The organism is Streptomyces sp. NPDC048825, assembly GCF_043198355.1.
GTDB classification, from domain to species: Bacteria; Actinomycetota; Actinomycetes; order Streptomycetales; family Streptomycetaceae; genus Streptomyces; species Streptomyces xiangluensis.
Map to the genome: position 1 here is coordinate 983,491 of NZ_JBICUR010000001.1, position 114,493 is coordinate 1,097,983.

Below are 114,493 nucleotides of genomic sequence, written 5' to 3' on the forward strand. Positions count from 1 at the left end.
TGCGCGGCGATCCGCTCGACAGGATGCGTGGTGTTCTCCAGCAGGTACTGGGCCCGACGGACCCGCGCCCGGTGCAGCCACTGCAGGGGTGTCGTGCCGGTCTGTTCGCGGAAGCGGCGGTTGAGGGTGCGGGCGCTGGTGCCCGCCTGGGCGGCGATGTCGTCGAGGGTCAGGTCGTGCTCGGCGTTCTCCTCCATCCAGCGCAGCAGGGGTTCCAGCGCGCCGCCGGCCGGGGCCGGAGGCTGCGCGTGGACGATGAACTGGGCCTGGCCGCCTTCCCGTTCGAGCGGCATGACGGCGAGGCGGGCCGCGTCCGCGGCGACCGCCGAACCGTAGTCCTTGCGGATCATGTGCAGGCACATGTCGAGGGCGGCGGCGGAGCCCGCCGAGGTGAGGAACTGGCCGTTGTCCACGTACAGAACGTTGGCGTCGACCTCCACGTCCGGGTACAGGTCCGCCAGATGCGGGGCAGCCAGCCAGTGGGTGGTCGCCCGCAACCCGTCCAGCAGCCCGGTCGCGGCGAGGATGAACGCGCCCACGCAGACGGAGGCGATACGGGTGCCGTTCGCGGCGGCCTCGCGCAGCGCCTCCCGTACGCCGGGCGGCGGCGGGACGGTGGGATCGGCGGTGCCGGGCAGGATGATCGTGTCGGCCTCGGCCAGCGCCTCAAGGCCGTACGGCGCCCGCAGCGTGAACGAGACCGCGTGCACCGACCCCGACGACGCGACCGCGCTGACCTCCTCCTGTGGCGCGCAGACCCGCACGCGGTAGGCGTCACGGCCGTCGGGCAGCCGGGCGCGCGCGAACGTGTCGATCGGCGCGGAGAGGTCGAAGGGGATGACCTGGTCGAGGGCGAGTACGGCCATGGTGTGCATGGCGAAAGGGTAGGCAGGGGACGGAGATCGGCCAACGGGAGTGTCGCTGTTCAAGGTGCGTGGGCGATACAAAGCACCTGGTGGAGAGCCCATCGGGGCCCATGGCGAGAATCCGTTGACCCCTGGCAATATCGCCACTTCTCGGTGATCCTGTACGCCGCCTACCGTCCGTGCGTGACCAAGTTCCTTCTCACCGTCCATGTCATCGCCGCGATCGTCGCCATCGGGCCCGTCACCGTGGCCGCCAGCATGTTCCCGCCCGCCGCGCGCCGGGCACTCGCCGAGCCGGGTGATCCACGGGCGCTGGAGACGGTACGTCTGCTGCACCGGATCTGCCGGGTGTACGCCACCGTCGGCGTCGTCGTCCCGGTCTTCGGCTTCGCCACGGCCGGCAGCATGGGCGTACTGGGCGACGCCTGGCTGATCGTCTCGATCGCCCTCACCGCACTCGCGGCCGCCGCCCTCATCGCCATGGTTCTGCCGCGGCAGGAGGCGCTCCTCGAAGCGGCGGAGGCGGGCGAGACCGCCGGGGCCGACACCGACGAAAGCACCGAGACAGCCGGGGGCGACAAGAACACCGGCAAGAACACCGGCAAGAACGCCGACGACAGCACCGGCAAGAGCACAGTGACAGCCGCGGCCACCAAGACGGCCCCGGACACCCGCGCCACCGCTCAACTGGCCATGTACACCGGCATCTTCAACCTGCTCTGGGCGACCGTCACCATCCTCATGATCGTCCGCCCGGGTTCCACCACGGGTGCCTGACCCGGCAGGCGACTCAGCCGCGCTGCGTGAGCACGTTCACGACGCGCCCGTTCGGGTCCCGTACGAAGAAGCGCCGTACGCCCCACTCCTCGTCGCGGAGATCTCGTACGATCTCGGCGCCCGACGCGAGTACCTCGGCGTACACCGCGTCGACGTCCTCGACCTCGATGCTCAGGTCGGGGACGACCGGCGCGGTGCGCTCCTCGGTGATGAAGATGATCTGCGCGGTGGGGTTGGAGGGAGAGGCGAGAGTCATGACCCAGCCGAGGTTCATGACCTCATCAAGCCCCAACCGGCCGTAGAAATCACGGCTTTGGGCCATCGACTCCTCGGAGTCGGTCTGGAAGTCGGGGACGATCCTGCGGACGGTCATAGGTCCTGATCAGCTCCTCTCAGATCCACGGCCCTACTGCCCCAGGCCGTACCGCCCAGGCCCTACTGCCCAGGCCCTACGACTGTGCCCCTGAACGTCGCCCGGTACGCGCCCGGCGACACCCCCAGCGCCGCGTGGAAGTGCTGCCGAAGCGACGCGGCCGTGCCGAAACCCGCCTCCGCCGCGATGCGGTCGACGGTGTGGTCGGTCTGTTCCAGCAGTTCACGTGCCCGGTCGACGCGGCGTTGGGTGAGCCACTGCATGGGCGTGAGGCCGGTCTCCTCGCGGAAGCGGCGGCTGTACGTACGGACACTCATCGCGTCCCGCGCGGCCAGCTCGCGCAGGGTCAGCGGGTCGGCAAGGCCGGCCAGGGCCCAAGCACGTGACGCGGAGGTGGTCGAGCCCGTCAACTGGCCGTCCGGTACCGGGCGTTGGATGTACTGCGCCTGACCGCCCTCCCGGTGCGGCGGTACGACCGTACGGCGGGCCACGTTCGCCGCGATCGCCGCGCCGTGGTCCCGGCGGATCATGTGCAGGCACAGGTCGATGCCGGCCGCCTCGCCCGCGGAGGTCAGTACGCGGTCCTCGTCGACGTACAGGACGTCGGGGTCCACGCTCACTTCGGGGAACGTCCGCGCGAAGAGGTCCGTCGACATCCAGTGCGTGGTCGCCCGCAGGCCGTCAAGGAGTCCGGCCGCGGCGAGGACGAACGCGCCTGTGCAGATGGAGGCGATACGCGCGCCACGAGCACGGTCCAGCGCTTCGGCCAGCTCCGCGCTCAGGCCGCCGGGCTTCAGGTACTCGTCCTCCTCGTGCGACGACGGGACGATCACCGTGTCGGCGGTCGCGAGGACCTCCGGGCCGTGGGGCGCGTAGATCGGGAAGTCCGCGTCCGTACGGATCATGCCGGGCGTGACGGCGCAGGTCAGGATCGTGTAGAGCGGCCGACCCGAGCGTGAGGTCGCGTTGCCGAACAGCTGGTGGGCCAGGCCGAGCTCCATCGGCAGGACGCCGTCCCGGACGAGGACGGCCACTTGGTGCGTTGCGCCTTCTGCCATCACCATGGCCAGATTCTTGCACATCATGGCCATCTGGCCACTCGTTGCGGAGCCCTCGAAAACGGAGGGTCGACGTCATGACCACGGACACGACTAGGACCTCGAACCGAACCCGGACCCCGAACCGCACTCCTTGGATCGTCGCGACCGCCGCCGCCCTCGCCATCGTGACCGCCGGTGCCTTCACCACCCTCGCGGGGCTGCTCGTCGGGCCGTTGCACGAGGAGTTCGGCTGGTCGCGGGGCACGATCGGGCTCGGGACGTTCGTGAGCATGGCGTTGTACGGGGCGACGGCGCCGTTCGCGGCCGCGCTGATGGACCGGTTCGGGATGCGGCGGGTCGCGACCACCGCCCTCGCCCTCGTCGTAGCGGGCGCGGGGCTGACCACGACCATGACGGCGTCCGCCCAATTCGTCCTGTACTGGGGCGTGTTCGTGGGGCTCGGCACGGGTGCCACGGCGACGGCGTTCGCGGCGACGGTCACCGAGCGGTGGTTCGTGGCGCGGCGCGGGCTGGTCACGGGGCTGCTGACGGCGGCGAGTGTGGTGGGGCAGTTCGTGTTCCTGCCGGTGCTGTCGGAGGTGATCGACGCGCACGGCTGGCGGTCCGCCGCGCTCGCCCTGGCCGTGGCGGCCACGGCCGCCCTGCCCCTCGTATGGCTGCTGCTGCGGGACCATCCGGCAGATGTGGGGCAAGCTCCGTACGGGGCAAGTGAGTTCGTGGCGAAGCCCGCGCCGGTGCCGGGGGCCGCCCGGCGTGCGGTCCGGGTCCTCGCCCGCGCCACTCGCACGGCGCCCTTCTGGCTTCTCGCCGCCACCTTCGCCGTCTGCGGGGCGTCCACCAACGGCGTCATGTGGACGCACTTCGCGCCCGCCGCGCACGACCACGGGATGCCGGTGACCGTCGCCGCCTCGCTGCTGTCGCTCATCGGGATCTTCAACGTGGCCGGGACGGTCGGCTCCGGGGTACTGACCGACCGCCTCGACGCGCGTCGGCTGCTCGCCACGTACTACGCCCTGCGCGGCCTCACCCTCCTCGCGCTGCCACTGCTGCTCACCGCGACCGTGGGGCCGCCGATCGTCACGTTCGTCATCGTCTTCGGTCTGCTCGACGTGGCGACGGTCCCGCCGACGCTCGCCCTGTGCCGCGCGCACTACGGCTCCGACGCACCGGTCGTCTTCGGCTGGGTCAACGCCGCCCACCAACTGGGCGCCGGACTGGTCGCCTTCCTCGGCGGCGCGGCCCGGGACGCCTTCGGGTCGTACGACTTCGTGTGGGTGGCGGCGGGAGCCCTGTGCGCGACGGGCGCACTGATGGCCCTCACGATCAGGCGTCCGGCACAGGACGAACTGACCACCGCGGTCCAGGAGTCGTACCGGACCGGCAGCCTATGAGCCGTACCGGACCGCCGTCCTCTGAGCCATCGCTGTCGTAGCCGTCAGCGGGCGGGCGATGTCCTCCAGGGAGCGGCGTTCGGCGCGTATCGCCAGGGCCGCCGCGACGAGGCCCGCCGCGCACATCAGGGCGGCGCCGGTCTGGAAGGCGAGGACGGTGTCGGCGACGACGCCCGACTCGGTCAGCTTGGCGAAGAGCAGGGGGCCGCTGATGCCGCCGGCCGCGGTGCCGATGGCGTAGAAGAAGGCGATGGCCATGGCGCGGGTCTCCATCGGGAAGACCTCGGAGACCGTGAGGTACGCACTCGACGCGCCCGCCGAGGCGAAGAACAGCACCGCGCACCAGCAGGCCGTCAGGGTCGTCGCACTCAGCGAACCCCGGTCGAAGAGCCAGGCCGTGCCGAACAGCAGGATGCCGGAGAGCAGATACGTCGACGAGATCATCACCCGGCGGCCGACGGTGTCGAAGAGCTTGCCGAGCAGGAGCGGGCCGAGGAAGTTGCCGGCCGCGATGACGGCGAAGTAGTAACCGGTGTCGGAGGTCGAGACGTCGAAGAACGTGGTGAGGATGGCGCCGAAGCCGAAGGTGATCGCGTTGTAGAGGAACGCCTGGGGATCTCGTCGATCGCCGAGTTGATCGCCGCGTACTCGCCGCCGATGCCGAAACCGGTGAGGAACCGGAAGGCGAAGAACCACCAGGAGTGGAAGGAGACCGAGGTCAGGGCCGTGGCGCCCAGATAGACGGCCAGCGTGACCATGAACAGCTTCTTGCGGCCGAAGAGGTCGGTGAGCCGGCCGAAGAACAGCGCGCCCGAGCAGGCCCCGGCGACATAGAGGGCGGCGGCGATGCCCGTGACCTGCGCGGAGGAGATCGGTAATCCGCTGCCCTCCTCGGAGAGGCGTCCGGCGATGTTGCCGACGACGGTGACCTCGAGCCCGTCGAGGATCCATACCGTGCCGAGGCCGATCACGACCATCCAGTGCCAGCGTGACCAGGGCAGGCGGTCGAGGCGGGCGGGGATGGCCGTGGTGACGGTACTGGCGGTCTGCGGCGCGGTGGCGGACATGGGCTCCCTCCTCGTCGAGCGAACCCCGGACGGGTCCCCGACGAGCGAGGGGTTACGCCCCCGGCAACAGGCCTGTGCCCAGACCTGTTACGCCCCCAGCGCCCGCGACACCGTGTAGATGACCAGCCCCGCCAGCGAGCCCACCACCGTGCCGTTGATCCGGATGAACTGGAGGTCGCGGCCGATGTGCGCCTCGATCTTCCTGGTGGTGTGCTCGGGGTCCCAGCCCGCGACGGTGTCCGTGATGAGGGAGGTGATCTCGTCGCGGTACGTCGTCACCACGTAGACCGCAGCGTCCTCCACCCAGCCGTCGATCTTCGACTGGAGGTTCGGCTCGGTGGACATCCGCTGGCCGAGCGACAGCAGCGAGGCCCGGACGCGCAGCCGCAGTTCGCTGCGCTCGTCCTCGGCGGCGGACACGATCATCTGCCGTACGGAGGACCAGGCGGAGGCGATGATGTCCTGCACCTCGCCACGGCCGAGGACCTCGCGCTTGAGGTTCTCCACGCGTCCGCGGGTGTCGGTGTCGGACTGCAGGTCGGCGGCGAAGTCGGTGAGGAAGCGGTCGAGGGCGCCGCGGGCCGGGTGGGCGGGCATGTCGCGCATCTCGGTGACGAAGCGCAGCAGCTCCTTGTAGACGCGCTCGCCGACCCGCTTGTCGACGAACCGCGGGGTCCAGCCGGGGGCGCCGCCCTGCACGGCGTCCATCACCTGGTCGTTGTGCAGGACCAGCCAGTCGTGGGCCCGCACGCAGATCAGGTCGACGGCACGTTTGTGGCCGCCTTGCGCGACGATGCCCTCCAGCATCTTCCCGATACGCGGGGCGATCTCCGCCGCGTCGGCCCGCCGGTTGATGGCCTCCCCGACGATGGCCTGCACATCGGAGTCGCGCAGCACGGCGAGAGCGCCCCGCAGCGCGGTGGACAGCTCCGCGGTGACCCGGTCGGCGTGCTCCGGCTCGGCGAGCCACGCACCGAGGCGGCTGCCGATGCCGACGGCGCGCAGACGTTTCCGTACGACCTCGTGCGACAGGAAGTTCTCGCCGACGAACTCGCCCAGGGAGATGCCCAGCTGGTCCTTCTTGGTCGGGATGATCGCGGTGTGCGGGATGGGCAGGCCGAGGGGATGGCGGAACAGGGCGGTGACGGCGAACCAGTCGGCGAGCGCGCCGACCATGCCCGCCTCGGCCGCCGCCGCGACATACCCGGCCCAGGCACCGGCGCCCGCGTTGGACGCCCACTTGGCGAGTACGTAGATGACGGCGACCAGGAGCAACATGCCGGTGGCCGTGATCTTCATCCGGCGGACGCCGCGGCGCTTCTCCTCGTCGGCGGCGCTGTAGTAGCCCATGGCCCGGTTGCTGGTCCGGTCAGTGGTCCCGTTAGTGGCGCGGACCGGCTGGGCACTCGGCCCTATGAGCTCGGCGCGCTCGGCTTCATCCGCTTTCGTACGTTCCATCCACTCCACCCGTTCGCAGAACCCTTACCCATTGTCGCTTCCCTGCGCCTCTACCTTTCGTCACTCCCGATCGCGCCCCCTCCCGGCCGAACACCTGACCGACTACCGGCCGACTACCGGCCGACTGCCGACCGGCTCCTGGCCGGATTGCGACCGGCTTCTGACCGACTTCCGACGAGTCCTCCCTTCCTGACCGACTCCTGGAACGGAACAGGAGTTCCCGGCGTCTTCCGTTCGGGGGTTCGAGACAGGGCCGGGGGGCCTGTCGGATTCCTCCCCCGCCATGCCTCATCATGAGGTGATCACATCGGAGCCTCAGGCTCCCACTGCCCATAGGAGACCTGCACCGCATGACCAAGCGCCACGGTTATGCCCTGCTGACGGCGATCATCGCCACGATCATGGCCCTTTCCGCGGCCATCTACGTCGGAGTCGGCTTCGACGACGGCGCCGCCCGGGACACGATGGCGAGCGGCCGGGGCCCGCACAACAACCCTGCGGCTCCCGCGTCCACCGGCGTCTGGGTCGGCACCTGGTCGACATCCCCGTCCGGTGCCGAGCCGGGCACCGAGACGAACGGCATGGCCGGCCGTTCCGTACGCAATGTCGTGCACGCGGGCGTGGGGGGCACCGCGGCACGCGTCACCCTGTCGAACCTGTACGGGCAGCAGCCGCTCAGCATCACGCACGCCTCGATCGCCGTGGCGGCCACCGCGAACAACGCCGCCGCTGCCGCTGCCGCCGACACCATGCGCCGCCTGACCTTCGGCGGCAACCCGTCGGTGATCGTGCCGCCCGGGCAGCAGGTGGTCAGCGATGCCGCACGGCTGCTGATCCCGCACGACACGGACATCCTGGTGACCACGTACTCGCCCACGCCGTCCGGTCCGGTCACCTACCACCCGACGGCTCGGCAGATCTCGTACACCGCGGAGGGCGACCGTACGGAGGACGTGACCGGGCTTCCGTACGCCGCCCAGACGCCGGCCTGGCGCTATCTGACGGCGGTGGACGTGCTGAGCAACGAGTCCGAGGGCACGGTCGTCGTGATCGGCGACTCCCTCACCGATGGCGTGACCTCCAGCATGGGCGAGAACCGGCGCTGGACCGACGCCCTCGCCGACCGGCTGCGCGACCGCGCCCGCGGCGGCTCGGACGGGCCCCGCTACAGCGTCGTCAACCAGGGCATCAGCGGAAACCGCCTGCTGGCCGGCGGCGGAGGCCGCCCCGCCGGGAACCCGAGCGGACTGAACCGCTTCGACCGTGACGTCCTCGGCCGCACCAACGTCAAGGCCGTCGTCATCGCCCTCGGCGTCAACGACATCCTGCGCACCCCGCACCAGACCGACGCCGACAAGATCACCGCCGGCCTGCGCGAGCTGACGGAACGGGCCCACGCCCGCGGACTGCGCGTCATCGGCGCCACCCTCATGCCGTTCCAGGGCCACCGCGGCTACCGCCCCAACCTCGAAGCCACCCGCCAGGCCGTCAACGCCCAGATCCGCTCGGGCGACATCTTCGACGACCACGTCGACTTCGACGAGGCGGTCCGCGACCCGTACAACCCGCGCCGCCTCAACCCCCTGTACGACTCGGGCGATCACCTGCACCCGAGCGACCGGGGCTACGAGCAGATGGCGAAGAAGTTCGACCTGGACATGCTGAAGGGGTCGGCTCCGGCGGAGCTGTGAGGGCTCGGGAAGCCGCAGGCTTCAGTCCCGCCCGCGACGCCGCTCGTCACGCTCCTCGTGACGAGCCCGTCGCCGCTCCTCCCGATGCTCCCGCATCAGCTCCCGATGCTGCTCCATCGCGTCCCGATGGACGGACCGGGCCTGATCCAACGCGTCCCGGGTCGCGGAGTGACCCATGTCCAGCGCGTCCCGGTGCGCGGAGGAGCTGCCCTCCAGCTCCTCCCGCTCCCCCTGGCGGCCGGCCTTCCGCTCCAGCTTCTCCTGACGCCGCTGCTCCTTGATCCGCTGCCGCTCCGCCCTGGTCAGTTTGCGTCTGACGCCGACGCCGCCCCAGAAGGCGAAGCCCGTCACGATCACGCGTGGCGCGCCGGGATCGCCGCGCACGCCCTCCTCGCGCTGGTCGAAGCCGCCCATGATCCCGATGCCGCGGACGACGACCTCGACGCCGGGCGGCACGATCACATCCAGGCCACCCATGATCGCGACGCAGTTGACGACGACCTCGCGGTCCGCGAAGTCCGCCTCACGCAGATCAATGGCGCCGCCGCCCCAGAACACGAACGAGTTGAACCGCTTCGGCACGGTCCAGCGCCCCTTGCGCTCGAACCCCGACATGATCGCGACGCCCCACTGCGACGAACCCTCACCCCCGACGATCCGTCCCGCCCAGTCACCCGACCCGGCGGGCTCCTTGACCATCGACACAGGAGAAGGCGGCGTCACTCCGGCGGCAGGCAGATCGCGGGTGATCGGCGCGAGTTCCCCGTACGTACGCGCCTTGTACGTCGCGTCGAGCCGTTCCTCGAACTCCTCCATGTCGAGGCGGCCCTCCGCAAGGGCGTCCCTGAGCACTTCGGCGACTCGTTCACGGTCTGTGTCTGACGCCCGCAATTCGGGGAGCTCTTCGGTCATATACCGAAGCCTACGAGGTTGCCTTCTCCGCGTACATGCGGCTGATGACGGCCTCGATGTCCGGTTCCCGCACCGAGAGGTCCACCAGCGGATACTCGGCGGCGATCCGCGCGACGAGCGGCGCCGCCGACGCCGAGGCCGGGAAGGCGAGCCACTGCCGGGGCCCCTCGACCTTCACCACACGCGCCATATCGACCTCGATGGGCGGCAGTTCGCGCTCCAGGTCCACCACCAGGGTGCGCTCGCTGTCGCCGATCTCGTGCAGCCCGGCGAGCGGGCCGTCGTACATCATGCGCCCGTGGTCGATGACCATCACCCGCGAGCACAACTGCTCGATGTCCTGGAGATCGTGCGTGGTCAGCAGCACCGTCGTGCCGCGCTCGGTGTTCACCTCCCGCAGGAACTCGCGGACATTCGCCTTGGAGACCACGTCCAGGCCGATCGTCGGCTCGTCGAGGTAGAGCACCTCCGGATCGTGCAGCAGCGCCGCCGCGATGTCCCCGCGCATCCGCTGCCCGAGGGAGAGCTGCCGCACCGGGACGTCCAACAACGCGCCGAGATCGAGGAGTTCGACGAGGCGGTCGAGGTTCTGCCGATAACGGCCGTCCGGGATGCGGTACATGCGGTGCATCAGCTTGTACGAGTCGATCAGCGGAAGGTCCCACCACAGCGTCGTACGCTGCCCGAACACCACCCCGATGCGGTGCGCGAGCCGCCTCCGCTCGCGGGACGGATCGATACCGGCGACGCGCAGCCGGCCCCCGCTCGGCGTGAGGATCCCCGTCAGCATCTTGATCGTCGTCGACTTGCCCGCACCGTTCGGCCCGATGTAGCCGACCATCTCGCCGCGCGCCACGGTGAAGGAGATCGAGTCGACCGCCCGTACCTCGTGCCGCTCCCGGCGCAGGAAGCCGGTCTTCTTGCGTACGTCGAAGACCTTCTCGACGCGGTCGAGCTCGATGAAATCGTCTGTCACGCCGTCTGCCGCACCATGTGCCACACCGTCTGTCACTGACTAACTCCCTGTACTCCGGTACGAACGAAGTCCTGCCCGCCACACCACACCGGCCAGCGCACAGCACACCCCGGCTACGAGCGGCGACATGAACGTCACCCACGTCGGCAGGTCGAGCGGATACGGCCGCTCCAGCACATAGGACGCGGGCAGCCAGTTGACGAAGGCGAGCGGCAGCACGAAGGTCACCCCGCGCACCAGATCCTTTCCGAACAGCGTCGGGGGGCGTTGCAGCATCGTGGTGCCGCCGTACGTGAACGCGTTCTGCACCTGGGCCGCGTCCTGCGCCAGGAACTGGAAGGCCGCGCCCGCCACGAAGATCGCCCCGAAGATCACCGCGCCGCTCACCAGCATCACCGGCACCAGCAGCGCCTTCGGCGCGGTCCAGTCGACGTCGACGGCGAACAGCGCCCAGCCCAGCACCAACGACCCCTGTACGACCCGGCCGAAGCGGCGCAGCGGGAACTGGTCCGCGGCGACCTGGGCGAGCACCGGGACGGGGCGTACGAGCAGCGTGTCGAACGACCCGTCGCGTATCCGGGTGCCGAGGACCTCACTCGAACCGAGCAGCAGGTCGGTGATCCCGAACGCCGTCACGGACAGGCCGTACAGGAAGGCCACCTCGGGCAGCGTCCAGCCGCCGAGCGAGTCGACCTGCGAGAACATCAGCAGGATCCCGACGAAGTCCAGCCCGGACAGCAGCAGATTGCCGAAGACCGTGATGACGAAGGAGGTGCGGTAGGTCATGCCGGCCCGGATCCACATACCGACGATCAGCAGGTAGGCCCGCAGACCGTCCGTGACCCTGGAGGCGACCTCGGAGGTCTCACCCACCCTGCACCACCACCCGCCGCGTCGCCGCCGACTGCAACAGCCGCCCCGCCGCCAGCAGTGCCACCGCCCACGCCGCCTGGAAGACGAACGCCCCGAGCGGGTCGGCCTCCCCCATCAGCACATCCGCCGGAATCTGGAGCTGCGCGGCCCACGGCAACGCCTGGATCACGTCACCGAGCCCGCCCGGGAAGGCGTTCAGTGGCAGTGTCATGCCCGAGCAGAAGATGCCCGTGACCATCAGTGCCTGAGTGACGCCCCTGGCGTCCATGAGCCAGAACACGCTCAAGGCCGCCAGATAGCGGAGCCCGAAGCTGACGACCGCCGCCAGCAGCAGCGCGACCAGGAACGCCGCCCAGGTTCCGAAGTCCCCCGGCAGGGCCATCGGGAAGAACAGCGCACCGAAGACGAACGGGATCACACCCCGCCCCGCCAGCTGGAACAGCGATCGCCCCAAGTCGCTCGCCAGCCACCACAGTTGGAGATCGGCCGGCCGGTACAGATCGATCGCGATCTCACCGGTACGGATGCGTTCCATGAGCTCGGTCTCGAAGCCTCCGCCCTGGATGGCCAGCGCCGCGAACAGCGCCTGCCCCAGCCACACATAGGTCACGGCCTGCGCCTGGTCGTACCCGCCCAGATCCGGTCGCTCGTCCCACAGCGCCAGATACGTGTACACGAGGATCAGCCCGAACACGGTGTTGGTGAAGACGCCCGCCGCCGTGGCCACCCGATACGTCGCGTACCGCCTGAAACTCCCCACCGCGACGGCCACGTACAACCGCCCCGCGCCCACAACCACACCCCTCCCCCGCACCCGCCCGCCAGACACCGAAGCGCAGGAGCCTAGCCCCCGCGCCGTACCCCGTGCCAGGCATTTTCTGTGACCAAAGCGTGTGCCTCGTGCAGGGAACGGAACGCACGGTGCGAGAGTCTTCAACAGAGGGCAACAGGGAACGAAAGATGGCGTACAGGAACGTACGCCGCGAAACGGGAGTCCGGCACGACATGAGCGACCAGCCGCAGCCGCAACAGCCGAGCACCGCGCGCCTGAGGCGACGCACCGGCTGGCGCCGGCTGATCCCGACCTGGCGGATGGTGCTCGGCACCTTCGTCGGCGTGCTCCTCCTGCTGATCGGCCTGTTCGCGCTCGGCTACTTCCTGGTCGAGATCCCCGCGGCGAACGCGTCCGCGATGAAGCAGAGCAACGTCTACCTGTACGCGGACGGCAGCCGGCTCGCCCGCGACGGCGAGGTCAACCGGGAGAACGTCACCCTCGCCCGCATCTCCAAGGACACCCAGCACGCCGTGCTCGCCGCCGAGGACCGCGGCTTCTACTCCGAGTCCGCCGTCGACCCCCAGGCGATGATCCGCGCCGCCTGGAACACCGTCACCGGCAAGGGAAAGCAGTCCGGCTCGACGATCACCCAGCAGTACGTCAAGAACTACTACCTGGCGCAGGAGCAGACGGTCACCCGGAAGATCAAGGAGTTCTTCATCGCCATCAAGCTCGACCGCGAGGTCAGCAAGGACGAGATCTTCGAGGGCTATCTGAACACCAGCTTCTTCGGCCGCAACGCCTACGGCATCCAGGCTGCCGCCCAGGCCTACTACGGCATCGACGCCAAGGACCTCACGGCCGCACAGGGCGCGTACCTCGCGTCGCTCCTCAACGCCCCCAGCGCGTACGACGTGACCGCGCACCCCGAGAACAAACCGGCGGTCGTGGACCGCTGGAACTACGTACTCGACGGCATGGTCAAGGAGAAGTGGCTGACTCCCTCGGAGCGGGCCTCACTGAAGTTCCCGACACCCAAGGAGGCCAAGGGCTCCGCCGGACTGTCCGGGCAGCGCGGCTATCTCGTGCAGGCCGTCAAGGACTACCTGACCGGCAGCGAGATCATCGACGAGGACACCCTCGCCACCGGCGGCTACCGCATCACCACCACCATCCAGAAGGACAAGCAGAACGCCTTCGTCAAAGCCGTCGACGACCAGGTGATGGACCAGCTCGACAAGAAGAACCGCAAGATCGACCGCAACGTCCGTGCCGGCGGCGTCTCCATCGACCCGGCCACCGGCAAGGTCGTCGCGATGTACGGCGGCATCGACTACACAAAGCAGTACGTCAACAACGCCACCCGCCGCGACTACCAGGTCGGCTCCACCTTCAAGCCCTTCGTGTTCACCTCCGCCGTGCAGCACGGCTCGACCACGCAGGACGGCCGCCTCATCACCCCGAACACCGTCTACGACGGCACGAACCAGCGGCCCGTGGAAGGCTGGCAAGGCGGCACATACGCCCCCGAGAACGAGGACCAGGCCTCCTACGGCCCGATCCCGGTCCGCGAAGCCACCGACAAGTCCGTCAACGCGGTGTACGCACAGATGGCCGTGGACGTCGGCCCGGAGAACGTCCGGCAGACCGCTCTCAACCTGGGCATCCCCTCCTCCACCCCCGACCTGACGGCCTCCCCGTCCATCGCCCTCGGCCCGGCCACCGCAAGCGTCCTCGACATGGCGGAGGCGTACGCCACGCTCGCCAACCACGGCAAGCACGGCCGGTACTCACTCGTCTCCGAGATCACCAAGGACGACCAGGACGGCACCGAGGGCGCCGTCGCGCTGCCCTCCCGCGAGACGGGCGTCCGGCAGGCCGTCAGCCGCGAAGCCGCCGACACCACAACAGCCGTCCTGCGGGGCGTCGTCGAGGGCGGCACCGGCACCGCCGCCCAGGCCGCGGGCCGACCCGCCGCCGGAAAGACCGGCACCGCGGAAGAGGACCAGGCGGCCTGGTTCGCCGGCTACACCCCCGACCTCGCCACCGTCGTCGCCATCATGGGCCAGAACCCGAAGACGGGCGCCCACACCCCCCTGTACGGGGCACTCGGCCAGAACCGCATCAACGGCGGCGGCTACCCGGCACAGATCTGGGCCCAGTACACCGAGGACGCGCTCGAGGGCACAGAGGTCAAGGACTTCGACCTCCAGATCCAGGAGGGCGCGGACGAGCAGGAACTCCCGACGGAGGAGCCCTGGGAGGAGCCGCCGTGGGACAGGGGCGAGGAGGACGACGGCGGCACGACGGACGGGCGGGACGGACCGGGCGGGCCGGGCCGCACGGACGGCGGGAACGGGGGTGACGGGAGCGACGGTGGGACGACCACCGGCGGCGAGGAGACCCCGATCGAGCCTCCGGCCCCGACAGACCCGGACCAGCCGAGCGGCGGAACGTCGACCGACGGCGGAACCACAGACGGGGCCGAAGGAGGAGAGCCCACGACCGGCGGCACGACCGACGGAGGCACGTCGACGGACGGCGGCACGACGGACGGCGGCGGGCTCACGTCGGGCAGGACGGACGGCGGCGCGACGTTCAGAAGCGCCGAATAGCTACAGGTACAAGCCGGTCGAGTCCTCGGAGCCCTCGAACCGGTCCGCCGCCACCGCATGCAGATCGCGCTCGCGCATCAGCACGTACGGGACGCCCCGCACCTCTACCTCGGCACGGTCCTCCGGGTCGAACAGGACACGGTCGCCCGGCTCCACGGCCCGTACGTTCTGCCCGACCGCGACGACCTCGGCCCAGGCGAGCCGACGGCCCACCGCCGCGGTCGCCGGAATCAGGATGCCGCCACCGGAACGGCGCTCGCCCTCGGTGGTGTCCTGCCGCACGAGCACACGGTCGTGCAGCATCCGGATGGGCAGCTTGTCGTGATGGGTGTTCGCACTCACGCTCTTGAACCTACCTGGCTTTGCGCGGCCCGTACGCGGGCGGGGTCGGCGGAGACCGTACGCATGCGGGATCCGACTGGTGTCAGCGCTTGCGGAGCCGGGAACCCGAGGAACCCCGCCGGGAACCCACGGCGCCACGCCGGGAGCCCACGGCGAACAGCCCGACGACCCCGACCACCACCAGAGCAACCGGCACGATGCGCTCGAGCCGCGGCGCGCCGTCCTCGTTCACCAGCTGGCCCCTCACATCGCTGACCATGCGGTTCACGCCGACGTAGGCGCGGCCGAGGGTGTGGTCGATGTTCGAGACGACCTTGGCCTTGGCGTCGCCGACGATCGTCTTCGGGTGCACCCGCGCGCCGATCTCGTCGAGCGTCTCGGCGAGGGTCTCGCGACGGCGCTTGATGTCCGCCTCGATCTGCGCCGGAGTTCTGATGTCCGGCGTGCTCGACGTATCCGACACCGCGCTGCCTCCATGGTCGTATGTGGTCATCTGTCCTGGCCGACAGTCTGTCAGCTCCGCTCACCGGACACCCCCCGGGCACCCCTATTACGCTCGGGTCCGTATCCACCACCCCGCAAGGAGACCGAACCGAGATGAGCGAGCGACTCCAGCCCGGCGACACCGCCCCCGCCTTCACCCTGCCCGACGCCGACGGCAACGAGGTCTCCCTGGCCGGCCACAAGGGCCGCAAGGTCATCGTCTACTTCTACCCCGCCGCCCTCACCCCCGGCTGCACCAAGCAGGCCTGCGACTTCACGGACAACCTCGACGTCCTGGCATCCGCCGGCTACGACGTCATCGGCATCTCCCCCGACAAGCCGGAAAAGCTGGCCAAGTTCCGTGAGAAGGAGTCCCTCAAGGTCACCCTGGCCGGCGACCCCGACAAGACGGTCATCGAGGCCTACGGCGCCTACGGCGAGAAGAAGAACTACGGCAAGACGTACATGGGCGTCATCCGCTCCACGGTGATCGTGGACGAGGAGGGCAAGGTCGAGCGCGCCCTGTACAACGTGCGGGCGGCCGGCCATGTCGCGAAGATCATCAAGGACTTGGGGATCTGAGGTCCGGCGCGGGCCGTCCGGCCAGTAGCATGACCGGACGGCAGGCGGCCGTGGTGGAACTGGCAGTCACGCTGGGTTTAGGTCCCAGTGGGGTAACACCCGTGGGGGTTCGAATCCCCCCGGCCGCACAGACGAGAAGGGCGCGCACCATCCCGGTGCCGCGCCCTTTGTCGTACGCACCTGAAGGGTCTCAGCCCAACAACTCCCGCAACACCGGCACCATCCCCCGAAACGCCTTCCCCCGATGGCTGATCTCGTTCTTCTCCTCGGGGGACATCTCCGCGCACGTCCGCGTGTCCCCGTCCGGCTGGAGGATCGGGTCGTAGCCGAAGCCGTGGGTGCCGACCGGCGCGTGGCGGAGGGTGCCCCTCAGGCGGCCCTCGACCACGCGTTCCGTTCCGTCCGGGAGGGCCAGGGCGGCGGCGCAGGCGAAGTGGGCGGCTCGGTGTGGGTCGGGGATGTCGCTCAGCTGGTCGAGGAGGAGGGTGAGGTTGGCTCGGTCGTCGCCGTGGGAGCCGGACCAGCGGGCGGAGAAGATGCCGGGGGCGCCGCCCAGTACGTCGACGCAGAGGCCGGAGTCGTCGGCGACGGCGGGCATGCCGGTGGCCTGTGCGAGGGCGTGGGCTTTGAGGAGGGCGTTCTCGGCGAAGGTGACGCCTGTTTCCTTGACGTCGGGGACGTCGGGGTAGGCGTCGGCGCAGACCAGGTCGTAGTGGAGGTCGGCGGCGGCGAGGATCGCCTTGAGCTCGGTGAGCTTTCCGTGGTTGCGGGTGGCGAGGATCAGGCGGGTCATGGCTCTCACAGTAGTCACGTCACCGGTGGGGGGCGCTCCTCTCGTTGAGGGCGCCCCCCGTTCCGTAACCGCTGGATCATCTACGAGGTGCAGACCTTCGTCAGCTCGCCGGCGGCGTCCGTCACCGGGCTGACGTCCGGTGTCTCGTCGCCGTTCTGGATCGCCGTACGTACGTTGATCACTGCCTCGCGAAGATCTTCGGTCGCCTTGTTCACGTCGGTGTCTTCGGTCTTGTCACCGATCTTGTCGAGGTTCTTCTCGATGGAGTTGAGCGCTTCGTCGGTCTGCGTCGGGTCGTTCGCCGCGTTCTCGACGGCCTGTCGGAGGTCGGTGACGCTGTCGGCGATGGCGTCGGCGGTCCTGGCGCAGTCCAGCGCCTTGTTGACGGCGTCGCAGCCGGTGGTCAGCCCGGCGGTCAGCGCTACGGCTGCCACTGCGGCGGCGATGGTGATACTGCGACGTCGCGGGCGTCGGCTCGCGGCCATGGAACGGTCCTCCCGTTGCTTCAGGCCCTAGGGGGGCCGTGTGGTACGGCGGGCGTACGGCGGTGCGCCGTACGCCTGTACTGCTAGGGACGCGAGGACGGCTGCCGTGGTTGCCAGCGGCGTACGGCCCTCCTTGGTGCGGACTTGACGCGTCCTTTACCTTTCGAGGACCGTATCAAGCGCCTTGCGCTGTGCGACAGCGAGTTCTGCGCAGCCCGAAACGGCAAGGTCGAGCAGGGAGTTGAGCTCTTCGCGGGCGAAGGGTTCGGCTTCCGCGGTGCCCTGGACCTCGACGAAGCGTCCGTCGCCGGTGCAGACGACGTTCATGTCGGTGTCGGCGCGTACGTCTTCCTCGTAGCAGAGGTCGAGCAGGGGTACGCCGCCGACGATGCCGACGGAGACGGCACTGACGGTGCCGGTGAGGGGCTGACGGCTGGCCCTGATGAGCTTTTTGCCGCGGGCCCAGGAGATGGCGTCGGCGAGGGCGACGTAGGCGCCGGTGATGGCGGCGGTGCGGGTGCCGCCGTCGGCCTGGAGTACGTCGCAGTCGAGGACGATGGTGTTCTCGCCGAGCGCCTTGTAGTCGATGACGGCGCGCAGGGAGCGGCCGATGAGGCGGCTGATCTCGTGCGTACGGCCGCCGATCTTGCCGCGTACGGATTCGCGGTCGCCGCGGGTGTTGGTGGCGCGGGGCAGCATGGAGTACTCGGCGGTGACCCAGCCTTCGCCGCTGCCTTTGCGCCAGCGCGGGACGCCTTCGGTGACGGAGGCGGTGCAGAAGACCTTGGTGTCGCCGAAGGAGATGAGGACGGAGCCCTCGGCGTGCTTGCTCCAGCCGCGCTCGATGGTGACGGGGCGGAGCTGCTCGGGCGTGCGGCCGTCGATTCGTGACATGGCGATGAGCCTAGCCGCAGATGGTGGAGGGACCGCCTCCGGTAACGGAGATGGTCCCGGTCCCTCACCGGGGCGCGCGGGCCGACTTCGGGCGTTACCGGAGGGGACGGTGAGCCCGCGGGGACGGCCAGCGGGGGACGGCCCGCGGGGCGGCCCGCAGGCGATGGCGGGTTCGGTGGGCTGGATGGACTCCGCGGGTCAGGGTGGGCCCGGCGGATCCGGTGAGCCGCCGTCGCGGTTGGGCAAGCCCGGCGGGCCCGCCGTTCCGGCGAGGCCCGCTGATCCCGGCGAGCCCACCGAGTGGTTCGGGCGCTTACATCATGTCCTCGATGTCCGCCGCGATCGGGTCCGCGTCCGTGCCGATGACGACCTGGATCGCCGTGCCCATCTTGACGACGCCGTGGGCGCCGGCAGCCTTCAGTGCGGCATCGTCGACCAGGCCCGGATCGACGACCTCGGTGCGCAGTCGCGTGATGCAGCCCTCGACCTCTTCGATGTTGTCGATGCCGCCGAGCCCGGCGACGATCTTCTCAGCCTTGGTGGCCATTTGTTCTCCCTGATGTCAAAAAGGACGCGTTCTCGGGGCCGGGACGCGACTCGTCGCGGGGAGCGTGCCGCGCGCAATCTCGTGCAGCGGGTCCGCGACAGCACATTCTTACGGCACTGGTCTACACCACATGGCGGGGGCAGCGAAACCCGGTCGGCCAACCATCGGACGAACCGACAGGCATCACATGCCGTTGACCTCGACACAATGCCGACGAAGTGTCCGGGGGCGGGGCGGTCGACATCGGACCGGAGCGCCACTCAAGGGGCCACACAGGCAAGGAAGTTGACGCTCTTATGGTGGTGATGGGTGCTCAGACGGGCACGTGCGGTAGGAGCGTTTGCGTCAAACATCACCATTTGATCGGTATTTCCAAGGTGACAAATTGACGGGTTCCTTATCTGGCCTTCACCGTGCTACAACATGGTCTACACCACTGAGTGGTGTAGACCAGCCCGCCCATTGGAGGCACCATGAGCACCGCCACAGCCACGGCGGCCCCCGCTAAGAAGTGGGGATCCGGCCTGTTCCAGGGCCTGCAGAAGATCGGCCGCAGCCTGCAGCTCCCCATCGCCGTGCTTCCGGCGGCGGGCATCCTGCTGCGCCTCGGCCAAGCCGACGTGTTCGGCGCCGACGGACTCGGCTGGCCCAAGGTCGCCTCCGTCTTCGCGACCGCGGGCGGCGCCGTATTCGACAACCTGCCGCTGCTCTTCTGCATCGGCGTCGCGATCGGCTTCGCCAAGAAGTCGGACGGCTCCACCGCGCTCGCCGCGCTGGTCGGATTCCTCGTCTACAGCAACGTACTCAAGGCGTTCCCGGTCACCGAGGCCAAGGTCCAGGACGGCGCGGACATAGCCGCGACCTACAACAACCCCGGTGTCCTCGGCGGCATCATCATGGGTCTGCTCTCCGCCGTGCTGTGGCAGAAGTTCCACCGCACCAAGCTGGTCGACTGGCTCGGCTTCTTCAACGGCCGCCGTCTGGTCCCGATCCTCATGGCCTTCGTCGGCACCTTCATGGGCGTCTTCTTCGGGCTGGTCTGGGAGCCGATCGGCGAGGTCATCTCCGACTTCGGCACGTGGATCACGGGCCTCGGTGCCTTCGGCGCGGGCCTGTTCGGTCTGATCAACCGCGCGCTGATCCCGGTCGGCATGCACCAGTTCGTGAACTCCGTCTCCTGGTTCCAGATCGGCGACTTCCAGAACGCCGCGGGCGAGGTCGTGAACGGCGACCTGAACCGCTTCTTCGCCGGTGACCCGACCGCCGGACAGTTCATGACGGGCTTCTTCCCGATCATGATGTTCGGTCTGCCGGCCGCCGCCCTCGCCATCGCGCACACCGCCCGTCCCGAGCGCCGCAAGGCCGTCACCGGTCTCATGGTCTCCGTCGCGCTGACCTCCTTCGTCACCGGTGTCACCGAGCCGATCGAGTTCGCGTTCATGTTCATCGCCCCGCTGCTGTACGTGATCCACGCGGTGCTCACCGCCCTGTCCATGGCGATCACCTGGGCGCTCGGTGTGCACGCCGGCTTCACCTTCTCGGCCGGCGCGATCGACTACGTCCTGAACTGGAATCTCGCGACCAGGCCATGGCTGATCATCCCGATAGGCCTGGTCTTCGGTGCCGTCTACTACACCCTCTTCCGCTTCACCATCGTCAAGTTCAACCTCACCACCCCGGGCCGCGAGCCCGAGGAGGAGGTCGAGGACCTGACCAAGGCGTAATCCCGCCCGTCCCCGCGGAAAGGCCCCCTCAGCCACTCGGCTGAGGGGGCCTCCGTACGCCCGTACGGATGGGCCAGGGCCGTGCTGACGCGCCGGAGGGGCTAGATCTCGTACGTCACTCGCGGCGCCGCCAGTTCCACCGGGCCCGTGTACGTCTCGCGGGCGTCCGCGAGGTTGACCTGGGGGTCCGTCCACGGCGGGATGTGGGTGAGGACGAGGCGACGGGCGGCGGCGCGGGCGGCGATCTCGCCCGCCTCGCGGCCGTTGAGGTGCAGGTCCGGGATGCACTCCTTGCCGTGAGTGAACGCGGCCTCGCACAGGAACAGATCGGCGTCCCGGGCGAGTTCGACGAGCGGGTCGCATACGCCCGTGTCCCCGGAGTACGTGAGCGTCCGGCCGCCGTGCTCGATGCGGATGCCGTACGCCTCCACCGGGTGGCTCACCTTCTCCGTGTGAACCGAGAACGGGCCGATCTCGAAGGAGCCCGGCTTGACCGTGTGGAAGTCGAAGACCTCGCTCATGGAGGAGGCGCTGGGGGTGTCGGCGTAGGCAGTGGTGAGGCGGTGCTCGGTGCCCTCGGGTCCGTAGACCGGGATGGGGGCGGCTCGGCCGCCGTCGTGCCGGTAGTAACGCGCCACGAAGTAGGCACACATGTCGATGCAGTGGTCGGCGTGCAGATGGCTGAGGTAGATCGCGTCGAGGTCGTAGAGACCGCAGTGGCGCTGCAGCTCGCCAAGGGCACCGTTGCCCATGTCGAGGAGCAGCCGGAAGCCGTCGGCCTCGACGAGGTAGCTCGAGCAGGCCGATTCCGCGGACGGGAACGACCCCGAGCAGCCGACGACGGTGAGCTTCATAAAGCAGAAACCTCCGCTGGCGGGGAGTGAAGACGGGGGTCGTGCGGTCCGTCGAGCGTAAGGCGCAAAACCTCCGGTCGCTCCTCCGTAAGGGGGTCTTGTGGGCGAACTCACCTGCGGAGTCACTGGTTCGGGGGTGGTTCGCCCCCGCCGCCCTTGCCCGTCCCATACCAAGGGGCTCCGCCCCTGGACCCCGCTGGGGGCTGCGCCCCCAGACCCCCATCGGCCTGAACGGCCTCGTCCTCAATCGCCGGACGGGCTGATGGATGCGGGCCTGCGCCGACAAAGTTCGGCCGCGGAAAATCAGCCCCTTGGGGGTCCCCCCAGCGGTAGCTGGGGGAGTGTGAGGAGCGGGGGTCCGGGGGCTGGCCCCGGGATGGGACGGGTAGGGGCGGCGGGGGCGAAACAACCCCCCAGCGCACCCCTACGCCCAGAGTTGCCCCTGCAGCCTCTCGATGGCCTCCTCCGTCGTCGCGGCCGTGTAGACGCCCGTCGACAGGTACTTCCAACCGCCGTCGGCGACGACGAAGACGATGTCGGCGGTCTCGCCGGCCTTCACCGCCTTCTTGCCCACACCGATCGCGGCGTGCAGCGCGGCCCCCGTGGAGACGCCCGCGAAGATCCCCTCCTGCTGCAGCAGCTCGCGCGTGCGCGTCACCGCGTCGGCGGAGCCGACCGAGAAGCGCGTGGTCAGGACGGAGGCGTCGTACAGCTCGGGGACGAAGCCCTCGTCGAGGTTCCGGAGCCCGTACACGAGGTCGTCGTAGCGCGGTTCGGCCGCGACGATCTTGACGTCCGGCTTGTGTTCGCGGAGGTAGCGGCCGACGCCCATCAGCGTGCCGGTCGTGCCGAGGCCCGCCACGAAGTGGGTCACGGAGGGGAGGTCGGCGAGGATCTCGGGGCCGGTCGTCGCGTAGTGGGCGCCCGCGTTGTCCGGGTTGCCGTACTGGTAGAGCATCACCCAGTCCGGGTGCTCGGCCGACAGCTCCTTGGCGACGCGTACGGCCGTGTTGGAGCCCCCGGCCGCGGGGGACGGGGTGATCTCGGCGCCCCACATGGCCAGCAGATCCCGCCGCTCCTGCGAGGTGTTCTCGGGCATGACGCACACGATGCGGTAGCCCTTGAGCTTGGCGGCCATGGCCAGGGAGATGCCGGTGTTGCCGCTCGTGGGTTCCAGGATCGTGCAGCCGGGCGTGAGGCGGCCGTCCTTCTCCGCCTGCTCGATCATGTGCAGGGCGGGACGGTCCTTGACCGAACCCGTCGGGTTGCGGTCCTCCAGTTTCGCCCAGATGCGGACGTCGGCGGACGGCGAGAGCCGCGGCAGGCGCACCAGGGGGGTGTTGCCCACCGCGGCCAGCGGGGAGTCGTAGCGCATCAGGGATCAGAGCCCGGTCAGACCATGCCGCCGGCTACGGCCGGCAGAATCGTCACGTTGTCGCCGTCGGTCAGCTTGGTGTTGATGCCGTCGAGGAAGCGGACGTCCTCGTCGTTGAGGTAGACGTTCACGAAGCGGCGCAGCTCGCCGCCGTCAACGATGCGAGCCTGGATGCCCGAGTGGCGGCTTTCGAGGTCGGTGAACAGATCGGCGAGGGTGTCCCCAGTGCCGTCCACCGCCTTCTGACCGTCGGTGTACTGGCGGAGGATGGTGGGGATGCGGACCTCGATGGCCATGGTTGCGGGCTCCTGTCGGAAGAAGTCAGGTCGGTGGGCGCGCGACAGCGCGGAAGAGCAAGGTGGTACGCAATAACCGCGCCGCGGCTCACGGCCGTACGGCGGCAGGCGGCATCAACAGATGGCGCTGGCGAGCCTGCACAGGTCGACGTGCAGCCGCGCCACGAGCAGCATGCCCGGCGTCTTGTCGCTCACGTCATGGAAAACCATGGGCTCATCGTATCGATTCCCGGTCCGGGTCCTGGAATGTGATCTCACATTGTGGATGATTTCTGCCCGCATCGCGGGATCAGTAGGTATCCACGACCTTGACCTCCTCCTCCGTGACCTCGCCCTCCACGATCCGGTACGAGCGGAACTGGAAGTCGCCGAGGCCGTCGGTGTCGGCGGTGGACACCAGCACGTAGTGGGCGCCGGGCTCATTGGCGTACGAGATGTCGGTGCGGGACGGGTATGCCTCGGTGGCCGTGTGGGAGTGGTAGATGACGACCGGCTCCTCGCCGCGGTCGTCCATTTCGCGGTACAGCTTGAGCAGATCGCCGGAGTCGAACTCGTAGAAGGTGGGCGAGCGGGCGGCGTTGAGCATCGGGACGAACCGCTCGGGGCGGTCCGAGCCCGCCGGGCCCGCGACGACGCCGCACGCCTCGTCGGGGTGGTCCTGGCGCGCGTGCGCGACGATCTGGTCGACGAGGGCCTGGGTGATGGTGAGCATGTCGGTCAGGATAAGCAACAGAGCAGCCCCGTACCGAGGAGTGGTACAGGGCTGCTCACATGCTGGGCGGCAGTTCAGCCGACCTTGGTCTTTTCGGGCTCCGGGTCGCGGCGCGCGGTGACCTCCGGGTTGCGGGACTTCAGCACGAGCCAGCCGATACCGAGGGCGGCCGCCCAGCCGGCCATGACGTAGAGGCTGACGCGGGCCTCGTGGTCGTAGGCGATGAGGCCGGTGACGAAGAGGAGGAAGACGATGGCGATCCAGCTGCCCGTCGCACCGCCCGGCGCCGGGAAGGAGGAGGCGGGCAGCCGGCCCGCGTCGACCGCGCGGCGGTAGCGGACGTGGCTGATCAGGATCATCAGCCAGGTCCAGATGCCGGCCCCGGTGGCGACGGAGACGACGTACTCGAAGGCCTTCTCCGGGACGATGTAGTTCAGGACGACACCGATGCCCATGAAGAGCACGGAGAGCCCGATCGCGAACGCGGGCGTCTTGCTGGCGGACAGCTTGTTGAAGGCCTTGGGGGCCTCGCCGCTGTCGGCCAGGGTGCGCAGCATGCGGCCCGTGGAGTACATGCCGGAGTTGCAGGACGACAGGGCGGCCGTGAGGACCACGAAGTTGACGATGCCGGCGCCCGCCGGGATGCCGATCACCGCGAAGGCCTTCACGAAGGGGCTGACGCCCTCCGCGAATTCCGTCCACTTCACCACGCACAGGATGACGGTGAGGGCACCGACGTAGAACAGCGCGATGCGCCAGGGCAGGGTGTTGATCGCCTTGGGAAGGGTCTTCTCGGGGTTCTCGGACTCACCGGCGGTGACGCCGACCAGTTCGACGGCGAGGTAGGCGAACATCACGCCCTGGAGGGTCATCAGGGACGAGCCGATTCCCTTGGGGAAGAAGCCGTCGAAGGCCCAGAGGTTGGAGACGGCTGCGGTGTCGCCGGCGGCGCTGAAGCCGAAGGTGAGGACGCCGAGGCCGATCACGATCATGCCGATGATCGCGGTGACCTTGATCATGGAGAACCAGAACTCGATCTCGCCGAACAGTTTCACCGAGATCAGGTTCGCCACGAACAGCACGACCAGGAAGACGAGCGCGGAGACCCACTGCGGGATCTCCGGGAACCAGTAGTTGATGTAGATCGCGGCGGCGGTCAGCTCCGCCATGCCGGTGACGACCCACAGCAGCCAGTACGTCCAGCCGGTGAAATAGCCGAAGAACGGGCCGAGGAACTCGCGGGAGTACTCCGCGAAGGAGCCCGAGACCGGGCGGTAGAGCAGCAGCTCGCCGAGGGCCCGCATGATGAAGAAGATGATGACGCCGGCGACGGCGTACATCAGGATGAGGCTCGGTCCCGCCTTGGCGATGTTCGCCCCGGCGTTGAGGAAGAGCCCGACGCCGATGGCGCCGCCGATCGCGATCATCTGGACCTGACGGCTGCCGAGCCCGCGTTCGTACCCCTCCTCGGCTACGTGCTCAGTGTCGACCTGCGCTGAGGTCATGAGTGGTGCGCCTTTCTCCAGACGTACAGGTGGTGTCCGCCGCGCGGTCGTGAAGATTTATCACGGCCGCCACTTTGATCACCTGTACATCATGTGACGCAGCACACACGGAGAAGCGGGCAAAGCTCACCTGGGAAGGCATAGGTGTCGAGCATGGTGACGTGATCGTTATCCGGATTTGAGCGTCCGCTGAGCGAACACAAAATCATCACATCTCCGGGCATATACCCGCCACGCCTCAGGGCATGAGCGTTTCGACGAGCGCCTCCTGGAGCCCGCCCAGCCAGAGATACGCCATCACCATCGGCTTGCGCGGATCGTCGTCCGGCAGCCGGTAGAGGAGGTCGGTGTCCTCCTCGTCGACGACGTCGAGCCGGGAGCCGATCGCGAGCCGCAGGTCGTTCAGAGCGCCCAGCCACTGCTGGGACTCCTCCGTCGACAGCTTGAGCACCGCCCCGCCCTCGCCGGCCGAGGCGAGCGCGTCCAGGGAGCGGATCACCGCAAGGGCGTTGTCCCGTTTGCCCGCGCGCAGGTCGTTCTCGGTGAAGCGGCGGAACTCCGCTGAGTACTGGCGCTGCTCCTCGGCCTGCTCGGCCGAGGCGGCCTCGACGTCGGGCCCGCTGTAGGCGTCGGGGAAGAGGCGTTGCAGTACGGGGTCGGCGGGCGGCTCGCTGGGACCCTCGGAGAACAGTTCGGCGAGCGGGTCCTCGGTGGCGTCCTCCGCGGGTCCGGGACCGATGAGCTCCAGGAGCTGAACCGCCAGGGAGCGGATGATGGAGATCTCGACCTCGTCGAGGGCGACGGCCGCGCCGCCGCCGGGGAGCGGTTCGAATTGTCCTGGCATGGAGTGAGTTCGCTACTTCCGGTCCTGCTGGAGGGTGGCCCACAGGCCGTAACCGTGCATGGCCTGCACATCGCGCTCCATCTCCTCGCGGGACCCGCTGGAGACGACGGCACGGCCCTTGTGGTGGACGTCGAGCATGAGCTTGGTGGCCTTGTCCTTCGAGTAACCGAAGTACGTCTGGAAAACGTACGTCACATAGCTCATGAGGTTGACCGGGTCGTTGTGGACGATGGTGACCCAGGGGACGTCCGGCTCTGGTACGGCGGAGACCTCCTCCGCCGACTCGGTCTTTTCGATCTCTAGAGGTGCGGGAGCCGTCACATGGCCCATGCTGCCACCAGAGGGGGGTAGGCGGCCAAACGGCCCCTCCAGAACCGCGAGCCCCAGAAATCGTCAGAGTGACGAGATTGGCGGTATCATCCGTTGCCATGCCGCATACACCGGGGGACGACCCCGGACCCCCGGCCGGCCCGGGGACACCGGAGAGTCATGTCGAGGAGAGCTTTCGTGGATGTAGCGGACCTGGGGCTGCCGGTGGATGTGCCATCGACGGCACTCTTCACGGATCACTACGAGCTGACCATGCTGCAGGGCGCCCTCGAGGGCGGCACCGCCGGGCGCCGTTCGGTCTTCGAGGTCTTCACGCGCCGGCTGCCGGAGGGACGGCGCTACGGGGTCGTCGCGGGCACCGGGCGGGTGCTGGACGCGGTCGAGAACTTCCGGTTCGACGCGGACGTCCTCGGTTTCCTGCGCGAGCGCCGCGTCGTGGACGAGCCGACCCTCGAGTGGCTGTCCTCGTACCGCTTCAGTGGCGATGTCTGGGGCTATCCCGAGGGTGAGGTCTACTTCCCCGGCTCGCCGATCCTGCGCGTGGAGGGCACGTTCGCGGAGTGCGTGCTCCTGGAGACGGTGATCCTGTCGATCCTCAACCACGACTCGGCGATCGCTGCCGCCGCCTCCCGAATGGCCTCGGCCGCGGGCGAGCGGCCACTGATCGAGATGGGCGCCCGGCGCACCCATGAGCTGGCCGCCGTGGCCGCCTCACGCGCGGCGTACGTCGGCGGCTTCACGACGACCTCGGACCTGGCCGCGGGCTTCCGCTACGGCATCCCCACCGTCGGCACCAGCGCCCACGCCTTCACGCTGTTGCACGACAGCGAGCGGGACGCCTTCCAGGCCCAGGTGCACTCGCTGGGCCGGGGCACGACGCTGCTGGTGGACACGTACGACGTCGCCGAGGCCGTACGGACGGCTGTCGAGATCGCCGGGCCCGAGCTGGGCGCCGTACGCATCGACTCCGGTGACCTGCTGCTCGTGGCGCACCGGGTGCGGCAGCAGCTCGACGAGCTGGGCGCCACCGACACGAAGATCGTCGTCACCTCGGACCTGGACGAGTACGCGATCGCCTCGCTGGCCGCGGCCCCCGTGGACGCGTACGGAGTGGGCACCCAGCTGGTGACGGGATCCGGCCATCCGACGAGTTCGATGGTCTACAAACTGGTCGCCCGTGCCGAGTCGGCGGATCCGAAGGCTCCGCTCGTGCCGGTGGCGAAGAAGTCGACGGGCGGCAAGACGTCCATCGGCGGCCGGAAGTGGGCCGCGCGGCGGCTCGACGAGGAGGGGGTCGCCGACGCCGAGGTGATCGGCACGGGGGCCGTCCCGGCGGAGCTGGCCGACCGTCAGCTGCTTGTCGAGCTGATAAAGGGCGGTGAGGTCGTCGCCCGCGAGCCCCTGGACGTCGTACGCGACCGGCATGCGGCTGCCCGCGCCAACCTGCCGCTGTCCGCGACCCAGCTGTCCCGCGGGGAGGCGGTGATCCCGACGGAATACGTCTGAGCACGCCCGCGTACGCCCGATACGTGCGCCCGGGTACGCCCGTTTACGTCTGTCGGGAGCGGAGCTCCGGACCGGGGTACCCAGGAATCAGCTCCGGACAGCCTTTCCCCGTGGGGGCATGAACAAGCGGGGAACGGGCAAGGCAACCGCAACATCAGCGCCCCTCAAGGGGGAAGGACACCGACCATGCGCCGCGCACTGATCGTCGTCGACGTGCAGAACGACTTCTGCGAGGGAGGCAGCCTCGCGGTGCCCGGAGGGGCCGATGTGGCCGCCGCGATCACGGAGCTGATCGGGCAGGCGCCCGCCGGCTACCGCCATGTCGTGGCCACGCGTGACCACCACGTCAACCCGGGCGACCACTTCTCCGAGAACCCCGACTACGTCCACTCCTGGCCCAAGCACTGCGTGGCGGGCACGGAGGGCGTGGGCTTCCACCCGAACTTCGCCCCGGCGGTCGCATCCGGCGCGATCGACGCGGTCTTCGACAAGGGGGCCTACGCCGCGGCGTACAGCGGCTTCGAGGGCGCCGACGAGAACGGCGTCACGCTGGCGGACTGGCTGCGCACCCGCCAGATCACCGAGGTCGACGTGGTCGGCATCGCCACCGACCACTGCGTCCGCGCCACCGCGCTGGACGCGGCCCGCGAGGGCTTCCGTGCGAACGTACTGCTCGACCTCACGGCCGGTGTGGCCGAGGAGACCACCGAGCGGGCCCTGGAGGAGCTGCGCGAGGCGGGTGTGGAGCTCACCGGGAAGCCCGTGGTTTAGCCGGTTTCGCAGCCTTGGAAGCAGCGGGCTTGGAAGGCTGGCCGGGAGGGGCCGTACGCCGCTTCAGGGCCCGGATCGGGCGCCACAGCTCCGTGGCGGTGGCGGTGGTGTCGCCGCCGGGGGGTGTGCGCCATATGAGGCCGTCGGGATGGTGCAGGACCGCGGTGATTTCGTCCGGGGTCGGCGGCTCGGCGTTGCCGCGCAGGTAGACCGCCCGCATGCCCAGGTTGCGCACCCGCGTCAGCGCGCGGGCCCGGTTCTGTGCGTGCACGAGGATGCGCACGCAACCGGTGCCGCCCATGGCGGAGGGGGTGGGCAGGTTCAACGCCACCACCACACTGCCGTTCGGCAGCTTGCAGAAACCTCCTGCGGCCACATCACACCCCCGTGAGAAACAGTGTCAATAAGAGAGCCACAGGACGCACCTAAACACGATCGGCCGCGACCCGCCAGAGGGTCACGATCGATCAAGCTTTGACCTGCGAGAATGTGGTTCAATTCGCCGCAGCCGAGACCTTCACCGTGATCGTCAAGCCATCGCAGGGCTCCTGCACGATCGCGATCTTGGCGTCGGTGTCAGTTAGCCGGTGCGGAGCACCACGAGGTTGGTGTACCGCTCAACCGGCGCGCCGCACCGTCCAGTTGGTGGACTCCATGATTCCGTGCGCCCCCTGTGCACCGGCACCGTGGGTTAGGTCACGCTTACCGCTCGTTCCACTCGGGCAGACAGCGGAATAGAGTCGGCTGGCGGCGCGCTGGAGATCAGCGGATTGCCAAGTCGACACCGTTGTTGTCGCCCCCTGATTCGTATCCGCATCCTCCCCCTTGGCGAGAGGCACGGGGGGAGACCCCCGACCCGAGGAACGCTCATGCCTCGTCCGACCGCCGCACAGCTCGCCTACGGCTCCTGCACCGTGATCTTCTCCACCCTCGCCATGCTGCTGCTGTCACAGACGAATTCGGGCCCGGGAATCGCGGTGGTCGCACTCTCCGCCCTCGCCCTCGGTCTCCTCGTGGCCATGACGGTGCCCGTCCCGAAGAAGCCGACGCCGGTCGCTGCGTCCGCCGCCCCGGAGCGTGTCGCCGAATCCGTTCCGGTGGCCAGCGGCAGCCGGCGCTGACCGCGCCGCTCGACTGGTTCAGCCGGTGCTGACCACCACGGTCTTCGCCGGCTTGTCGTGCAGGCCCTGCTTGTAGGGCTTGTCGAAGAAGCTCCAGCCACCCGTGATCGCGGTCCAGATGCACGCGCAGCAGAACGCGAACGGCAGCCAAAGGATCAGCGCGCGGATCAACGCGTTCTGCCAGGAGGGCGTCGAGCCGTCGTCGAGGTTCGCCACCCGCATGTTGAACAGCTTCTTGCCGAGGGTCTGCCCGTCCCTGGCGGTCAGGACGGTGTCGTACGCGACGTAGAGCACCGCGGCGATCAGGGACTGGCCGATGGACTCGCTGTACTCGACGGTGCCGCCGTCCGTGTCGTAGTCGGTGGCACCGAACGCCCATGCCAGCAGCCACGACACGGCACCCACCAGGATCATGTCGATGAGCCGCGCCAGTACGCGCTTGGGGCTGTCGCCGAGGGGCGGCATCCCGGCGAGGGGCTCGTTGCCGTACGGGCCGCCGCCGTAGGGGTCGCCCGCGTACGGCGGGGGTGTGGTGCCCCCGCCTTCCGAGCCCTCCGACGGGGTGTCGTACGGAGAGCCGCCGCCCTCGCCGGGTGGCGGCTGACGCTTCTTGAACGGATCGTCCTCCGAGGGAGGCGGCGGCTCGGTCGTCATGTCTCGAGTCGACCGCGAAGCACCCGGCCGCGCAATGGGCGGGGAGCCGTCCGGGCTATCGGTCGCAGAGGCTGACTCGTGCGTCGGCGGGTAGGTGGTGCGTGGGTCGGCTCGTGGGTCACCCGGCTACAAACGTGTGCGCCGCCTTGTCGTGCCAGCACTGGCGCCACGGGCGGTCGAACAGACCCCACAGGACACCCAGTGCACCGATGCCGAGGAGTCCGGGGACGCTGTAGACGAGCCAGCGGCGCAGGGCCGCGCCGAACGACGGGGGCTCGCCGCCCTCGATGTCCCGCACCTGGAGACCGCACAGCTTCTTGCCGAGCGTACGGCCCCACTTGGCGGTGGGCAGTGCCTCGTAGAGGACACCGAAGAGCAGCAGGACGGCGAGGACGATGCCGAGGTACGCGCCCGTGGTGCCGTCCAGCAGCCAGACCGTGACGGTCTCGCCGGACAGCTTGGCCGCGTCGATCTTGTCGTTGACGTGGTCGAGGGCCCTGGTGCCCAGCGGCACGGCAGCCGCGCCGGTGACGGCGACCAGTACGAGCGAGTCCACGAGCCGGGCGGCCAGCCGCTTGCCGAGCCCGGCGGGACGCGCGGAGGCCTGCGCCCGGGCGGCGGCCTGGAAGGGGTCCTCGGACACCGGCTTCCAGGGGACGACGGGCGGTTCGCTCTCGGCTCCGGCGAGGCGGTGCACCTGCTGGGCCCAGGAGGGCTGTCCACCGCCGACGCCCGCGGCCATGGGGGTGGACTGCTCGGGCGTGGAAGGGGTGGAGGGGGCGGACTGAGGGGCTGGGGAATTCGTGGACTGGGCGGGTACGGCGGGGCTCTGGGCGCCGGCCGCCGAGGCGGAGCCGCCCTGGGAGAGGCCCGCGCGGGCGGCGGCCGCGCTTCCCGCGGTCGAACCCGTCGTCGAGCCTCCTGAAGCCGTGCCCCCCACGGCGGTTCCTCCCGCGGTCGGGCCCGGGACCTGAGGGTCGCGCAGCTGCCTCTGCCGCGGAGTGACGGCACGGAACGCCATCGTGCCCTCGGAAGCGAGAGGGTTACGGGCGCTGGGGACACCGGAGACTCCGGCCCTGGGCCTGGGCGAGCCGGATCCGTGCGAGGCGTCCTGGGGCGAGGCGGACGGCTCCTCCTGAGAGCCCGCGGCCGGGCGCACCCGCCCCGTGGGCCTGCGGAACACCGCCGTGCCGCCGGAAGCCGGAGGCTGCGCGTCCTGGGCGCCCTGGGTGTCCCGGGGCCGGTCCTCGACCCGGTCCTCGGACCTGGGCGCGCGGAACGTGACCGTGCCGTCGGTGTGTTCGGACCTGCCCTCCGGCTGGGCCGGCTCGGACGGCAGTCGCGGATCAGCGGGGGATCCCCAGGAGACCCGGCGGTCCTGCTCACCGCCGAAACCGGTCTGCCGGGAGCGGTCGGCGCCCCACGCGGTCGCGGGCTCGGGGCGGCTGCCGTGCTGGGCTTCGGCGGGCGAGGGGGCCGCGGCGGGCGGGTCCTCGTCAAAGAAGTGCGGGCCCGTCTCCTCCGTGGTACCGGGACCTGTGACGGCCGGGGCCGAGCGGCCACCGGGTGGCGCCGGCAGCGATTCGCCGGCGGACGGCGCCGGTCGGCTGGTGCCGGGCACCCACGAGGCACCGTTCCAGTACCGGACATATCCAGGGATGGACGGATCCGGGTAATACCCTTCGCGGGGCCTGTCGTCGCCGGGGGCCGGGGTTGGGGCGCTCATGTCCGTCGGTCCCGTATCTGCTCGGGGGTCGTTTGGGGGATCCACATCTATCAGACCGGAGCAAGGGGCACGTCCGGTCCGCCAGTACCTACCCCGTTCGGGCAAGGTTCTGCCACGCCTTCCCGAATACCGGACGGTTTCAACTACCGGACGGCGACTCAGAAGACCTTGCCGGGGTTGAGGATGCCCAGCGGGTCGAAGGCCGTCTTGATCGCGCGCTGCATCTCCACGCCGACCGGGCCGATCTCGCGGGCCAGCCATTCCTTCTTCAGTACGCCCACGCCGTGTTCACCGGTGATCGTGCCGCCCAGTTCCAGGCCGAGGGCCATGATCTCGTCGAAGGACTCGCGGGCTCGGCGGGACTCGTCGGGGTCGCCGGCGTCGAAGCAGACGGTGGGGTGGGTGTTGCCGTCGCCGGCGTGGGCGACGACCCCGATGGTCAGCTGGTGCTTCTCGGCGATCCGCTCGACACCTTCGATCAGGTCGCCGAGCCGCGACCGGGGCACGCACACGTCGTCGATCATCGTCACGCCCCGGACCGCTTCGAGCGCGGTGAGCGACAACCGCCGTGCCTGGAGGAGCAGTTCGGATTCGGCCAGGTCGTCGGCCGGGACGACCTGGGTGGCGCCCGCGGCCTCGCACAGGGCGCCGAGCGCGGCGAGGTCGGCGGCCGGGTCCGAGGTGTCGAAGCCGGCGAGCAGCAGAGACTCCGTGGTCTCCGGCAGGCCCATGTTCGCCATGTCGTTGACGGCCTTCACCGTCGTACGGTCCATCAGTTCGAGGAGGGACGGCACATGCCCGCCCTCCATGATCCGGCACACGGCGTCACAGGCGGCGGCCGCGGAGGCGAACTCGGCGGCCAGCACCAGCTGCTGCGGCGGCTCCGGCTTGAGCGCCAGTACGGCCCGTACGACGATGCCGAGCGAACCCTCCGAGCCCACGAACAGGCGGGTCAGGTCGTACCCGGCGACGCCCTTGGCCGTGCGGCGGCCGGTGTGCATGAGGCGGCCGTCGGCGAGGACGACGTCCAGGCCGAGTACGTACTCGGCTGTGACCCCGTACTTCACACAGCACAGGCCGCCGGAGGCCGTGCCGATGTTGCCGCCGATCGTGCACATCTCCCAGCTGGAGGGGTCCGGCGGGTAGCAGAGGCCGTGTTCGTTCACCGCGCGGGACAGCGCGGCGTTGATGACGCCGGGTTCGACGACGGCGATCCGGTCGACGGGGCTGATCTCGAGGATCCGGTCCATCTTGATGAGGGACAGCACGATGCAGCCGTCGGAGGCGTTGGCGCCGCCCGACAGTCCGGTGCGGGCGCCCTGCGGGACGACCGGGACGCGCAGCTCGGTGGCGATGCGCATGACGTGCTGGACTTCTTCGACGGTTCGCGGCAGCACGACGACCGCGGGCGTCCCGGCCTCGCAGAAGCTGGCCATGTCGTTGGCGTACGCGACCGTGACGTCCGGGTCGCTCAGCACCGCCTCGGCCGGCAGTCCCGCGAGCAGACGGTCGAGGAGGTTCCCCGTCACTTCGTCACGAGGGGCTTCGATACGGCTCATGATCACAGCGTCGCATCCGGGGACGACGGTGTGAAGCCCACCTGCACGAGGAGGCAGGCGGGCCACCTTGGAACCGGCACCTTGGAACCGGACGTCAGAGATTGCCCCGCTTCTCCTGCTCCCGCTCGATCGCCTCGAACAGGGCCTTGAAGTTGCCCTTGCCGAAGCCCATCGAGCCATGGCGTTCGATGATCTCGAAGAAGACGGTCGGGCGGTCCTGGACCGGCTTGGTGAAGATCTGCAGCAGGTAGCCGTCCTCGTCGCGGTCGGCCAGGATCTTCAGTTCGCGGAGGGTGTCGACGGGGACGCGGGTGTCGCCGACCCACTCCCCCAGCGTGTCGTAGTACGAGTCGGGCGTGGCCAGGAACTGGACTCCGGCCGCCCGCATGGTGCGTACCGTCTCGACGATGTCGTTCGTGTTCAGCGCGATGTGCTGGACGCCGGCGCCGCCGTAGAACTCCAGGTACTCGTCGATCTGGGACTTCTTCTTGGCGATGGCGGGCTCGTTGATCGGGAACTTGACCTTGAGCGTGCCGTCCGCGACGACCTTCGACATCAGCGCGCTGTACTCGGTCGCGATGTCGTCGCCCACGAACTCCTTCATGTTCGTGAAGCCCATGACCTTGTTGTAGAAGCCGACCCATTCGTTCATCCGGCCGAGCTCGACATTGCCGACGCAGTGGTCGATGGCCTGGAAGGTGCGGTGGGCGGGCGGCTCGACGATCGGGTCGGCGCTCACGAAGCCGGGCAGATACGGGCCGTCGTATCCCGTCCGCTCGACGAGCGTGTGCCGGGTCTGCCCGTATGTGGCGATCGCCGCGAGGACGACGGTGCCGTGCTCGTCCTTCATCTCGTACGGCTCCTCGACCGAACGGGCGCCGTGCTCGATCGCGTACGCGTACGCCCTGCGCGCGTCCGGGACCTCGATGGCGAGGTCGATCACACCGTCGCCGTGCTCGGCCACATGCTCGGCGAGGAAGTGGCCCCAGGTGGTGGCGGGCTTGATGACGGAGGTGAGGACGAAGCGCGCCGAGCCGTTGGTCAGGACGTACGAGGCGGTCTCACGGCTGCCGTTCTCCGGTCCGGCGTACGCGACGAGCTTCATGCCGAAGGCGGTGGAGTAGTAGTGCGCCGCCTGCTTGGCGTTGCCGACGGCGAAGACGACCGCGTCCATTCCCTTGACCGGGAACGGGTCTGCATCGCGCGCGGTACCAGGGGTGTGGTGGATGGTCTCAGTCATGGCGATACGCTCCCTCCGTTCCGCAAGGTGCGCAATAGTTGGCGTATTCACTGGACAACATGCGCAGCGACCGGCCCATACGACCGGGACTTCTGTACAGGATGACCACCAGGGGAGGCCTCCATGGGGATCGATCAGCTCGACGGCCGGCTCCTCGTGTTGCTGGCCGAGGAGCCGCGGATCGGGGTGCTGGAGGCGTCCCGGCGGCTCGGTGTCGCACGCGGGACGGTCCAGGCCCGTCTCGACCGGCTTCAGTCGAACGGAGTCATCCGCGGATTCGGTCCCCAGGTGGACCCCGCGGCGCTCGGGTACCCCGTCACGGCGTTCGCGACCCTCCAGATCCGGCAGGGTCAGGGCACGCACGTACGGGCGCACTTGGCGACCGTGCCGGAGGTCCTGGAGCTGCACACGACGACGGGCAGCGGCGACATGCTGTGCCGTCTCGTCGCCCGCTCCAACGCCGATCTTCAGCGGGTGATCGATCGGGTCGTCGGTTTCGAGGGCATCGTCCGGGCCTCCACGGCGATCGTCATGGAGAACGCGGTTCCGCTGCGGATCATCCCGCTGGTGCAGCAGGCGGCGGGGGACGGCGACGGACGGGAGTGACGGCTAGATCGAGGCGTTGATGCGGCGAGGGGCGTCGAGGATGCGGCTGATCGCTTCGACAACGGCGGGCGGCTGCTCGGTCTCATCGTCGTCGCGGCCGGTGGAGAGCGCGTACCAGACCTGCTCGATCGAGGGTGGGCCCACCGCGAGGTTCCGCAGCGCCGCCTGAGCCGAGGTCGCGTCGCCGATGCGCACCGCGTACGCCGCGGCCATGGCTCCGGTCCGCCCGACGCCAGCTCCGCAGTGCACGAACACCGGACCGGACGCCGACTCCACGGTCCGCAGGAAACGGTCGACCTGCTCGGTGGTGGGCGTCTGCCCGTCCCTGATCGGCATGTGCACGACCTTCAGCCCGGCATCCCGGGGCACCGCCAGGGCCGCGGCCGAGAGTTTCTCGGCACGCAGATCGACGACGGTGTTCACGCCCCGTGCCGAGAGCTCGCGATATCCCGCTTCCCGGGGGGCGGATCCCCTCCAAAGGCGGTCGTCGACCGCCTGGAAGTGGTTGATCCCGGCCATGCGTACACCGGAAGACCCCTGCTGGGAAGCCAGGGCGTGGATGCCGAGCATGCCGAGCGTGGCGACAAGCCACACGGCGGCGTAACCGAGGACGGAGAGAACCACGATCTTCGCGGTCCTGCGGATGAGCGGATGAATGCGAGCGACCGGAGAGGCGGGGAAAATCAACACGAAGCGGAACCTTGGGTGGGAAAACGTCCCGCTCACAGTAGCCGGGAGACCGTTCGCGTACCCCTGACATGTGATTAAACGCACAAAAGGTACTAATCAGACCAAAGTCTTCATGGAGTGGGTGGTACCTGCCCCTCACCAAGGACGACGGCAGTCGCCCGATTCGCGGTGATGTCCATGAGGCAGCCACGCAGCCGGAACAGGTCGTGGCCGGGCAGTGGGGGCCGGATCACGCCCGCGTACACCCCATCGCCCAGGTTGGACAGTGGCGCGTGCTCGCGCGAGCCGGCGGTCGACCGGCGACAGGTCTCCCAGAGGTCGCGCGCGGCCCCGTCGCGCACCGGCCCGGTGTCGGCGTTGCGCATCGCGACATGGAAGACGACGGTGCTGGCCGCGGAGTCAGGAGGCGACGTGGGATGGGTCTGGACCGTGTCGGCGAGGAAGAAGGTGAGGAAGGCGAGCAGTGCGGTACACACCCCGCCCGCGGCGGCCTTGAAGAGGGTGCGTCTCGGTCGGCTGGGAGGAACGGCCGGACGCTCCTCGATGCCCGGGACGTCCCCACGTATGCCACCGGCCGGGGCGGCGAGGCTCGCCAGGCGGCCCGCCAGCAGCCGCTCCGCCCTCGCGCGGCCCGTACTGCTCGCGATCTTCTGGATGACCAGGGCGATGACGGAGAGCGCGGCGCCCGCGGCCATCAGCACGGGGACGAACACGTACGTGCCGTTCCTGTTGTCGAAATGACGGGTGTCCAGCCAGCGGAAGCGATCGGGTGCGGCTTCGCGGCTCTGCTGCAGCCGCCGCTGTACCTCCTCGGCGCGCGCCTCGGTCTCGGCGAGCCGCCGTTCCAGGCGGCCGAGCCGGGAGAGCAGGACGGCGGCCACGAGAAAGACTTCGACGATCAGGAGCAGGATTCCGCTGGTCAGGGCACGCTGCCACTCCCAGCGGTAGAGATACACGAAGAGGTAGACCGCCGCCGCTGCCGCGGCCACGCCTCCCACCAGGTAGCTGACGTACTTCACGCGAAGCCCTTTTCCGCTCCCGTGCTGACGGGTTCGTCTTCGGCACCCTTGCTCACGGTCTTGCTCACGGTTTCGACCGTGCCGCTGGTGCCGTCCACGGTCAGTTCGGTGCCCTGCGGAAAGCGGTCGACGGCGTCGGGCACACCGACGACGGTGGGGACCTTGTACTCACGGGCGAGCACAGCGAGGTGGGACAGGACGCTCCCGGTCTCCGCGACCAGTCCGCCCAGCTCGGGAAGCTCGGCGGCAAGGGCGGGATCCAGGGTCCGTACCACCAGGACCGCATGGCCGGGCCGCGGGCCGCGGCCGTGCCAGGCGGTGCCGATGCCGAGGCCGCCGCCCGCGCCCTGACCGGTGAGGTGGCCGCGATCCCGGCTCCGAGCCCGCCCTCGGCCACGACCGCCGATGTGTTCGGCGACAGGGCGGCCTTCCTGCGAGAGCCGGAATGCGGCGGGCAGCGGTCGCGAGTCCGGCCGGAGCCCCCGCTCGTCCACATCAGCCGTCCACGGTGCGCCGCCCAGGATCCCGGCCAGCTCCGGCCAGCGCAGCGTGGACAACTGCCGCAGCACGTCGGGCCGGCCGGCGGTTTGCAGACGGGCCGCGTACTCACGGACCAGACTCGCCTGCATCTCCTGCACCCAGCGGATGCGCAGCCGCAGCCCCTCACGGGCGGGCAGCGCCTCGACGCCACGCGGTGCTCCGGTCCAGCCGGTACGGCGCGGCAGCCGGGCCGGCCGCTCGAGCGAGGGCGGCAGCAGGGACAGCAGCACGGGGTGCCGGGCCAGCAGCTCCACGTCGGTGATGCCGCGTGTTCGCCCCTCGGCGAGTACGGCCAGTGCCTCGCCCACGGCCGTGGCCCCGCTGCCCTGACCGACCAGAGAGCCCACGAGGGATTCCTGCGCGTGCAGCGACGACAGGACGTTGCGGCCCCAGGCCAGGGCGGCCAGTATCTGCCCGGACAGCATCTCCTGCGGGGGCGGCATCTGGGTCAGCTCACGGTCGACATCGGCCATCAGGTCCACCGCCAGCATCGGCAGTGCGATCCGCAGCCGGCCCACCCGCCACGCCGCCGAGGCACGCCGGGCGCCGGGTATGGGGTTGATGAAGTCGAGCACAGGGTGCGCGGAGGGTACGGCGCCGAGCAGTCTCAGGTCCGCCGCCACACGCCCGTCGACGGTGGTGACTGGCGGCACCGCGCGCAGGACCCGGCGCGGGGCGGTGCCGGCGCTGTCCAGGGCCAGGGTCAGTCCGTGGGACATCGGTGCCACCCACAGGTCCTCCTCCAGCGGCTGGAGCACCTCGGGAAAGGTCTCGGCGACCGGGCCGGGGCCCAGCAGCCTGGCACCGCGTGCGGCCCGCAGGGCCATGGCGGTGATGGGACGCGCCTGGAAGAGCCACAGAGCGTTGTCGGTGTCGAAACCGAACTCCATGTCCTGGGGCTCGCCGAACACCCGCTCCGCGTGGTGGGCCAGCCGCACGAGGCGCCATGTCCGGCGGCGTCCCAACAGCCGGTCGCGGCGGTGTTCGCGCGGTTCGGTGGCGACCAGCCTGCCGTGGCGGGTCAACTGGTAGCGAACGCCCTGGACGGTACCGGCCAGCAGTTGTTCGGGCCCGCCCCGCACCGCACTGACCAGAATGCGGTCGTCACGGCCCGCCACGGGGTCCGCGCCGAACATGACTCCCCCCACGGCCGTGCGCAGCATGGGCTGGACCAGCACCGCCATGCCGGCAGACGGATCACCTCCGCCACGCGCGGGCGCGCGGCTCCGATGGGACGAGTCGAGCACCGCCTGGACCGCGGAGATGAAATCGTCCCAGCCGCGCACGTCGAGTTCGGACGCGAAGAGACCGGCCATCGAGGAATCGGCGGTGTCCTCGTGCGCGGAGGAGGACCGTACGACCAGGGACCGCCCCTGCTCGCCGGCCAGTCCACGCCAGGCATCGCGCACCGCGGACGGTCCGTGCGGCAGGTCGGCCGCCGACTCCTCCGGCACGAGAGCGAACCCCGGCAGGACGGGCAGCCCGGCAGCGGCGGCACGGGCGAGATTGGCCGCCTTGGCCCCGGTCAGCGCCGCGTTCCCGGCCTCGTCGGTGTCCAACGGAATCACCGCCAGCCGCTCCAGGCAGATGCCCACAGCAACTCCTTCGGTCACGCCGAAAACGTCCCAGTGTCCACTCTGAACGCCTCTCCGCGTCCTCGCTAACGCAGGACCGGCTCCTCACCACGCGCAGTGCGGCCGCTCCATTGGGTGGAGTTCAGCAGCGCGGAGTTCAGCAGCGCGGAGTTCAGCAGCGTGGGTTCAGCAGCGTGGGGTTCAGCAGCTGGGGACGGAGCCGGTGCCCGTCTCCAGGGCGCGGAGGGATTCGACCGTGCCCTTCAGCGTCGTCACCGGGATCAGCCGCAGCCCCTTGGGCAGCTCCGACTCCGCGTCCGAGCACTCGGCCTTCGGTACGAGGAAGACGGTCGCGCCGTCGCGTTCGGCGGCCTGCGTCTTGAGGGCGACACCGCCTACGGCGCCCACCGTGCCGTCGGCGTCGATGGTGCCGGTGCCCGCGATCGTACGGCCGCCGGTCAGGTCGCCGCCGCTGCCGTCACCGTCCAGCTTGTCGACTATGCCGAGCGAGAAGAGGAGCCCGGCACTGGGTCCGCCGACGTCGGCGAGCTTCAGGGTGACCTTGATGTCGTCCGGGTCCTCGCCGAGAAAGTCCAGCGCGGCCTCGGTGGCCGTGTTCTGGGACTCCCGCATCGTCTTGGCGTTGTGCTCCTCGATCTCCTTGACGGTGTCACCGCTCGGGTACACGGAGTCCCGCGGCATCACGGCCCGCTCCGTGTCGAACCACCCCTCGATCACATCAGGCAGGCGCACATCCGCATCGGGCCCGGTCGCCACGATGGTCGTCATCCGCAACTGCCCACGCGTCCGGTGAGTCTCCGTCCCACTGATGGTGATCACCGGCTCTCCCCGGTTCTCCCCCAGCACATCCGCCGTCATCCCCGGCTGAGCCACCGCAAACGGCAACGGCACGAAAGCCGTCGCGGCCAGCAGAGCCACGACGGGCAGAGCACAGAGGGCAACGGCTCGGGGGCGCGAGAGCTGAGAGAGCACGGGATCAATCTAACGCTAGGGGGAATTCCGGCCGCAGGCTGGTGGGTGGCCTATGCGGGAGGCGGGGCTGCACCCTTCAGGGGCGCGGGGCTGTATCAATTTGCGGCTCCGCCGCGTGGGCGCGACCAGCCACGACTGACCCGCAGCCGACATACGAACCGTGGGGGTCTGGGGGCGCACCCCTCAGTTTCGGGAAGGGGCGGGGCTGGGGAAAGAAAACCCACCCCCGCCCACCCCTGGCTAGCGCAACGCCTCAGCAACTTCCTTCGCCGCATCCACAACCCGCGCCCCCACCCGCTCCGGGACGGAATCCGCGAGCATGACCACGCCCACGCTCCCCTCCACCCCGGTCACCCCGAGCAGCGGCGCAGCCGCACCACTCGCGCCGGCCTCCAACTCCCCGTGGGTCAGCGTGTATCCGGGATCCGCCACAGTCCCAGCCGCGGCCCGCGCCGCAAGGATCGCCTTGCCCGCGGCCCCCCGTTCCAGCGGATGCCGGAATCCCGCCCGATACGCCACGTGGTAGTCCGTCCACGTCGGCTCCACCACAGCGACGGCCAGTGCTTCCGTCCCGTCGACCAGAGTGAGATGCGCCGTCGCCCCGATGTCCTCGGCCAGCGACCGCAACGCGGGCAACGCGGCCTCACGTACCAAGGGATGCACCTGCCGCCCCAGCCGCAGCACCCCGAGTCCCACCCGGGCACGACCACCCAGATCACGGCGTACGAGCGCATGCTGCTCAAGCGTGGCGAGCAGGCGGTACACAACGGTCCGGTTCACCCCGAGCTTGCTGGACAGCTCAGTGACGGTCAGCCCGTGATCGGTGTCGGCGAGCAACTTGAGGACACGCAGTCCTCGGTCGAGCGTCTGAGAGGTCTCCGCGGTCACGACGCCCACTCCTTAGTGGTGAGAGTCGACGGCCCCCTCCGCGGCGGTTGCATCACCGGTCCCAACGGCGACGCGCTTCAGAGGCCGCCGGTCGGCAAGCGTCCCGGGGACTACCCGGGCGGGCACCGGCTGCGCTCCGCGGCGGCGCTGCCACGGGGCGTGTGCGTAGCGGGACAGTAGCGACCCGGTTCGCTCAGCGGAAGACTCCGTCCAGAATCCGGTCAGTGTCCGGTAAGAGCGTCGTTGCGTTTGTCCTAGTACGCCCGGCGCACATCACTCCCTGTGCACCACCCCGCACACCACGCACACCCCCGCACACCCCCGCACACACGAGAGCGCCGGTTCCGTACACGACGGAACCGGCGCCCTGATCCTCGTACACGAACTCGTGCTGTCACCGCATACGGGTCGCCCACTCCTGCACCTTGGCGATCCGCTGCCTCAACTGCCCCGCCGTCGCCTCAGCGCTCGGTGGCCCGCCGCACACGCGCCGCAACTCGGTGTGGATCACGCCGTGCGGCTTGCCGCTCTGGTGGACGTACGCCCCGACCATCGTGTTGAGCTGCTTCCTCAGCTCCAGCAGCTCTTTGTGCGTGACCACCGGCCGGCGCTCGGCGGGGATTTCAAGGAGGTCGGCCTCTTCGGCGGGCTTCTTGCGGCTGTGCGCGATCTGGCGCGCCTGCCGCTTCTGGAGCAGGAGCTGGACCTGTTCGGGTTCGAGGAGGCCCGGGATGCCGAGGTAGTCCTGCTCCTCCTCGCTGCCCGGGTGCGCCTGCATGCCGAACTCGGCGCCGTCGTACAGCACGCGGTCGAAGGTGGCCTCGGACTCCAGCGCCTCGAAGGCGAACTCCTCCTGCTCGCCGGTGTCCTCGTCCTGCTCCTTGTTCGCCTCCTCCATCTCCTTCTCGGATTCGGCGTACGGGTCCTCCTCGCCCTCCTTCTTCGGCTTGTCGAGGGCGTGGTCGCGCTCGACCTCCATCTCGTTGGCGAAGGTCAGCAGGTCGGGGACGGTCGGCAGGAAGACGGAGGCGGTCTCGCCGCGGCGCCGGGACCGTACGAAGCGGCCGACGGCCTGCGCGAAGAAGAGCGGCGTGGAGATGGTGGTCGCGTACACGCCCACGGCCAGCCGGGGCACGTCCACGCCCTCGGACACCATGCGGACGGCGACCATCCAGCGGTCGTTGCTGTGGCTGAACTCGTCGATCCGCTCGGACGCGCCGGTGTCGTCGGACAGGACGAGGGTCGCCTTGTCGCCCGTGATCTCGCGGATCAGCTTGGCGTACGCCCGTGCCGAATCCTGGTCGGAGGCGATGACGAGGGCGCCGGCGTCCGGGATGCCCTTCCGTACTTCCGTGAGCCGCTGATCGGCGGCACGCAGCACGCTCGGCATCCACTCGCCGCGCGGATCGAGGGCGGTGCGCCAGGCCTGGCTGACGGCGTCCTTGGTCATGGGCTCGCCGAGGCGGGCGGCGATCTCGTCCCCCGCCTTCGTACGCCACCGCATATTGCCGCTGTAGGAGAGGAAGATGACGGGCCGCACCACGCCGTCGCCGAGCGCGCTGCCGTACCCGTAGGTGTAGTCGGCGGCGGACCGCCGGATCCCGTCGTTGCCTTCCTCGTACGCCACGAAGGGGATGGGGTTGGTGTCGGAGCGGAACGGCGTACCCGTGAGCGCGAGGCGGCGGGTCGCGGGCTCGAACGCCTCGAGGCAGGCCTCGCCCCAGGACTTCGAGTCGCCGGCGTGGTGGATCTCGTCGAGGATGACGAGCGTCTTGCGCTGCTCGACGCGGTTGCGGTGCAGCATGGGCCGTACGCCCACACCGGCGTACGTGACCGCGACCCCCTGGTACTCCTTGCTGAGCGGCCCCGCGCTGTACTCCGGGTCCAGCCTGATCCCTATCCGCGCCGCCGCCTCGGCCCACTGCTTCTTCAGATGCTCGGTCGGCGCGACCACCGTCACCTGCTGCACGACATGGTGGTGCAGCAACCAAGAGGCGAGCGTCAGCGCGAAGGTCGTCTTCCCGGCGCCGGGCGTGGCAACGGCAAGAAAGTCACGCGGCTGCTCCTGGAGGTACTTCTCCATAGCCCCCTGCTGCCAGGCGCGCAGTTTGCCGGCGGTGCCCCAGGGGGCGCGGCCGGGAAAGGCGGGCGACAGGTGATGCGAATGAGAGGCGCTGGCGGCGGTGGTAGTCACGGTCTCCGTGGGGTGGTTGGGCGGCTCGTCTACGTATGACAACCGGGCCACCCTATCGGCGGCCCGGTTGTGCCAACGCGCGGACTACGCCGCCTCGGCCGTGGATGGGATCCAGCTCACAGTCATCGCGCAAAGCGTGGCAGCTGTGCGGCGATCTTGGGTACGTCCAGGGCGCCCTGACAGACATCCAGTACAAACGTCTCGGCCTCGTCCACGTCGAAGTCCGCGTCCAGGGGGTGCCCGTTCATGTGCAGGAACACCCAGGTCGCGTACCAAGCGATGCGCTTGTTGCCGTCAACGAGGGCGCGGTTGCGGGCGAGTGATTCCATCAGCGCCGCCGCCTTCTGCCAGACGTCCGGGTACGCGTCCTGTCCGAACACGCTCGACTGCGGGCGCGCCAGCGCCGAGTCCAGGAGCCCGTAGTCGCGCACCTCATCCGCTCCGAGCCGCTTCGCGAGGTTCAGCAGCTCGGGCAGCGTGAGGTAGTGCATCAGGCGAGCCTCCGGTTCAGCTCGGCGCTGGCCTTCAGCACATGGTCGGCTGCTTCGTTGAACAACCGGGAGTGTTCGTTTATGGCCGAGATCACGGCGTCGTGCGCGAAGGCCTGCATGCTGCGCCCCTCCGCTGCCGCACGCTCGCGCAACGCGTCCAGCTCTTCGTCCGTAAACCGCAGGTTCAGTCCAGCCATGCTGTGACGGTACTACGTGGTACCGCCCGGTGTCATCAGGGAGCCGCCCGCACCCGTGTAGTCACCCAAGCCCCCGCCAACGCCACCCCCGCCATCGGCAGGAACACGGCGGCGAAGGCGGCCGGGGTTGCGCCGGAAGCCGTCGTGGCGGCGTGACCCGCGACCGTGCCGCCGCCCAGCGCCGCGAACGCCGCCCCGCCCGCCGCCAGCAGCAGGACGTTCGACAGGCCGTCGGATATCTGGAGCGCGGCGGAGTTGGCACCGGCCTCCTCCGGGGCGGACAGGTGCAGCAGGAGGACGCTGGTGGAGGAGATCACCAGCCCCATTCCGAAGCAGCCGAACGCCCACGTCACGGCCAGCGTCCACACCGGCACCGCGTCGATCAGCACACTCGGCGCGGCGGCGATCGCCGCCGCGACCAGCACCATCCCCAGGCCCATCAACCGCTCCCGGTACGGCTCCACCCGCGCCCGGGACTGCACGAAGGACCCCAGCGCCCAGGTCGCCCCGCCCGCCGCGAGCGAGAAACCGGCGAGCGTCGGCGACAGCCCTCGCTGCGTGACCAGCATCAGCGGCACGAAGGACTCCGCCGCGATGAACGACCCGGCCGCGACCCCGCGCAACAGCACCACGGACGGCAACCCGCGCGCCGCACGGTACGTCCCGGGCGGCAGCAGCCCCAGCACCGCCGGCACCAGTAACGCCGTCCCCGCCACGGCCGGCACGGCCGACAGCCACCGCAGATCTTGCGCTGCGTACTGCAGCAGGCCTGCGCCCAGCGAGATCCCCAGCGCCAGCCGGATCCGGCGCCGGTCGAAGGATGCGGCGGCGCCACCCTCCGTCGGGCCGGACGCCAGTCGCCGTATCTGCGGCAGGGCGAGTGCCAGCGGGAACACCACCAGAACCGGTATCCCGATGAACACCCAGCGCCAGCCGAGCTGTTCGGTCACCGAACCGGCGGCCAGCGGCCCCACCACGGACGGGATCACCCAGCTCGCCGCGAACGCCGCCATGATCGACGGCCGCAGTCTCTCCGGATACGCCCGCCCCACGACCACGTACAACGCCACGATCACCAGCCCGCCGCCGAGCCCCTGCACTGCCCGGCCGAGGATGAACAGCCACATCACCCCTGCCGTCCCGGACAGCGCCAACCCCGCCGCGAACGCCGCGATCCCCGCGGTCAGCGACGCCAGCGGCCCGCGTCGGTCCGACCACTGCCCGGCCAGCACCATCCCGAACAGGCTCGTCGTGAAGTACGCCGAGAACGCGAACGCGTACAACGAAACCCCGTCGAGCTCCCGCGCCGCCACCGGCATCGCGGTCCCCACCGCCGTCGCCTCGAAGGCGATCAGCAGCACGACGGACACGATCCCGATACTCAATGCCCGGTAGGGGCGGCTGAGCACGCTGTCCTCGGCGCCGGGTTCAGCTGATTCGGGTGCGGCGTCTGCGACGTCGGCGTCGCTCGGTTCCAGGGTGGCCATGGTCGTCAGCGTAAGGGGCACGGTACGTGTTGGCCCCTGTCGCGAGACGGTAGCCGCCTGGGACCTTGGTCGTACGCCCTCTCTCCTTTCATGAACGCGGTATGGCAGTCCCATTGCAGCCCCAGCCCATCCCTGGAGCGCCCCGTCCCCCGCGGCCTACGGTCGACGACATCGAGTTCGGAACGAGCGAAACGTTCCCAACCCGGCCGTGTGCCCGAGTGGTTGAGGGGACCGCCTGCGCTGCATCCATTAGCGGGCTCCGCCCGCGGGGGTTTACACCGGTTCGAATCCGGTCACGGCCTCGAGTGTGGTTACGGCCTCGGGCAATTTGCGCGGTGCAGCAGCCAGAGCGTGAACGCGAGCGTGGATATGTCGGCGTTGAGCGGTCGCAGTCCGGCGGCCGGGGCGGACCACTCGTGGAGCTCCCCGGTGGTGCCGTCGACGAGGAGGTCGGTGTCCTCGACGACGAGACGGCCCGAGCGACCAAGACAACCAAGGCGACCGAGGCGGATCAACTGGTCTGCGCCATTGGGAAGTTGACACTCGGGAACCTGGACCTCCTCCGTCCGCTCGGCCGCGTAGTGCTCGGCGAGTGTCTGCAGCGGCACGTCCATCTCCAGCTGGAACATGTCACCGTCCTCCGGAAGACCCGTCTCACGGAGAAAATGGCGGGTCGGCTCATGCGTGAGCGTGGCCGGGAAGTCGACGTCCTCGAAGCGCATGATCGCGCTCGCGCCGAACTCCTCGTCGAGCAGCCGCGCCGGCAGGTCGAGCAGGAGACCCGCGCACGGGTCGGCGATCCGGGTGAGGGCATGGACCAGCGCGGCCATGCGCCAGTACGCCGACATCTCGCCCAGAGCAGTCGCGTCGGTCGGCACCTCCAGCCGGCGCCCCGCGCCACCGCACTCGTCGGTCAGCGTGACCGCCCCCGTACCGGCGTCAATCGTCCTCATGGCTCCCCCGTGCATGTGATCGCATCGTGCATCCCCAGCAGGGCGCAGCCCGCTGTCCCAGCAGCCGCTCCCCACTGATCGAAAACCATACGCCGCACCACTGACAACGCACCAAAACCCAAGCGCCACAAGGTTTCCGGCCCGTTTCCCGGCCGACTCGCACGGCACGCCACCCACGTGCCGTCAGGCAACCCGAGCCGATTCCCGCCCCGTGACAATCGCGTCCACCGTCTGTGCCACGCTCAGTTCCGACGTGTCCAGCCAGAGCCCGATGCGCGGGGTCTTCTCCCGCAGCCCGCGGTCCAGTTCGTCGACCGTCCACGCGCCGTAGCCCGTCTTCGCGCGTCCCGCCTCGCGGGCGGCGACGGTCTCGGGACGCGGGGCCAGGACCACGACGTACAGGGGCCGTGTACGGACCAGGCCGGCATACGCCGTGAGCTCCTCGCCCAGGACGACGTCCTGGACGATCGCCGTGAAGCCGGCGTCCACGTACGTGTCCGCCGTCGCCGCCGAGAGCCGGTAGCGGAGCCGGAGTTGGGCGAGGGCCTCGTCGTCCTCGGCGCCGGGCTCGTACTCCGCACGTCCCGACACGATCATCCGGCGGAACACATCACCGCGCACATGCGCGGCCCGCGGGAGCCTTTGTGCCAGCGCCTGGGCCACCGTGGACTTCCCCGCGGCCATGATTCCGGTGACGAGAACCACACCGTCCATCAACAGCCGTCAGCCTCGTCGTCAGTCCCGTCAGTGCCCGTTCGTCACCACGGCCGCCTGCGGCCGGATCGGCAGCCGGTTCACCGGGCGCCCCGTTGCGGCCCGTACCGCGGAGGCGATCGCCGCCGGGGTGGTCACCACCGGTACCGCGCTGGCCGACTTCGCTCCGAAGGGCGCGACCACGTCGCGTTCCTCGAGGAGTTTGACGATGCGGATGTCGGGGGTGTCGAGGGCGGTGGGCAGGGCGTAGCCGGTGAGGTCGGGATGGCGGACCAGGCCGCGTGCGGTGCGCAGGTTCTCGGTGAGGGCGGCGCCCACGCCCTGGGTGACACCGGCTTCGATACGGGCCCTGAGCTGTGCGGGGTTCAGGATCCGCCCGACGTCCTGGGCGAGCGCCAGTTCGACGACGCGTACGGAGCCCAGCTCGATGTCGACGTCGACGACCGCGCGGATCGCACAGAAGGCCATGCCCACGAAGGCGTCCCCCTGGCCGGCGGCGTCCAGTGGCTCGGTGGGGTGCGGGCGGCACTGGGCGGTGGCCCACAGTTCCTTGTCGTCCAGCGCCTCCGTGACGGTGGTGGACAGCACGCCGTCGTACGAGGTGATCTTGCCGTCCGTGATCTGGAGCAGCTCCGTGGACATGCCGAACTTGTGCGCAAGGGGCTGCAGCAGCTGCGTACGGACCATCTTGGCGGCCCGTTCGACCGCGCCACCGGACACCCAGGTGTGGCGGCCACGGCAGCCCGGTCCCGCCGGAGGCTGATCGGTGTCCACGGAGGCGACATGCACCTCTTCGATACCGAGCGTCTCCTGGACGATCTGCCGGGCCAGCGTGGTGAAGCCCTGGCCCGTCTCCACGGCCGCACAGAGCACCGTGGCCACGCCGTCATGGACCTTCACGGTGGCCGTCGAGACCTCGTCCGCGCCCTCGGCGCCGAGCATGTGGACCATGCCGAGGCCGTAGCCGACACCGCGCCGCACCGCGCCCGGTTCGCCCGCGCCCTCGGGGCCGCCCGGCAGCAGCCAGTCCTCCGCGGGGGTGTCCTTGGGGAGGGCGGGCAGCGGGAAGTCCCGTACGGCCTGGAGGAGTTCGGCCACGGGGGCCGGGCAGGTCACCGACTGGCCGGTGGGAAGTACGTCCCCTGTAGCCATCACATTGCGCATGCGCAGCTCCGCCGGGTCGAGGCCCAGCTTCTTCGCCAGCTTGTCCATCTGCGCCTCGTAGGCGGCGCAGACCTGCATGGCGCCCTCGCCGCGCACATGGCCGGAGGGCGGGTTGTTGGTGCGTACGACCCAGCCCTCGATGAAGGCGTTCGGGACGACGTAGGGGCCGCAGGCGAAGGAGACCGCGGTCGCCAGCGCCTCCGACGACGTGTCCGCGTACGCGCCCCCGTCGAGCAGGATCTGCGCCTCGACCTTCACCAGCCTGCCCTCGGCGTCCGCGTGGTGGCGGTAGCGCAGGAGGGTGGGGTGACGGTGGACGTGTCCGAGGAAGGATTCTTCGCGCGTTGCGGCGAGTTTGACCGGACATCCGGTCTTCAGGGCAAGCAGCCCGAGGGGGAGCTGGAAGCCCTGGTCCTCACGGTCGGCGGTGGCGCCGGGCACGCCGGTGACGACGACCTTCACGCGCTCCGGTTCCAGGCCGTAGCAGGCGGCGGCGGTGTCGCGGTCGGCGTGCGGGTCGGTGGAGGCCAGGTAGAGCTCGACGCCACCGTCGGGGCGCGGCACGGCGAGGCCGGCCTCCGCGCCGATCGGGGCCGGGTCCTGGCGGCCGATGCGGTACAGGCCCTCGACGACGATGTCGCCGGCGGCCTCGGAGTCGCCGTGCCGCAGCGGGATATGGCGGATCAGGTTGCCGTCCGGGTGCAGGGGTTCTGCTTCGAAGGCCTGCTCGGGGTCGGTCACCGGGTCGAGTACTTCGTACTCGACGATGACGGCGGCGGCGGCCATTCGCGCGGTGTCCGGGTGGTCGGCGGCCACTGCCGCGATGGGCTCCCCGTGGTGGCGTACGACCTCGGAGGCGAACACCGGGCGGTCGGCCGTGCCGCGGCCGTACATCGCGCTGCCCGGTACGTCCTCGTGCGTGACGACGGCCCGGACGCCGACCATCTGGAGCGCGTGGCTGGTGTCGATGGAGACGATGCGCGCGTGCGGGTGCGGTGAGCGCAGCACGGCGGCCCACAGCAGGCCCTCGGCCCACAGGTCGGCCGCGTACGGGAACGTGCCCTCCGTCTTGGCGCGGGACTCCGCGGACGGCAGGGACGCACCCAGGCCGTGCTGCGGCGACGGGTCCTGAGCGGGAGCGGCCTCCACGGTGGTCGTGGTGACGGTTTCGTTGCTCACGCCTGGCCTCCGTCCTGACCGTAGGGCTGCTCACGCGGCACTGAGGCCTCGTACGCCGATGGGTTGACGCTACCCCCGCCGGGGCCCGCCTGGTGGGGGATACGGGCCTCCTCGGCGTCCTGGGCTGCTTCGGCGGACGCGTGCGCCTCGCGTTCGGCGACGACATCACGCACGGCGTCGAGGACGCCGCGGTAGCCGGAGCAGCGGCACAGGTTGCCGGACAGCGCCTTGCGGGTCTCCAGCTCGGAGGGCGCCGGGTTGCCTTCAAGGAGGTCGTGCACGGTCATCGCCATGCCCGGGATACAGAAACCGCACTGCACGGCGCCGCACTTGGCGAGGGCCCGCTGTACATCCGAGGGCTGCCCGTCGGCGGCCAGCCCTTCGACGGTGCGCACCTCGCTGCCCGCGGTGGTCACGGCCGGTACCAGGCAGGACGCCACGAGCCGTCCGTCGACCTGCACATTGCAGGCCCCGCACTCGCCCTGCGAGCAGCCGTCCTTGGCGCCGGCAAGTCCGAGCCGCTCGCGCAGCACGTAGAGGAGCGATTCGCCGATCCAGGCGGCTGTCACGGGCCGGTCGACGCCGTTCACCCGCAGGACGTACGAGGCCAGGGGGTGCATCTCGTCGTGTGGAAGCGCACTCGGGGAGTCACCGTCCTCGGACTCCTCGGCGCTGTCCTGAGGTGTGTCGGCGGACTCTGCGGGCGCCTCGCGCACCTCCTGGGACACCGCTTCGGACTCGGCGCCCGGTGCGTCGGCGGGGTTCGGAGAACCGTGCTCCGGAGCGCCGTACTCGGGCGACTCCTCCACCGGCTCTTCGCGCTCCACGGAGACGTGCTCTACGGAGACGCTCTCCTCAGGGGCCCTCTCCGCAGAACCGCTCTCTACGGAGACGGCGATTTCGTCGGCGTGCTCTCCGGAGACGTCGATGATCTCGGCGGCCTCGTCGGCGCGGGCAGCCGCGGAACTCTCAGCATGGCGGGCGGCCTCGTCCGAAGGGGCGAGCTGCTCGGAGGCATGCTGCTCGTGCTGCGCCCAGGACTCCTGCGCCCAAGGCGCCGCCGCCCCGCCCGGCAACGTTACCGGAGGGCTGCCGCCCCACTGCTCGACCAGGGCCGAGGTGGTGAACTCGCCGGACTCGTCGGGCAGATCACCGTCGGCGACGGGGATGGACCACTGTCCGGTCACGTCGTGTCCGGGAGCGCCCGAGCCGTCCTGTGCGGGCTCCTCGAAGGTCCACTGACCGGTGGTCCCCGGGTGGTACGAGAAACCGTCGTGAGCGGGCTGCTGCGGGTGCCCCCCAGGCTGTGCGTTCGGGTCCGGCCACCGCACCTCCTGGGGCTGCTGCCCCTGCTCGGCCTCGATGTGCGGCGGTACGTAGCCGTGACCGGGTGCGGCGAGCGGGGAGTCGGACCGGAGTGCGTCGATGCCCCCTTCGGGGAGCTGGACGAAGGCCGTGGCGCCGTCGTCGTAGTCGCCCTGGGGCAGCGGGTCCCAGCGGCTGCCCGCCGGGGGGGTGCCCTCTTCGTGCTGGTCGTCGGTCACGAAAGTGCCCTCCCCAGTGCTCGTCGGGCCAGCGCGGCGACGGTGCGCCGCAGGTGCAGTACAGCGGGCGGCAGTTGCTCCACGGAGCCGTCCTCCGCGGGGACCGGGTCGGGGATGCAGGCCGCGGCGACGTACTCCCCGAAGGCGTCCCGCGCCTCCGGCACGATCGCGCGGTTGTTGTCCCAGTCGATCAGCGAGGCGACCCACTGCTCGGCCTCCAGGGGCCGCAGCGGCATCGGCGCTATGGCGCCGACGGCGCACCGCACTCCGCGCCGGGCGGGGTCGAGGACGAGTGACACGGACGCCAGGGCGCGTCCGGGGCCGGTCCGTCCCGTCGCCTTCAGGAAGACCTGTGGGGCGTGCAGCAGCGGCACGCGCACGAACCCGATGAGTTCGCCGGCGCGCAGCATCTCCACGCCGGCGAGCAGATGCGAGACAGGGATCTCACGGCGGGCGCCGCCCTGGCCCGCGATGATCAACGTCGCCTCCAGGGCAGCCAGCACCGGAAGCGCGTCCCCCGTAGGGGCAGCCGAGGCGATGTTGCCACCCAGGGTGCCCGCATTGCGGATCTGCGGCGGGCCTGCGGCTCTCGCAGCGGCCGCGAGGGCGGGGATCAGGGCCGCGAAGTCGGGGCGGCCCATGCGGGCGTGCGTGAGGCCCGCGCCGAGCAGCGCGTGGCCGTCCTGGTACTGCCAGCCGCGGATCTCGCTGATCCGGCCGAGGCCGACGAGCGCGGCGGGCCGCATGTGCCCGGAGTTGACGGAGGTCATGAGGTCGGTGCCGCCGGCCACCGGAACGGCCGCAGGCGTGGCGGCGAGCGCCGCCACGGCCTCGTCCAGTGAGGCGGGCAGCGTCACGGTCTGCGCCGCCTGCGGTGCGTGCGTGGTCAAACCGGCTACCCCTTCCCGCTGTCCCACCTGGTCCCACCTGTGTTGCCGTACGGTACGTGCTGACAGGGCGGACGTGGCAACTCTGGCACATCTTCCTCTCAGCACGATGCGGGGGTCCGCTAGGAGGCTTTCGTACCCGCCACCAGCGGGATGGCCCGATTTCGCACGACTTAACCGGTCAGAGCGAATTGGCAGTTTTCACAGACTCTTGGGTGCCTTTCGCCCGGGTGACACCGTTCCAGGGCGGCCGGTTCGCGGCACCCCCTTGGGAGTCGGCTCACACGTTTGGGGGCGCCCCCTCGATCGGGCGTCCGAGCACCCCCGGTCGCCGCTGCCAGGGCAGGGGGCCGGTGGGCGGGCGATAGGCCACTCCCAGGGCGTCAAGTCGCCTGTAATGGGTGGTCATCCGCTGCTCGAAGGCCGCGAAGTCGCGTTCCGCGGGGGCGGGCAGCGCACTCCATGCGACCTCGGCGACGGCCGCGAGCCGAGGGAACGCCTGGTAGTCCACGCGCGCGTGGTCCTCCATCACCTCGGTCCACAGGTTGGCCTGCGTGCCGAGAACATGGCGCGCCTGATCGGGAGTCAACTGCGGCGGAACGGGCTCGAAGGAGTAGACGTCCTCCAGGGTCCGTACGTAGCCGATGGGCACCGGTTCCTCGGCGCCACCGTCCTGGCGGTGGTCCAAGTACACGTACTGTTCAGGGCACATGACGACGTCGTGGCCCGCCTGAGCTGCCGTAATGCCGCCTTGGTAGCCACGCCACGACGAGACGGCGGCACCTGGGGCCAAGCCGCCCTCCAGGATCTCGTCCCAGCCGATCAGCCGACGCCCGCGCGCGGTCAGCCAGTTGTCGAAGTGCCGGAGGAACCACGACTGCAACTCGTCCTCGTCCGCGAGCCCCAGGTCCCTGATCCGCGTCTGCGCCGTCGGCGACTCCCTCCACTGCTCCTTGGCGCACTCGTCGCCGCCGACATGGATGAACTCCGAGGGGAACAGCTCCAGGACCTCCTCGAAGACCTCCTCGTAGAAGCGCAGGGTGTCGTCAGTGGGGGCGAGTACGTTCAGGGAGACGCCCCAGTTGTCCCAGACGGAGAGGGAGGTCGTGTCGATGACGTCGGTGTTGCCGAGTTCCGGATACGCGGCGATGGCGGCCTGCGAGTGGCCGGGGATGTCGATTTCGGGGACGACGGAGATATGCCGCTCGGCGGCGTACGCGACGATCTCGCGGATGTCGTCCTGCGTGTAGTAGCCGCCGTGCGGCTTCTCCTCCCAGAGCGGCGAGGCGCCGTGGCCGAATTTCGTCCGTGCCCGCCAGGATCCGGTCTCCGTGAGCTTCGGGCGGCGCTTGATCTCGATGCGCCAGCCCTGGTCGTCGGTGAGGTGGAAGTGGAAGACGTTCAGCTTGTGCGCGGCCATCAGGTCGAGATAGCGCAGCACCCCGTCCTTGGGCATGAAGTGGCGTGAGACGTCGAGCATGAGGCCGCGCCAGGGGAAGCGGGGGGCGTCGCGGATGGTGACCGGGGGCACTTCCCACTCCGGCTTCCTGGTCACCGGCGCACGGCGGAAGGCGTCCGGGCCCAGCAGCTGACGGAATGTCTGGGCACCCCAGAACAGTCCGGCCGCGCTCGCCCCGTCGATGACGACCCGGTCGCCGTCAACGGTGAGGCGGTACGCCTCGGGGCTGCCGAGTTCGTCGGCGAGGGGCGGCTGGATCCGCAGCAGGATGCGGTTCGCGCCGTCCGGCACCTCGGCGGCCTGCCGCAGCGGCAGGCCGGTCGCGGCGCCCACGGTCGCGCGCAGCCACTGCGCGGCCGGCTCGGCACCCCGGCCCTCCTCTATGCCGGTGTCCCAGTCGAGGACGAAGACCTCCTCGCCCCTGGCCTCGGCGCTCAGGGGCGCCGGAATCACATCCGTCAGTGAAGTCACGTCAGTCCTTTACCGCGCCGCCCAGTCCGGAGACCAGCCGCCGCTGTACGAGTACGAAGAAGACCAGAACCGGAATCGTCATCACCGTGGACGCCGCCATCACGCCGCCCCAGTCCGGCTTGTCCGGGTTGTAGAAGACAAGGAGGGCCATCGGCAGAGTCGACTGCGAAGTGTCGCTGATGATGAAGGACTTGGCGAACAGGAAGTCGTTCCAGGTGGAGATGAAGGAGAACACGCTCGTGGCCACAAGACCCGGAAAGACCAGCGGGAAAAGGATCTGCCACAGGAAGCGCGCCCGGCTCGCCCCGTCGATGTACGCGGCCTCCTCCAGCGCCTCGGGAACCGCCTTCACAAAGCCCCGCAGCATCCAGATCGCGAACGGCAGCGAGAAGGCGATGTGCGGCAGGATCAGCGATCCCAGAGTGTTCAGCTGACCGAAGTCCCGCATCAGGAAGAAGAGGGGGATCGTCAGGGCCTCGATCGGCACCATCTGCGCGATGAGGAACATGATCAGCAGGGTCGTACGGAAGCGGAAGCGGAACCGTGTCACGGCCGTCGCCGCGAGGAACGCGATCAGTGCGGAGACGATGACCACGGTGACCGCGACGAGAAGGCTGTTGACGAAGTAACGGCCGAATTCCTGCTGTCCGAAGACGCGCCGGAAGGAGTCCAGGGACGGCGTGAGCGTCCAGGGGCGGGCCTCGGTCGACTCGATCTCGCCGGCCGGTTTGAAGGCGCTGAGCACCATCCAGTAGAGGGGGAACGCAACCACGACGGCGATCAGCAGAGCCGACGCCTCGGCGGCCAGCCGCCAGGGCCGCCGCACCCGCAGACGTGTGGGGAACCTCGACGACCTCACGGAACTCAACGCACTCACAGCTCCTCCCCCTGCCTGCGCAGCAGCCGCAGATAGACCAGCGTGACCGCCAGCAGAATCAGCAGCATCACCACTCCGATCGCCGAGCCGAGGCTGTACTGCGAGGACGCGAACGCCTTTTGGTACGCGTACACGTTCAGCACGAGGTTCTGACCGGCGATGCCTCCGCCGTTCGTCATGACGTAGATCTGGGTGAAGACCTTGAAGTCCCAGATGACCGACTGGATGGTGACGACCACGAGGATCGGCCGGAGCATCGGCGCGAGCACCGAGCGCCAGATGCGCCACTGGGAGGCGCCGTCCAGGGCCGCCGCCTCCAGCACCTCGCCGGGTACGGCGCGGATGCCCGCGTACACCGTGACCATCACGAACGGGAAGGAGCACCAGACGACTTCGAGGAGTACGAGGGCGAAGGCGCTGTAACGGCCGTACGTCCACGAGTGGTCGCCGAGCCCCAGCATCCGGTTAACCGGCCCGAAGTCGGGGTCGAACAGGAACAGCCAGACCGTGGAGCCGGTGATCGCGGGCGTGGCCCACGCGCCCAGCGCGGCCAGCATCAGGGCGAGCCGCGGCAGAGCCCGTACGCGCGTCAGCAGCACGGCAAGCGCGCAGCCGACCGCGAGCGTCGCCACGACGCACGCCGCCGCGAACACCACGGTGGCGAACAGCACTTGCCAGAACTGCTCGTCCCCGAAGAGCGTCGCGTAGTTCCCGAAGCCCTGGAAGGTCGTCGGTTCACCACCGCTGACCTGGGCCTGCGTGTACTCCAGAAAGGAGATCAGCCCGAGCTGGTAAACGGGATAGACGAGCAGCCCACCGATGACGACAAGGGCGGGGGCGAGGTAGATCCAGGGAGCCCAACCCGCCCTGCCGCGCCGCGACTTGCGCCCCGGCGCGGCGCCCCCACGCGCCGGGCCCGCCGCCACCCGGCCGGGCGAGGCCGTCACCCCGCCCGGCGAACTCGCGGCAGGAAGCGGCGGGGCTGCCGGGGACGCACCCTCCGTCATCCGCTTCACCCCGCGGAGCTGAACGCGGCGTTCATCTTTGTCGCCGCGTCCTTCGAAGCCGTGGCCACGTTCTTCTTGCCGCTGACGATCTCCTGGAACATCGTCGGCAGGACGAGCGAGGCGTCGATCTCGGCCCAGGCCGGGGAGGCGGGCACGAACTTGGTGCCCGCGCCGAGCGTCTCGACGAAGGGCGCGACGAACGGCTCCTTCTTCGCGACGTCCGCGCGCACGTCCGAGTACGTCGGCAGGAAGCCCATCGCGTCGAAGAGCTCGCCCTGCGTCTTCTTCGACGCGAGCTGCTTCATCAGATCGATGGCGAGCGTACGGTGCGAAGTGCTCTTCAGTACGCCGATGTTGTTGCCGCCCGCGAAGGCAGGCGCGATCTCGCCCGACTTCAGACCCGGCAGCGGTACGACTGCGTACTTGCCCTTGACGCTCCCGGCCTCGACCGCCTGGTGGTTGAAGTCACCGCCGATCGCCATGCCCGCCTTGCCGGAGGCGAAGGCCGTGATCGTGTCGTTGCCGCCCATGCTCGCGCACTTGGCGGCCGGGCAGTTGTCGTCGCCGAACAGCGAGGTGTACGCCTCGATGCCCTTCTGGGCCGCCGCGCTGTCGATCGTCGCCGCGTACGAACCGCCCTTGCCCTCGGCGATCTCGCCGCCGTTGGACCAGACGAACGGCATCGCGCCGTAGGTGAACGCCCCGCCGACCGCGAGCCCGTACAGCTCGGGCTTCGCCTGCCGGATCTCCTTCGCGGTGGAGATCAACTCGCTCTGCGTCCTGGGGACTTCGAGGTCCAGCTCCTTGAAGACGTCGGTGCGGTAGTACAGCGCGCGGACGCCGACGAAGAACGGGGCGCCGTAGATCTTCCCGTCGACCGTCACGGACTGCTTCGCCGTCGGGTCGGAGTCCTTGGCCTCGTTCCAGTCCGTGAACTCCTTGGACACGTCGGCGAGTCCACCGTCCTTGACGTACCCGGCGGTGTCGGTGTTGCCGTACTCCATGAGATCCGGCGCGCTCTCGGGGTCGTTGAAGGCGGCTTTGATCTTCTGGGCGCGGGTCTCGACGGGTATGTACTCGACCTCGACCTTCGTGCCCTCGTTGGCCTTCTCGAAGGCGTCCACGGTGGCCTCGACGACCTTCTCCTTCGGCCCGTTGCTGACCTCTTGGAAGAGCCACACGCGCAGCGTCCCGCTCTTCTCGTCCGTACCGCCGGAGTTGTCGGATGTCTGGGGGGCACAGGCGGTCGCGGTGAGGGCGGCGACCACAAGTGCGGCTATGGGGGCGGCTGTTCGGGCGGAACAGCGGGCAGGGAACCTGGCCGGGAGTCTGACGGGGAACTTCATCGGGTTTCCTCCGAAAGGGCGAGTGTTGCAACATGCGCAATGCTTGTTTCACTCTGCACAACACAACGGAGGCTAGAAGTTCATGGACATGCAAACAAGACCAACCCAAAGGTCTCTACCACTCTGTGACCGCTGAAAGCACCCTGTGCAACGCCCCTGGCCCCGAGTCCGGCGTCCGCACACAACAAGGCCGCGGCACCCGCACTCGGGTGCCGCGGCCTCATCAGGCATGCGGGCTACGCGACAAACCGCCGCCGAAGGAAAACAGGCGTTACTTGTCGCCGCCCTTGCCCTGGTCTCCCCCGGAGCCCATGGACTCGTAGATCTCCTTGCACATGGGACACACGGGATACTTCTTCGGATCGCGGCCCGGGACCCACACCTTGCCGCACAGCGCGACAACAGGCGTGCCGTCCAGCGCGCTCGCCATGATCTTGTCCTTCTGGACGTAATGGGCGAAGCGCTCGTGGTCACCGTCGCCGTGCGAGGTCTGCGGCGCCGGCTCGACCAGGGTCCCCGTACCAGTCCCGCGCTGAGGCTGGGTCTCAGGCTCAAGAGTGCTCATGACTGCAAGGGTACTGAAGCTCACAGGCATCAGTTGAGCGAAGGGTCATCCGGGTACGTGGCCACCATCGCCAGCTCGTTGCGCTGCCGGCGGAGCACCTCGCGCCAGAGCCGTTCCGGAGACGGGGAGGAGACGTCGCCGGGCTCGGACTCGACCACGTACCAGGCGCCCTCGACCAGTTCGTCCTCCAGCTGGCCCGGGCCCCAGCCGGCGTACCCGGCGAAGATCCGCAGGCTGCCGACGGCCGAGGCGAGCAGCTCCGGCGGAGCCTCCAGGTCCACGAGCCCGATCGCGCCGTGCACCCGGCGCCAGCCGAGCGGCGCGCGCTCCCCCAAGGAGCCGCCGGGGATGACCGCGACGCCGAGCGCCGAGTCGAGCGAGACCGGGCCACCCTGGAAGACGACGCCGGGCTCTCCTGCGAGGTCCGCCCAGCCCTCGAGGATGTCGCCGACGTCCACCGGGGTGGGACGGTTGAGGACGACACCCAGGGAACCCTCCTCGTCGTGGTCGAGGAGCAGCACCACAGCGCGGTCGAAGTTCGGGTCCGCCAGGGCGGGAGTGGCCACGAGCAGCCGCCCTGTGAGCGAGGACACCTCGGTCATGCCAGACATGATCCCGCATCTTCCCCCTGGGAGGGGAGGCATTGCCAATGCGGGGGTGAATGCAGCTCAGGGCGTACAGAAGCAGGCGGAGCGCACACCCCGGCCAGTGACCCCGTGTACCCGCCGAAGAACCGTTCGTGTTGTGGCGAAGCTATGACGGAGCTGAGCCGTACTTGGGCTACCGGTACCGGGGTAGGCGGCCATTACGCTTGCTTCTCCGGCTCACCGGCCGCCCAGCGAACCTGTCCCTGTGAACCTGCCCCTGTCCAACTTCATCGGAACGCGAGATACATGACCGTCAACGGCTCAGACGACGTCCTGCTTGTCCACGGCGGAACCCCGCTGGAGGGTGAGATCCGTGTCCGTGGTGCGAAGAACCTCGTACCGAAGGCCATGGTCGCCGCCCTGCTCGGCAGCGCTCCGAGTCGGCTGCGCAATGTGCCCGACATCCGCGACGTACGCGTCGTACGCGGGCTGCTGCAGCTGCACGGAGTGACGGTCCGGCCGGGAGAGGAACCGGGCGAGCTGGTCCTGGACCCCTCGCACGTGGAGAGCGCGAACGTCGCGGACATCGACGCGCACGCGGGCTCCTCTCGCATCCCGATCCTGTTCTGCGGACCGCTGCTGCACCGTCTCGGCCACGCGTTCATCCCGGGGCTGGGCGGCTGTGACATCGGCGGCCGGCCGATCGACTTCCACTTCGAGGTGCTGCGGCAGTTCGGCGCGAAGATCGAGAAGCGGGCGGACGGCCAGTACCTGGAGGCTCCGCAGCGGCTGCGCGGCACGAAGATCACGCTGCCGTACCCGTCCGTGGGCGCGACCGAGCAGGTGCTGCTGACGGCCGTCCTCGCGGAGGGCGTCACGGAGCTCTCGAACGCGGCCGTGGAGCCGGAGATCGAGGACCTGATCTGCGTCCTGCAGAAAATGGGCGCCATCATCGCGATGGACACCGACCGCACCATCCGCGTCACGGGCGTGGACAAGCTCGGCGGCTACACCCACGCGGCCCTCCCGGACCGCCTGGAGGCCGCCTCGTGGGCTTCCGCGGCCCTGGCGACCGAAGGCAACATCTACGTCCGCGGCGCCCAGCAGCGCTCGATGATGTCGTTCCTGAACACCTACCGGAAGGTCGGTGGCGCCTTTGAGATCGACGACGAGGGCATCCGCTTCTGGCACCCCGGCGGCCAGCTGAAGTCCATCGCGCTGGAGACGGACGTGGCCCCCGGCTTCCAGACCGACTGGCAGCAGCCGCTCGTCGTCGCCCTGACGCAGGCGACGGGCCTGTCGATCGTCCACGAGACGGTGTACGAGTCCCGCCTCGGCTTCACCTCCGCCCTCAACCAGATGGGCGCGCACATCCAGCTCTACCGCGAGTGCCTCGGCGGCTCCAACTGCCGCTTCGGCCAGCGCAACTTCCTGCACTCCGCGGTCGTCTCGGGCCCGACGAAGCTCCAGGGCGCCGACCTGGTCATCCCCGACCTCCGCGGCGGCTTCTCGTACCTCATCGCGGCCCTGGCGGCCCAGGGCACGTCCCGGGTCCACGGCATCGACCTGATCAACCGCGGCTACGAGAACTTCATGGAGAAGCTGGGGGACATGGGCGCGAAGGTGGAACTGCCCGGTAAAGCGCTCGGCTGACCGCGACCTCGTCGCTCCGGCCCGGGGCAGCACCGTCTCGGCTGGGGGCCCGGGGGTCATCCCCCGGACAGACACAGCATGGAGAAGCTGGGGGACTTGGGCGCGAAGGTGGAACTGCCCGGCAAGGCGCTCGGCTAGCCACAAGCAGCCCGGTCGGCGTTTGAGGCCATTTGTAAGCGCGACAACGATGGGGCGGCACCCGGACTTCCGGGTGCCGCCCCATTCGCATTGCCTACGTGCCGTACACCGCCCATGACGGTGTAGACGGCAAGGTCACTGGCCCTTTGCGGCTTCCTTCAGCTTGCTTCCAGCGGAGACCTTCACGCTGTAGCCGGCCGGGATCTGGATCGGGTCGCCGGTCTGCGGGTTGCGCGCGGTGCGAGCGGCACGGTGGGTGCGCTCGAAGGTCAGGAAGCCGGGGATGGTGACCTTCTCGTCGCCCTTCGCGACGATCTCGCCGACGGTCTCGGCGAACGCGGCCAGAACGGCGTCGGCGTCCTTGCGGGTCACCTCGGCGCGGTCGGCCAGCGCGGCCACCAGCTCACTGCGGTTCATGTCGTTACTCCCGTGTTCTTCTTGCCGTTGAGGCGTGCCACGCGGCGGAGCCGCATGATGAGCACCAGCGGAGCCGATGCTGCCAGGGTCCTCGGTCGGTCCCCGGACCCGGGTCCAAAGCCAGACCCTCGCGCCCAGAGACGCATCCTGCCCCCACCTGCGGCGGGAAAGCCAATCCGGCACCCCTGGGAGTCACACGAAAAGCGCCACAGCCGCGAAACGGTGACGCTCCGTCTGCTCCCGGCAGCAGATCGCAGGGCCTGCAAGGCCTGAGCCTGGCCGCCACCCTAGGGGCGGCCAGGGACAGCATGTCCCACGACGCGCCGTATCCGGGCCGCCGTGGCGACCATCACAGCGTACGACGCAGCCGAACCGTCCAACCCGCTCGGGTCAGCTCGGGTCACGGCGGCTCAGGCCGTCGTGCTGCCCGTGACCGCCGCGCCCGCCGCCTTCGCCGCGTTGCGCACCGCTCCCGCGACCGCCCCGGCGACCTTGTCGTTGAAGACGCTCGGGATGATGTAGTTCGGGTTCAGCTCGTCCTCGGTCACCACGTCCGCGAGGGCCGTCGCGGCGGCCAGCATCATCTCCGTGTTGACCGTGCGGGACTGGGCGTCCAGGAGGCCGCGGAAGACGCCCGGGAAGACCAGCACGTTGTTGATCTGGTTCGGGAAGTCGGAGCGGCCCGTGGCCACGACCGCCGCCGTCTGGCGGGCGATCGCCGGGTCGACCTCGGGGTCGGGGTTCGCGAGCGCGAACACGATCGCACCTTCGGCCATCGCCGCCACGTCGTCGCCGTCCAGCACATTGGGCGCCGATACGCCGATGAACACGTCGGATCCGCGCACGGCTTCCTTCAACGTGCCCGTGACACCCTCGGGGTTGGTGTTGTCGGCGATCCATCGCAGCGGCGAATCGGGCGCGGCCTGCATCAGGTCCTCGCGGCCTGCGTGCACGACACCGTGGATGTCGGCGACGACGGCGTGCTTGACGCCCGCCGCGATCAGCAGCTTGAGGATGGCGGTACCGGCCGCCCCCGCGCCGGACATGACGACGCGGATGTCGCCGACCGCCTTGCCCGCGACGCGCAGCGCGTTCGTCAGGGCGGCGAGTACGACGATGGCGGTGCCGTGCTGGTCGTCGTGGAAGACGGGGATGTCGAGGGCCTCGCGCAGGCGGGCCTCGATCTCGAAGCAGCGCGGAGCGGAGATGTCCTCGAGGTTGATGCCCGCGAAGCCCGGCGCGATGGCCTTGACGATCTCGACGATCGCGTCCGTGTCCTGAGTGTCCAGGCACAGCGGCCAGGCGTCGATGCCGGCGAAGCGTTTGAAGAGGGCCGCCTTGCCCTCCATCACGGGCAGGGCCGCCTTGGGCCCTATGTTGCCGAGGCCCAGCACCGCCGAACCGTCCGTCACCACCGCGACCGAGTTGCGCTTGATGGTCAGCCGGCGGGCGTCCTCGGGGTTCTCGGCGATCGCCATGCAGACGCGGGCCACACCCGGCGTATAGATCATCGAGAGGTCGTCACGGTTGCGGATCGGGTGCTTGGACTGCATCTCGATCTTGCCGCCGAGGTGCATCAGGAACGTACGGTCGGACACCTTGCCGAGCGTGACGCCCTCGATGCCGCGCAGCTGTTCGACGATCTCGTCCGCGTGCGCCGTCGACGTCGCCGCGATGGTGACGTCGATCCGGAGCTTCTCGTGGCCGGACGCCGTGACGTCGAGGCCGGTCACCGAGCCTCCGTGGGACTCGACGGCTCCGGTGAGCTGGGAGACCGCGGTTCCGCTCGCGGGCACCTCCAGCCGGACCGTCATCGAGTAGGAGACGCTGGGCGCCGTTGCCATGGCCGACTTCCTCTGCTTTCACCGTGTTCGCTGTGTGTCGCTCGTATGCCGTCCGATCGTCGCACCTACCGCGGAGTACACGGTAGCCACCCCGGGTTGCGAACGTTTTGTTCGCGCAGGTGGCACGGGGTGCCAGGGAAATTCCGGCGTACTTGGGACAGGAAAAGGGGCCTGTGTCACCAGGTGACACAGGCCCCTTGACCTCTCACACATTCAATGGCACCGACCCGCCATGCTCGCCTCGCGGCAAGTGGTCGCTCGAAGCGACGAAGGTTGGGCCCGGGGGCTTGGATCGGGTCGGTGCCTCATCCACCGTAACAAAGGATCCCCTCAAGGCAATTCCCGTCCCGAGAGTTCATTTCCGGGCCACGGGAAATGCCGGGGGTCAGACCCGTCAGTCGCGCAGTAGGTCGGGCACTCCGTTCGCGTCGGGCTCGTCGCGGTCCTGTGAGACGACGGTGAGCTGCTGAGTGGCCCGGGTCAGGGCGACGTACAGCACGCGCAGTCCGGCCGGCGACTCGTCGGCGATCTCTGCGGGCGAGACGACGACGGTCGCGTCGTACTCCAGTCCCTTGGCCTCCAGGCTCCCGAGGGCCACGACGCGATCGCCGAGCCCGGCCAGCCACCGGGCGGCTTCCGCGCGCCGGTTCATGGCGACGACGACGCCGACCGTGCCGTCGACCCGGTCGAGCAGCCGCGCGGCCTCCTCCCGGACGGTCCGCGCGAGCCCGTCCCGTACGACCGTGCTGCGTCCGTTGTGCGTTGCCACAAAACGTGGCTCCACGCCCGTCGACCGCACGGCGGACGGGGACGACGAGCCGGGCATGGCCAGCGCCAGCACGCGCGCGGCCAGTTCGGCGATCTCGGCCGGGTTGCGGTAGTTCACCGTGAGCGTGAAGCGGCGGCGTGGGCGGGTGCCGAGGGCCTCGTCCCGGGCCTCGGCGGCCTCGTCCGGGTCCGACCACGAGGACTGGGCGGGGTCGCCCACGACCGTCCAGGTGGCGTGCCGGCCTCGGCGGCCGATCATGCGCCACTGCATGGGGGTCAGGTCCTGGGCCTCGTCGACGATGACGTGTGCGTACTCGGTACGTTCCTGGGCCAGCCGTTCGGCGCGCTCGCGCTGTGACTCCTCGCGGGCCGGCATCAGCTCCTCCAGGCCGGTGAGCTGGTCGAGCGGGTCCACCTCGCGCTTCTTGCGGGGGCGGGTCGGTGTGCCGAGGATCGCCTGGAGTTCGTCGAGCATCGCCACGTCGTGCACGGAGAGCCCGTCGCGCCCGAGCGAGCGGGCGACGCGGCGCACCTCGCCGGGGTTGAGGATCCGCCGGGCCCAGCGTCCGAGCCGCTTCTCGTCGGCCATCGCGGCCAGTACGGCGCGCGGTGTCAGCTCGGGCCACCAGGCGTCCAGAAACGCGATGAAGCTGTCCTCGGAGCTGATGTCCTCGTCGAACGACGACCGCAGCTCGGCGGCCAGCTCCGGGTCGCTGTGCCGGGATCCGGCGCCGGACTGCTCCCACAGGGCGTCGAGCAGCAGTTTGCGGGCGCGCGGACGCAGCAGGTTGACGGGCGCGGTGCCGGACAGGGCGGCACGCCGGATGCGGTCGAGCTCGTCGGCCTCCAGTTCGAGGCGGCGCCCGAAGGCGACGACGCGGAGGCGGGTGGTCGGGAGGGCGGGGGCCTGCGCTCCGTCGTCACCGAAGTCGCCATCGCCGAAGTCGTCGCCGAAGGCAAGCTGTTCCGCGTCGGCGTTCCGTGAGCGTCCGGGGGCGCCACCCGTGCCGGGCGCGCGCTGGTTCACGCGCCCCTGGCCGCGTGCCCGCGAAGCCGTGCCGTTTCCGTCCCGTGCGGAGCGCGAGGACGCGTCGCCGCGCCCGCCGGACTCAGCAGCGGGGCCCGCCTCACCCGCCGTCTCCAGCGCCCCCCGCGCCGCCTTCCGCAGCACCTTCAGCATCCGGTACGAGCCCTTGGCGCGGGCCACCGCCGGTGAGTCGTACAGCGTGGCCTCGGCCCCGTCGACGAGGGAGCCGACCGCACGGATGGCGACCTGCCCCTCCTCGCCGAGGGACGGCAGGACGCCCTCGGTGTACGCCACCAGCAGCGGCGTGGGCGAGACGATCAGGATGCCGCCCGCGTACCGGCGGCGGTCCTGGTAGAGGAGGTACGCGGCCCGGTGCAGGGCCACGGCGGTCTTGCCGGTGCCGGGGCCGCCCTCCACGTACGTCACCGAAGCGGCGGGCGCCCGGATGACCTGGTCCTGCTCGGCCTGGATGGAGGCGACGATGTCCCGCATGGTGTGGCTGCGGGCCTGGCCGAGCGCGGCCATCAGCGCGCCGTCGCCCACGACGGGCAGCTCGTGCCCGTCGAGGAAGGCGGCCAGCTCGGGTCGCATCAGGTCGTCCTCGACGCCCAGTACGCGACGGCCCTTGGAGCGGATGACCCGGCGTCGGACGACCCGTCCCGGATCGACCGGTGTCGAGCGGTAGAAGGGCGCGGCGGCAGGCGCCCGCCAGTCGATGACCAGCGGGGAGTAGTCCGCGTCGAGGACGCCGATCCGCCCGATGTGCAGCGTTTCCGCGATGTCGGCCGTGTTGTCGGACCGTATGGCCCCCTCGGCGGGCTCGACCGCCGTGTAGGCGCCGTCCGGACCCTTCTTGCCGTCCTTGCCGGCCAACAGATCGATCCGTCCGAAGAGGAAGTCCTCGAACTCGTTGTTCAGGCGGTTGAGGTGGATCCCCGCCCGGAACACCTGAGCGTCACGCTCGGCCAGCGCGCCCGGCGTGCCGACCTGACCGCGCTTGGCCGCGTCGTTCATCAGGAACTCCGCCTCGTGGATCTTCTCCTCGAGGCGTCGGTACACCCGGTCAAGGTGTTCCTGTTCGACCCCGATCTCCCGTTCCCGAACGGAGTCGTGGGCAGATGTGTCGACGGAACCGAGCGCGGCTTCCTGCTGAACCTGAGCGGCCACCGGGCCCCCTTCTGACGTGCATGGCAGCCGTCAACCGTACGCGAAGGGGGCCCCGGAATCTACGTATGCGCTCGCGGCTCGCTCAGTTCCGTCACGCGTCCACCTGCACCAGACGCGTGCCCTCGAACGTGACGACCTCGAAGTGGTCGATCTCGTTCGGTGTCATGGCTGCTCCGCCGTGGACGTACAGCGGGTTCTTCGCCTTCTCGTTGGTGCTGCTCTCGATGCCGTAACCCCACTTGGGGACGGACCAGGAGCTCACCGTCTCGCGCTCGCCGTTCTTGCCGACGGCGACCAGGGAGCACTTCTCCGGTCCCTTGAGGTTCTTGAGCTCCAGCACCGCGTGGGTGCCCCAGCCCTTGGACTGCATGCCGACCGTGGCGCTGACCTTGGTGGTCGGGTCGGTGGCGGAGACCTTGTCCTTCATGTCGTTGAAGAAGGCGTCCTCGGCGGGGCTCGTGGAGTGCGGTGCCGCCGTCACGTTGTTGTTGTCGCCGTCGCCGGTGACCCCGATCGCGGTGACCGGGCCGCCGATGATCAGCGCCGCTGCCGCCGCGACCATGTACATGCCGCGCCGTCGCTTCTGGGCACGGCGCTCCGCGACCTCGTCGACCAGCCGGTTGACCAGGCGTGGGCTCGGCTTGGCGGACAGCGATTCGCCGATGGCCGGGGTTCCCTGGGAATCCGGCAGATCCGCGAGGGCGGCGAGCATCGGCTCCATGCCGGCGAGCTCGTCCAGTTGCTGCGCGCACCAGTCGCAGGTGGCGAGGTGCGCCTCGAAGGCGGTCGCCTCGGCGTCGTCGAGGATGCCGAGGGCGTACGCACCCACGGTTTCGTGCACATCACCCTGACCCTGCGGAGTTTGCATAGGTCCAGGAGTACCCGTTCCGTATCCCCCGTATGTACTCATGCCGTCACCCCACGCTCTTCCAGCGCCAGCTTCATCGAACGCAAGGCATAGAACACCCGGGAGCGCACGGTGCCGCTGGGTATGCCCAGCGTCTGCGCCGCCTCGTTGACGGTACGTCCCTTGAAGTACGTCTCGACCAGGACCTCCCGGTGAGCAGGGGTCAGGTCGTCCAGCGCGTCCGACAGTGTCATCAGCCACAACGCCTTGTCGATCTCGTCCTCCGCGGGGATGACCTCCAGCGGCGACGGGTCCACCTCCTGAGGCCGGGCCTGCCGGCTGCGGTGGCCGTCGATGACGATGCGCCGGGCAACCGTCACCAGCCAGGGGCGTACCGAACCGGTAGCTCGGTTGAGCTGACCGGCGTTCTTCCAGGCGCGGATGAGCGTCTCCTGCACAACGTCCTCCGCGCGCTGCCGGTCCCCCGCGACCAGCCGCAGCACATAGGCGAGCAGGGGCCCCGCGTGTTCCCTGTACAGCGCACGCATCAGCTCCTCGTCGGGCTCCGAGGGCTGGGACATGCGATGTCGGGCCCTCGGCGGTCGTTCATCGGCCACGGCGGAATCCTTGCGCACGCCTACCTCCGGTGTCCGGGGGTTCCCCCGAGTCGGTCGCTCTACACCGGGTACGCACACGGGGGTTGGGCTGTTCAAGGTGTGACCCAAGTTTCTTCGACCGCCCAGGACCAGCCGGACATGGCAGCACATTCCCGTCACTCGGGCTTTACATTTCCGCCACGTTGGCAAGATCGCGTCGCTGCCCCGACGATGACAGGAGGAAACACGTTGTTGCCAATGTCACTAGAAATCGAAGAGAACAAAGGGGACTTACAAGACAGGGGCGCCACAGGAGCGCCCCAAAGGGGCGCGGGGAACTGCGCGACAAGCCACAACGAACTCGCGGCCAGACACGACCTGTCACCCCCTTTCGGGGGCCTGGGGGCACAGCCCCCAGTTTCGGGAAGGGGCGGGGCTGGGGAAGAAACCCTCACGCCCGGGCAAGCGCCGCCCGCCGCCGATGCCGGGCAACCCTCTCCCGGTTCCCACACGTCTCACTGGAACACCACCGGCGCCGCCGCCCCCGAGACGTGTCGAGGTACACGATGGGGCAGTTGTCCCCCTCACACTGCCGGATGCTCGCCCGGGCAACGGGATCGGTGATCAGCTCCACGGCATCGCGGGCCACGGCGGCAAGGAGCGCAGCGCACGAAGGGGCGCCGTCGAGGGCCCGTACGAGAGAACCCCCGTCGTCCCAGGCCGCGCGCGGAGCCGGCGGCGCGACACGGGCCAGTTCATTGACGCCTGCCAGCGCGATGCCGAAGGGCCGGGAGTCCCGCGAGGGCTCCCCGCGCACCAACTGCCCGATATGCCCGCGTAGTTCGCGAAAGCCCACCAACCAGGACGTGTCGGCCGCCACCAGCGACGTGCCCGCCGGAACAAGCCCCGATCCGCTGATCCAGGCCCGCAACGGCTCGACCGCGTCAAGCCGTTCCTCGGGATGCGTGGTCGCCAGCAGATCCAGACAGATCCGCCCGGAGTCGAACCGCAGCTCGTACGAGGCCGTGGCCGCGGCTGTACCCAGTGCCATGTTCCTGTCACCGCCTCGGGTTACCGCCATAGGGGGTCGGTGAGGGTCGTACCCCTACAGTGCCTGCCTGCGAGCGCAGCCGGAACCCCCAGGGCGGCTGACACGCAGCCGAGGAAGCGTCACACGTCCGCGTACTTCGAGTCCGCCGCCGGGTCGAGGGCGAGCCGGTAACCCCGCTTGACCACGGTCTGGATCAGCTTCGGCGCCCCCAGTGCCGTACGCAGCCGGGCCATCGCCGTCTCGACGGCGTGTTCGTCCCGTCCCGCACCGGGCAGCGCCCGCAGCAGGTCGGCGCGGGACACGACCCAGCCGGGCCGCCGGGACAGCGCGCGCAGCAGGGACATCCCGGCCGGCGGTACGGGCCGCAGCGCGCCGTCCACCAGTACCGCGTGCCCGCGGATCTCCACACGATGGCCCGAGATCGGCAGCGTGCGCGCCCGCGAAGGCAGTTCCTGACACAGCACCTGTACGAGGGGGCCGAGCCGGAAGCGCTCCGGCTGGACCGTGTCGATGCCCTGGGCCTGCAACGGCAGCGCGGTGACGGGGCCGACGCAGGCCGCCAGCACGTCGTGGTTGAGGGCGGCGAGCAGCTCGGGCAGCAGCCCACGGGCCTCGGCGCGGCCCAGCAGCGAGGCGGCGGCCGGCGCGCTGGTGAAGGTCAGCGCGTCCAGGCCGCGGCAGACCGTGGCGTCGAGCAGCCGGTCGACGGGGGCGATGTCCTCCGGCGGCATCCACCGGTAGACGGGTACGCCGACGACCTCCGCGCCCGAGTCCCGCAGCGCCTCGACGAAGCCGGGCAGCGGCTCGCCGTGCAGCTGGATCGCGATCCGGCGCCCGTCGACCCCCTCGTCCAGCAGCCGGTCGAGCACCTCGGCCATGGACTCGGAGGACGGGGACCACTCCTCCGTCAGCCCCTGGGCCCGGATCGCGCCTTTGACCTTGGGGCCGCGGGCGAGCAGTTCGACCCCGCGCAGCCGGTCGAGCAGGGCCTCGCCGAGCCCCCAGCCGTCGGCGGCCTCGACCCACCCCCGGAACCCGATCGCCGTGGTGGCGACCACGACGTCCGGCGCCTGGTCGATGAGCTCCTTGGTCGCCGCGAGCAGTTCGCTGTCGTCGGAGAGGGGCACGATACGCAGGGCCGGAGCATGCAGAACGGCGGCACCGCGCCGCTGGAGCAGTGCACCGAGTTCGTCGGCGCGGCGGGCCGCCGTCACGCCGACGGTGAATCCCGCGAGGGGTCCGTGTTCGTGTCGGTCTGGTCGCTGCAGTTCGTCGTGCATCAGCTCTCGTCCCGATGTTGATTCATCCCGCACCGGTCTGTACGCACCGGTCGTGCCCGCCGTACATCAGCGGTCGACCGAGCCTGTCAACGGCTCGTGACAGGCTCGGTTCCGCTAGATGTCGGCGGTGTTACGTCACACCTTCGCGTAGCTGAGCTGCGGCTTTGCCTCGGTGGCTGCGGTGGCCTCGCTCTGGGCGCCCGCCGGGCGGCGAAGGTATACGGCCCAGGTGACCACGAAGCAGACCGCATAGAAGGCGAGGAAGGCGACGAAGGCGCCGGTTCCGGTGCCCGCGGAGAGGAAGGACTGGCGGAAGGCGAGGTTGATGCCGAGCCCACCGAGCGCGCCCACGGCCCCGATGAGACCCATGGAGGCACCGGACAGGCGGCGCCCGTACGCGGCGGCCGCCTCACCATCCAGCCCCATGGCGACAGCCTTGGTCTGGAAGATGCCGGGGATCATCTTGTACGTCGAGCCGTTGCCGAGCCCGGTCAGGACGAACAGGGCGATGAACGCCACGCTGAACAGCGGCAGCGACTCCTCCATGGAGGCCGCGACGATCGCGCCGGTGGCCGCCATCATGGCCGCGAAGTTCCAGAGGGTGATCTTCGCGCCGCCGAAACGGTCGGCGAGCCAGCCGCCCAGGGGCCGGATCAGCGAGCCCAGCAGCGGGCCGATGAAGGTGATAGAGGCCGCCTGCAGCGGCGTACGGCCGAACTGCGTCTGCAGCACGAGGCCGAAGGCGAAGCTGTAGCCGATGAAGGAGCCGAAGGTGCCGATGTAGAGGAAGGACATGATCCAGGTGTGTCCGTCCTTCACCGCCTCGACGGCCGCGCCGGTGTCGTTCTTCACCGACGAGATGTTGTTCATGAAGACGGCGGCGCAGACGGCGGAGATGATGATGAACGGGATGTAGAGGCCCAGCAGCAGTCGCGGCCCGCCGCTCGCCCCGATGACCGCGAGCCCGACCAGCTGCACCACCGGTACGCCGATGTTGCCGCCGCCCGCGTTGAGACCGAGCGCCCAGCCCTTCTTCCGCAGCGGGAAGAAGCTGTTGATGTTGGTCATGGAGGAGGCGAAGTTGCCACCGCCGACACCCGCGAGCACCGCGCAGATCATGAACGTGGAGTACGAGGTGCCCGGCTCCATCACGAGGTACGCGGCGATGGTCGGGACGAGCAGCGCACTCGCCGAGATGATCGTCCAGTTGCGGCCGCCGAAGCGGGCGACGGCGAAGGTGTAGGGCACCCGCACGATCGCGCCGACCAGGGTCGCCATGGCGACGAGGAAGAACTTGTCGGCGGGTGTGAGCCCGTACTCGGGGCCCATGAAGAGCACCATCACCGACCAGAGGGTCCAGATCGAGAACCCGATGTGCTCCGAGAGCACGGAGAACCAAAGGTTCCGCCGGGCGACCTTCTCGCCGGTCTCTTTCCAGAAGGTCTCGTTCTCCGGATCCCAGTGCTCGATCCAGCGGCCTCCCTTGCTCGATGCGGGGGCTGTACTAGGGGCTGTCATGACGCCTCCACGGTTCTCCGGGCTCAGGTGTCGTACGTGGGGTCCGTACTTGGGTTGATGAGTCCCGAAGGTAGGGATGGCGCGTTTCCGGTCTGTGCCTGTGAGTGACCGCCCGGGAACGTTGCTCTCACGAGAGGGCGGGGGCGGCGGTGAGGTCGAGAGGGGAGACGGCGTGGCTTCGGGGTGCGCCGGGTGGGGTTCGTACGGTGCTGAGTGCGTTACTGAAAGAGAGTACGTGGCTCGGGGGTGACCGCGTTCAACAAGCGAAAACGCCCCGCCTGTGGGGCGGGGCGTCGGTTCAATGCTCGTCTGTTCAGTGCTGAGGGGGTTGGGGCTGGCCGTAGGGGTTGTCGGGTTGGGCGTACGGCTGGGGCTGGGCGTAGGGGCCGGGGGCTGGCTGGCCTGCTTGGCCCGGCTGGCTGCCGTACGGTCCGGGGGCGGGGGCTTGCTGACCGCCGTACGGTCCGGGGGCGGGAGTGTGGGCCTGCGGGGCCGCGTGTGGCTGCTGGGGTGCGTAGGGCTGATGGGGTGCGTGGGCCTGCGGGGCCACATATGGCTGCTGGGGTGCGTAGGGCTGCTGCGGCTGGCCGTACGGCTGGCCCTGCTGGCCCTGCTGGCCGTACGCCTGCGTAGGCTGCCCCTGCTGCTGGCCGGCGAATGGATTGCCCTGCCCCGCCTGTATGTGCTGCTGGCCGGCGAACGGGTTCGCGTGCCCCGGAAGCTGCGCCCCCGGAGGCAGATACCGCACCCTCCCCGTCTCATCCGCAACGGGCGTGAACCCGGCGGCCTGCAACCGTGCCGCGAACTTGGCGTTCCGCTTCCGCGTGACGACGAACCCGATACCCAGGATCGCCAAAAGGAGCACCCACGTCCCAATGACGTACGTCACCCCGTCCCCACTGGACCGTGCGACCCCGATGGCCATACCGACGGTGACCCCGATGGCCCCGAACCCCATCCGCTTCTCGGCACTCTTGCCGGTGAGATCGAAGTTGATCCGAGCCTTCAGCAGCTCCAGCGCATCAGGCACGAAGGGCGGCAGAGACTTCCCGTCCCCGGCTTGCGGATACTGGGCCCAGCTCTGCGCGGCCCGAGTCTGAGCCTGCGGACTGGGATCGGGCACGATGAGCATCTTCAGCGAATTGCCCTGGCCACCCTGCCGAACATCGGCGTACTGATACCCGAACTGCTCCGCAATGAAGGCAAGCCGAGCCAGCTTCTTCACGGACGCCATGGCACTGGTGAGCTCAACAGGCTCCCCGCTCCCCATGAGCCGGAACATCTTCTGCAACTGCCGCTGACTCACGCCAACCCTTCCCCGTACCCATCAGTGACCACTCTGTTTGCACTCGCACCCTATAGGGCACGGGAGTTGGGGCACAGGGGCTGCCGGGGGCCTGCGCGGGAAGGCGGCTGAGCCTGCACGGGAAGACTCACGCACCGCCGTAGAGATCCCGCATCTCCACAAGAAGTACGTGTCCCGCTCTCGCCGCCTCGACCAGATCGGCGGCGGGTTCACTGCGCACGTACACGGCCAGGACGCAGTCACCGGCATCCCAGCCCTGCGCACACAGCAGATCCCGAATGTGCTCAAGTCGGCGCAGATCAGCGGCGGTTCGGGGCTTGTTCGTAGCCTTGGCCTCACCGAGCAGATTGATACGGGCCCGCTTGTCCCGCGGACGGGACGCCCGGCTGAGCGCGACCACGTCGACCTCATGTCCCCGGTGCTCACGGCACGCGACGGTCGTGGTGCCGACCTGACCGATGTCGTCGAGGCCGCGCTCACGCCCGTACCGAAGAGTCCACTGCCGGGTCAGGTCCTCGAAGTGGGGCCCGAGCACCTTCGACGAGAACGTCTCCCGCGACCGCTCCCAGGCAGCCCTGCCCTCACGCATCTCGAAGTCGACGAGGTTGGGCCGCACGATCAGGTCATGGAAGCGGACGATGGGGTCGGCCACGGTGATCAGGGGCTTGCGCTGGAGCAGCAGATCCTGCTCGTACCGAATGAAGGCGGCAGCCTTCATGATGTTGAGGTGGTAGGTCAGTGACTTGGCGTCCATACCGACCAGTCCCCCGATCTGGGTGGGCGTGGCGGCGCCGGACGACACGGCCTCCCAGATGGCGTGGTAGGTGGCTCGATCGCTTATACGCGGATCCTCAGCCAGCAGATACTCAGGCTCGGTGAAGAGAATGTGGGACGGGTTGAACACGCTGCGCGCCAGCCACGCGTAGAACTCCTCGTCCCCGGGCCCAGGCGGATCACCGATGACATCGCGATATCCAGCGGCTCCCCCGAGCACGGCATCGACGAGAAACGCCGTCTCCGGATCACCGACCCGCCAGTACTCCGCCGCGTCGCGGAAGCCGAACGGACCGATCCGCATGTCGATCACGGCCCGCCCGCGCAGCGCCTGGTCCCCAGCAAGAAGGGTCGACATGGTGGAGATCGCCGAGCCGCAGAGGATGATCCGCAGGGCCGGCTTCCCGGACGACGGCCCGCGCTGGTCGTAAAGGGCCTGAAGGGCGGACGGCAGTTCCGGCGAGTGCGAGACGAGGTACGGAAACTCGTCGAGAACGAGCAGCGGGGGCACCGCCTGGCCGCGACGGCTCGTAAGAACGTCGGCCGCGGTGTCCAGGGCCTCCACCCACGAATCAAAGCGCCCGACGCGGAACCCGAGCCCTTGAGAAAGACTGTCCGCGAACCGGTCCAGCGCCATGGCCCGGCTCTGCTGCAACGCGAGGGTGTAGACACCGTCGACGGCCCGGCAGAGGTGCTCCAGCAGGAACGACTTCCCGTGCCGACGCCGCCCTCGTACGACACCGATACGCAGGCCTGCGGCTGGGTCGGTGCAGAAGCGGGCGAGCTCGTCCCATTCGTGGGTTCGGTCGAAGACGGGGGTGGGTTTGGGGATGGGGGTGGTGGTCGGGGTGGGCATGGGCTGGACCTCCTGGCCGACTGTCGCATAGCCGGACTCCCCTTAGCCTAATTTCATTACGGCTATCTGCGCGACAGTGATCAGACGACCGCGTTCGGGCACGGCTCATCACCCCTCCCCCACCTCGAACCAGAGCAGCTTTCCGGCGCCGGGCCCGAGCAGGTCGTCACCGAGGGGCCAGCCGCCCCACGAACGCGCATACTCCTGCACCAGGAGCAGCCCACGCCCGCCTTCCGCGTCCGTCGGGACAGATGGTGGGACGCAATCGCCGGGAGGCCTGTCGAAGGGCGCGGGAATGTGCGGGCTGCTGTCCCACACGCCGACCCGCAACCGCCCGTCCCCCAGCGCGGTCAACCGCAGGGAAGCGGGCCCCTTGGTGTGCCGGTAGGCGTTGGCGGCCAACTCGGAGGTCAACAGCTCGGCGACATCGAGGAGTTCGGGGAGGCCGTGCCCATTCAGAGCGGCCCGCACGGTCATACGTGCGACGCGTGCGGCTCGGGGGTCATGGGGCAAGCGAAGGGCGTACGACCAGGTGTCGCGCGGGGCTACGGTGACCATGGATGGCTCCGGGAGGGAGGAAGAGGATTTGGTCTGACACAACTGCAGTGCCGGGCGGTGGCATTGCCACGGTGTGGTGCGCTTCCGGCTTATAGGCGGTGGCAGTTGGGCGGTACGTGACTACCGTAGGGCAGATGGTTAGATGGATCTAACCTTTTGCGCGGGAAGCATCCAGGCTTCACTCGTGTGAGGGAGCAGGGACGCCGCGTCGCGGCGAGAAAGGAAACGCTTTGCCGCCCACCAGCAATCCGACACTGCGCCAACGGAGATTCGGCGCCGAGCTGCGCAAACTCCGTGAACGGGCCGGGCTCACAGCCACCGGCGCGGCCGAGTTGCTCGGCGTCAACCAAGCGCGCGTCAGCATGATCGAGACCGGCCGCACGCCCATTAGCGCGGACCGGGTCCGTTCCATGGCCAACGTGTACGACTGCTCGGACGACCGGCTCATTGATGCCCTTGCCGCAATGACCGGGCGGCGGACTCGCGGGTGGTGGGAGGAGTACCGCGAACACCTGCCCGCCGCGCTGATCGACCTCGCCGAACTCGAGCACCACGCCACCGGGCTACGAGCGGCACTCATCGTCCACATCCCGGCCCTGCTGCAGACAACGGACCACGCCCGAACCCTCTTCCAACAGGTGGCCCCGCCCATGCGCCAGTACGAGATCGAGCACCGCCTCACGTTGCGCATAAAACGGCAGGGCGTCCTGCACCGGAAGGACCCGCCCCCGTACGCGGCGATCATCCACGAGACGGCACTCCGCATGGGCTTCGGCGGCCCTGCCGTCACTCTCGGACAGCTCAAGCACCTGATCGGCATGAGCGAGCTGCCCAACGTCACCGTCAGGGTTGTCCCCTTCGGAGCGGACCACTTCCCGACCACGGGCCAGTCCTTCGACTACGTCGAGGGCCCGGTCCCGCAACTCGACACCATCCAGCTGGACAACCACCACGGCGCCTGTGAATTCCTCGACGCGGAAGCGCAGTTGAGTAAGTACCGTTCCGTGCTGGACCGCATGGAGTCGTGCGCCCTCACACCCGCCAAGTCACGCGACTTCATCCACCGCCTCATCCGGGACACGTGAGAGGGGACCAACTGTGCACACCACCGACTGGCAGAAGTCCACATACAGCGGCGACGGCTCGAACTGCGTCTACGTCGCCGCCACCTCAACTGGGGCCATCCACATCCGCGAAAGCGACGAACCCGAGGTCATCCTCATAACAACCCGCCCACGCCTAGCTGAGCTGATACGAACCCTGAAGGCACACCAGTCCCCGTGCACCACCTGAACGATTGGAAGCTTTGGGACACCCAGACGCCGCCCCCAGTGCCCCAAACCTTCCAATCACCGACGGTCACCCATGAATCTCATGGCTGGCACTTGGCGGCCCCTCGAGTCGAGTTGATCTCCATGAGCTCCCAGACGCCGTCCGCGTTCTTCTCGACCCGAGCGCCATAGGCGACGTAGCTGTTCTTGGTGACCTTCGTCCCCTTGACCTCATTGGTCTTGATGACCTTACTGAAGCCCTTGCTCTCGTCCGCGCAGTAAGTGAGCGAAGCGGAGTCCTTGGACCTCACCGTGACCTGCCGGTCGAAGTAGCGCACGGTTCCGGTGATCGTCCAGCCGACGTCCGCGAACGCCTTGACCCACTCCTCGGCGGCCACCGCACCCTCGCCCTCCGTATAGAACTCGAGGGCGGGCCACCGCGGATTCTGGGATCCGAGAGCGGCTATCAGCGGTTGACGGCCTGGATCTCCTGCACGATCACGTCCTGCTGCGCCCCGAACTCTCCATCGGGCAGGGGCTGTTCCCCGTTAACGCCGGTACCTACCCAGTGGATCTTCCACGTGACGGTTGCCGTGAGCTTGTACGAGCCGTCGCCGGAGGACCTCAGGTACTTCACGCCGCATGGCGGGGTCTCGTCGGCCTTGCCCTTCGCGTAGGGCTCACCGATCGAGCCGTCCTCGTTGATCTCGCACTCACCGGAGGCAGGGTACGTCGTCGCGTCATCCGTACCCGGCTCGATCTTCAGCGAGACCGGTTCCGCCGTCGTCGTCGCCTCGATGTCCAGCAGCGGGACGGACGCCGTCACGGACACCGGCTTGAACTCCGCCGTGTCCAGCCACGACCACGTCGGAAGGTTCACCTTCGTGGTGCCCTCCGGGGCGAGTTCGACCTTCGTCGACGGCACGCGGATCTCGTTGTAGGCGAGTTGGGCGAGTACCTCGGGAGTGACCGCCTCGGGGACGTCCGCGGGTGGCGGATCACCGTTGTCCACCCAGAACCAGGGCCTGGTGCAGTCGAGGGCGCCGGGGTCACCCTCACGACCTTCCGTGACGTACGAGTCCCACCAGTAGCCCTCGCCAGCCTTGTCCTTGTTGAAGTTCTTGTACGGCTCGCCATTCACGTAACGGTCACGCTGCTCGGCGTCCCACTGATAGCCCGTCGACTCGGACTCCCAGGTCGGCTCCACGTGCTTCTGGAACTGGTCGGGCGTAAACTTCGGGGCGTAATAGCACGCGGGTGGCGTCCAGTTGGCCGCCGAGGACGTCACAGGGCCTGCGGCTTCTCCAGTGCCGTTCTTGGAGCGGTCGAAGACTACGGCGCCGGCGTTCGCGGACAACGCTCCGTCCTTCTCGCCCCCATCCACCTGAGTCTCGGAGCCCGTGTCCTTGCCACCTGGAGTCCACCCGGCCCAAGCAGTCGGACTGACAGCCAACACGATGATGCCTGCCATGACACTGGCGCGAACCGAGATCCTTGCTACGGCTGGCACTGGGCCGCCCCCCTCGTGGAAAGGATCTGGGATGTCTGCCAGACCCCGTCGGCGTTCTTGTCCAACTTGGTGTTGTACTGGACGTAGCTGTCCTTGGTGACTGGGGTCTTTGCAATCTTGTTGGTCTTCTTGTCCTTGCTGAAGCCCTTGCTCTCGTCCGCGCAGAACGTGAGTACCGCCGATGTCTCGCTCTGGAGCGTCACCTTGCGGTCGTAGTACCGCGCCTCGCCCGTGATCGTGGCTCCGGCGTCCTTGAACTGTCCGACCCAGGACAGTGCGGCCTCGAGAGCTTTGCCTGTGTTGTAGTACCCGAGCGCTTCGCCCTTGGGATCTGTACCTGTGATTGCGGCGTTCACAGCGCGCATGCGCTCCGCATTGTCCGCAAGAACGGCGTCCTTGACCGGGTCCCCTGTGTCCGTGTCCTCGAAGACCATTGTCACGTCAGATGGCAGCTCGATTTTCGGCCGCTCGGCGGAATCCACCGCGCTCTCACTCGGCGACGCCGACTTCTCGGTGCCTGTGTCAGCACCCGCGATCTTGTCGTTGTCCTTTGAACTGTCGCTGTCGCCGCCGCCACAGGCGGACAGCGTCAAAGCCGCAGCGGCGGTCAGCGTGATCGCTGCGAGCAAGGTGGGGCGGCGGTTCACTGACGACTCCCGGTGGGGCGAGGGTTGACATGAGCGACGTAACGCTATCGATGCAGCCGTAGTGACACCAGAGCGAATTACGTCGAGGGCAGTTCCGTACGGACCCCAAAGCACCCATAAGCCCACCAAGTGGCAGGCGGGAGGCTCCTGTTGAGTGATCCCGGGGAAGCGGCACAACTGCCGCCTTGGCCAGTGCAAACCGTCGGATCGCGTCGTCCCCACATGGCTCGATCTTCAACGAAGCGGACACAGCTCAGTAACAGACGGAGTCCGGTTGGCCTCGGGGCTGGCACTTCGCACTCCCCCTCTGCGAATCAAGCTGACGCGCTCGGCGACGGCGATGCCGACTTCCCGCTCCCGGCCGGTTTGTTGACGATCGTTCAGGCGTCCCGGAGGCGGGCGCCCTGGTGCCGGTGACCAGCAACCAGCATTCGCCATCCCGGAATCCTGACGAACGGCAGACCGCCGAGCCCTGGCGCGAGCGCCACTGAGATGAACTCATACGCGCGAAGGGAGAGGAAAAGAGGGAGGAAAACGTGGGCTGACGGCGCACTGTCCTTTCGTGCTGCCCCAGCCCTACATGGCTCGGTATGCCCGGAGAAAGGTCCGCACTCCCTCGACCACGAGTGGCCGGACGCGGGTGTCCTCCGCGGCATTCGCGGAACCGAGCCTGTCCAGCGCGACGCCGAAGGTCAGCGCGAGGAACTGGTCGGCCGCGAGTCGAGGGTCCGGGACGTCGAGCAGCCCGGCCGCGGCGAAGGCGGCGAACCGCTCTGCAATTGCCTCGTCGGGGGTGTCGGCCAGGGGGTTTTCGCCCCGGTGCGGCAGGTGGCCGGATTCCGCCCGGACCAGTCGTTGCAGCGTTGCGTACTCCGCCGAGCCGAGCATGTCGGTCGCGATGCGCATCGAGAACGTGACCAGGGCGTCCTCGAGCTCGGCGGCCTCGGTGACGTCGGTGAGGGTGTCGTCGAGGGTGCGCCGGATCGTGGTGATCAGTGACTGGCCGACGGCGTCGACGACTGCTTGCAGCAGCGTCCGCTTGTCGCCGAAGTAGTCGTAGACCGTCCGCTTGGACACCTCGGCCCGAGCGGCGACCGCGTCGACGCTGGACCGGTCGAAGCCGTCGGCGAGGAACAGTTCCCGGGCCGCCGAGAGGATGGCGGCCCGCTTCCGCGCGGACCCCTCGCGCAGTGTCTTCGTGGTCGGCATGGGCACATCTTAACCGTTCTACACTGCACGGTGTAGTGTAGTATCCAGCTCATGGTGGCGCGTGCCGTACTCGTACACCCGCTCCGCCCCGGCGGAGCCGTGCATGCGTCACCTCGAGTACCGCTTTCGCGGGTTCGCCCCGCCGGACGACCTCGGACCTGTCCACAAAGCACCAAGCACACCGCGCCCCGCGTGAATGGCCGCTGTCCGAGCCGGGCCGGGCAAGGCGGCAGCGCAACGCGTACGGCCGGACCCCTCACTCGCCCGGCAATGACGGAAAGGACGTCCATGACCACAACCCTGGCTCCCCCGGTCCGCATGGGGAAAGCCGCTGTCTGGGCTCTCGGCTTGCTGGCAATCTCCACCGGTGCCTTGGAGTCGGTGGTGGCGCCGACGCTCCCGCTCCTGCAACGCGAGCTGGATATCAGTCCATCCACAGGGGCGCTGCTCAACATCGTGCTCGCTATCACCGGCGCGCTCGTTACTCCGCTCGCAGGCAAGCTCGGCGACCGCTACGGCGGAAAACGAGTCCTGATCAGGCTGATGGCGGTGGTCTCGGTCGGCGGCCTGGTGTCCGCGATGGCGCCGAACCTTCCCGTGCTGCTGCTCGGCCAGGTACTGCAGGGGGCGATGATAGGCGCGCTGCCGCTGTCGTTCATCGTGGTGCGCAAGCACCTCCCCGCGGGAGAGTCGAAGGTGGCCATCGGGCTGGTCAGCGGGATGTTCGTGGGGGGATCGATGGTGGGACTGCTGGCGGCCGGGCCCGTGGCGGAAGCGCTCTCCCGACACTGGATGTTCGCGGTGCCGACGTTCGCCGTCATTGGGTTCACCCTGCTGGTGAACAGGCTGATGCCGGCTGATCAGCCGGGCCGGTCGGACGATGCCGGGATCGACTGGCCGGGCATGCTTCTCTTGAGCGGGATACTGGTCACGCTCATGCTCTCGCTCGCGGTGGCGCCCGACGCCGGCTCGCAGCCTCTCGTGCTCGTCGCCCTCCTCGTGCTTCTGGCCGCCTTCGTGGCCGGATGGATAGCCGTTGAACGTCGTGCGGCCGCGCCGCTGATCGATCTGAGCATGCTGGCGCGGCCTGTGATCTGGAAGTCGTGTGTGCTGACGTTCGTGATCTGCCTCGGCACCGCGACGGGGGTCTTTCTCGTTCCGCAGCTGCTCGACGTGTCCGGCGACGGGTACGGTTTCGGGGCCAGCGCCACCGAGATCGGCTTCATCCTCCTGCCCGGCGCCGTGGCCGGGACGCTGGCCGGGCCGGCGGGTGGGCTCGGGGAGCGGCGTTTCGGCTCGCGTGCCGTGGCCACTGCCGCGGTCGTCATCATGGCCACCGCCATGCTCGCCCTGTCAGTCGCACACACCGAGGTCTGGCACATCGTCGTCGGCAAGGCGCTCATCGCGCTTGCCAACGGCCTGTGCGTTACGGCCATGGTGACCAGCATCGTCTCTTCCGTCGATGAAAGTGACACCGGCATCGCCACCAGCCTGATCCTGGTGACGCGCGTGCTGGGCTCCGCCGTGGGCGGAATGCTCGGTGGCGTGCTCCTTACCGCGGGGACCCCTTCCGGGTCGGATGACCCTGCCGAATCGGCCTTCGCCACCGGCTTCCTCATCGCCGGCGTCGTCGCAGTGCTGTCCCTGCTTGTCGTCCGTTCCATGAGTAAAGGAGCCAAGAAATGACCCGCACCGATCAGTTGAGGGATATCCGTTCCACGCCCAGGCGCAAGGTCCTGATATCCGGGGCCAGCATCGCGGGGCCCGCCCTCGCGTTCTGGCTGAACCGCTACGGATTCGCGGTCACGGTGGTCGAGAAGGCGGGCGCACCACGCAGCGGTGGTTATCCCATCGATGTGCGCGGCACCGCACTAGAGGTCGTCCGGAGGATGGGGATCCTGCCGCGACTGCAGGACGCACACATCGACTCGCATCGGATCACCTTCCTCGACGGGGACGGCGGCAAGGTGGCCTCGGTCAACCCGCACACCGTCGTCGGCAGTGCCGCGGGACGGGACCTGGAGGTGCGGCGCGGGGATCTGACCGACGCTCTTTACGCGGCGGTCCGTGACGACGTGGAGTTCTTGTTCCACGACTCCATCGACACCCTCGACCAGTCCGGCCACGGGGTCGACGTCACCTTCCGCGGGGGCAGCAGGCGTACGTTCGACATGGTGTTCGGTGCGGACGGCATGCACTCACGTACCCGGGAGATCCTGTTCGGCCCCGAAGAGCAGTTCCACCGGTATCTCGGGTACTGCTTCGCCGTGTTCACCATGCGCAACACCTTCGGGCTCTCCCACGAGATCACGATGTGGAACACCCCGGGCAGAGCCGCGGCTCTCTACGCCGTAGAGGACAACGACGAAGTGCACGCCTTCCTGAACTTCGCCCACCCGGAACCGCCGTTCGACGCCTTCCGGAACCCGGAAGCCCAACGGGACCTGGTCGCCAAGATCTTCGCCGACGCGGGATGGGAGGTCCCGGGCATGCTTGCCGCCATGCGCGACGCGGATGACCTGTTCTTCGACGGGGTCAGCCAGATCCGCATGCCCCGCTGGTCCAGCGGCAGGGTCGCGCTGGTGGGCGACGCCGCGTACGCGCCCTCGTTCCTTACCGGACAGGGCTCCAGCCTCGCGCTCGTCGGCGCGTACATGCTCGCCGGTTCCCTGGCCGACCGGGACCACGCCGCGGGCTTCGCCACCTACGAACACAACACCCGTGAGTTTGTGGCCGTGAACCAGGAACAGGTCGGCGAGGGCGGCGCCACACTGTTCCCCACCACCGCCCGGGCCCTGGAACAGCGCAACGACATGCTGCGCAATCTCAGCACCATGCCCTCCACGGAGGGGCGACCGGCCCACTCGGCCCTCACCCTGCCCGAATTCATGCCCGTGACGTAACTCCAGGCACGCGCACCGACGACGGGCGCCACCGGCGGCCGGCGGACAGGACAGTCCCTCGCCGGGTTGGTGACCCGGACGTGGGCGGCGCGGCCTGCATCGCGTTCCGGGCGACAAGGCAGGCCGCGTTCTGCTCCCTCCGAGACGGGCGACGTGGTTGGGCGCCGGCCCCAGGCCAAGACGATCGGGGGTGCGGGATTCGTCTACGCATAGGGATCTGTCGAAAACTCCGGGTGATCACTCGGGAAGTCATCAGGGAAGAAACGAATACCAAGCGATCTTGTCAGAAGACCCAGCACCACGCCCGTAGAGGTCTTGCCTGAGATCACAAAATCAAGCTGCCCGGCTTGAATGACAACTGTCGGCCAACTCTCAGCGTCGCCGACGGGAATCCACAGCAGCGAATCGCCATTATCGGTAACTCCCCACTGGATGAGTTCTTCCGGGGAAGTGCGGTAATTGCCCAGGGCCTCACGCAGAGCAGGTACATCCTTGCCTCGAAGGATCGACTGCATTGTGTGGGTACTCTTACCGATATCAAGATTCGCATTTTCCGCGCCATTCGCGAAGATCCACAAGAATTCATCGAAACACCCGGTGCCGTACGCGGCGATCAGATCTTCATGATTGCCAGGAATGTTTAGGGCCGTCCGCTCCGGTCGCTCTCGGCGAGATGCGCCAAGGTTTTGCGGAGGCGGGCAGAGCGCCGTGAGATTCCGTAGCTCATCCGCAGGGTTCACTCCGGCCATCGGGTTTGCGCCTTTCTACATGTTGGGAAGTCGCGTGCTGTAGGACCAGCCGAAGTCATCTACAGCTTCGATGAGAACGTGACTGGGAACGTTTCCTCCGTTGGCGTATTCGGGAGTTACGCTCATAGTGACAGTGTTCTGCGTCGACCTCACGTGCTGGGCAATAAGGTCTTCGGCATCTGAAATCGGACCGTTGTTCTGAGCGGACCCTTGCGTGACGATGTTCCGCATATCCCGTCCATCGCCCCCAAACTGCTGCCCGATCAAGTGTCCTCGCGAATGACCCGCCGGACCACCCAAGAAGCCTGGAGGGGCGTGACGTGCGCCTCGCCCTGGCGAACTTCCTATGAGCCCGTTGGCCGCGTCATCCAAAGTCTGCGGAGTGACCACTGCGTAGGCGGGGCCACGCTGCCCGTTCGGCGCGATCTCGCTGTAGTACGGGCTGAGCCCAAGCGGATCGACCCCGGTGTGGGGGTTGTGGACATACGTAAGCGGGTTCGGTGCCGGTGCCAGCCCCAGGGGGTCGGGTGTCAGATAGCGGGCCGTCTCGGGGTCGTAGTGCCGGAAGTAGTTGTAATGGAGACCGGATTCCGGGTCGTAGTACTGGCCGGGGAAGCGTAGAGGCGTGTACGCCGTGGCGTCAGAATTCCATGTGGTTGTTCCCCAGAGTGTGGATCGCGTGCGCCACGCGACGTCACCGTCATCGTCGATGAGTTCTGTCGGCGTCCCGATCAGATCCGTAACGATGGAGAAGAACCGGGAGTCGATGTCTTCTTGAGGCGCTTCTGGCGTGGTGATGCGTTCTGCCTGCGCGATCGGACGAAGACCATCGTGATCCCACGTCAGCGTCACAAGGTGGGGAGACGAATCTGCTCGAGTCGTCTGCTCGCACAGAGTGATGCCGTCCCAGGTGAAGTCGACGTGCTCCACCACTGTTCGGCCGTCTGCAGCGATGCGCTGCTTGGCGATACGACGGCCCAGCGGATCATAGTGATAGCGCCATAGAGTCTCATCCGGTGTCGTTACCGACGTCAATCGGTCTTCCGAATCCCAGGTGTAACGCCAGGTGTCGGGTTTGCGCGACAGACGCTTTTTCTGGCGCAGAACTATGCGGCCCAAGGCGTCGTACTCGTACCGGGTGGTGCCCGCACGACTGATTCGCGTACCGGTGTAGGCACGCGTTCCGGTGGACTCCGCGCCGGGATGTCCGGTGGGCCAGGAAGCCTCGGCCAGATTGCCCACATCATCGTAGGCGTAGCGCTCTGTCCAGTTATGCGCATGGACAGCGGTCACACGGCTCGCGAGGTCCAGTTCGAATCTCCGGCTTCCGGACGACTGGTCATCGGTGCCGACAAGGTTGCCGTCCTCGCCATACATATAGGCACGGTGCAGCATGTGGTGGCCGTCGGCGGCAGACAGAGACTGGTCCGTGAGGCGACCGAGACCGTCGTAGGCGTGCGTGAGGGTGACACTCGGAGCGATGGAGCGGCTGGTCTCCAGACCGGACCAGTCATGGTCGAAGAGTACGGTGCGGCCCGACGCGTCCAGTTGCACTCGGTTACCGACGGCGTCGTAGGCCCACGCGGTTGTGGCCCCGGAGGGGGTTGTCCGGCGGGTGAGGCGACCCAACTGGTCACGTTCGTAGATCACGCGTCGACCATTGGTCGTCTCGCAAGTGACAGATCCGTTGAGGTCGTACTCCAGAGTGACTGACGTGTCTGGTGCGGCCGCTTGGACCAGCCTGCGGTTGAGGTCGTAGGCGAACTCTGTGACTTGACCTCCGCTGACTTTCCGAACCAAGTCGCCCATGACGTCATATTCGTAGTGGGTGGTGTCGCCAATTGTGTTTGTGCGCACGGTCATGCGACCCGCACTGTCATACGCGTAGCTCAGAACTCGGTCGTCGAAATCACATTCCGCGATCAGTCGCCCAGCCGCATCGTGTTCGTAAGTCCACGTCAGACCCTGGGGGTTGGTGACCTTGGCCAGTCGGAGGTTCTGATCGTGGATGAATTCGTACCTCGCTCCGTCCGGGCCGATGCGTGCCGAAGGAAGGTCGAAGTGGGTGTACTCGAAGTGCGTGACGGCACCCGCAGGCGTGGTGTGACTCGTGCAATTGCCCTCACCGTCGTATGACCAAGCCTCGACGGCACCGTCGGAGGTGACGCGGGTGACAAGGTGGCCTTCAACTGTCCAGACCAGCCGTGTCGTGTGCCTCAGCGGATCGGTGTACGTGACGATTCTTCCGAAGGCGTCCCGCTCCCAGGTGGTCGTTGCACCCAGCGGGTCGGTGGCTGCGAGTGGAAGCCCTGCCGAATTGCAGCGCACCGTCCTGGTGTTGCCCAATGTGTCCTCGACGCTCGTGACACGGCCCGCCGCGTCGTACGCAAACCGGGTAATCGCCCCTGCGGGATCGGCCATGGACGTGCAATTGCCGTGTTCGTCGTATTCCCTGCGCCAGCAAGCACCGTCCGGCGTGACGATGGTCGTGGCGCCACCGAGGTGGTTGTACTCAAGGTGCATGGTGGCGCGGTCCGGACGAACGACTTCCGTGGGGCGGCCGCACTCATCGAGGACCAGTCGCGTGGTATGGCCTAGCTCGTTCGTCTGCGAAACGACATGGTGATGGGCGTCGTAATCAGTTCGCCGGATTCCGCCCAGCGGGTCGATTTCGGCGATGACCTGGCTGTTGTCGTTGATGACGAAGCGGGTGGCGGCACCTTCGGCAGTGGTGAGGGTCGTGATGCGGCAGCCGGGCCAGGCAGGGTCAGTGCCGTCGTAGTCCAGGGTTACGGTGATGTGGCCGGCTTCGCCGCCTTCGGCGATGCAGCGATCGTGGTCGTCGTAGGTGTAGGCGTAACGACTGCTGTTTGTGTCCGTCCATGAAGTGATGCGCAGACGCTCGTCGTAGGTGAACTTCAGCGGCAGCAGGGAGGAGTTGATGACTTCGGTGAGATCGCCGTTGGTGTAGCCGTAGCGCTTGATGGTGACATCGGCGCCGTTCTCGCCGGCGCCCGCCAGCACCAGTGCGGTGACGCGACCCTCGGTGGTGGTGAGTTTGAGGTGGTAACCGCCGGAATGGCGGATGGCGAGCGGAGTGCCATACTCGTCGTAATCGAATTCGATCGTGTTGCCGTTGCGGTCAGCGATGTGGGTGAGCAGTGCCATGCCGTCGGTGGAGTGGCCGAAGTGGCGGGCATGGCCTGTGAGTGGGTCGTCGATGCGGTAGCCGACATCGTCTCGCCACGTCAACGGCCACCGCGGGCCGGCCTCGGGCAGGACCGGGCTGTCCGGGCTGTTGGGGCGGGGGTAGGTGAGTAGCAGTCCGTCCTGGGTGACGAAGATGACGCCGTCCGTGTCGACTTCGAGGCGCTGGTCGATGGTGGAGGACCAAGTGGGGCCGAACCACCAGCCGGTGCGATAGTCGGAGGCAGCACGGCGGGAGAAGGCCAGCGGGAGGCTGCCGGGCAGCGTGATGTCGGTCTGCGGCAGGAACATCGCGCCGGTGGCCATGTCCACCGGGTCACTGCCCTTGGAACGGACCACATTCTTGAGCCGGTTGTAGGCGCCCTTGGCGCCGTCGGCGACCATGCTCTTGGCGTTCTTGGCCAGACCGCCCAGCCCCTTGGCCATGCCCTTGAGTCCCAGCGCGCCAGCAGACTTGAGGCCCTTGGCGAGCCCACCGAGCGTGGTCAGACCCTTCATGCCCGGGATGCAGTCCAGCGCCGCGAACGCCACATCCCACAGGGACGCTTGGCCCTTCGCGTATTTGTTGAGGGTGTCAGCGAGCACGACCAGGGCGGCGATCAGCACGATGGCGCCCAGGATCGGCCCGCCGATGATCATCGCGATGATGCCGACAACCGCGACGACGACCTTGCAGACCGCGACGATGGTGTCCCAGTTGTCAGAAACCCAGTCCCCGACCTCCTCATACCAGTCACGGTTCTGAATGCCCGCGTCGGAAGCCTCCTCCAGCTTGTTCTTGGCCTCCCGCGCTGCGTCCTCACGCATCTGCCGCGCGTCCGCCGCCATCTTCTTCGCCGCATCCAACGCGCTCTGCGCGGAGGTGACATCCGACTGGGCGGACGTCTGCGCGGACTTGGCATTGGTCGCATCCCGCGTAGCCGCACGCACCTTGGACTCATCCGGCTTCGGGACGTCCTTACCCGCCGACCCCGGATCGTCCTTGTACTTGTCCGCCTCCTTGGTCGCCCGCGTCACCCACGAATCAGCCGTCGACAGCCGCGACTTGGCCGACGCGAGATCCGCCTGCGCCTCCCGCCCCTTGACCAGCGCCTTGTCCGCCAGCGCCTGCGCACGCTCCAACTTCGGCCAATACGCAGCCAGCGCATCCCCGGCCAAGTCGTAAGACTTCTTGAGCTTCTTCAGGTTCTTCGGAACCCCGGAGAACTCGTCACGGAACACGTCGGCGGTCTTGCCCACCATCGTCAGGACGGCATCTTCCTCCGCCATCCCCTTCACCAACCGCAGCGCGTCCTGCACATCATCGGCGAAGTCATGCAACTGCCGGGCCAACGACCGCACCCGATCCGGATCCCCCGGCGTCGGATCCGTCTCCAGATCCAGCACATGCCAGTCCGTCGGCCGAAACCCCACCACGCCGCAACCCCCGTCACGTCAGCCTCAGTAACAACCGTACGCACAAGCGAAGTTATCGCACGACGGGGCGGTCAGGCGATAGCAGGATCACCGGCCCGAGATCCGCCTCACGCTCGGAAGTGGAGGGAGAGCCTGAGGAGAGCCTCGGCGTCGGACGTAGGACGCATCAGTCGTCCAGCAACTCCTCCAGTGCGTAAGCATGGGCCCGAAAGCCTGCCTTGCCGCTTTCCGGTGCGCTCGATTTGGGACGGAGGATGCTCGGCAGAAAGGTGACCCGCCACGTCCTGAACGTGCCCTCAGCGGTGCTCCGTCCCGCATCGTCCGCGAGAGCGACAGCAATATTGAGAGCTTCGACGATCCTTTCCGCGCTCTGTCGTGCATCCCCTCCCTCGACGATGGCGGCGCTGACCAGGGCTTGCAGGAAATGTGCCAGTTGCAGATCAGCTCCCATACGGCACATGCGCCGCACCACCGACGGTTCCTCGAGACCTTCGAGACAACGGGGCGAGATCTTCTCGATGCCGCCGGACCAGAGGAGCAGAGACGGTGCCGTCATCTCGTGGTCCCGCAGCCACCCCAGTTCGTCGGCGATCGCCATCGACGCGTCGCTGAATCCACCGATTGCACGGACGGCGGCGAGCAGTTGGTCCACCTCATCCCTCCGGCGGCTCACCAACTCACCTACCGAGGCCTCAGCAACTGCCCACGTGCCGGTGGCAACAACCGCGCCGATCTCCACGATCCCGCCGAGCGGCCCAAAGATCTCGCGGGCGAATCTCTCCTCCGGGATGGGGACGCTCTGTCCTGACACTTCACAGGCCTCGCAAGTCTCTACTTCGACGCATATGCGGCATACAGGGCCGGAGCTGGGCGAGCGTCTACTGAGAAGCCAAGCAACGGGAGGAGGTCCAGCTGCTCTCAGGGCTGGCACTTGTCACTCCCCCGCTGAGAGACCAGCTTCTGAATCACCCAGACGCCGTTGTCGTTCTTCTTGAGCGACGTGTGGTAGATGACGTAGCTCTTTGCAGTGACCTTGGTCTTCTCGATCTTGTTGGTCTTGAGGTACTTGGCGTACGCCTTGCCTTGGTCCTCGCAGTAGCTGAAGGAAGCGGTCCCGTCGTCGTCGACGTCCACGACCGGGTTGTAGAAGCGGTAGGCGCCGGTGGTCCGGGCCTTCTCGTCCACGTAGCTCTGGACGAACTCCTGTGTCCCGAAAGCCGCCTCACCCTCGTAGTAGAAGAGGTAGGCCTTGTCGAGCGGGTCCTGGTTGGCGATGGCCAAGTCCACCGCCTTGATGGACTGCTCGGTGTCGGACAGGATCGCGTCCTTGTCCTTGTCGCCGGTCTTCGACCAGTCGAAGGTGTACGAGAGATCCGACGGCAGCTCGATCTCCGGGCGGCCGGGCTCCGCCGACGCCGACGCGCTCGGCGAAGCCGACTCCGTGTCGGCCTCCACGTCGACGCCCGCGGTTTTGTCGCTGCCCTTGGAGCTGCCGCTGTCATCGTCACCGCAGGCGGACAGCGACAGGGCGGCAATGGCTGTCAGCGCGATGGCTGCGAGCAAGGTGGGGCGGCACTTCACTGACAACTCCCGGTGGGGCGAGGGTTCATGTGAGCGGGGCAACGCTATCGGCTTGCTGCATTGGCCGCCGTCGAGCCCCTTCTGAGGCCCCCGTCGCCCCCGTCACCCCTACCCGTACGTGGGCCTACCGCGCCCTGGCCCGCCCCCGTGACCCTGACCGCGACCGCCCCCGACTCCCGCCCTTCTTCGCCCCATCCGGCCAAAGCCGAGGCCCCCGCTTGGCCGCCAAGTCCTCGACCCACCCCACGCTCACGATCATCAGGCCGATCAGGGGCCATACCAGGACGAACATCCAGAGGGTGTACGTCGTGGTCAGGGCGTTGGACAAGCGGTCGTCCATGAACGGGAGCTGGTAGAGGATGTCCAGGAGCGGGACCGTCGCCATGATCAGCAAGTTGTGCCAGAGGTAGATCGTTACGGCGCGGTTGTTCGACAGGGTGATCAGTTTGTCCCAGCGCGCCAGGCGGCCCGGGAGTTCCTGCCAGGAAGGGGAGTACTGAAGCAGGATCGCTACGAAGCCCAGGGACCAGGCGGCCTGGGCCAGGGGGATGTCGTTCAGGTCCCAGCCGTCGGGGCCCAGGTGGCCGGAGGCCCACCACAGGCCGAAGGTCATCAGGAGGGCGGCGACGGAGACCACCGCGTAGCGCGGGATCTTCTTCAGTACGCCCTCCTGGTGGGCCATGCCCAGGATCCAGCAGCTGCCGTAGACCGCGAAGTCCGTTACCGCGTTGCCCGTTTCGCCGGGGATCTTCACGATTCCCGTGCCTACCACCGCTGTCAGCGCCAGCGGGGCCAGCAGCGTTGCCCACGGGACTCGGCGGAACGCCCACAGCAGCAGGGGGGAGGCGATCACGAACCAGAGGTACGCGCGCAGGTACCAGAGCGGGCCCGCCGCCTGGACCGCCCAAGTCTGTTCCAGCACGCCCGACTTGGAGCCGATCTGCCAGGGATAGGGCGGGGCGCCGATCGGGATGATGTAGTTGACCAGGCCCAGCCAGCCCAGGCCGCCGTCGTCCTGGGACGGGTTCCAGCCACCCACGAACATCATCGCGAGCACCACCGCGCTGAACGCCCAGAGCGGAGGCAGGAGTCGGCGGATACGGCCGCGGATCACGCCCCACGCCGGGCGGCTCAGCGAGCGCGCCATCAGGGCGCCCGCAAGCGCGAACATCACGCCCATGGACGGGAAGAGGACCGTCAGCCAGGCCCAGCCGAAGATGTGGTAGACGACCACGCGGACCAGGGCTATGGAGCGCAGGAGGTCGAGGTAGCGGTCACGGCCGGGGCGGGAAGGTGAGGGCTTGGTCTTGGTATCGGACGGGGCTTCGGCGGCCGGTCCATGAGAAGCGGCCTCGGACACCAGCTCCTCCGGCGCCTCCCGCAGCGGCTGCGTCTCGTTCCACCTCTGCTGGGGAACCGCCTGCGTGGCCAGCGGAGCTTGCGGGGCCTGCGGGATGTGTCCATTCCCGTACGACTGCGCGTATGCCCCCTCGTGGGACTCACCGTACGACTGCCCGTACGCCCCCTCGTGCGACTGCCCGTACGGCTGCCCGTACGTCTCCTCATACGACGTCCAGTACGAGTTCTCGTACGGCGACGCACCCGCCCCCGTGCCCTCCTCCGCCCCCTCCGTATACCCCTGCGTCATCCCACCGGCCTCCGCTCATCCCCACGCGCCACCCGCTGCCCGGGCACCGCCCCAGGAACCGAACCACCCGGCGCCGACCCCACAACCCCCGTGCGCCGCAGCTTCTGCCACCGCAGCCGGCCGCCGGTGAGAGCCGTGATCCAGGACTGCAGCAGGACCACGTACATCAGCTGGCGGTAGAGGAGTTGCTGCAACGGCAGCGAGATGAGATGGGTCATGCGTTCGCGGTCCAGGCGGAAGGCGTACGCCGCGCAGATCGCCTGGATGGCCAGGACGCCCAGCCAGGCGAGGATCGTCTTTCCGGTGGGGCCGAAGATGAGCCCGTACAGAAGGAACACGTCGATCAGAGGGGCCAGCAGCGGCGCCACCACCATGAACAGGGAGACCAGCGGCAGGCCCACGCGGCCGAAGCGGCCCGAGGGGCCCTTTTCGATGATCGCGCGGCGGTGCTTCCAGATCGCCTGCATCGTGCCGTACGACCAGCGGTAGCGCTGGGACCACAACTGCTGGACGGACTCGGGGGCTTCGGTCCAGGCGCGGGCGTCCTCCGCATAGACGACGCGCCAGCCGTCGCGGTGCATCGCCATCGTGATGTCGGTGTCCTCGGCGAGCGTGTCGTCGCTCATGCCGCCGACGCGTTCCAGGGCGGAGCGGCGGAAGGCCCCGACCGCACCCGGGATCGTCGGCATACAGCGCAGGATGTCGTACATACGGCGGTCGAGGTTGAAGCCCATCACGTACTCGATGTGCTGCCAGGCGCCGATGAGGGAGTTCTTGTTGCCGACCTTCGCGTTGCCGGCCACCGCGCCGACGCTCGGGTCGGCGAAGGGCTGGACGAGTTCGCGGACGGTGGCCGGTTCGAAGACCGTGTCGCCGTCCATCATCACGATGATGTTGTAACGGGCGTTCGCTATGCCGCGGTTGAGCGCGGCAGGCTTGCCCGCGTTGAGCTGGCGCACGACGCGTACGTTCGGCAGGCGCAGGCCCTCCACGATGCGGGCCGTGCCGTCGCTCGAACCGTCGTCGATGACGATGACCTCGATGGGATGCTCGCTGGCCATCAGCGAACGCACCGTGTTCTCGATGCACTTGGCTTCGTTGTACGCGGGAACCAGCACCGATACCGGTTCGGTGACCGGTCCGCGGCGACCCCAGCGGAAGCCCTTGCGGCGTACGCGGTGGGCGTGGACGGCGGAGAGCAGCAGCATCAGGCCGAAGCGGGCGAAGACGAGGACACCGATGATCGCAAGGCCGACGACCAGGACACCGGTCGTCTTCTCGGAGGCCTGGACCGCGTACACCCACGCCTTGCCCTTCCACAGCTCGAGGCCGGTGACCTTGGTGTGGGCGCTCTGCGCGCCGAGAGCCTCGGTGAGGTTCTCGAACTGGTAGTCCCGTTCCTTCATCTGGGGCACGAACTTGTCGAGCGCCGCGACGGTCTGCGAGCGGTCGCCGCCGGAGTCGTGCATCAGGACGATCGCGCCCTTGTCGCCCTTGGGCGTGGCCCGGCGGATGATCTCGTCGACGCCCGGCCTGCGCCAGTCCTCGCTGTCGGTGTTGTTGACGATGGTGATGTAGCCCTGGCTGCCGATGTACTCGGTGACCGGCCAGGACTTGTTGTCCATGGCGTCGGCGAAGGAGGAGTACGGCGGCCTGAAGAGCGACGAACGGATGCCCGCGGCGCCCGCGAGCGCCAGCTGGTTCTGGGAGAGCTCCCAGTTGATGCGGCGCTTGGACTGGAGGGAGAGGTCGGGGTGATTGAAGGTGTGCAGGCCGATCTCATGGCCTTCGTCGACCATGCGCTGGACGAGGTCCGGATAGCGCGAGGCCATGGTGCCGGTGATGAAGAAGACCGCGTGCGCGTCGTGCTTCTTCAGTACGTCGAGGATCTTGGGGGTCCACTCGGGGTGCGGACCGTCGTCGAAGGTGAGGACGATACGGCGGTCCGGTACGTCGTCCCGGCTGTCGGTGCCGCCGCGGCGCGTGTCGATGACCGGGCCGCCCTTCAGGATCTCCTGGGGGACCCGGTCGTTGGCCGCGGGGGAATTGATGCGGTAGTCCGCGAGGATCTCGCTGTGGACGAAGCCGCGCAGCATCAGCATCGCCATCAGGGCGACTAGGACGAGCGAGGGCAGCAGGTAGCGCATGGGCAGGCGACGACGACGTACCGCGCCGGAGGCCTTGCCGCGACGGCGGGAGCTGGATGCCATCAGAGGACGATCTCCGGAGAAGACGGGGCGGCGGGCTGCACGATGAGGCCGATCGGGTCGGTGACGCCGATCGGGTCGATGACGCCGATCGGGTCTACGGGCGTAGTGCCACCCGCCGGCGGCGGGGCGGCGACCGGGTCGCCGTCTGCCGGGGGATCGACCGTCGGGTCGTCCGTCGGGTCCGGGTCCGGGTCCGGGTCCTGCGTCGGCGTCGTGGGCTCGTCGGTCGGATCGTTGGTGGGGTCGGATCCGGTCGGCTCGTCGCTCGGGGCCGGCTTTGTGGTCGGATCCGTCGGCTCGGGCTTGGTGGGCTTGCCCGACTCCGTGGGCTTGACCGGCTTGCTCGGCGAGGGGTCGGCGCCCGGCCCCAACGTCCTACCGGGGTCGGTCGACGGGCTCAGCCCGGACGAGGGGTTCGCCGTGGCGGACGGGTCCGCGGACGCGGGCGGCAGCGTCGGCGAGTCGACCTTGCTGGCCGGCTTCTCGTCCTCCTTGCCCGGCACCGGGAGCCAGGGCGCGCTGGAGTTGCCCGACAGCAGCGTGGCGATGATGACGACGGCGTACACCGCGCAGGTGAGGCCGACGGCCATGCCGATACGGCGGTATCTGCGGCTGCGACGACCCGTCTCGTCGACGAAGACAGGTCCGTCCGAACCCTCTTGGGCGCTCTGACCACCCCGGGGCCCCTTGGCCTGCTGGACCAGCCAGTCCTCCAGGTGCGCGCCGGCGACGTCGAGTTGGACCGTGACCTCGTCCGGGTCATGGTGGTGCTCGGTCTCCGGCCGGGCGAATCGCTGCGTCTCGCCCATGCGCTGACCGGCGTCCGCTTGGTGCTCGCCGCCTATGTGCTGCTCACTGTCGTCGCCATTTCGGCTGTTTCGCTGTTTGGGCATGGATATATCGCCAGAACCACCATGAAAAGGATCCCCCGCATCTCGACGGGTCGACGGATGGGCTCCGCCTCTTTCCGGCCGGTCGGTATGCCCCCCAGCCGCTTGGGCGTCTTCCCGCCACTTCTCCACGCGCACGCACATCCCCCCACGGGACTGATTGGGCGCGTACGAGTCCGGGCACTACGTACCTACTTGTCCGGATCGAGCCCCCACTCGATCCGGGCGCCCCCCTATTACCACACTGCACCCGGCCCTCGAATGTAGCGCACGTAGGAGTTGTGTGTGTGCCACGTGTCAGGTGCATTGCGCCATGACGAGCTCATCGGTGGCCGGAATCCATGCATCGGCGGGCCGCCGGAGCCACCCTTCATCCTCCGCCAACCCCGCTGCGGCGGCACGGAGTGCCTCCATACCTGGCTGTATCAGCCCTCTCCTCCACACCAGTGACACCGGTGACAGGGGTACGGGGTCGACGAGTGGCTTACGTATCAATTTGGGCACGGCCGGAAAATCGACTGTGGCGAGGACGGGATTCCGCGTCTTGGCCATGATCCGCTGGAACTCCTGGGTCCCCACGGCGAGCGGTGCGGGCGGCGCGATTTCGATACCGCGCCCCTCGAAGAGCTCCCGGGCCAGGTCGGTCCACTCCGGCGTACGAGGGTTTCCGGCGCCGGCGTAGACGCACTCCCCCGCCAGCGCGTCCAGCGGCACAACGTCCAGGTCAGCAAGCCGATGGTCCTCGGGCAGCAGGATCGCCATCGGCTCGTACCGTACGGGCTGCTGCTCCAGGCGGGCACGGATCGCCGGGTCCAGTCCCGCGAACCGGCCGAAGGACGCGTCGAGCCGGCCGGCCAGCAGTTCGGCCGCGGCTCCGGTGAGGCCGCTCTCGAAGCGGGCCATCAGCTCGCAGTCGGGGGCGAGTTCACGGGCCCGGGGCAGGATGCGCTCACCGATCAGGCCGGGGCTGTTCACATCCACGAGCAGGGGACGCCGCCCGTCGTCCGCGGTCCGCCCGAACTCGGCCAGCAGCGCGTCCTGCGCCTCCAGCACCCGACGCGCGTACGGGAGCAGCCGTTCGCCGTCGGCCGTGAGCGCGACCCGCCGGGTATTGCGTACGAAAAGGTCTGCCTTCAAGTCCCGTTCCAGACGCCGGATATCGCGGCTCAGGGCTTGCTGGGCCACGTACAGCCGGGCGGCGGCGCGGGTGAAGTGGAGCTCCTCGGCGACGGTGAGGAAGGCGCGCAGGAGGCGGGGGTCGACCGCACCGGGACCAGGAGAGGACGGCATCCGGCGAACTTACAACCCAGGTGCGTGAATCGGTACGGAGTAAGTGTTGGACCCCTGGTCAGGGCACCGACGACGGTTGCTCCATGCCGCAACAGTCTCCTGATCGCCGTACGACAGACCGCAGAACGACTGATCGCCGTGAGCCAGATCGCCGTACGACCGTCCTCACCGTCACCGCCGACAGCCTGGTGGCCGCAGACTTCGGCCCCCGGCGGAAGGCACCCGGCCCGAGGCGCAAGTCCGGCGCAGGCACCCCCTACCGCCGCCTTTTCGCGATCCCAGGCACCCTCGCCTTCACCGCCGGGAATCTGATCGCCCGCCTCCCCATGGGCATGTTCAGTATCAGTGCCGTCATCATGATCGCGGGAGCGCGGGATTCGTACGCTCTCGCCGGCGCCGTCACGGCGACCGGGCTGGCGGCGACGGCGGTCGTCGCGCCCTGGACGGCGCGGCTGGTCGACCGTTACGGGCAGGCGCGGATCGCCGTGCCCGCGACGACGATCGCGGCGCTGGGCTCGCTCGCGCTGCTGCTCTGCGTGCGTTACGGGGCGCCCGACTGGACGCTCTTCGCCTCCTACGCCGCGACGGCCACGACCCCCAACACCGGGGGCATGTCCCGGGCACGCTGGGCCCACCTGCTGAAGGGTGATCCGGCAGGCCTGCACACCGCGAACTCCTTCGAACAGGCCGCGGACGAGCTGTGCTTCATGCTCGGTCCGGTGCTCGCCGCGTTCCTGTGCGGGACGTTCTTCCCGGAGGCGGGCACGTTGGCCGGCGCCGTGCTGATGCTGACAGGCGTACTGCTCTTCGCGGCCCAGCGTGCCACGGAGCCACCGGTGCGGGGTCGTCCCCGTACGGCCTCGAAATCCCTCCTGCGCGCACCCGGCATGCCCCCTCTCCTCGTCGGATTCCTCGCCACCGGCGCCGTCTTCGGGTCGCTGGAGGTGGTCACGATCGCGTTCGCGGATGCACAGGGACACAGGTCGGCGGCGGGTGTGATACTCGCGCTCCAGGCGGCCGGCTCGGGCGCGGCCGGTCTGCTGTACGGGGCGCTGAAGCCGCCGGGACCGGCCGAGCGACGCTACCCGTGGAGCCTCGCCGCGATGGCCGTCCTCATGTCGGGCCCACTGCTGGCCGCCATGCTCACGGGCTCGCTGGTGGTACTCGCCGGTGCGCTGCTGGTGGCCGGGATGGCGACGGCCCCGACGATGGTCACGGCCATGACGCTGATCCAGCGCCGCACGCCCGAGGGCCGGTTGAACGAGGGGATGACGCTGGCGGTGACGGGTCTGCTCGGCGGAATCGCGTGCGGTTCGGCGGCCGGCGGGTGGATGGTCGAGCGCGCGTCGGCCGCCGCCGGGTACGGGATCCCTGTCGCCGCGGCCACGGTCGCTCTGCTGATCGCGCTCGTGACAAGGCGACTGAATTGTCAGACCCCCGCCCTAGGGTGACCGCCATGGACACCACGGACACGGGGCAGGTGCGGCTGGAGCCCTGGGCGGAAGGCGACTTCTGGCTGCTCCAGCGGACCAACAGCCCTGAGATGACCGAGCACTTGGGCGGCCCCGAGAGCGAAGAGAAGCTCGCCTCACGACACCAGCGCTACCTCGGCATCGAGCGGGGGCAGATGTACCGGGTCACGCTGGCGGACACCGGCGAGACGGTGGGCTCGATCGGATTCTGGGAGCGGGTGTGGCGGGACCGGGCGGTGTGGGAGACGGGGTGGGGTGTGTTGCCCGAGTTCCAGGGACGGGGGCTCGCGGTGAAGGCTGCGCGTGCGGTGGTGGAGGCGGCGCGGGCTGCCGGAGAGCACCGGTACCTTCATGCGTTTCCGCGCGTGGACCATCCCGCGTCGAACGCGGTGTGTCGCGGGGCCGGGTTCGAGCTGCTGGGTGAGGTCGAGTTCGAGTACCCGAAGGGCCACTGGATCATGTCGAACGACTGGCGGGTGGATCTAGGCAGAGGCTGACGCGTGGACGGACGAGTCGGCGAACCGCCCGGGGAACTGCGCGGGTGACGCGGCAGGTCCCCGGGCGTTCAAGACCGTCAGTCCTGCACGACGATGTTCCTGCCCGCGCCGCCGGAGAGCGTGTCCGTGCCGGCGCCGCCGTACAACTCGTCATCCCCGGTGTTGCCCCACATGAAGTCAGGGCCACCCTCTCCATACATGACGTCGTTCCCCCTGCCGCCCTGCATGTGGTCGCCGTCGTCCCCGCCGTACAGCTTGTCGTGGCCGTCGTCGCCCTGCAGGTTCTGGTCGCCCGCACTGCCCCGCAGCAAGTCGTTGCCCGCGCCGCCTGCGGCAATGGCACCGTCGCCGATGCCGTAGAGCGTGTCGTTGCCTTCGCCCCCGAAGGCCAGCCCGGCTTCGCCCACCGTGATGGTGTCGTCGCCCACACCGCCCCACACGGCATTGGCGTCGACGCCGCTGATGTCGGTCAGCTCGTCGTCGCCGGTGCCCAGGTCGATGCCGTTGGTATAGAAGGCCTGGTCGCTTTTGTTGTGGAAGCTGAGGACGTCGTCGCTGTCGGCGAGATCCATGACCAGGCTGTCGTACGGGCTCTGGCTGTCCACGGTTTCGACCGTGCAGGAGACCTTGGTGTCGTCCGCGCTGTCGGGGTAGCTGCAGCCGTTGCCCGCGTTGATCGGGACGGCGTCGTCGATCACATACGTGAGGTCCGTGTCGCTGGTGAACGACTCGGTGACGGTCACCTGGTTGGCCTGCCCGGCGGCGGCCGTGTAGGAGAGCTCACGGCCGTTGAAGTTGACCGCGGCGGTGGCCGACGGTGCGGCGGCGCCCGCCGTGGTGGCCAGGGCGGTCGGCAGGGCCAGTCCCGCGCCGAGAGCCAGCGTCAGAGTCGTGGCGGTGCGTAACACGCGGCGGCTGACGAGGTGAGAACGCAACATTTCATGACCTCCATGAGGCAGTTGTGGTCAGTTGTTGTCCCGAAAGCGCCAACAACCTCGTCTGACTCACCAGGCCCGGCATTTAGTTGCCCGCGGCACAGAAGTTTGAAAGCCGTTGAGGAGCCGTTCATCGGAAGCCAGCCGACCCCGCACGACCGAAACCCCCACCTCCACTTCGCGCCAATCCAAGCCCACCTCGCCCACCTCATTGACGCACCCCCCAACCCCCACATACCTTCCCCCGTCGAAGCGCTTCGACATCACGCATCGAATCGATTCGATGGACGCTGCGTGATGCCCCATACCCATCCGACTCCCCTGGAGGCACAGGATGTTGACGGCACGAAGGCGTGTGGTGGCGGTGGCCGCGGCGGCTCTGAGCGGAGCCCTGCTGCTGGCCTCCTGCGGCGACTCGGACAGCGGGTCTTCCGATGGGAAGACGCTGCGGCTCTGGCACTACGAAGCGCCCAACAGCGCGATGGGCGTGGCCTGGAACGAAGCCATCAAGGAGTTCGAGAAGACGCATCCGGGCGTGAAGGTGAAGTTCGAGGAGAAGGGCTTCGAACAGATCCAGAAAACGGCCCCGATGGTCCTCAACTCCAGCGACGCGCCCGACCTCATGGAGTACAACAAGGGCAACGCCACGGCCGGACTCCTCTCCAAGCAGGGACTCCTCACCGACCTCACCGGCGAAGCCACCAAGCGCGGCTGGGACAAGAAGCTCAGCTCCGGCGTGCGCACCACCAGCCGGTACAGCGCCGACGGCGTAATGGGTTCCGGCAACTGGTACGGGATCCCCAACTACGCCGAGTACGCGATGGTCTTCTACAACAAGGACCTCTTCAAGAAGCACGGGATAACCGAACCCACCACGTTCGACGAACTCACCGCCGCCATGGACAAGTTCGTCGACAAGGGTGTCACCCCGCTCGCCAACGCGGGCGCCGAGTACGTGGCCCATCAGTACCTCTACCAGCTCGCACTCACCAAGGCCGACCGCGCCTGGGTGGACAAGTACGAGCTCTACAAGGGCAAGACGGACTTCCACGACGAGGCCTGGACGTACGGCGCGGAGACCTTCGCGGACTGGGTGAAGAAGGGGTACATCAGCAAGAAGTCCAGTGGCACGAAGGCGGAGGACGCCGGCACGGCGTTCATCTCCGGTGAGAACCCCATCCTGTTCTCCGGCAGCTGGTGGTACGGCCGCTTCGCCGAGGAGAACAAGTTCGACTGGGGCACGTTCCTCTGGCCCGGGTCGGACATGACCCTCGGCTCCGGCGGCAACCTCTGGGTCGTCCCCAAGGGCTCCAAGAACAAGGAACTGGCGTACGACTTCATCGACATCACCATGTCGGAGAAGATCCAGAACCTGCTGGGCAACAAGGGCGGGGTGCCGGTGGCCGCCGACGCGTCGGCCATCACGGAGCCGAAGGCCAAGAAGCTGATCGGCGACTTCAACACCCTCTCGGAGAGGGACGGCCTGGCCTTCTATCCCGACTGGCCCGTCCCCGGCTTCTACGACGTCCTCGTCTCCGAGACGCAGAAGCTGATCACCGGGAGCGGATCGCCGGACGACTACCTCACGGCACTTCAGGAGGCGTACGACAAGGACGTACCGAAGTAATGACGGTGACCGTCGAACGGGGCGGGCGGGTCGTCGAAAAGCACTCCGGGACCAGGCTCCCGCGCCGCCCCCGTGACTCGTACGCCCTGTTCCTGCTCCCCGGAGTGCTCGCCTTCCTCGCGGTCGTCGTCGTGCCGTTCCTGATGAACACGGGCGTGAGCTTCACCGACTGGCAGGGCGTGGGCTCCCCGGAGTGGTCCGGGCTCGCCAACTACCGCGAACTGATGGACGACAGCGAGTTCTGGGCCTCCTTCCGGCACAGCCTCTTCATGGTCGTCGCCATGGCGGCCGTGCCGACGGTCATCGGACTCGTCCTCGCCGCCGCCCTGTTCGACTTCGTCGGCAAGCACTTCGGGACGAGGACGGCCGCCGTACTGCGCGCCTGCTTCTACCTTCCGCAGGTGCTGCCGATCGCGGTCGCGGGCATCGTGTGGAGCTGGATCCTGGCACCGGAGAACGGCTCGCTGAACGAGCTGCTGAAGGCCATCGGTCTCGAGAGCTTCCAGCAGGACTGGCTCGGCGACCCCGACTTCGCGCTCTACAGCGTCATGGGCGTCATGGTCTGGGTGCAGATCGGCTTCCCGCTGGTCGTCTTCATGTCCGGACTCCAGCGTGTGGACCCGCAGTTGTACGAGGCCGCCGAGCTGGACGGCGCGGGATGGTGGCGGCGGTTCTGGCACATCACGCTGCCGCAGATCCGCCCGGAGATCTACGTGGTCCTCCTGTGGTGCACGATCGCCGCGCTCAAGGTGTTCGGCGCGGTGTACGTGCTCACCAAGGGCGGGCCCGGCGGGGCCACCAACGTGCCCTCGTACTTCTCCTTCACCACGTTCTTCGAGAAGACGCAGGTCGGCTACGGCGCCGCGATCTCCACCGTACTGACCGTGATCATCCTGGCGCTGGCCCTGGTCGGCCTCAAGCTCCAGACCCGCGCGGAGGACGCCGAGGAAGGGCTCATGAAATGACCGAGGCAGGGCTCACGACCGAGGAGGGGCTCATGGCCGACGAGGGGCTCCGCAGATGACGACAGCCATACGCCGCTATCCCGTCCTCGTCGCCCTCGTCATCGCCGCCGCCTTCATGGTGCTGCCGTTCTTGATCGTCGCGGTCAACGCGGTGAAGTCCCCGGCCGAGTACTCGGCGAACGGCCCGCTCAGCCTTCCCGACGGCCTCTATCTCGACGGCCTGAAGGACTTCTGGGAGCGCGTCGACTTCGGGCAGAAGCTCGTCAACTCCATCCTGATCAGCGGCAGTGTGGCCGTAGGTGCCGCCGTGCTGTCCGTCCTCAACGCGTACGCGATCGGCATCGGCCGGATCAAGGGCCGCACCTGGGTGCTGGCGTTCTTCGTGCTCGCGAACATGCTGCCGCAGGAGGCGCTGGTCTACCCGATCTACTACCTGAGCAAGGAAGCCGGCATCTACGACACCCGGTTGAGCGTGATCATCGTGTTCACGGTGATCCAGGCGGCCTTCGGTACGTATCTGCTGTCGTCCATTCTCGGGCAGTTCCCGCGCGAGATCATCGAGGCCGCCCGGATCGACGGGGCGAACAAGTGGCAGGTGCTGTGGCGGATCGTGGTCCCCGTCAGCCGCCCGACCATCGGGGTGCTGCTCGTCCTCTTCTTCATCTGGACCTGGAACGAGTTCCTGCTGCCACTGGTCATGCTGATCTCGAACGACAACCAGACGGTGTCGGTGGCGCTCGGTGTGCTGCAGGGCCAGCGCCTGATGGACGCCACGATGACGAACGCGGCCGCCCTCCTCGGCGTACTGCCCGCCATCGTCTTCTTCCTCGTCTTCCAGCGGACACTCACCCGCGGTATCGCCGTGGGTGCCGTCAAGTAAGGGGTGTGCCGGTGAAGTTCAGCGACGGCTACTGGCTGCTGCGCGAGGGCGTGACCGCGGCCCATCCGGTCGAGGTCCTCGATGTCACCGCCGAGCAGGGCACGTTGGAGATCCACGCGCCGACCCAGCCCATCCGCCACCGCGGCGACCTGCTGAAGGGACCGGTCGTGACGATCAGCGCGCATGCGCCGATGCCCGATGTCATCGGCGTGACGTTCACACACTTCGAGGGCGAGGAGCCACGCGGGCCCGAATTCGAGGTCGCAAAACAGGAGTTCACGGCTACCGCCACGTACGACGACGAGTACGCGACCCTCACCGCGGGCGCCCTGTCCGTGAAGGTCTCCCGCGACGGCCCCTGGCACATCGACTTCCTCGCCGACGGCCGCACCCTCACCAGCAGTGGCCGCAAGGGCATGGGCATCATGCGGGACGCCGAGGGCGGCCACTATCTGCGGGAGCAGCTGAACCTCGGCGTGGGCACGAACGTCTTCGGCCTCGGCGAGCGCTTCGGGCCGCTGGTCAAGAACGGCCAGGTCGTCGACATGTGGAACGCCGACGGCGGCACGGCCACGGAACAGGCCTACAAGAACGTCCCGTTCTATCTGACGAACGCGGGCTACGGCGTCTTCGTCGACCATCCAGGACGGGTGTCGTTCGAGGTCGGCTCGGAGACGGTCTCGCGGGTCCAGTTCAGCGCCGAGACACAGCATCTGACGTACTACGTCATCTACGGGCCGACGCCCAAGGACATCCTGCGCAAGTACACGGCGCTCACCGGCCGTCCGGCTCTGCCGCCCGCCTGGTCGTTCGGGCTGTGGCTGTCGACGTCCTTCACCACCTCGTACGACGAGGCCACCGTCACCTCCTTCATCGAGGGCATGGAGGAGCGCGAACTGCCGCTGTCCGTCTTCCACTTCGACTGCTTCTGGATGCGCGAGTTCAACTGGTGCGACTTCCAGTGGGATCCGCGGGTCTTCCCCGACCCGGAGGGCATGCTCAAGCGGCTCAAGGAACGCGGACTGAACATCAGCGTGTGGATCAATCCCTACATCGCGCAGCGTTCCCCGCTGTTCGCGGAGGGGCGGGCCCTCGGGCATCTGCTGAAGAAGCCGGACGGCAGCGTCTGGCAGTGGGATCTGTGGCAGCCGGGGATGGCGCTGATCGACTTCACGAGCCCGGCCGCCCGCGACTGGTACGCGTCGAAACTTCGGGCACTGCTCGCGCAGGGCGTCGACTGCTTCAAGACCGACTTCGGCGAGCGGGTCCCGGTGGACGTGGCGTACGCGGACGGCGCCGACCCGGAGCGGATGCACAACTACTACACGTACCTCTACAACCGCACCGTCTTCGACGTGCTGCGCGAGCACCGCGGCGAGCAGGAGGCAGTGGTCTTCGCGCGGTCGGCGACGGCCGGCAGCCAGAAGTTCCCGGTGCACTGGGGCGGCGACTGCGAGGCCACGTACGAGTCGATGGCGGAGTCGCTGCGCGGCGGGCTCTCCCTCGGCCTGTCCGGCTTCGGCTACTGGAGCCACGACATCGGCGGCTTCGAGGGCACGCCGACGCCCGCCCTGTTCAAGCGGTGGATCGCCTTCGGACTGCTGTCCTCGCACAGCAGGCTGCACGGCTCGTCGTCGTATCGCGTGCCGTGGCTGTTCGACGAGGAAGCCGTCGATGTGCTGCGGCTGTTCACCAGGCTCAAGCTCCGCCTCATGCCCTATCTGTACGAGGCTGCCCGCGCCGCCCAAGCGGAGGGGGTGCCGATGATGCGGGCGATGGTCCTGGAGTTCCCGGACGATCCCGGGTGCGCGCATCTGGAGCGGCAGTACATGCTCGGTTCCGATCTGCTGGTCGCGCCCGTGTTCTCCGACGAGGGCGAGGTGTCGTACTACGTCCCCGAGGGCACCTGGACCCACTTCCTCAGCGGGCAGACGGTGACCGGACCGCGCTGGGTGCGCGAGAAGCACGGGTTCTCGAGCGTTCCGTTGCTGGTCAGGCCGGGTGCGGTGATTCCGGTCGGGGCCGTCGAGGACCGGCCCGACTATCCGTACGCGGACGGGGTCACCCTGCACGCGTACGGCCTGGAACGCGGCGCACAGGTCACGGTGCCGGTGGACGGCGTGACCTTCACGGTCGTACGCGAAGGGGACACGCTGCGGGCCTCGTCGAGCGATCCCTCGGCACCCTGGGGACTGTCCGCCGGCGGACGGACGGTACGGGCCAAGGCCGGGACCGGGTTCCTGTCGCTGGAAGTGGCCTCGCCGGAACAGGACGGAGCATGTTGAACCCTCCCCCATCTGAAGCAGGGGGATTTCTGGCTCAGGACGCCTGCAGGACAGCGTCCCAACAGGTCCTACTCCCTCAACACCAGCCGGGACGGAACCTGCCCGGTTTGGTACGGCAATGCTTGGAGGTGCTTGTGCTGGCTTGGCTCTCGCTCAGCACGGTGTACGCGCTTGGTTCTCGCAACGCACGTCGTCCAGCTCACCCGATCTTCCTCGGAGGTGTCCGGTGAAGATCACCGACGTGGCACGGCACGCGGGGGTCTCCCCCAGCACCGTGTCGTACGCGCTGAGCGGCAAGCGCCCGATCTCGGAGGAGACCCGGAGACGGATCGAGGACAGCATCCGCGAGCTGGGCTACCGGCCGCACGCGGGCGCGCGGGCGCTGGCCAGCAGCCGGTCCAATGTGATCGCGCTGGTGGTGCCGTTGAGGGTGGGCATCCATGTGCCGGTGGTGATGCAGTTCGCGGTGTCCGTGGTGACGACGGCGCGCCGGCACGATCACGACGTACTGCTGCTCACCCAGGAGGAGGGCGAGGACGGGCTGCGGCGGGTCGCGGACACGGCGCTCGTGGACGCGCTCATCGTGATGGACGTCCAGCTCCACGACGGGCGGCTGGCGTTGCTGCGTGCCTTGGACCGGCCCTCGGTGCTGATCGGGTTCCCGGCCGAGCCCGAGGGGCTCACCTGCATCGACCTGGACTTCCAGGCGGCGGGCGAGGTGTGCGTCGAGCATCTGGCGGGCCTCGGCCACCGGGTGATCGCACTCGTGGGCTCGCCGCCCGAGGTGTACGTACGGGAGACGGGCTTCGCCCAGCGGGTCGTACGGGGCTTCACCGCGGCGGCGGACCGGCACGGGCTGTCCTCCTCGGTGCACCCGTGCGAGGCGGAGCCCGCGGCGGCCCGCCAGGTCGCCGAGCAACTCCTTCGCGAACACCCGGCGTTGACGGGTGTCGTCGTCCACAACGAGCCGATCGTCGAACCCCTCATCGACGCCTTCGAGCAGCTCGGCCTGCGCGTCCCCGGCGACCTCTCCGTCACAGCGATCTGCCCGGACGAGCTGGCCGCCCGCGTCCGCGTCCCCGTCACCTCGGTCGCCATACCGTCCGCCGAGGTGGGCACAGGAGCGGTCGAACTGCTGATGAAGAAACTGGGCGGCGCGTCCGCACCGGAGGCGACGCTGCTGTCGCCACGGCTGACCGTGCGGGACAGCACGGCGCGGCGGCCTTGAAGAGGCTCGCAACAGCCGCGCCCCGTAAGGGGCGCGGGACTGACATATGCGGCTCCGCCGCGATGGGGGTCCCCCCGCTCGAGCGAAGTCGAGAGTGGGGGAGCGACCAGCCACATACGGCCCGCAGCTTCCGAACCCCCTTCCAGCGAGTGCTTAGTTGAAGGAGCGGTTTCATGAAACGTAAGAGAAGACACAGAACCCCCCTCGCCTCACGCGCAGTGCCCGTCCTGGCACTGACACTGATCGCCGGACTCGGCGTCACCGCCACCGGAACGGCCGTCGCGGACCCCGCGTACGCCTTCCGCAACCCGAAGCTCTCCGTCGACCGGCGCGTGGACGACCTCCTCACCCGGCTCACCCTCGACGAAAAGATCTCCCTGCTCCACCAGTACCAGCCCGCGATCCCCCGCCTCGGCATCAAGCCCTTCAAGACCGGCACCGAGGCCCTGCACGGAGTCGCCTGGCTCGGCGAGGCCACCGTCTTCCCGCAGGCCGTGGGGCTCGCCTCGACCTGGGACCCACAACTGATCGAGCACGTGGGCTCAGCGGTCGGCGACGAGACGCGCGGATTCCAGCAGGAACGCCCGCCCGGGTGGGGCCTCAACCTCTGGGCGCCCGTGGTGAACCCGCTGCGCGACCCGCGCTGGGGCCGCAACGAGGAGGGCTACTCCGAGGACCCGTATCTGACGGGCGCGATGGCCACCGCGTACGGCACGGGCCTGACCGGCGGCGACCCCGACCACCTCAAGACGGCCCCGACACTGAAGCACTACCTCGGCAACAACAACGAGGCCGACCGCACGACCACATCGTCCGACCTGCGCCCGCGCGTCCTCAAGGAGTATGAGGAGCAGGCGTTCAAGCCGGCGATCGAGGCGGACGCGGCAACGGGCGTGATGTCCTCGTACAACCTGGTCAACGGCCGTCCGGCGACGGTCAATCCGGACCTCGACGACGAGGTCCGCACCTGGTCCTCGTACGACCTGCTGAACGTCACCGACGCCTACGCGCCCAACAACCTGATCGCCACCGGCAGCCAGAAGTACTACGACACCCTGGCCGAGGGGAACGCGGCGGCGCTCAAGGCGGGCATCGACAGCTTCACGACGGACGACGCGAACTCCGTACCGACGACCACGGCCATCAAGTCGGCAGTGTCCGCAGGTCAGTTGAAGGAGTCGGACGTCGACACGGCCGTCGGGCACATCCTGAGCGTCCGCGTCCGGCTCGGCGAATTCGACCCGGGCGGCGGCAAGTACGGCTCCATCGACAAGTCGGTCGTGAACAGCCCGGCGCATCAGAAGCTCGCCCGGAAGGCGGCGGCCGATGCCGCCGTGCTGCTGAAGAACTCGGGCGGCGCCCTGCCCCTGAAGACCTCGGCGAAGAACGTGGCCGTGGTCGGCCCCCTCGCCGACACCCTCTACACCGACTGGTACTCGGGCACGCTCCCCTATGGGATCACCCCGAAGGAGGGCATCGCCGCGAAGCTCGGCACATCCGTGACCAGTAGCGAGGGCGTGGACCGGATCGCGCTGAAGAACGTCTCGACCGGCGCGTACGTGACAGCCGGTTCGGACGCCGACGGCGAGCCCCTGAAGGAGAGCGGCGCCTCGTCCGGTACGGCGGTCCAGTTCGACGTATTCGACTGGGGAGCCGGCATCGTGACCCTGAGGTCTGCGGCGAACGGCAAGTACGTCGGCGCCAAGGGGTCGGGCTTCGTCAACGACCAGGTGCAGCCTGGTGGCTGGTTCGTGCAGCAGCAGTTCGCGCTGGAGGAGCAGACGGACGGCACGTATTTCCTCCGCTACGCCGGCTACGAGACCCGGGAGCCCTGGTGGTCGAACCCGGTCTACCTCGGCCCGACCGGCGACGACGGCACCCTCGGTCTGGTGACCAAGGAGGAGGCCGCGCGCTACACCAAGGACGTCGTCCGCAGCGGCACCGAGGAGGCCGTGGCGGCGGTGAAGGGCAAGGACACGGCGGTCGTGGTGGTCGGGTCCATGCCCGCGATCAACGGCCGCGAGAACGACGACCGTGAGGACATGAGCCTGGCACCGTCCCAGGAAGCCCTGGTCAAGGCGGTACGCAAGGCCAACCCGAACACCGTCGTGATCGTGGAGAACAGCTACCCGACCACCCTCGGCGACCTCCAGAAGGACGTCCCGGCCCTCCTCTGGACCACCCACGCGGGCCAGGAGACCGGCAACGCCCTCGCCGACGTCCTCTTCGGCGACGTGAACCCGGCGGGCCGTCTCACCCAGACCTGGTACCGCTCGGAGTCCGATCTCCCCTCGATCCTGGAGTACGACAACATCAAGCACGACCGCACGTACCAGTACTTCAAGGGCGACCCGCTGTACGAGTTCGGCTACGGACTCTCGTACAGCTCTTTCCGCTACGGGCAGCTGAAGCGCGTCGACGGCGGTTACGAGGTTGCCGTCACCAACACCGGGCGGCGATCCGGGGACGAGGTCGTGCAGCTCTACACCCACCAGCGGACCTCGCGCGACAAGCAGCCGCTGAAGCAGCTGGAGGCGTTCCAGCGGGTGTCTCTGAAGCCCGGCCAGACGAAGACGGTCAAGCTGAAGCTCTCGGTGGACGATCTCGCGCACTGGGATGTCACGCGGTCCAAGTGGGTGGTGGAGAGCGGGACCTACGACGTTCTCGTGGGCGCTTCCTCCGAGGACATCCGCTCGCGTACGGCGCTGAAGGTACGGGGCGAGACGATTCCGGCGCGGGATCTGTCCCGGGTGACGCGGGCCGAGAACTTCGACGACTACGAGGGTGTGCGGCTGGTCGACGAGTCGAAGGCGCGGGGCACGGCGGTGGGGGCTTCGGGGGACGAAGCCTGGGTGAAGTTCGCCGACTCCCGACTCGGCTTCGGCGCTTCGAAGTTCAGCGCCCGGGTGGCCGGGGCGGCCGGGAAGGTCGAGATCCGGCTCGGGTCGCCGACCGGCACCATTGTCGGTACGGCGACGGCATCCGGCACCGGGTCGCCTTACACGTACGAGACGGTGGACGCCTCGCTTTCCAGCGCCGCCAAGGGCCGTCAGGACGTGTACCTCGTCCTGAGCGACAGCATGCGGTTGTCGACGTTCTCGCTCCGCTGACCGACTGTCCGAGGACTGGGGCGGTGGTGGCTCGCTGAGCAGCCTGGGGGCGGCGGGGGCGAAAACCCTCACCGCCCCGTTTGGCGCACTCAGCCGAGCCCCCACGACCGCCCGAGTCGGTAGGCCGCGCACAGGTTCACGTCGAGGACATGCGCCCCCGCCGTACCGCACTGCTCACCACCGCTCCCCGGATCGACGGGCTGCCCATGCCCCATCCCCGTGACGCTGTACGTCTCCACGACCACCGTCCCGCTCCCGTCCCGGAACGCCTGGTGCGGATAACCGGCGACGCTGTCGCTCACGTCCGCGACCTGGTCGGCGCCGTGCACGTCGGTCCACTGCTTCATGAGGTCGGTCATGTTGACGGGTTTGACGGTGTAGTCGGCGGTCCCCTGGAACACGGTGAGCCTCGGCCAGGGCCCGCCGTACCCGGGCCGGGCGGCCCGCACCCGGTCGCCCCACTGCCGCGCACTTTGGGTGGCACCCACGTACATGCACACGTACGGCGACCCGGCGGCCTGCGCGCACCCGTACGGCAGCCCCGCGACCACGCCACCCGCGGTGAACTTCTCCGGATACGCGGCCATCATCACAGAGGTCATCCCGCCGCCGGCGGACAGCCCGGTGACGTACACCCGCGAGGCGTCCCCCGACACGTCGGCCAGTTGCCGGTCGACCATCTGAGCGACGCTGGCGGCCTCCCCCTGTCCCCGCGCGATGTCACCGCTCTGGAACCAGTTGAAACACGACGAGGCATTGTTGCCGGACTGCTGCTGCGGCAGCACGACGGAGAACCCCCAGCGGTCGGCGAGCTGGGTCCAGCCACTGCCGGTGCCGTACCCGGCGGCGTTCTGCGTGCACCCGTGCAACGCGACGACGACGGGCCGTCCGGCGGGCAGCCCGTCCGGCACGTACCGGAACATCTTCAGAGCCCCGGGATTGGCCCCGAAGCCGGTGACCTCCTGCACGGAGGCGGCAGCGGCCCGCCCCGGCGGCAGGACTAGGGACAGCAGGGCGGCCAGGAGGGCCACCAGTACAAGACGCGTGAATGTTGCGGCTCTGGTCTCGGTCATGAAGAGGGACCGTAGAAGCGTGAACCGTCCCTCGATATGTTTCCGGACACCACAACGAGGTCTTGTGTCGTGTGCCCCATAGACACGACAAAGGCCCCGCTGCCTGAGCAGCGGGGCCTTTGCCTGCTGTGTTCAATTGAAAACATGGGAAAGTGGAGATGGCGGGAATCGAACCCGCGTCCACCGGTGCAGAATCAGGGCTTCTCCGAGCGCAGTTCGCTGCGATTTTCTCAGCCCCGGAGATCACGCGAACAAGTCTCCGACGGGCTCAGTCACTGTTTGATTTCCCGTCGAACCCCGTGACCGGGCTCGACGGTTTAGTTCCCTAGATTATGCCAGGGTCCGGGTCGGGAACACCCCCGGGCTGACACCCATTAAGGGTCCTTCACTCACTGCTTATTAGGCAGCGAGGGCGAAGGACTGGGAATCGCTCTTGGTATTGGCGATTATTGGTTGCGACATATGGTTAACGAGATCATTGCCGCTTCCTCGGCTCGCTTCCCCTGCTTCGACAGCCGCTGTCGAAACCGATCATCCCCATGTTGATTTTTCAAAGCCGGATCTTTCGACCCACGCACCCTCGGTGAGGTGCTGACGCCATCGTACGTGACCAACGCGCGACGATGCCACCGTATTCCCGACGGCCGGGCGCCACTCGCCCGCCACCCGTCGGCTACTCGCCCCGCTGCTTCCTCTTCGCCGCCGCCATCGCCCGGTCCGACTCCCGTCGGTCCTGCTTCTCCCGCAGCGTCTGCCGCTTGTCGTACTCCTTCTTGCCCCGGGCGAGCGCGATCTCGGCCTTGGCGCGACCGTCCTTAAAGTACAGGACGAGGGGCACGATCGTGTGCCCCGTCTCCTCGGACTTCGACGCCAGCTTGTCGATCTCCTCGCGGTGCAGGAGCAGCTTGCGCTTGCGGCGCGCGGAGTGGTTGGTCCAGCTGCCCTGGCTGTACTCGGGGATGTGGGCGTTGTGCAGCCACGCCTCGTTCCCGTCGATCTGGACGAAGCCGTCGACCAGCGAGGCGCGGCCCTGGCGCAGCGACTTCACCTCCGTGCCGGTGAGTACGAGCCCGGCCTCATAGGTGTCGATGATCGCGTAGTCGTGCCGCGCCTTCTTGTTCTGCGCGACGATCTTGCGCTTGCCGTCCTTGGCCTTGCCGGAGGCTCCCCCGCCCTGCTTCGGCTGGGACTCTTTCGGTACGTACATGCCCTTGCTCATAGTGCTGCCATTTTCGCACTAGAGGGGGGTCCCGGGGAAAGCCGATTACCAAGGCCATGATCCGTCGGCCACGAAGGCCGTGCGCGGTCGGCTATGTGGGGTCGCCGAGCCCGCTCAGTACGGTCTCGGCCCGTTCCAGGACGCCTTCCTCGACCTCCAGGTCGGGGCTGAGGCCGCTGCCGTCGACGCTGCGCCCGGAAGGAGTGCGGTAGTGCCCGACGGTCAGCTCGGCGACGGAGCCGTCGGGGAGGCGGCTCGGCATCTGGACCGAGCCCTTGCCGAAGGTCCTGGAGCCCACGACGACCGCGCGTCCACGGTCCTGCAGGGCGCCCGTGAGGAGCTCGGCCGCGCTCATCGTGCCGCCGTCGACGAGCGCGACCAGGGGTCTGGAGGTGTCGCCGCCCGGCTCGGCGTGCAGGGCGCGCTGATCGCCGCGTACGTCGTACGTCGCCACGAGGCCGCCGTCGAGGAAGGCGGAGGCGGCGGTGACGGCCTCGGTGACCAGGCCGCCGGAGTTGCCGCGCAGGTCGAGGACGATCCGGGCGCCGGCAGGGGTCCCGGCCACGGCGGCCCGTACGAGTTCGCCGGAGCCCTTGGTGAAGGCGGCGACCTTGATCACGGTGACGTCGCCGCCGAGTTCGCGTACCGTCACGGACTCCGTGGAAAGCCTCGCCCGGCGCACCGTCTCGGTCCACGCGCGCTTGCCGCGCTCCAGGCCCAGGGAGACGGCCGTACCGGCGGCGGCGCCGGTGGCGTCGCCGCGGAGCAACGCGACGACCTCGGTCACCGGCCGGCCGTCGACGCGCTTGCCGTCGACGCTGCGCAGCCGGTCGCCCTTGCGGATCCCGGCGGCTTCCGCGGGCGAGCCGTCCCGCACGCGGGCCACCGCGATACGTCCGTCGTGCTCACGCAGGGCCCACAGGCCGACGCCGGTGTAGGCGCCGTCGAGGGCCTCCTCGAACTCCTCGTACTCGCCCTCGGAGTACACCGCGCCCCAGCGGTCGCCGCTGCGGCTCACCGCGCGCTCGGCTGCCTCCACGGGCGACTTGCCGTCGGCCATCGCCTCGGCGGCGGCCTCGGAGACGTCCTCCTGGCGACCGCCGGAGTCGGCGGACGCGGTGGACCCGACCGTCGCGGTTCGGGCGCTGTGGGAAGAGGATTTCTCGTCGGATGCGGTGAAAGAGCCGGTCGCGGCACCGGTGGCGAGGACGCTCGCGAAGACCAACGTCAGGGCCGCCCCGCGGCGGATACGGCGGGGCGGACAGAACAGGTCTCGGCCTGACATGCCGGTGAGTCTAGGACAAGGCAAGGGGCCATACGCCTCGTTGGCAGTACGGCCCCCATTGGTATGCGTCACACCTTCAGGTACTTGCGCAACGCGAAGAACGCGGCCAGCGCCGGCATCAGCAGACTTGTGGCGAGGATGAGCGGCAGATACTTCAACACCGCGTCCCAGCCGATGAAGTTGATCAGAGTCAGCTTCTCCGACAGAGCGAGTCCGTGATCGATGATGAAGTATCTGGCGACCACCAGGAACCCGCACGCGACCGTGCCGCCGATGAGTCCGGCGACGGCGGCCTCCATGATGAACGGCGCCTGGATGTAGAAGCCGGAGGCGCCCACGAGACGCATGATGCCGGTCTCCCTGCGGCGGCTGAACGCCGAGACGCGCACCGTGTTGACGATCAGCATCAGCGCGACGACGAGCATCATCGCCATCAGCGCGCGGGCCGCCCAGTTCATGCCGTTGAGCAGCTCGAAGAGGTTGTCCAGGATGCCCTTCTGGTCCTGCACGGACTGCACCCCGTCACGGCCGTCGAAGGCGGTGGCGATGACCTGGTACTTCTCCGGGTCCGTCAGCTTGATGCGGAAGGACTCCTGCATCTGGTCCGGGGTGAGCGAGCTGGCCAGCGGGGAGTCGCCGAACTGCTCCTTGTAGTGCTTGTACGCCTGGTCCGACGACTCGTGCGCGACGGTGTCGACGACGGACATCTTCTTGAGGTCGGTCTGGATCTGCTCCTTCTGCTCGGTGGTGACCGCTCCCCTGGCGCAGTTGGGGTCGGACTCCGCGTCGCTCTTGTTGCAGAGGAAGATCGAGACGTTGACCTTGTCGTACCAGTAGCCCTTCATCGTGCTGACCTGATCGCTCATCAGGAGCGAGCCGCCGAACAGGGCGAGGGAGAGGGCTACGGAGACGATGACCGCGAAGGTCATCGTCAGATTGCGGCGGAGACCGACGCCGATCTCCGACAGGACGAACTGGGCGCGCATGGCGTCTACTCAGGCCTTTCCATGGACAGCTGCGGGCGGGGGCGGTCAGTGCTGGTAGCCGTAGACGCCGCGTGCCTGGTCGCGGACGAGGCGGCCCTGCTCCAGCTCGATGACGCGCTTGCGCATCTGGTCCACGATGTTCTGGTCGTGGGTCGCCATCAGGACGGTGGTGCCCGTCCGGTTGATGCGGTCGAGCAGCTTCATGATGCCGACGGAGGTCTGCGGGTCGAGGTTTCCGGTCGGCTCGTCGGCGATGAGCAGCTTCGGCCGGTTGACGAAGGCGCGCGCGATGGCGACACGCTGCTGCTCACCACCGGAGAGTTCGCCCGGCATCCGGTCCTCCTTGCCGCCGAGCCCGACGAGATCGAGCACCTGGGGCACGGATTTACGGATCTCGCCGCGGGACTTGCCGATGACCTCCTGCGCGAACGCGACGTTCTCGCCGACCGTCTTGTTCGGCAGCAGCCGGAAGTCCTGGAACACCGTCCCCAACTGGCGGCGCATGTGCGGCACTTTCCAGTTGGACAGGCGCGCGAGGTCCTTGCCCAGGACGTGGACCTGGCCATGGCTGGTGCGCTCCTCGCGCAGGATCAGCCGCAGGAAGGTGGACTTTCCGGAGCCGGAGGAGCCCACCAGGAACACGAACTCGCCACGCTCGACCTCCAGGGAGACATCCCTGAGTGCGGGGCGGGTCTGCTTTGGGTAGACCTTGGAGACGTTGTCGAATCGGATCACGGATGCACCACGAGTCAGCGGGGGTAGGTGAGCGTGACCATACGCGAACCGGGCGGGCGGGCGCAGTCGCCGGTCGGGGTTGCGCGAGGGTTGCACGTTTTGTCGCACATGGGAAGGGCTCGAATGCGCCAGGACGGCGAAGGATAAGGGGACGCGAGCCTAAATCCGGGGAACCTGGCACAGTGGAGGGGGAACGTTCTCGTTCCTGAGAGCGTTGAGAGCGTTGTCTACGTGGAACCGGTGCAAGGAGGGCGAGCGCATGACGTACGACCGGTTGGTGTGCGCGAACTGTGCCGCGCCCGTGAATGAAGGCCGCTGCCCCGTCTGCCGTGCGAACAGGGAGCGGCTGCAGCAGGAGAGCCCGTTCGCGGGCCTGAACCCCATGGCGCTGATCGCGCTGCTGGCCGTGCTGATCGCGGCCGTGGCCCTGCTGGCGCACCAGACCGCGTAGCGAGCGGCGAGGCATTTCGTACAGCAAGCACAGCAAGAGGCATTACGTGTACGACGAGAAGGGCCCGGAGTCCTGGACTGGACTCCGGGCCCTTCTCGTGATTCGCGCGCCTACGGCAGGTCAGCCTCTGACATGCGTCAGGCGGCGGCGCCGCGGCCGTTCACGAGGCGGGGCAGCAGACGGAAGCCGATACCGCCAGCGATCATCGTGGCCGCACCGACCAGCAGGAAGGTGGTCTCGGCGGCGCCGGTCTCGGCGAGCTCGCCGCCACCGCCGGTGCCCTGGGCGGAGGTGTCCGAGGCACCCGTGCCGGTACCCGTACCGCTGCCGGTGTCGGTCAGGCTCTCCTTGCCCTCACTCTGCTCGACGGGCTGCGAGCCGCCGTCGGGGTCGGCCTCGTTGCCGCCACCGCCGTTGCCACCGCCGTTGCCGTTGCCGTTGCCACCGCCGTTGCCGTTGCCCGGGTCCTCGGTGGGCTCGTCGGTGGGAGGCTCGTCGGTGGGCGGCTCGTCCGTCGGCGGCTCATCGGTGGGCGGCTCGTCCGTCGGCGGCTCGTCGGTCGGCGGCTCGTCGGTGGGCGGCTCGTCCGTCGGCGGCTCGTCGGTCGGGATCTCCGTAGGCGGGTCGGTCGGGTCCTCGACGCCGAGTCCGACACCGACACCGTTCTCGTCGGCGCTGGCGCCGACGCTCAGACCGCCCACCTCGACGCCGACGTCAAGGGCCGAAGCGGCACCCGCGGCGGTCAGCGAAGCACCGGCGGCGATCACCGCACCGGCGGCCACCCGCGCGACACGGATCCGCGTC

100 protein-coding genes, 2 tRNA genes, 1 other RNA gene and 2 pseudogenes (2 of these 105 running past the window's edge) are annotated in these 114,493 nt (G+C 68.7%); 26 read left to right on the forward strand and 79 right to left on the reverse strand.

Features of this window, described 5'->3' with window-relative positions; genetic code table 11:
• A protein-coding gene (locus ACGFNK_RS04560; protein WP_393411883.1) for a GlxA family transcriptional regulator crosses the window boundary here: on the reverse strand, window positions 1–875 show its 5' portion. It extends 106 nt beyond the left edge of the window; only the first 875 of its 981 coding nucleotides appear in the window; the start codon lies at window positions 873–875; its stop codon lies beyond the left edge, outside the window.
• A 174-nt stretch (window positions 876–1,049) separates the two neighbouring features.
• Between ACGFNK_RS04560 and ACGFNK_RS04565 the strand changes: the two genes are divergently transcribed.
• A complete protein-coding gene (locus tag ACGFNK_RS04565) occupies window positions 1,050–1,643 on the forward strand; it encodes a DUF2269 family protein (protein ID WP_393411885.1) in 594 nt (197 codons plus the stop codon).
• Window positions 1,644–1,656: 13 nt separating this feature from the next.
• Here the strand turns inward: ACGFNK_RS04565 and ACGFNK_RS04570 are convergent, their stop codons facing one another.
• Window positions 1,657–2,016 (reverse strand): VOC family protein, encoded by a 360-nt coding sequence (locus ACGFNK_RS04570; protein WP_393411887.1) that lies wholly within the window; start codon window positions 2,014–2,016, stop codon window positions 1,657–1,659.
• A gap of 62 nt (window positions 2,017–2,078) precedes the next feature.
• A complete protein-coding gene (locus ACGFNK_RS04575) occupies window positions 2,079–3,107 on the reverse strand; it encodes a GlxA family transcriptional regulator (RefSeq protein ID WP_393411889.1) in 1,029 nt (342 codons plus the stop codon).
• A gap of 44 nt (window positions 3,108–3,151) precedes the next feature.
• Here ACGFNK_RS04575 and ACGFNK_RS04580 point away from each other — a divergent pair, with 44 nt between their 5' ends.
• On the forward strand, window positions 3,152–4,468 hold the full coding sequence (locus tag ACGFNK_RS04580; RefSeq protein WP_393411891.1) for an MFS transporter: 1,317 nt from the start codon (window positions 3,152–3,154) through the stop codon (window positions 4,466–4,468).
• On the opposite strand, the pseudogene ACGFNK_RS04585 reads toward ACGFNK_RS04580, so the two are convergent.
• Together ACGFNK_RS04585 and ACGFNK_RS04590 are read right to left on the reverse strand one after the other, a co-directional pair.
• Window positions 4,463–5,535 (reverse strand): annotated as a pseudogene (locus tag ACGFNK_RS04585) (MFS transporter). The gene ACGFNK_RS04580 and the pseudogene ACGFNK_RS04585 overlap by 6 nt on opposite strands.
• Window positions 5,536–5,622: 87 nt before the next feature.
• Complete coding sequence (locus ACGFNK_RS04590) at window positions 5,623–6,993, reverse strand: DUF445 domain-containing protein (protein ID WP_393411893.1); 1,371 nt, start codon at window positions 6,991–6,993, stop codon at window positions 5,623–5,625.
• Between the two features lie 350 nt (window positions 6,994–7,343).
• Here ACGFNK_RS04590 and ACGFNK_RS04595 point away from each other — a divergent pair, with 350 nt between their 5' ends.
• Window positions 7,344–8,684, forward strand: coding sequence for an SGNH/GDSL hydrolase family protein (locus ACGFNK_RS04595; protein WP_393411895.1), 1,341 nt, complete (start codon window positions 7,344–7,346; stop codon window positions 8,682–8,684).
• A 21-nt stretch (window positions 8,685–8,705) separates the two neighbouring features.
• On the opposite strand, the gene ACGFNK_RS04600 is transcribed toward ACGFNK_RS04595, so the two are convergent.
• From ACGFNK_RS04600 to ACGFNK_RS04615, 4 genes are all read right to left on the reverse strand, one after another.
• Complete coding sequence (locus ACGFNK_RS04600) at window positions 8,706–9,596, reverse strand: DUF1707 domain-containing protein (protein WP_393411897.1); 891 nt, start codon at window positions 9,594–9,596, stop codon at window positions 8,706–8,708.
• Between the two features lie 10 nt (window positions 9,597–9,606).
• Window positions 9,607–10,572 carry an ATP-binding cassette domain-containing protein gene (locus ACGFNK_RS04605; protein WP_393411899.1) on the reverse strand — a complete coding sequence of 322 codons (966 nt, stop codon included), beginning with the start codon at window positions 10,570–10,572 and terminating at the stop codon, window positions 9,607–9,609.
• 39 nt (window positions 10,573–10,611) lie between these two features.
• Window positions 10,612–11,376 (reverse strand): ABC transporter permease, encoded by a 765-nt coding sequence (locus ACGFNK_RS04610; protein ID WP_393412172.1) that lies wholly within the window; start codon window positions 11,374–11,376, stop codon window positions 10,612–10,614.
• Window positions 11,377–11,437: 61 nt separating this feature from the next.
• Complete coding sequence (locus ACGFNK_RS04615; protein WP_393412174.1) at window positions 11,438–12,238, reverse strand: ABC transporter permease; 801 nt, start codon at window positions 12,236–12,238, stop codon at window positions 11,438–11,440.
• Between the two features lie 212 nt (window positions 12,239–12,450).
• Here ACGFNK_RS04615 and ACGFNK_RS04620 point away from each other — a divergent pair, with 212 nt between their 5' ends.
• A complete protein-coding gene (locus ACGFNK_RS04620; RefSeq protein ID WP_393412176.1) occupies window positions 12,451–14,835 on the forward strand; it encodes a transglycosylase domain-containing protein in 2,385 nt (794 codons plus the stop codon).
• Here the strand turns inward: ACGFNK_RS04620 and ACGFNK_RS04625 are convergent, their stop codons facing one another.
• The gene (locus ACGFNK_RS04625; RefSeq protein ID WP_328828255.1) at window positions 14,836–15,177 is read right to left on the reverse strand and encodes a co-chaperone GroES; all 342 of its coding nucleotides are present in this window, start codon (window positions 15,175–15,177) and stop codon (window positions 14,836–14,838) included.
• A gap of 82 nt (window positions 15,178–15,259) precedes the next feature.
• Entirely contained in the window at window positions 15,260–15,640 is a 381-nt protein-coding gene (locus tag ACGFNK_RS04630; RefSeq protein WP_386353481.1) for a DUF3618 domain-containing protein, read from the reverse strand.
• 134 nt (window positions 15,641–15,774) lie between these two features.
• Between ACGFNK_RS04630 and bcp the strand changes: the two genes are divergently transcribed.
• Window positions 15,775–16,242 carry a thioredoxin-dependent thiol peroxidase gene (gene bcp / locus ACGFNK_RS04635; protein ID WP_393411901.1) on the forward strand — a complete coding sequence of 156 codons (468 nt, stop codon included), beginning with the start codon at window positions 15,775–15,777 and terminating at the stop codon, window positions 16,240–16,242.
• A gap of 44 nt (window positions 16,243–16,286) precedes the next feature.
• Window positions 16,287–16,370 (forward strand) — tRNA-Leu (locus ACGFNK_RS04640).
• A gap of 62 nt (window positions 16,371–16,432) precedes the next feature.
• On the opposite strand, the gene rdgB is transcribed toward ACGFNK_RS04640, so the two are convergent.
• The 4 genes from rdgB to ACGFNK_RS04660 form a co-directional block, all read right to left on the reverse strand.
• On the reverse strand, window positions 16,433–17,035 hold the full coding sequence (gene rdgB / locus ACGFNK_RS04645; protein ID WP_393411903.1) for an RdgB/HAM1 family non-canonical purine NTP pyrophosphatase: 603 nt from the start codon (window positions 17,033–17,035) through the stop codon (window positions 16,433–16,435).
• Window positions 17,036–17,115: 80 nt separating this feature from the next.
• The gene (locus ACGFNK_RS04650) at window positions 17,116–17,520 is read right to left on the reverse strand and encodes a hypothetical protein (protein ID WP_393411905.1); all 405 of its coding nucleotides are present in this window, start codon (window positions 17,518–17,520) and stop codon (window positions 17,116–17,118) included.
• Between the two features lie 156 nt (window positions 17,521–17,676).
• Entirely contained in the window at window positions 17,677–18,414 is a 738-nt protein-coding gene (gene rph, locus ACGFNK_RS04655; RefSeq protein WP_386352238.1) for a ribonuclease PH, read from the reverse strand.
• A gap of 313 nt (window positions 18,415–18,727) precedes the next feature.
• Window positions 18,728–18,961 carry a glucose PTS transporter subunit EIIB gene (locus tag ACGFNK_RS04660; protein WP_393411907.1) on the reverse strand — a complete coding sequence of 78 codons (234 nt, stop codon included), beginning with the start codon at window positions 18,959–18,961 and terminating at the stop codon, window positions 18,728–18,730.
• A 473-nt stretch (window positions 18,962–19,434) separates the two neighbouring features.
• Here ACGFNK_RS04660 and ACGFNK_RS04665 point away from each other — a divergent pair, with 473 nt between their 5' ends.
• The gene (locus ACGFNK_RS04665; protein ID WP_393411909.1) at window positions 19,435–20,685 is read left to right on the forward strand and encodes a PTS transporter subunit EIIC; all 1,251 of its coding nucleotides are present in this window, start codon (window positions 19,435–19,437) and stop codon (window positions 20,683–20,685) included.
• A gap of 101 nt (window positions 20,686–20,786) precedes the next feature.
• On the opposite strand, the gene ACGFNK_RS04670 is transcribed toward ACGFNK_RS04665, so the two are convergent.
• The 8 genes from ACGFNK_RS04670 to clpS all read right to left on the reverse strand — a co-directional run bounded on the left by ACGFNK_RS04670 (window position 20,787) and on the right by clpS (window position 26,601).
• Entirely contained in the window at window positions 20,787–21,539 is a 753-nt protein-coding gene (locus ACGFNK_RS04670) for an MBL fold metallo-hydrolase (protein WP_393411911.1), read from the reverse strand.
• A 424-nt stretch (window positions 21,540–21,963) separates the two neighbouring features.
• Window positions 21,964–22,914, reverse strand: coding sequence for a PLP-dependent cysteine synthase family protein (locus tag ACGFNK_RS04675; protein ID WP_393411913.1), 951 nt, complete (start codon window positions 22,912–22,914; stop codon window positions 21,964–21,966).
• Between the two features lie 17 nt (window positions 22,915–22,931).
• Window positions 22,932–23,210 (reverse strand): MoaD/ThiS family protein, encoded by a 279-nt coding sequence (locus ACGFNK_RS04680; protein ID WP_386352223.1) that lies wholly within the window; start codon window positions 23,208–23,210, stop codon window positions 22,932–22,934.
• A 114-nt stretch (window positions 23,211–23,324) separates the two neighbouring features.
• Complete coding sequence (locus ACGFNK_RS04685) at window positions 23,325–23,420, reverse strand: putative leader peptide (protein WP_020270288.1); 96 nt, start codon at window positions 23,418–23,420, stop codon at window positions 23,325–23,327.
• 79 nt (window positions 23,421–23,499) lie between these two features.
• A complete protein-coding gene (locus tag ACGFNK_RS04690) occupies window positions 23,500–23,922 on the reverse strand; it encodes a Mov34/MPN/PAD-1 family protein (protein ID WP_393411915.1) in 423 nt (140 codons plus the stop codon).
• Between the two features lie 74 nt (window positions 23,923–23,996).
• A complete protein-coding gene (locus tag ACGFNK_RS04695; protein WP_393411917.1) occupies window positions 23,997–25,427 on the reverse strand; it encodes an amino acid permease in 1,431 nt (476 codons plus the stop codon).
• Between the two features lie 238 nt (window positions 25,428–25,665).
• Window positions 25,666–26,271, reverse strand: coding sequence for a DUF2017 domain-containing protein (locus ACGFNK_RS04700; protein ID WP_393411919.1), 606 nt, complete (start codon window positions 26,269–26,271; stop codon window positions 25,666–25,668).
• A gap of 12 nt (window positions 26,272–26,283) precedes the next feature.
• Window positions 26,284–26,601: an ATP-dependent Clp protease adapter ClpS gene (gene clpS / locus ACGFNK_RS04705; protein ID WP_328771263.1), complete on the reverse strand. Its 318-nt coding sequence runs from the start codon at window positions 26,599–26,601 to the stop codon at window positions 26,284–26,286.
• 177 nt (window positions 26,602–26,778) lie between these two features.
• Here clpS and ACGFNK_RS04710 point away from each other — a divergent pair, with 177 nt between their 5' ends.
• Window positions 26,779–28,107 (forward strand): nicotinate phosphoribosyltransferase, encoded by a 1,329-nt coding sequence (locus ACGFNK_RS04710; protein WP_393411921.1) that lies wholly within the window; start codon window positions 26,779–26,781, stop codon window positions 28,105–28,107.
• A gap of 186 nt (window positions 28,108–28,293) precedes the next feature.
• Window positions 28,294–28,878: a nicotinamidase gene (locus tag ACGFNK_RS04715; RefSeq protein ID WP_386352208.1), complete on the forward strand. Its 585-nt coding sequence runs from the start codon at window positions 28,294–28,296 to the stop codon at window positions 28,876–28,878.
• A 49-nt stretch (window positions 28,879–28,927) separates the two neighbouring features.
• On the opposite strand, the pseudogene ACGFNK_RS04720 reads toward ACGFNK_RS04715, so the two are convergent.
• Window positions 28,928–29,254: pseudogene (locus ACGFNK_RS04720) on the reverse strand (hypothetical protein); the annotation flags it as partial.
• Window positions 29,255–29,747: 493 nt separating this feature from the next.
• On the opposite strand from ACGFNK_RS04720, the gene ACGFNK_RS04725 reads away from it, so the two are divergent.
• Window positions 29,748–29,999: a hypothetical protein gene (locus tag ACGFNK_RS04725; RefSeq protein ID WP_386352205.1), complete on the forward strand. Its 252-nt coding sequence runs from the start codon at window positions 29,748–29,750 to the stop codon at window positions 29,997–29,999.
• A gap of 18 nt (window positions 30,000–30,017) precedes the next feature.
• On the opposite strand, the gene ACGFNK_RS04730 is transcribed toward ACGFNK_RS04725, so the two are convergent.
• The 4 genes from ACGFNK_RS04730 to hppD all read right to left on the reverse strand — a co-directional run bounded on the left by ACGFNK_RS04730 (window position 30,018) and on the right by hppD (window position 35,178).
• Complete coding sequence (locus ACGFNK_RS04730) at window positions 30,018–30,653, reverse strand: RDD family protein (protein WP_393411924.1); 636 nt, start codon at window positions 30,651–30,653, stop codon at window positions 30,018–30,020.
• Between the two features lie 118 nt (window positions 30,654–30,771).
• On the reverse strand, window positions 30,772–32,379 hold the full coding sequence (locus tag ACGFNK_RS04735) for an RDD family protein (RefSeq protein ID WP_393411926.1): 1,608 nt from the start codon (window positions 32,377–32,379) through the stop codon (window positions 30,772–30,774).
• Window positions 32,380–32,537: 158 nt separating this feature from the next.
• A complete protein-coding gene (locus ACGFNK_RS04740; protein WP_393411928.1) occupies window positions 32,538–33,944 on the reverse strand; it encodes an FAD-binding oxidoreductase in 1,407 nt (468 codons plus the stop codon).
• An 88-nt stretch (window positions 33,945–34,032) separates the two neighbouring features.
• On the reverse strand, window positions 34,033–35,178 hold the full coding sequence (gene hppD, locus ACGFNK_RS04745) for a 4-hydroxyphenylpyruvate dioxygenase (RefSeq protein WP_393411930.1): 1,146 nt from the start codon (window positions 35,176–35,178) through the stop codon (window positions 34,033–34,035).
• A 123-nt stretch (window positions 35,179–35,301) separates the two neighbouring features.
• Between hppD and ACGFNK_RS04750 the strand changes: the two genes are divergently transcribed.
• Window positions 35,302–35,784 carry an Lrp/AsnC family transcriptional regulator gene (locus tag ACGFNK_RS04750; RefSeq protein ID WP_393411932.1) on the forward strand — a complete coding sequence of 161 codons (483 nt, stop codon included), beginning with the start codon at window positions 35,302–35,304 and terminating at the stop codon, window positions 35,782–35,784.
• A gap of 3 nt (window positions 35,785–35,787) precedes the next feature.
• Here ACGFNK_RS04750 and ACGFNK_RS04755 read toward each other — a convergent pair whose 3' ends face one another.
• The 9 genes from ACGFNK_RS04755 to ACGFNK_RS04795 all read right to left on the reverse strand — a co-directional run bounded on the left by ACGFNK_RS04755 (window position 35,788) and on the right by ACGFNK_RS04795 (window position 45,857).
• The gene (locus ACGFNK_RS04755; RefSeq protein ID WP_393411934.1) at window positions 35,788–36,474 is read right to left on the reverse strand and encodes a dual specificity protein phosphatase family protein; all 687 of its coding nucleotides are present in this window, start codon (window positions 36,472–36,474) and stop codon (window positions 35,788–35,790) included.
• A gap of 110 nt (window positions 36,475–36,584) precedes the next feature.
• On the reverse strand, window positions 36,585–37,493 hold the full coding sequence (locus ACGFNK_RS04760) for a hypothetical protein (RefSeq protein ID WP_393411936.1): 909 nt from the start codon (window positions 37,491–37,493) through the stop codon (window positions 36,585–36,587).
• Window positions 37,490–39,646, reverse strand: a complete 2,157-nt coding sequence (locus ACGFNK_RS04765) for a PEP/pyruvate-binding domain-containing protein (RefSeq protein WP_393411938.1) — start codon at window positions 39,644–39,646, stop codon at window positions 37,490–37,492. Before ACGFNK_RS04765 ends, ACGFNK_RS04760 begins: the two co-directional genes overlap by 4 nt.
• Window positions 39,647–39,808: 162 nt before the next feature.
• Window positions 39,809–40,600, reverse strand: a complete 792-nt coding sequence (locus ACGFNK_RS04770) for a S16 family serine protease (RefSeq protein ID WP_393411940.1) — start codon at window positions 40,598–40,600, stop codon at window positions 39,809–39,811.
• A gap of 240 nt (window positions 40,601–40,840) precedes the next feature.
• On the reverse strand, window positions 40,841–41,488 hold the full coding sequence (locus ACGFNK_RS04775; RefSeq protein WP_386352186.1) for an IclR family transcriptional regulator: 648 nt from the start codon (window positions 41,486–41,488) through the stop codon (window positions 40,841–40,843).
• A gap of 394 nt (window positions 41,489–41,882) precedes the next feature.
• The gene (locus ACGFNK_RS04780; protein WP_393411942.1) at window positions 41,883–43,682 is read right to left on the reverse strand and encodes a DEAD/DEAH box helicase; all 1,800 of its coding nucleotides are present in this window, start codon (window positions 43,680–43,682) and stop codon (window positions 41,883–41,885) included.
• Between the two features lie 122 nt (window positions 43,683–43,804).
• The gene (locus ACGFNK_RS04785) at window positions 43,805–44,173 is read right to left on the reverse strand and encodes a type II toxin-antitoxin system death-on-curing family toxin (RefSeq protein ID WP_393411944.1); all 369 of its coding nucleotides are present in this window, start codon (window positions 44,171–44,173) and stop codon (window positions 43,805–43,807) included.
• Window positions 44,173–44,370, reverse strand: coding sequence for a hypothetical protein (locus tag ACGFNK_RS04790; protein ID WP_266762988.1), 198 nt, complete (start codon window positions 44,368–44,370; stop codon window positions 44,173–44,175). The genes ACGFNK_RS04785 and ACGFNK_RS04790 overlap by 1 nt, the downstream gene beginning before the upstream one ends.
• A 35-nt stretch (window positions 44,371–44,405) precedes the next feature.
• Complete coding sequence (locus tag ACGFNK_RS04795; RefSeq protein WP_393411946.1) at window positions 44,406–45,857, reverse strand: MFS transporter; 1,452 nt, start codon at window positions 45,855–45,857, stop codon at window positions 44,406–44,408.
• 204 nt (window positions 45,858–46,061) lie between these two features.
• Here ACGFNK_RS04795 and ACGFNK_RS04800 point away from each other — a divergent pair.
• A tRNA-OTHER gene (locus ACGFNK_RS04800) sits at window positions 46,062–46,159 on the forward strand.
• Window positions 46,160–46,168: 9 nt separating this feature from the next.
• On the opposite strand, the gene ACGFNK_RS04805 is transcribed toward ACGFNK_RS04800, so the two are convergent.
• The 11 genes from ACGFNK_RS04805 to ACGFNK_RS04855 form a co-directional block, all read right to left on the reverse strand.
• Window positions 46,169–46,810 carry an SUKH-4 family immunity protein gene (locus ACGFNK_RS04805; RefSeq protein WP_393411948.1) on the reverse strand — a complete coding sequence of 214 codons (642 nt, stop codon included), beginning with the start codon at window positions 46,808–46,810 and terminating at the stop codon, window positions 46,169–46,171.
• A 183-nt stretch (window positions 46,811–46,993) separates the two neighbouring features.
• Window positions 46,994–47,524, reverse strand: coding sequence for an AAA family ATPase (locus tag ACGFNK_RS04810; RefSeq protein WP_393411950.1), 531 nt, complete (start codon window positions 47,522–47,524; stop codon window positions 46,994–46,996).
• Between the two features lie 30 nt (window positions 47,525–47,554).
• Entirely contained in the window at window positions 47,555–49,867 is a 2,313-nt protein-coding gene (locus ACGFNK_RS04815) for a xanthine dehydrogenase family protein molybdopterin-binding subunit (RefSeq protein ID WP_393411952.1), read from the reverse strand.
• Complete coding sequence (locus tag ACGFNK_RS04820) at window positions 49,864–51,411, reverse strand: 2Fe-2S iron-sulfur cluster-binding protein (protein ID WP_393411954.1); 1,548 nt, start codon at window positions 51,409–51,411, stop codon at window positions 49,864–49,866. The genes ACGFNK_RS04815 and ACGFNK_RS04820 overlap by 4 nt, the downstream gene beginning before the upstream one ends.
• A complete protein-coding gene (locus ACGFNK_RS04825) occupies window positions 51,408–52,301 on the reverse strand; it encodes an FAD binding domain-containing protein (RefSeq protein ID WP_386352162.1) in 894 nt (297 codons plus the stop codon). The genes ACGFNK_RS04820 and ACGFNK_RS04825 overlap by 4 nt, the downstream gene beginning before the upstream one ends.
• A 277-nt stretch (window positions 52,302–52,578) precedes the next feature.
• The gene (locus tag ACGFNK_RS04830) at window positions 52,579–54,219 is read right to left on the reverse strand and encodes a beta-N-acetylhexosaminidase (RefSeq protein WP_393412178.1); all 1,641 of its coding nucleotides are present in this window, start codon (window positions 54,217–54,219) and stop codon (window positions 52,579–52,581) included.
• A 10-nt stretch (window positions 54,220–54,229) separates the two neighbouring features.
• Window positions 54,230–55,105: a carbohydrate ABC transporter permease gene (locus tag ACGFNK_RS04835; RefSeq protein WP_386352159.1), complete on the reverse strand. Its 876-nt coding sequence runs from the start codon at window positions 55,103–55,105 to the stop codon at window positions 54,230–54,232.
• Window positions 55,102–56,112, reverse strand: a complete 1,011-nt coding sequence (locus tag ACGFNK_RS04840; RefSeq protein ID WP_386352156.1) for a carbohydrate ABC transporter permease — start codon at window positions 56,110–56,112, stop codon at window positions 55,102–55,104. The genes ACGFNK_RS04835 and ACGFNK_RS04840 overlap by 4 nt, the downstream gene beginning before the upstream one ends.
• A gap of 5 nt (window positions 56,113–56,117) precedes the next feature.
• The gene (locus tag ACGFNK_RS04845; RefSeq protein WP_393411957.1) at window positions 56,118–57,458 is read right to left on the reverse strand and encodes an extracellular solute-binding protein; all 1,341 of its coding nucleotides are present in this window, start codon (window positions 57,456–57,458) and stop codon (window positions 56,118–56,120) included.
• A gap of 271 nt (window positions 57,459–57,729) precedes the next feature.
• Window positions 57,730–58,023, reverse strand: a complete 294-nt coding sequence (locus ACGFNK_RS04850) for a DUF3039 domain-containing protein (RefSeq protein ID WP_165263639.1) — start codon at window positions 58,021–58,023, stop codon at window positions 57,730–57,732.
• A 29-nt stretch (window positions 58,024–58,052) separates the two neighbouring features.
• A complete protein-coding gene (locus tag ACGFNK_RS04855; protein WP_344387269.1) occupies window positions 58,053–58,625 on the reverse strand; it encodes a YqgE/AlgH family protein in 573 nt (190 codons plus the stop codon).
• A gap of 291 nt (window positions 58,626–58,916) precedes the next feature.
• Between ACGFNK_RS04855 and murA the strand changes: the two genes are divergently transcribed.
• Window positions 58,917–60,263, forward strand: coding sequence for a UDP-N-acetylglucosamine 1-carboxyvinyltransferase (gene murA, locus ACGFNK_RS04860; RefSeq protein ID WP_393411959.1), 1,347 nt, complete (start codon window positions 58,917–58,919; stop codon window positions 60,261–60,263).
• 273 nt (window positions 60,264–60,536) lie between these two features.
• Here murA and ACGFNK_RS04865 read toward each other — a convergent pair whose 3' ends face one another.
• The 11 genes from ACGFNK_RS04865 to ACGFNK_RS04915 form a co-directional block, all read right to left on the reverse strand.
• Entirely contained in the window at window positions 60,537–60,818 is a 282-nt protein-coding gene (locus ACGFNK_RS04865; protein ID WP_054220032.1) for an HU family DNA-binding protein, read from the reverse strand.
• A 410-nt stretch (window positions 60,819–61,228) separates the two neighbouring features.
• Entirely contained in the window at window positions 61,229–62,662 is a 1,434-nt protein-coding gene (locus ACGFNK_RS04870; protein WP_386352147.1) for an NAD-dependent malic enzyme, read from the reverse strand.
• Between the two features lie 394 nt (window positions 62,663–63,056).
• Window positions 63,057–65,624, reverse strand: coding sequence for a HelD family protein (locus ACGFNK_RS04875; RefSeq protein ID WP_393411962.1), 2,568 nt, complete (start codon window positions 65,622–65,624; stop codon window positions 63,057–63,059).
• Window positions 65,625–65,715: 91 nt separating this feature from the next.
• Window positions 65,716–66,492 (reverse strand): zf-HC2 domain-containing protein, encoded by a 777-nt coding sequence (locus ACGFNK_RS04880; protein WP_393411964.1) that lies wholly within the window; start codon window positions 66,490–66,492, stop codon window positions 65,716–65,718.
• Between the two features lie 38 nt (window positions 66,493–66,530).
• Window positions 66,531–67,052, reverse strand: a complete 522-nt coding sequence (locus tag ACGFNK_RS04885; RefSeq protein ID WP_037675339.1) for a sigma-70 family RNA polymerase sigma factor — start codon at window positions 67,050–67,052, stop codon at window positions 66,531–66,533.
• Window positions 67,053–67,518: 466 nt separating this feature from the next.
• Window positions 67,519–68,118: a CGNR zinc finger domain-containing protein gene (locus ACGFNK_RS04890; RefSeq protein ID WP_393411966.1), complete on the reverse strand. Its 600-nt coding sequence runs from the start codon at window positions 68,116–68,118 to the stop codon at window positions 67,519–67,521.
• A gap of 119 nt (window positions 68,119–68,237) precedes the next feature.
• Window positions 68,238–69,398 (reverse strand): uroporphyrinogen-III synthase, encoded by a 1,161-nt coding sequence (locus ACGFNK_RS04895; protein WP_393411968.1) that lies wholly within the window; start codon window positions 69,396–69,398, stop codon window positions 68,238–68,240.
• Window positions 69,399–69,533: 135 nt separating this feature from the next.
• Window positions 69,534–70,916, reverse strand: a complete 1,383-nt coding sequence (locus ACGFNK_RS04900; RefSeq protein ID WP_393411970.1) for a nitrate/nitrite transporter — start codon at window positions 70,914–70,916, stop codon at window positions 69,534–69,536.
• 313 nt (window positions 70,917–71,229) lie between these two features.
• On the reverse strand, window positions 71,230–72,222 hold the full coding sequence (locus ACGFNK_RS04905; RefSeq protein WP_393411972.1) for a hypothetical protein: 993 nt from the start codon (window positions 72,220–72,222) through the stop codon (window positions 71,230–71,232).
• Between the two features lie 127 nt (window positions 72,223–72,349).
• Window positions 72,350–73,852, reverse strand: coding sequence for an ATP-binding protein (locus ACGFNK_RS04910; protein ID WP_393411974.1), 1,503 nt, complete (start codon window positions 73,850–73,852; stop codon window positions 72,350–72,352).
• 108 nt (window positions 73,853–73,960) lie between these two features.
• Window positions 73,961–74,410 (reverse strand): ATP-binding protein, encoded by a 450-nt coding sequence (locus tag ACGFNK_RS04915; RefSeq protein WP_393411976.1) that lies wholly within the window; start codon window positions 74,408–74,410, stop codon window positions 73,961–73,963.
• A 230-nt stretch (window positions 74,411–74,640) separates the two neighbouring features.
• On the opposite strand from ACGFNK_RS04915, the gene ACGFNK_RS04920 reads away from it, so the two are divergent.
• Complete coding sequence (locus tag ACGFNK_RS04920) at window positions 74,641–75,495, forward strand: helix-turn-helix domain-containing protein (RefSeq protein WP_393411978.1); 855 nt, start codon at window positions 74,641–74,643, stop codon at window positions 75,493–75,495.
• A gap of 13 nt (window positions 75,496–75,508) precedes the next feature.
• Window positions 75,509–75,703 (forward strand): DUF397 domain-containing protein, encoded by a 195-nt coding sequence (locus ACGFNK_RS04925; RefSeq protein ID WP_393411980.1) that lies wholly within the window; start codon window positions 75,509–75,511, stop codon window positions 75,701–75,703.
• 79 nt (window positions 75,704–75,782) lie between these two features.
• Here the strand turns inward: ACGFNK_RS04925 and ACGFNK_RS04930 are convergent, their stop codons facing one another.
• From ACGFNK_RS04930 to ACGFNK_RS04945, 4 genes are all read right to left on the reverse strand, one after another.
• Window positions 75,783–76,079, reverse strand: a complete 297-nt coding sequence (locus tag ACGFNK_RS04930; protein WP_393411982.1) for a hypothetical protein — start codon at window positions 76,077–76,079, stop codon at window positions 75,783–75,785.
• A gap of 68 nt (window positions 76,080–76,147) precedes the next feature.
• The gene (locus tag ACGFNK_RS04935; RefSeq protein ID WP_393411983.1) at window positions 76,148–77,152 is read right to left on the reverse strand and encodes a hypothetical protein; all 1,005 of its coding nucleotides are present in this window, start codon (window positions 77,150–77,152) and stop codon (window positions 76,148–76,150) included.
• A 26-nt stretch (window positions 77,153–77,178) separates the two neighbouring features.
• Complete coding sequence (locus ACGFNK_RS04940) at window positions 77,179–77,820, reverse strand: hypothetical protein (protein ID WP_393411985.1); 642 nt, start codon at window positions 77,818–77,820, stop codon at window positions 77,179–77,181.
• Window positions 77,821–78,414: 594 nt separating this feature from the next.
• Window positions 78,415–79,047 (reverse strand): TetR/AcrR family transcriptional regulator, encoded by a 633-nt coding sequence (locus ACGFNK_RS04945; RefSeq protein ID WP_393411987.1) that lies wholly within the window; start codon window positions 79,045–79,047, stop codon window positions 78,415–78,417.
• Window positions 79,048–79,335: 288 nt separating this feature from the next.
• Here ACGFNK_RS04945 and ACGFNK_RS04950 point away from each other — a divergent pair, with 288 nt between their 5' ends.
• Complete coding sequence (locus tag ACGFNK_RS04950) at window positions 79,336–80,733, forward strand: MFS transporter (protein WP_393411989.1); 1,398 nt, start codon at window positions 79,336–79,338, stop codon at window positions 80,731–80,733.
• Window positions 80,730–81,950 (forward strand): FAD-dependent monooxygenase, encoded by a 1,221-nt coding sequence (locus tag ACGFNK_RS04955; protein WP_393411991.1) that lies wholly within the window; start codon window positions 80,730–80,732, stop codon window positions 81,948–81,950. Before ACGFNK_RS04950 ends, ACGFNK_RS04955 begins: the two co-directional genes overlap by 4 nt.
• 203 nt (window positions 81,951–82,153) lie before the next feature.
• Here the strand turns inward: ACGFNK_RS04955 and ACGFNK_RS04960 are convergent, their stop codons facing one another.
• The 8 genes from ACGFNK_RS04960 to ACGFNK_RS04995 form a co-directional block, all read right to left on the reverse strand.
• Window positions 82,154–82,699: a hypothetical protein gene (locus ACGFNK_RS04960; RefSeq protein WP_393411993.1), complete on the reverse strand. Its 546-nt coding sequence runs from the start codon at window positions 82,697–82,699 to the stop codon at window positions 82,154–82,156.
• A 15-nt stretch (window positions 82,700–82,714) separates the two neighbouring features.
• Window positions 82,715–87,292, reverse strand: a complete 4,578-nt coding sequence (locus ACGFNK_RS04965; RefSeq protein WP_393411995.1) for a DUF6531 domain-containing protein — start codon at window positions 87,290–87,292, stop codon at window positions 82,715–82,717.
• Window positions 87,293–87,488: 196 nt separating this feature from the next.
• Window positions 87,489–88,133: a hypothetical protein gene (locus ACGFNK_RS04970; RefSeq protein WP_393411997.1), complete on the reverse strand. Its 645-nt coding sequence runs from the start codon at window positions 88,131–88,133 to the stop codon at window positions 87,489–87,491.
• Between the two features lie 107 nt (window positions 88,134–88,240).
• Window positions 88,241–88,903 (reverse strand): hypothetical protein, encoded by a 663-nt coding sequence (locus ACGFNK_RS04975; protein WP_393411999.1) that lies wholly within the window; start codon window positions 88,901–88,903, stop codon window positions 88,241–88,243.
• A gap of 124 nt (window positions 88,904–89,027) precedes the next feature.
• Window positions 89,028–90,551: an acyltransferase gene (locus ACGFNK_RS04980; RefSeq protein WP_393412001.1), complete on the reverse strand. Its 1,524-nt coding sequence runs from the start codon at window positions 90,549–90,551 to the stop codon at window positions 89,028–89,030.
• Window positions 90,548–92,761 carry a glycosyltransferase gene (locus ACGFNK_RS04985; protein ID WP_393412003.1) on the reverse strand — a complete coding sequence of 738 codons (2,214 nt, stop codon included), beginning with the start codon at window positions 92,759–92,761 and terminating at the stop codon, window positions 90,548–90,550. Before ACGFNK_RS04985 ends, ACGFNK_RS04980 begins: the two co-directional genes overlap by 4 nt.
• Complete coding sequence (locus ACGFNK_RS04990; RefSeq protein ID WP_393412005.1) at window positions 92,761–93,654, reverse strand: hypothetical protein; 894 nt, start codon at window positions 93,652–93,654, stop codon at window positions 92,761–92,763. Before ACGFNK_RS04990 ends, ACGFNK_RS04985 begins: the two co-directional genes overlap by 1 nt.
• 294 nt (window positions 93,655–93,948) lie before the next feature.
• A complete protein-coding gene (locus ACGFNK_RS04995) occupies window positions 93,949–94,941 on the reverse strand; it encodes a LysR family transcriptional regulator (protein ID WP_393412007.1) in 993 nt (330 codons plus the stop codon).
• Window positions 94,942–95,024: 83 nt separating this feature from the next.
• Here ACGFNK_RS04995 and ACGFNK_RS05000 point away from each other — a divergent pair, with 83 nt between their 5' ends.
• Both ACGFNK_RS05000 and ACGFNK_RS05005 read left to right on the forward strand, forming a co-directional pair.
• The gene (locus ACGFNK_RS05000) at window positions 95,025–96,392 is read left to right on the forward strand and encodes an MFS transporter (RefSeq protein WP_393412009.1); all 1,368 of its coding nucleotides are present in this window, start codon (window positions 95,025–95,027) and stop codon (window positions 96,390–96,392) included.
• 5 nt (window positions 96,393–96,397) lie between these two features.
• Window positions 96,398–96,910, forward strand: coding sequence for a GNAT family N-acetyltransferase (locus tag ACGFNK_RS05005; protein ID WP_393412011.1), 513 nt, complete (start codon window positions 96,398–96,400; stop codon window positions 96,908–96,910).
• A gap of 77 nt (window positions 96,911–96,987) precedes the next feature.
• On the opposite strand, the gene ACGFNK_RS05010 is transcribed toward ACGFNK_RS05005, so the two are convergent.
• Entirely contained in the window at window positions 96,988–97,848 is an 861-nt protein-coding gene (locus ACGFNK_RS05010) for a calcium-binding protein (protein ID WP_393412013.1), read from the reverse strand.
• Window positions 97,849–98,179: 331 nt separating this feature from the next.
• On the opposite strand from ACGFNK_RS05010, the gene ACGFNK_RS05015 reads away from it, so the two are divergent.
• From ACGFNK_RS05015 to ACGFNK_RS05040, 6 genes are all read left to right on the forward strand, one after another.
• Window positions 98,180–99,472, forward strand: coding sequence for an ABC transporter substrate-binding protein (locus ACGFNK_RS05015; RefSeq protein ID WP_393412015.1), 1,293 nt, complete (start codon window positions 98,180–98,182; stop codon window positions 99,470–99,472).
• Window positions 99,472–100,437, forward strand: a complete 966-nt coding sequence (locus ACGFNK_RS05020) for a carbohydrate ABC transporter permease (protein WP_393412017.1) — start codon at window positions 99,472–99,474, stop codon at window positions 100,435–100,437. Before ACGFNK_RS05015 ends, ACGFNK_RS05020 begins: the two co-directional genes overlap by 1 nt.
• A 55-nt stretch (window positions 100,438–100,492) precedes the next feature.
• Window positions 100,493–101,317 (forward strand): carbohydrate ABC transporter permease, encoded by an 825-nt coding sequence (locus tag ACGFNK_RS05025; RefSeq protein WP_386352063.1) that lies wholly within the window; start codon window positions 100,493–100,495, stop codon window positions 101,315–101,317.
• Window positions 101,318–101,328: 11 nt separating this feature from the next.
• Window positions 101,329–103,602 carry an alpha-xylosidase gene (gene yicI / locus ACGFNK_RS05030; protein ID WP_393412020.1) on the forward strand — a complete coding sequence of 758 codons (2,274 nt, stop codon included), beginning with the start codon at window positions 101,329–101,331 and terminating at the stop codon, window positions 103,600–103,602.
• Between the two features lie 226 nt (window positions 103,603–103,828).
• The gene (locus ACGFNK_RS05035) at window positions 103,829–104,830 is read left to right on the forward strand and encodes a LacI family DNA-binding transcriptional regulator (RefSeq protein WP_393412022.1); all 1,002 of its coding nucleotides are present in this window, start codon (window positions 103,829–103,831) and stop codon (window positions 104,828–104,830) included.
• Between the two features lie 173 nt (window positions 104,831–105,003).
• Entirely contained in the window at window positions 105,004–107,940 is a 2,937-nt protein-coding gene (locus tag ACGFNK_RS05040; RefSeq protein ID WP_393412024.1) for a glycoside hydrolase family 3 C-terminal domain-containing protein, read from the forward strand.
• 89 nt (window positions 107,941–108,029) lie between these two features.
• Here the strand turns inward: ACGFNK_RS05040 and ACGFNK_RS05045 are convergent, their stop codons facing one another.
• From ACGFNK_RS05045 to ftsE, 6 genes are all read right to left on the reverse strand, one after another.
• Window positions 108,030–109,013: a PHB depolymerase family esterase gene (locus ACGFNK_RS05045; protein WP_393412026.1), complete on the reverse strand. Its 984-nt coding sequence runs from the start codon at window positions 109,011–109,013 to the stop codon at window positions 108,030–108,032.
• Between the two features lie 150 nt (window positions 109,014–109,163).
• Window positions 109,164–109,552: a transfer-messenger RNA gene (gene ssrA / locus ACGFNK_RS05050) on the reverse strand.
• A gap of 134 nt (window positions 109,553–109,686) precedes the next feature.
• Complete coding sequence (gene smpB / locus ACGFNK_RS05055) at window positions 109,687–110,220, reverse strand: SsrA-binding protein SmpB (protein ID WP_386352048.1); 534 nt, start codon at window positions 110,218–110,220, stop codon at window positions 109,687–109,689.
• Between the two features lie 103 nt (window positions 110,221–110,323).
• The gene (locus ACGFNK_RS05060) at window positions 110,324–111,517 is read right to left on the reverse strand and encodes a S41 family peptidase (protein WP_393412028.1); all 1,194 of its coding nucleotides are present in this window, start codon (window positions 111,515–111,517) and stop codon (window positions 110,324–110,326) included.
• Window positions 111,518–111,585: 68 nt separating this feature from the next.
• Window positions 111,586–112,503, reverse strand: coding sequence for a permease-like cell division protein FtsX (gene ftsX, locus ACGFNK_RS05065; RefSeq protein ID WP_386352043.1), 918 nt, complete (start codon window positions 112,501–112,503; stop codon window positions 111,586–111,588).
• Between the two features lie 45 nt (window positions 112,504–112,548).
• Window positions 112,549–113,238 carry a cell division ATP-binding protein FtsE gene (ftsE, locus tag ACGFNK_RS05070; protein ID WP_033328283.1) on the reverse strand — a complete coding sequence of 230 codons (690 nt, stop codon included), beginning with the start codon at window positions 113,236–113,238 and terminating at the stop codon, window positions 112,549–112,551.
• Window positions 113,239–113,497: 259 nt separating this feature from the next.
• Between ftsE and ACGFNK_RS05075 the strand changes: the two genes are divergently transcribed.
• Window positions 113,498–113,689 (forward strand): hypothetical protein, encoded by a 192-nt coding sequence (locus ACGFNK_RS05075; protein WP_033328281.1) that lies wholly within the window; start codon window positions 113,498–113,500, stop codon window positions 113,687–113,689.
• Between the two features lie 137 nt (window positions 113,690–113,826).
• Here ACGFNK_RS05075 and ACGFNK_RS05080 read toward each other — a convergent pair whose 3' ends face one another.
• Window positions 113,827–114,493: the 3' portion of a hypothetical protein gene (locus ACGFNK_RS05080; RefSeq protein ID WP_393412031.1), read on the reverse strand. The gene runs 11 nt beyond the window's last position; the window shows 667 of its 678 coding nt (coding positions 12–678); its start codon lies off the right edge, out of view; it ends in the stop codon at window positions 113,827–113,829.

Excerpts from the sequence above, each read along its gene's own strand:
- ACGFNK_RS04845 (WP_393411957.1), bottom strand. The coding sequence starts at position 57,458 with ATGAAGTTCCCCGTCAGACTCCCGGCCAGGTTCCCTGCCCGCTGTTCC.
- ACGFNK_RS04915 (WP_393411976.1), bottom strand. The coding sequence starts at position 74,410 with ATGGTCACCGTAGCCCCGCGCGACACCTGGTCGTACGCCCTTCGCTTG.
- ACGFNK_RS05045 (WP_393412026.1), bottom strand. The coding sequence starts at position 109,013 with ATGACCGAGACCAGAGCCGCAACATTCACGCGTCTTGTACTGGTGGCC.
- ACGFNK_RS04685 (WP_020270288.1), bottom strand. The coding sequence starts at position 23,420 with ATGGTTTTCCATGACGTGAGCGACAAGACGCCGGGCATGCTGCTCGTG.
- ACGFNK_RS04715 (WP_386352208.1), top strand. The coding sequence starts at position 28,294 with ATGCGCCGCGCACTGATCGTCGTCGACGTGCAGAACGACTTCTGCGAG.
- hppD (WP_393411930.1), bottom strand. The coding sequence starts at position 35,178 with ATGACTGAGACCATCCACCACACCCCTGGTACCGCGCGCGATGCAGAC.
- smpB (WP_386352048.1), bottom strand. The coding sequence starts at position 110,220 with ATGTACGTACCGAAAGAGTCCCAGCCGAAGCAGGGCGGGGGAGCCTCC.
- ACGFNK_RS04730 (WP_393411924.1), bottom strand. The coding sequence starts at position 30,653 with ATGACGACCGAGCCGCCGCCTCCCTCGGAGGACGATCCGTTCAAGAAG.
- ACGFNK_RS04840 (WP_386352156.1), bottom strand. The coding sequence starts at position 56,112 with ATGACGGAGGGTGCGTCCCCGGCAGCCCCGCCGCTTCCTGCCGCGAGT.
- ACGFNK_RS04850 (WP_165263639.1), bottom strand. The coding sequence starts at position 58,023 with ATGAGCACTCTTGAGCCTGAGACCCAGCCTCAGCGCGGGACTGGTACG.
- ACGFNK_RS05040 (WP_393412024.1), top strand. The coding sequence starts at position 105,004 with ATGAAACGTAAGAGAAGACACAGAACCCCCCTCGCCTCACGCGCAGTG.
- ACGFNK_RS04950 (WP_393411989.1), top strand. The coding sequence starts at position 79,336 with ATGACCACAACCCTGGCTCCCCCGGTCCGCATGGGGAAAGCCGCTGTC.
- ACGFNK_RS04670 (WP_393411911.1), bottom strand. The coding sequence starts at position 21,539 with ATGAAGCTCACCGTCGTCGGCTGCTCGGGGTCGTTCCCGTCCGCGGAA.
- ACGFNK_RS04810 (WP_393411950.1), bottom strand. The coding sequence starts at position 47,524 with ATGGACGGTGTGGTTCTCGTCACCGGAATCATGGCCGCGGGGAAGTCC.
- ACGFNK_RS04890 (WP_393411966.1), bottom strand. The coding sequence starts at position 68,118 with ATGGCACTGGGTACAGCCGCGGCCACGGCCTCGTACGAGCTGCGGTTC.
- ACGFNK_RS04990 (WP_393412005.1), bottom strand. The coding sequence starts at position 93,654 with ATGCCCAAACAGCGAAACAGCCGAAATGGCGACGACAGTGAGCAGCAC.
- murA (WP_393411959.1), top strand. The coding sequence starts at position 58,917 with ATGACCGTCAACGGCTCAGACGACGTCCTGCTTGTCCACGGCGGAACC.
- ACGFNK_RS04675 (WP_393411913.1), bottom strand. The coding sequence starts at position 22,914 with ATGCGCTACGACTCCCCGCTGGCCGCGGTGGGCAACACCCCCCTGGTG.
- ftsX (WP_386352043.1), bottom strand. The coding sequence starts at position 112,503 with ATGCGCGCCCAGTTCGTCCTGTCGGAGATCGGCGTCGGTCTCCGCCGC.
- ACGFNK_RS04600 (WP_393411897.1), bottom strand. The coding sequence starts at position 9,596 with ATGACCGAAGAGCTCCCCGAATTGCGGGCGTCAGACACAGACCGTGAA.
- ACGFNK_RS04980 (WP_393412001.1), bottom strand. The coding sequence starts at position 90,551 with ATGACGCAGGGGTATACGGAGGGGGCGGAGGAGGGCACGGGGGCGGGT.
- ACGFNK_RS04855 (WP_344387269.1), bottom strand. The coding sequence starts at position 58,625 with ATGACCGAGGTGTCCTCGCTCACAGGGCGGCTGCTCGTGGCCACTCCC.
- ACGFNK_RS04865 (WP_054220032.1), bottom strand. The coding sequence starts at position 60,818 with ATGAACCGCAGTGAGCTGGTGGCCGCGCTGGCCGACCGCGCCGAGGTG.
- ACGFNK_RS04610 (WP_393412172.1), bottom strand. The coding sequence starts at position 11,376 with ATGTGGATCCGGGCCGGCATGACCTACCGCACCTCCTTCGTCATCACG.
- ACGFNK_RS04725 (WP_386352205.1), top strand. The coding sequence starts at position 29,748 with ATGCCTCGTCCGACCGCCGCACAGCTCGCCTACGGCTCCTGCACCGTG.
- ACGFNK_RS04870 (WP_386352147.1), bottom strand. The coding sequence starts at position 62,662 with ATGGCAACGGCGCCCAGCGTCTCCTACTCGATGACGGTCCGGCTGGAG.
- ACGFNK_RS04750 (WP_393411932.1), top strand. The coding sequence starts at position 35,302 with ATGGGGATCGATCAGCTCGACGGCCGGCTCCTCGTGTTGCTGGCCGAG.
- ACGFNK_RS05025 (WP_386352063.1), top strand. The coding sequence starts at position 100,493 with ATGACGACAGCCATACGCCGCTATCCCGTCCTCGTCGCCCTCGTCATC.
- ACGFNK_RS04955 (WP_393411991.1), top strand. The coding sequence starts at position 80,730 with ATGACCCGCACCGATCAGTTGAGGGATATCCGTTCCACGCCCAGGCGC.
- ACGFNK_RS04660 (WP_393411907.1), bottom strand. The coding sequence starts at position 18,961 with ATGGCCACCAAGGCTGAGAAGATCGTCGCCGGGCTCGGCGGCATCGAC.
- ACGFNK_RS04795 (WP_393411946.1), bottom strand. The coding sequence starts at position 45,857 with ATGGCCACCCTGGAACCGAGCGACGCCGACGTCGCAGACGCCGCACCC.
- ACGFNK_RS04690 (WP_393411915.1), bottom strand. The coding sequence starts at position 23,922 with ATGCTCACCATCACCCAGGCCCTCGTCGACCAGATCGTCGCGCACGCG.
- ACGFNK_RS04580 (WP_393411891.1), top strand. The coding sequence starts at position 3,152 with ATGACCACGGACACGACTAGGACCTCGAACCGAACCCGGACCCCGAAC.
- ACGFNK_RS04790 (WP_266762988.1), bottom strand. The coding sequence starts at position 44,370 with ATGGCTGGACTGAACCTGCGGTTTACGGACGAAGAGCTGGACGCGTTG.
- ACGFNK_RS04895 (WP_393411968.1), bottom strand. The coding sequence starts at position 69,398 with ATGCACGACGAACTGCAGCGACCAGACCGACACGAACACGGACCCCTC.
- ACGFNK_RS04805 (WP_393411948.1), bottom strand. The coding sequence starts at position 46,810 with ATGAGGACGATTGACGCCGGTACGGGGGCGGTCACGCTGACCGACGAG.
- ACGFNK_RS04595 (WP_393411895.1), top strand. The coding sequence starts at position 7,344 with ATGACCAAGCGCCACGGTTATGCCCTGCTGACGGCGATCATCGCCACG.
- rph (WP_386352238.1), bottom strand. The coding sequence starts at position 18,414 with ATGTCACGAATCGACGGCCGCACGCCCGAGCAGCTCCGCCCCGTCACC.
- ACGFNK_RS04960 (WP_393411993.1), bottom strand. The coding sequence starts at position 82,699 with ATGGCCGGAGTGAACCCTGCGGATGAGCTACGGAATCTCACGGCGCTC.
- ACGFNK_RS04620 (WP_393412176.1), top strand. The coding sequence starts at position 12,451 with ATGAGCGACCAGCCGCAGCCGCAACAGCCGAGCACCGCGCGCCTGAGG.
- ACGFNK_RS05000 (WP_393412009.1), top strand. The coding sequence starts at position 95,025 with ATGCCGCAACAGTCTCCTGATCGCCGTACGACAGACCGCAGAACGACT.
- ACGFNK_RS04695 (WP_393411917.1), bottom strand. The coding sequence starts at position 25,427 with ATGACCTCAGCGCAGGTCGACACTGAGCACGTAGCCGAGGAGGGGTAC.
- bcp (WP_393411901.1), top strand. The coding sequence starts at position 15,775 with ATGAGCGAGCGACTCCAGCCCGGCGACACCGCCCCCGCCTTCACCCTG.
- rdgB (WP_393411903.1), bottom strand. The coding sequence starts at position 17,035 with ATGACCCGCCTGATCCTCGCCACCCGCAACCACGGAAAGCTCACCGAG.
- ACGFNK_RS05075 (WP_033328281.1), top strand. The coding sequence starts at position 113,498 with ATGACGTACGACCGGTTGGTGTGCGCGAACTGTGCCGCGCCCGTGAAT.
- ACGFNK_RS04590 (WP_393411893.1), bottom strand. The coding sequence starts at position 6,993 with ATGGAACGTACGAAAGCGGATGAAGCCGAGCGCGCCGAGCTCATAGGG.
- ACGFNK_RS04910 (WP_393411974.1), bottom strand. The coding sequence starts at position 73,852 with ATGCCCACCCCGACCACCACCCCCATCCCCAAACCCACCCCCGTCTTC.
- ACGFNK_RS04945 (WP_393411987.1), bottom strand. The coding sequence starts at position 79,047 with ATGCCGACCACGAAGACACTGCGCGAGGGGTCCGCGCGGAAGCGGGCC.
- ACGFNK_RS04665 (WP_393411909.1), top strand. The coding sequence starts at position 19,435 with ATGAGCACCGCCACAGCCACGGCGGCCCCCGCTAAGAAGTGGGGATCC.
- ACGFNK_RS05020 (WP_393412017.1), top strand. The coding sequence starts at position 99,472 with ATGACGGTGACCGTCGAACGGGGCGGGCGGGTCGTCGAAAAGCACTCC.
- ACGFNK_RS04935 (WP_393411983.1), bottom strand. The coding sequence starts at position 77,152 with ATGGCAGGCATCATCGTGTTGGCTGTCAGTCCGACTGCTTGGGCCGGG.
- ACGFNK_RS04575 (WP_393411889.1), bottom strand. The coding sequence starts at position 3,107 with ATGGCCATGATGTGCAAGAATCTGGCCATGGTGATGGCAGAAGGCGCA.
- ACGFNK_RS04995 (WP_393412007.1), bottom strand. The coding sequence starts at position 94,941 with ATGCCGTCCTCTCCTGGTCCCGGTGCGGTCGACCCCCGCCTCCTGCGC.
- clpS (WP_328771263.1), bottom strand. The coding sequence starts at position 26,601 with ATGGGCCATGTGACGGCTCCCGCACCTCTAGAGATCGAAAAGACCGAG.
- ACGFNK_RS04900 (WP_393411970.1), bottom strand. The coding sequence starts at position 70,916 with ATGACAGCCCCTAGTACAGCCCCCGCATCGAGCAAGGGAGGCCGCTGG.
- ACGFNK_RS04700 (WP_393411919.1), bottom strand. The coding sequence starts at position 26,271 with ATGCCAGGACAATTCGAACCGCTCCCCGGCGGCGGCGCGGCCGTCGCC.
- ACGFNK_RS04735 (WP_393411926.1), bottom strand. The coding sequence starts at position 32,379 with ATGAGCGCCCCAACCCCGGCCCCCGGCGACGACAGGCCCCGCGAAGGG.
- ACGFNK_RS04985 (WP_393412003.1), bottom strand. The coding sequence starts at position 92,761 with ATGGCATCCAGCTCCCGCCGTCGCGGCAAGGCCTCCGGCGCGGTACGT.
- ACGFNK_RS05060 (WP_393412028.1), bottom strand. The coding sequence starts at position 111,517 with ATGTCAGGCCGAGACCTGTTCTGTCCGCCCCGCCGTATCCGCCGCGGG.
- ACGFNK_RS04650 (WP_393411905.1), bottom strand. The coding sequence starts at position 17,520 with ATGGCCGCGAGCCGACGCCCGCGACGTCGCAGTATCACCATCGCCGCC.
- ACGFNK_RS04570 (WP_393411887.1), bottom strand. The coding sequence starts at position 2,016 with ATGACCGTCCGCAGGATCGTCCCCGACTTCCAGACCGACTCCGAGGAG.
- ACGFNK_RS04680 (WP_386352223.1), bottom strand. The coding sequence starts at position 23,210 with ATGGCCATCGAGGTCCGCATCCCCACCATCCTCCGCCAGTACACCGAC.
- ACGFNK_RS05005 (WP_393412011.1), top strand. The coding sequence starts at position 96,398 with ATGGACACCACGGACACGGGGCAGGTGCGGCTGGAGCCCTGGGCGGAA.
- ACGFNK_RS04885 (WP_037675339.1), bottom strand. The coding sequence starts at position 67,052 with ATGTCCCAGCCCTCGGAGCCCGACGAGGAGCTGATGCGTGCGCTGTAC.
- ACGFNK_RS05015 (WP_393412015.1), top strand. The coding sequence starts at position 98,180 with ATGTTGACGGCACGAAGGCGTGTGGTGGCGGTGGCCGCGGCGGCTCTG.
- ACGFNK_RS04785 (WP_393411944.1), bottom strand. The coding sequence starts at position 44,173 with ATGCACTACCTCACGCTGCCCGAGCTGCTGAACCTCGCGAAGCGGCTC.
- ACGFNK_RS05010 (WP_393412013.1), bottom strand. The coding sequence starts at position 97,848 with ATGTTGCGTTCTCACCTCGTCAGCCGCCGCGTGTTACGCACCGCCACG.
- ACGFNK_RS04880 (WP_393411964.1), bottom strand. The coding sequence starts at position 66,492 with ATGCAAACTCCGCAGGGTCAGGGTGATGTGCACGAAACCGTGGGTGCG.